General features: G+C 57.9%; 108 protein-coding genes, 5 tRNA genes, 2 pseudogenes and 1 riboswitch. Of the genes and pseudogenes, 94 read left to right on the top strand and 21 right to left on the bottom strand.

What is annotated here, in order from left to right:
• The first annotated feature begins 103 nt into the window (after positions 1-103).
• The 6 genes from FY528_RS02835 to FY528_RS02810 all read left to right on the top strand — a co-directional run bounded on the left by FY528_RS02835 (position 104) and on the right by FY528_RS02810 (position 7,518).
• On the top strand, positions 104-826 hold the full coding sequence (locus FY528_RS02835; protein WP_149069479.1) for a LytR/AlgR family response regulator transcription factor: 723 nt from the start codon (positions 104-106) through the stop codon (positions 824-826).
• Positions 827-1,214: 388 nt separating this feature from the next.
• Complete coding sequence (locus FY528_RS02830) at positions 1,215-1,796, top strand: RNA polymerase sigma factor (protein WP_262383888.1); 582 nt, start codon at positions 1,215-1,217, stop codon at positions 1,794-1,796.
• Positions 1,777-3,582, top strand: coding sequence for an outer membrane beta-barrel protein (locus tag FY528_RS02825; RefSeq protein WP_149069477.1), 1,806 nt, complete (start codon positions 1,777-1,779; stop codon positions 3,580-3,582). Before FY528_RS02830 ends, FY528_RS02825 begins: the two co-directional genes overlap by 20 nt.
• 195 nt (positions 3,583-3,777) lie before the next feature.
• Positions 3,778-5,814: an excinuclease ABC subunit UvrB gene (gene uvrB / locus FY528_RS02820; RefSeq protein ID WP_149069476.1), complete on the top strand. Its 2,037-nt coding sequence runs from the start codon at positions 3,778-3,780 to the stop codon at positions 5,812-5,814.
• Positions 5,815-5,947: 133 nt separating this feature from the next.
• A complete protein-coding gene (locus FY528_RS02815) occupies positions 5,948-6,460 on the top strand; it encodes a DUF6630 family protein (protein WP_149069475.1) in 513 nt (170 codons plus the stop codon).
• Positions 6,461-6,678: 218 nt separating this feature from the next.
• On the top strand, positions 6,679-7,518 hold the full coding sequence (locus FY528_RS02810; RefSeq protein ID WP_149069474.1) for a M48 family metallopeptidase: 840 nt from the start codon (positions 6,679-6,681) through the stop codon (positions 7,516-7,518).
• Here FY528_RS02810 and FY528_RS02805 read toward each other — a convergent pair.
• Positions 7,515-8,219, bottom strand: a complete 705-nt coding sequence (locus FY528_RS02805; protein ID WP_149069473.1) for an HAD family hydrolase — start codon at positions 8,217-8,219, stop codon at positions 7,515-7,517. The genes FY528_RS02810 and FY528_RS02805 overlap by 4 nt on opposite strands.
• 47 nt (positions 8,220-8,266) lie before the next feature.
• Between FY528_RS02805 and FY528_RS02800 the strand changes: the two genes are divergently transcribed.
• Positions 8,267-8,899 (top strand): chloramphenicol acetyltransferase, encoded by a 633-nt coding sequence (locus FY528_RS02800; protein WP_149069472.1) that lies wholly within the window; start codon positions 8,267-8,269, stop codon positions 8,897-8,899.
• Positions 8,900-9,017: 118 nt separating this feature from the next.
• Here FY528_RS02800 and FY528_RS02795 read toward each other — a convergent pair whose 3' ends face one another.
• Entirely contained in the window at positions 9,018-10,769 is a 1,752-nt protein-coding gene (locus FY528_RS02795) for a GEVED domain-containing protein (protein ID WP_187631968.1), read from the bottom strand.
• Between the two features lie 275 nt (positions 10,770-11,044).
• Positions 11,045-11,117, bottom strand: a tRNA-Gly gene (locus FY528_RS02790).
• A gap of 122 nt (positions 11,118-11,239) precedes the next feature.
• On the opposite strand from FY528_RS02790, the gene FY528_RS02785 reads away from it, so the two are divergent.
• From FY528_RS02785 to FY528_RS02775, 3 genes are read left to right on the top strand one after another with little or no spacing between them, the layout of a single operon-like run.
• Positions 11,240-11,524 carry a hypothetical protein gene (locus tag FY528_RS02785; RefSeq protein WP_149069470.1) on the top strand — a complete coding sequence of 95 codons (285 nt, stop codon included), beginning with the start codon at positions 11,240-11,242 and terminating at the stop codon, positions 11,522-11,524.
• 10 nt (positions 11,525-11,534) lie between these two features.
• Positions 11,535-12,071, top strand: coding sequence for a GNAT family N-acetyltransferase (locus FY528_RS02780; protein ID WP_187631967.1), 537 nt, complete (start codon positions 11,535-11,537; stop codon positions 12,069-12,071).
• Positions 12,072-12,106: 35 nt separating this feature from the next.
• The gene (locus FY528_RS02775) at positions 12,107-13,207 is read left to right on the top strand and encodes a dienelactone hydrolase family protein (protein ID WP_149069468.1); all 1,101 of its coding nucleotides are present in this window, start codon (positions 12,107-12,109) and stop codon (positions 13,205-13,207) included.
• On the opposite strand, the gene FY528_RS02770 is transcribed toward FY528_RS02775, so the two are convergent.
• Complete coding sequence (locus FY528_RS02770) at positions 13,208-15,457, bottom strand: B12-binding domain-containing radical SAM protein (RefSeq protein ID WP_262383887.1); 2,250 nt, start codon at positions 15,455-15,457, stop codon at positions 13,208-13,210.
• A gap of 166 nt (positions 15,458-15,623) precedes the next feature.
• The gene (locus FY528_RS02765; protein ID WP_187631966.1) at positions 15,624-16,148 is read right to left on the bottom strand and encodes a helix-turn-helix domain-containing protein; all 525 of its coding nucleotides are present in this window, start codon (positions 16,146-16,148) and stop codon (positions 15,624-15,626) included.
• Positions 16,149-16,711: 563 nt separating this feature from the next.
• Between FY528_RS02765 and FY528_RS02760 the strand changes: the two genes are divergently transcribed.
• Entirely contained in the window at positions 16,712-16,981 is a 270-nt protein-coding gene (locus FY528_RS02760) for a hypothetical protein (protein ID WP_149069465.1), read from the top strand.
• Positions 16,982-17,065: 84 nt separating this feature from the next.
• Here FY528_RS02760 and FY528_RS02755 read toward each other — a convergent pair whose 3' ends face one another.
• Together FY528_RS02755 and FY528_RS02750 are read right to left on the bottom strand one after the other, a co-directional pair.
• Positions 17,066-18,163: a YncE family protein gene (locus tag FY528_RS02755; RefSeq protein WP_149069464.1), complete on the bottom strand. Its 1,098-nt coding sequence runs from the start codon at positions 18,161-18,163 to the stop codon at positions 17,066-17,068.
• 46 nt (positions 18,164-18,209) lie between these two features.
• Complete coding sequence (locus FY528_RS02750; protein ID WP_187631965.1) at positions 18,210-20,165, bottom strand: TonB-dependent receptor plug domain-containing protein; 1,956 nt, start codon at positions 20,163-20,165, stop codon at positions 18,210-18,212.
• Positions 20,166-20,321: 156 nt separating this feature from the next.
• A riboswitch (cobalamin riboswitch) is annotated at positions 20,322-20,549 on the bottom strand.
• 53 nt (positions 20,550-20,602) lie between these two features.
• Here FY528_RS02750 and FY528_RS02745 point away from each other — a divergent pair.
• A complete protein-coding gene (locus tag FY528_RS02745; RefSeq protein WP_149069462.1) occupies positions 20,603-21,202 on the top strand; it encodes a DNA-3-methyladenine glycosylase in 600 nt (199 codons plus the stop codon).
• Positions 21,203-21,233: 31 nt separating this feature from the next.
• Here the strand turns inward: FY528_RS02745 and FY528_RS02740 are convergent, their stop codons facing one another.
• Together FY528_RS02740 and FY528_RS02735 are read right to left on the bottom strand one after the other, a co-directional pair.
• Positions 21,234-22,436 carry a class I SAM-dependent methyltransferase gene (locus FY528_RS02740; protein ID WP_262383886.1) on the bottom strand — a complete coding sequence of 401 codons (1,203 nt, stop codon included), beginning with the start codon at positions 22,434-22,436 and terminating at the stop codon, positions 21,234-21,236.
• 86 nt (positions 22,437-22,522) lie between these two features.
• Entirely contained in the window at positions 22,523-23,116 is a 594-nt protein-coding gene (locus tag FY528_RS02735) for a hypothetical protein (protein WP_149069461.1), read from the bottom strand.
• Positions 23,117-23,482: 366 nt separating this feature from the next.
• On the opposite strand from FY528_RS02735, the gene ahcY reads away from it, so the two are divergent.
• On the top strand, positions 23,483-24,802 hold the full coding sequence (ahcY, locus tag FY528_RS02730) for an adenosylhomocysteinase (RefSeq protein ID WP_149069460.1): 1,320 nt from the start codon (positions 23,483-23,485) through the stop codon (positions 24,800-24,802).
• 137 nt (positions 24,803-24,939) lie between these two features.
• Here the strand turns inward: ahcY and FY528_RS02725 are convergent, their stop codons facing one another.
• Together FY528_RS02725 and FY528_RS02720 are read right to left on the bottom strand one after the other, a co-directional pair.
• Complete coding sequence (locus tag FY528_RS02725; RefSeq protein WP_149069459.1) at positions 24,940-25,815, bottom strand: SDR family NAD(P)-dependent oxidoreductase; 876 nt, start codon at positions 25,813-25,815, stop codon at positions 24,940-24,942.
• 75 nt (positions 25,816-25,890) lie between these two features.
• A complete protein-coding gene (locus tag FY528_RS02720; RefSeq protein WP_149069458.1) occupies positions 25,891-26,685 on the bottom strand; it encodes a T9SS type A sorting domain-containing protein in 795 nt (264 codons plus the stop codon).
• A 139-nt stretch (positions 26,686-26,824) separates the two neighbouring features.
• On the opposite strand from FY528_RS02720, the gene FY528_RS02715 reads away from it, so the two are divergent.
• The 7 genes from FY528_RS02715 to nadD all read left to right on the top strand — a co-directional run bounded on the left by FY528_RS02715 (position 26,825) and on the right by nadD (position 32,141).
• Entirely contained in the window at positions 26,825-27,589 is a 765-nt protein-coding gene (locus FY528_RS02715; RefSeq protein ID WP_149069457.1) for a glycosyltransferase family 2 protein, read from the top strand.
• A complete protein-coding gene (locus FY528_RS02710; RefSeq protein WP_149069456.1) occupies positions 27,586-28,647 on the top strand; it encodes a glycosyltransferase family 9 protein in 1,062 nt (353 codons plus the stop codon). Before FY528_RS02715 ends, FY528_RS02710 begins: the two co-directional genes overlap by 4 nt.
• Positions 28,647-29,951, top strand: coding sequence for an O-antigen ligase family protein (locus tag FY528_RS02705; RefSeq protein WP_149069455.1), 1,305 nt, complete (start codon positions 28,647-28,649; stop codon positions 29,949-29,951). Before FY528_RS02710 ends, FY528_RS02705 begins: the two co-directional genes overlap by 1 nt.
• 68 nt (positions 29,952-30,019) lie before the next feature.
• Positions 30,020-30,658 carry a sigma-70 family RNA polymerase sigma factor gene (locus tag FY528_RS02700; RefSeq protein WP_149069454.1) on the top strand — a complete coding sequence of 213 codons (639 nt, stop codon included), beginning with the start codon at positions 30,020-30,022 and terminating at the stop codon, positions 30,656-30,658.
• A gap of 20 nt (positions 30,659-30,678) precedes the next feature.
• Complete coding sequence (locus FY528_RS02695; protein WP_149069453.1) at positions 30,679-30,963, top strand: hypothetical protein; 285 nt, start codon at positions 30,679-30,681, stop codon at positions 30,961-30,963.
• Between the two features lie 9 nt (positions 30,964-30,972).
• Complete coding sequence (gmk, locus tag FY528_RS02690) at positions 30,973-31,557, top strand: guanylate kinase (RefSeq protein WP_149069452.1); 585 nt, start codon at positions 30,973-30,975, stop codon at positions 31,555-31,557.
• Positions 31,554-32,141, top strand: coding sequence for a nicotinate (nicotinamide) nucleotide adenylyltransferase (nadD, locus tag FY528_RS02685; RefSeq protein ID WP_149069451.1), 588 nt, complete (start codon positions 31,554-31,556; stop codon positions 32,139-32,141). Before gmk ends, nadD begins: the two co-directional genes overlap by 4 nt.
• Positions 32,142-32,209: 68 nt before the next feature.
• Here nadD and frr read toward each other — a convergent pair whose 3' ends face one another.
• From frr to FY528_RS02670, 3 genes are all read right to left on the bottom strand, one after another.
• Positions 32,210-32,773 (bottom strand): ribosome recycling factor, encoded by a 564-nt coding sequence (gene frr, locus FY528_RS02680; RefSeq protein WP_149069450.1) that lies wholly within the window; start codon positions 32,771-32,773, stop codon positions 32,210-32,212.
• 111 nt (positions 32,774-32,884) lie between these two features.
• Complete coding sequence (pyrH, locus tag FY528_RS02675; protein ID WP_149069449.1) at positions 32,885-33,655, bottom strand: UMP kinase; 771 nt, start codon at positions 33,653-33,655, stop codon at positions 32,885-32,887.
• A gap of 55 nt (positions 33,656-33,710) precedes the next feature.
• Positions 33,711-34,211, bottom strand: coding sequence for an acyl-CoA carboxylase biotin carboxyl carrier protein subunit (locus FY528_RS02670; protein WP_149069448.1), 501 nt, complete (start codon positions 34,209-34,211; stop codon positions 33,711-33,713).
• Between the two features lie 96 nt (positions 34,212-34,307).
• Here FY528_RS02670 and FY528_RS02665 point away from each other — a divergent pair, with 96 nt between their 5' ends.
• The 56 genes and pseudogenes from FY528_RS02665 (at position 34,308) to FY528_RS02390 (ending at position 83,035) form a co-directional block, all read left to right on the top strand.
• Entirely contained in the window at positions 34,308-36,893 is a 2,586-nt protein-coding gene (locus FY528_RS02665) for a M1 family aminopeptidase (protein ID WP_149069447.1), read from the top strand.
• A gap of 237 nt (positions 36,894-37,130) precedes the next feature.
• Positions 37,131-37,210: transfer RNA gene (locus FY528_RS02660), tRNA-Tyr, on the top strand.
• Between the two features lie 77 nt (positions 37,211-37,287).
• Positions 37,288-37,360 (top strand) — tRNA-Gly (locus tag FY528_RS02655).
• Positions 37,361-37,428: 68 nt separating this feature from the next.
• Positions 37,429-37,500 (top strand) — tRNA-Thr (locus FY528_RS02650).
• Positions 37,501-37,660: 160 nt separating this feature from the next.
• On the top strand, positions 37,661-38,848 hold the full coding sequence (gene tuf / locus FY528_RS02645) for an elongation factor Tu (RefSeq protein WP_149069446.1): 1,188 nt from the start codon (positions 37,661-37,663) through the stop codon (positions 38,846-38,848).
• A gap of 117 nt (positions 38,849-38,965) precedes the next feature.
• Positions 38,966-39,036 (top strand) — tRNA-Trp (locus FY528_RS02640).
• Positions 39,010-39,285, top strand: coding sequence for a preprotein translocase subunit SecE (gene secE / locus FY528_RS02635; RefSeq protein ID WP_232066433.1), 276 nt, complete (start codon positions 39,010-39,012; stop codon positions 39,283-39,285). The genes FY528_RS02640 and secE overlap by 27 nt, the downstream gene beginning before the upstream one ends.
• Before the next feature lie 13 nt (positions 39,286-39,298).
• Entirely contained in the window at positions 39,299-39,865 is a 567-nt protein-coding gene (nusG, locus tag FY528_RS02630; RefSeq protein ID WP_149069445.1) for a transcription termination/antitermination protein NusG, read from the top strand.
• Positions 39,866-40,057: 192 nt separating this feature from the next.
• Positions 40,058-40,501: a 50S ribosomal protein L11 gene (rplK, locus tag FY528_RS02625; protein WP_149069444.1), complete on the top strand. Its 444-nt coding sequence runs from the start codon at positions 40,058-40,060 to the stop codon at positions 40,499-40,501.
• Positions 40,502-40,521: 20 nt separating this feature from the next.
• A complete protein-coding gene (rplA, locus tag FY528_RS02620; RefSeq protein WP_149069443.1) occupies positions 40,522-41,217 on the top strand; it encodes a 50S ribosomal protein L1 in 696 nt (231 codons plus the stop codon).
• A 20-nt stretch (positions 41,218-41,237) separates the two neighbouring features.
• Positions 41,238-41,792 carry a 50S ribosomal protein L10 gene (rplJ, locus tag FY528_RS02615; protein ID WP_149069442.1) on the top strand — a complete coding sequence of 185 codons (555 nt, stop codon included), beginning with the start codon at positions 41,238-41,240 and terminating at the stop codon, positions 41,790-41,792.
• 64 nt (positions 41,793-41,856) lie between these two features.
• Positions 41,857-42,234, top strand: a complete 378-nt coding sequence (rplL, locus tag FY528_RS02610; protein WP_149069441.1) for a 50S ribosomal protein L7/L12 — start codon at positions 41,857-41,859, stop codon at positions 42,232-42,234.
• A 336-nt stretch (positions 42,235-42,570) separates the two neighbouring features.
• Positions 42,571-46,437: a DNA-directed RNA polymerase subunit beta gene (gene rpoB, locus FY528_RS02605; protein WP_149069682.1), complete on the top strand. Its 3,867-nt coding sequence runs from the start codon at positions 42,571-42,573 to the stop codon at positions 46,435-46,437.
• A gap of 324 nt (positions 46,438-46,761) precedes the next feature.
• Positions 46,762-51,108, top strand: coding sequence for a DNA-directed RNA polymerase subunit beta' (gene rpoC, locus FY528_RS02600; RefSeq protein WP_149069440.1), 4,347 nt, complete (start codon positions 46,762-46,764; stop codon positions 51,106-51,108).
• A 91-nt stretch (positions 51,109-51,199) separates the two neighbouring features.
• Positions 51,200-51,529 (top strand): DUF3467 domain-containing protein, encoded by a 330-nt coding sequence (locus FY528_RS02595; RefSeq protein ID WP_149069439.1) that lies wholly within the window; start codon positions 51,200-51,202, stop codon positions 51,527-51,529.
• Between the two features lie 215 nt (positions 51,530-51,744).
• The gene (rpsL, locus tag FY528_RS02590; protein ID WP_054410986.1) at positions 51,745-52,173 is read left to right on the top strand and encodes a 30S ribosomal protein S12; all 429 of its coding nucleotides are present in this window, start codon (positions 51,745-51,747) and stop codon (positions 52,171-52,173) included.
• An 85-nt stretch (positions 52,174-52,258) separates the two neighbouring features.
• Positions 52,259-52,726 carry a 30S ribosomal protein S7 gene (gene rpsG, locus FY528_RS02585; RefSeq protein WP_149069438.1) on the top strand — a complete coding sequence of 156 codons (468 nt, stop codon included), beginning with the start codon at positions 52,259-52,261 and terminating at the stop codon, positions 52,724-52,726.
• A 107-nt stretch (positions 52,727-52,833) separates the two neighbouring features.
• Positions 52,834-54,978 carry an elongation factor G gene (gene fusA, locus FY528_RS02580; RefSeq protein ID WP_149069437.1) on the top strand — a complete coding sequence of 715 codons (2,145 nt, stop codon included), beginning with the start codon at positions 52,834-52,836 and terminating at the stop codon, positions 54,976-54,978.
• A 21-nt stretch (positions 54,979-54,999) separates the two neighbouring features.
• Positions 55,000-55,305 (top strand): 30S ribosomal protein S10, encoded by a 306-nt coding sequence (rpsJ, locus tag FY528_RS02575; RefSeq protein ID WP_044016018.1) that lies wholly within the window; start codon positions 55,000-55,002, stop codon positions 55,303-55,305.
• A gap of 146 nt (positions 55,306-55,451) precedes the next feature.
• The gene (locus tag FY528_RS02570) at positions 55,452-56,732 is read left to right on the top strand and encodes an O-antigen ligase family protein (protein ID WP_149069436.1); all 1,281 of its coding nucleotides are present in this window, start codon (positions 55,452-55,454) and stop codon (positions 56,730-56,732) included.
• Positions 56,733-56,999: 267 nt separating this feature from the next.
• The gene (gene rplC, locus FY528_RS02565) at positions 57,000-57,614 is read left to right on the top strand and encodes a 50S ribosomal protein L3 (RefSeq protein WP_149069435.1); all 615 of its coding nucleotides are present in this window, start codon (positions 57,000-57,002) and stop codon (positions 57,612-57,614) included.
• 9 nt (positions 57,615-57,623) lie between these two features.
• The gene (gene rplD / locus FY528_RS02560; protein ID WP_149069434.1) at positions 57,624-58,262 is read left to right on the top strand and encodes a 50S ribosomal protein L4; all 639 of its coding nucleotides are present in this window, start codon (positions 57,624-57,626) and stop codon (positions 58,260-58,262) included.
• Positions 58,262-58,549, top strand: coding sequence for a 50S ribosomal protein L23 (gene rplW / locus FY528_RS02555; protein WP_149069433.1), 288 nt, complete (start codon positions 58,262-58,264; stop codon positions 58,547-58,549). The genes rplD and rplW overlap by 1 nt, the downstream gene beginning before the upstream one ends.
• A 41-nt stretch (positions 58,550-58,590) precedes the next feature.
• On the top strand, positions 58,591-59,418 hold the full coding sequence (rplB, locus tag FY528_RS02550; protein WP_149069432.1) for a 50S ribosomal protein L2: 828 nt from the start codon (positions 58,591-58,593) through the stop codon (positions 59,416-59,418).
• Between the two features lie 3 nt (positions 59,419-59,421).
• Positions 59,422-59,700 (top strand): 30S ribosomal protein S19, encoded by a 279-nt coding sequence (gene rpsS / locus FY528_RS02545; protein ID WP_149069431.1) that lies wholly within the window; start codon positions 59,422-59,424, stop codon positions 59,698-59,700.
• 3 nt (positions 59,701-59,703) lie between these two features.
• Positions 59,704-60,105 (top strand): annotated as a pseudogene (rplV, locus tag FY528_RS02540) (50S ribosomal protein L22); the annotation flags it as partial.
• Between the two features lie 83 nt (positions 60,106-60,188).
• On the top strand, positions 60,189-61,067 hold the full coding sequence (rpsC, locus tag FY528_RS02535) for a 30S ribosomal protein S3 (protein ID WP_149069429.1): 879 nt from the start codon (positions 60,189-60,191) through the stop codon (positions 61,065-61,067).
• A gap of 40 nt (positions 61,068-61,107) precedes the next feature.
• Positions 61,108-61,530, top strand: a complete 423-nt coding sequence (rplP, locus tag FY528_RS02530) for a 50S ribosomal protein L16 (protein ID WP_149069428.1) — start codon at positions 61,108-61,110, stop codon at positions 61,528-61,530.
• Between the two features lie 5 nt (positions 61,531-61,535).
• Entirely contained in the window at positions 61,536-61,748 is a 213-nt protein-coding gene (rpmC, locus tag FY528_RS02525; protein WP_149069427.1) for a 50S ribosomal protein L29, read from the top strand.
• Positions 61,749-61,750: 2 nt separating this feature from the next.
• On the top strand, positions 61,751-62,041 hold the full coding sequence (gene rpsQ, locus FY528_RS02520) for a 30S ribosomal protein S17 (RefSeq protein WP_149069426.1): 291 nt from the start codon (positions 61,751-61,753) through the stop codon (positions 62,039-62,041).
• Between the two features lies 1 nt (position 62,042).
• Positions 62,043-62,411, top strand: coding sequence for a 50S ribosomal protein L14 (gene rplN, locus FY528_RS02515; protein WP_045688459.1), 369 nt, complete (start codon positions 62,043-62,045; stop codon positions 62,409-62,411).
• Positions 62,412-62,414: 3 nt separating this feature from the next.
• Positions 62,415-62,663 (top strand): annotated as a pseudogene (gene rplX / locus FY528_RS02510) (50S ribosomal protein L24); the annotation flags it as partial.
• Positions 62,664-62,692: 29 nt separating this feature from the next.
• Entirely contained in the window at positions 62,693-63,253 is a 561-nt protein-coding gene (rplE, locus tag FY528_RS02505) for a 50S ribosomal protein L5 (RefSeq protein WP_149069424.1), read from the top strand.
• On the top strand, positions 63,246-63,515 hold the full coding sequence (gene rpsN, locus FY528_RS02500; RefSeq protein WP_149069423.1) for a 30S ribosomal protein S14: 270 nt from the start codon (positions 63,246-63,248) through the stop codon (positions 63,513-63,515). Before rplE ends, rpsN begins: the two co-directional genes overlap by 8 nt.
• Positions 63,516-63,712: 197 nt before the next feature.
• A complete protein-coding gene (rpsH, locus tag FY528_RS02495; protein WP_149069422.1) occupies positions 63,713-64,111 on the top strand; it encodes a 30S ribosomal protein S8 in 399 nt (132 codons plus the stop codon).
• 20 nt (positions 64,112-64,131) lie between these two features.
• Entirely contained in the window at positions 64,132-64,686 is a 555-nt protein-coding gene (rplF, locus tag FY528_RS02490) for a 50S ribosomal protein L6 (protein WP_149069421.1), read from the top strand.
• A 9-nt stretch (positions 64,687-64,695) separates the two neighbouring features.
• Positions 64,696-65,046 (top strand): 50S ribosomal protein L18, encoded by a 351-nt coding sequence (gene rplR / locus FY528_RS02485; protein WP_149069420.1) that lies wholly within the window; start codon positions 64,696-64,698, stop codon positions 65,044-65,046.
• Positions 65,047-65,052: 6 nt separating this feature from the next.
• Positions 65,053-65,646 carry a 30S ribosomal protein S5 gene (gene rpsE / locus FY528_RS02480; RefSeq protein WP_232066431.1) on the top strand — a complete coding sequence of 198 codons (594 nt, stop codon included), beginning with the start codon at positions 65,053-65,055 and terminating at the stop codon, positions 65,644-65,646.
• Between the two features lie 7 nt (positions 65,647-65,653).
• Positions 65,654-65,833 (top strand): 50S ribosomal protein L30, encoded by a 180-nt coding sequence (gene rpmD / locus FY528_RS02475; RefSeq protein ID WP_149069419.1) that lies wholly within the window; start codon positions 65,654-65,656, stop codon positions 65,831-65,833.
• 14 nt (positions 65,834-65,847) lie between these two features.
• Positions 65,848-66,291: a 50S ribosomal protein L15 gene (gene rplO, locus FY528_RS02470; RefSeq protein WP_149069418.1), complete on the top strand. Its 444-nt coding sequence runs from the start codon at positions 65,848-65,850 to the stop codon at positions 66,289-66,291.
• Between the two features lie 14 nt (positions 66,292-66,305).
• Positions 66,306-67,622 (top strand): preprotein translocase subunit SecY, encoded by a 1,317-nt coding sequence (secY, locus tag FY528_RS02465; protein WP_149069417.1) that lies wholly within the window; start codon positions 66,306-66,308, stop codon positions 67,620-67,622.
• 7 nt (positions 67,623-67,629) lie between these two features.
• On the top strand, positions 67,630-68,400 hold the full coding sequence (gene map / locus FY528_RS02460) for a type I methionyl aminopeptidase (protein WP_149069416.1): 771 nt from the start codon (positions 67,630-67,632) through the stop codon (positions 68,398-68,400).
• Positions 68,401-68,404: 4 nt separating this feature from the next.
• A complete protein-coding gene (gene infA, locus FY528_RS02455) occupies positions 68,405-68,623 on the top strand; it encodes a translation initiation factor IF-1 (protein ID WP_022822146.1) in 219 nt (72 codons plus the stop codon).
• A gap of 68 nt (positions 68,624-68,691) precedes the next feature.
• Positions 68,692-68,808, top strand: coding sequence for a type B 50S ribosomal protein L36 (ykgO, locus tag FY528_RS02450; protein ID WP_034256541.1), 117 nt, complete (start codon positions 68,692-68,694; stop codon positions 68,806-68,808).
• A gap of 27 nt (positions 68,809-68,835) precedes the next feature.
• The gene (gene rpsM, locus FY528_RS02445) at positions 68,836-69,213 is read left to right on the top strand and encodes a 30S ribosomal protein S13 (protein WP_149069415.1); all 378 of its coding nucleotides are present in this window, start codon (positions 68,836-68,838) and stop codon (positions 69,211-69,213) included.
• A gap of 80 nt (positions 69,214-69,293) precedes the next feature.
• Positions 69,294-69,686, top strand: a complete 393-nt coding sequence (gene rpsK, locus FY528_RS02440) for a 30S ribosomal protein S11 (protein ID WP_022822149.1) — start codon at positions 69,294-69,296, stop codon at positions 69,684-69,686.
• Positions 69,687-69,801: 115 nt separating this feature from the next.
• Positions 69,802-70,407, top strand: a complete 606-nt coding sequence (rpsD, locus tag FY528_RS02435) for a 30S ribosomal protein S4 (RefSeq protein ID WP_149069414.1) — start codon at positions 69,802-69,804, stop codon at positions 70,405-70,407.
• A 153-nt stretch (positions 70,408-70,560) separates the two neighbouring features.
• Positions 70,561-71,550 carry a DNA-directed RNA polymerase subunit alpha gene (locus FY528_RS02430; protein ID WP_149069413.1) on the top strand — a complete coding sequence of 330 codons (990 nt, stop codon included), beginning with the start codon at positions 70,561-70,563 and terminating at the stop codon, positions 71,548-71,550.
• A 213-nt stretch (positions 71,551-71,763) separates the two neighbouring features.
• Complete coding sequence (gene rplQ, locus FY528_RS02425) at positions 71,764-72,336, top strand: 50S ribosomal protein L17 (protein ID WP_149069412.1); 573 nt, start codon at positions 71,764-71,766, stop codon at positions 72,334-72,336.
• A 225-nt stretch (positions 72,337-72,561) separates the two neighbouring features.
• On the top strand, positions 72,562-73,848 hold the full coding sequence (locus FY528_RS02420) for an erythromycin esterase family protein (protein ID WP_187631964.1): 1,287 nt from the start codon (positions 72,562-72,564) through the stop codon (positions 73,846-73,848).
• A complete protein-coding gene (locus FY528_RS02415; RefSeq protein ID WP_187631963.1) occupies positions 73,845-74,954 on the top strand; it encodes a sensor histidine kinase in 1,110 nt (369 codons plus the stop codon). The genes FY528_RS02420 and FY528_RS02415 overlap by 4 nt, the downstream gene beginning before the upstream one ends.
• Positions 74,955-74,969: 15 nt before the next feature.
• Positions 74,970-75,752, top strand: coding sequence for a LytR/AlgR family response regulator transcription factor (locus FY528_RS02410; protein ID WP_149069409.1), 783 nt, complete (start codon positions 74,970-74,972; stop codon positions 75,750-75,752).
• 176 nt (positions 75,753-75,928) lie between these two features.
• Complete coding sequence (gene eno / locus FY528_RS02405) at positions 75,929-77,200, top strand: phosphopyruvate hydratase (RefSeq protein WP_149069408.1); 1,272 nt, start codon at positions 75,929-75,931, stop codon at positions 77,198-77,200.
• An 83-nt stretch (positions 77,201-77,283) separates the two neighbouring features.
• Positions 77,284-77,598: an FtsB family cell division protein gene (locus FY528_RS02400; protein WP_149069407.1), complete on the top strand. Its 315-nt coding sequence runs from the start codon at positions 77,284-77,286 to the stop codon at positions 77,596-77,598.
• A gap of 89 nt (positions 77,599-77,687) precedes the next feature.
• Positions 77,688-82,424 (top strand): CARDB domain-containing protein, encoded by a 4,737-nt coding sequence (locus tag FY528_RS02395; RefSeq protein ID WP_149069406.1) that lies wholly within the window; start codon positions 77,688-77,690, stop codon positions 82,422-82,424.
• A gap of 149 nt (positions 82,425-82,573) precedes the next feature.
• Positions 82,574-83,035, top strand: a complete 462-nt coding sequence (locus tag FY528_RS02390; protein ID WP_149069405.1) for a hypothetical protein — start codon at positions 82,574-82,576, stop codon at positions 83,033-83,035.
• Here the strand turns inward: FY528_RS02390 and FY528_RS02385 are convergent.
• Both FY528_RS02385 and hscA read right to left on the bottom strand, forming a co-directional pair.
• Entirely contained in the window at positions 83,032-84,237 is a 1,206-nt protein-coding gene (locus tag FY528_RS02385; RefSeq protein WP_262383885.1) for an anhydro-N-acetylmuramic acid kinase, read from the bottom strand. The two genes, FY528_RS02390 and FY528_RS02385, sit on opposite strands and share 4 nt — an antisense overlap.
• A gap of 178 nt (positions 84,238-84,415) precedes the next feature.
• A complete protein-coding gene (gene hscA, locus FY528_RS02380) occupies positions 84,416-86,278 on the bottom strand; it encodes a Fe-S protein assembly chaperone HscA (RefSeq protein ID WP_149069403.1) in 1,863 nt (620 codons plus the stop codon).
• Between the two features lie 388 nt (positions 86,279-86,666).
• On the opposite strand from hscA, the gene FY528_RS02375 reads away from it, so the two are divergent.
• From FY528_RS02375 to FY528_RS02345, 7 genes are all read left to right on the top strand, one after another.
• On the top strand, positions 86,667-88,781 hold the full coding sequence (locus FY528_RS02375; protein WP_149069402.1) for a DUF4331 family protein: 2,115 nt from the start codon (positions 86,667-86,669) through the stop codon (positions 88,779-88,781).
• A gap of 77 nt (positions 88,782-88,858) precedes the next feature.
• Positions 88,859-90,193 (top strand): tetratricopeptide repeat protein, encoded by a 1,335-nt coding sequence (locus tag FY528_RS02370; RefSeq protein ID WP_149069401.1) that lies wholly within the window; start codon positions 88,859-88,861, stop codon positions 90,191-90,193.
• A gap of 33 nt (positions 90,194-90,226) precedes the next feature.
• Entirely contained in the window at positions 90,227-90,910 is a 684-nt protein-coding gene (locus FY528_RS02365; protein ID WP_262383884.1) for a HupE/UreJ family protein, read from the top strand.
• 10 nt (positions 90,911-90,920) lie between these two features.
• Complete coding sequence (locus FY528_RS02360) at positions 90,921-91,313, top strand: hypothetical protein (RefSeq protein ID WP_149069400.1); 393 nt, start codon at positions 90,921-90,923, stop codon at positions 91,311-91,313.
• A 110-nt stretch (positions 91,314-91,423) separates the two neighbouring features.
• Positions 91,424-93,724 carry a TonB-dependent receptor gene (locus FY528_RS02355; protein WP_187631962.1) on the top strand — a complete coding sequence of 767 codons (2,301 nt, stop codon included), beginning with the start codon at positions 91,424-91,426 and terminating at the stop codon, positions 93,722-93,724.
• 64 nt (positions 93,725-93,788) lie between these two features.
• Positions 93,789-94,616 (top strand): murein L,D-transpeptidase catalytic domain family protein, encoded by an 828-nt coding sequence (locus tag FY528_RS02350; protein WP_168681463.1) that lies wholly within the window; start codon positions 93,789-93,791, stop codon positions 94,614-94,616.
• An 18-nt stretch (positions 94,617-94,634) separates the two neighbouring features.
• The gene (locus FY528_RS02345) at positions 94,635-95,132 is read left to right on the top strand and encodes an SMI1/KNR4 family protein (protein ID WP_149069397.1); all 498 of its coding nucleotides are present in this window, start codon (positions 94,635-94,637) and stop codon (positions 95,130-95,132) included.
• A 59-nt stretch (positions 95,133-95,191) separates the two neighbouring features.
• Here the strand turns inward: FY528_RS02345 and FY528_RS02340 are convergent, their stop codons facing one another.
• Positions 95,192-97,558: a T9SS type A sorting domain-containing protein gene (locus tag FY528_RS02340; protein WP_149069396.1), complete on the bottom strand. Its 2,367-nt coding sequence runs from the start codon at positions 97,556-97,558 to the stop codon at positions 95,192-95,194.
• A gap of 329 nt (positions 97,559-97,887) precedes the next feature.
• Between FY528_RS02340 and FY528_RS02335 the strand changes: the two genes are divergently transcribed.
• Positions 97,888-98,715, top strand: coding sequence for a murein L,D-transpeptidase catalytic domain family protein (locus tag FY528_RS02335; RefSeq protein ID WP_149069395.1), 828 nt, complete (start codon positions 97,888-97,890; stop codon positions 98,713-98,715).
• Between the two features lie 69 nt (positions 98,716-98,784).
• On the opposite strand, the gene FY528_RS02330 is transcribed toward FY528_RS02335, so the two are convergent.
• The 4 genes from FY528_RS02330 to FY528_RS02315 all read right to left on the bottom strand — a co-directional run bounded on the left by FY528_RS02330 (position 98,785) and on the right by FY528_RS02315 (position 102,310).
• Entirely contained in the window at positions 98,785-99,852 is a 1,068-nt protein-coding gene (locus FY528_RS02330) for an Ldh family oxidoreductase (RefSeq protein WP_149069394.1), read from the bottom strand.
• 92 nt (positions 99,853-99,944) lie between these two features.
• Positions 99,945-100,898, bottom strand: a complete 954-nt coding sequence (locus FY528_RS02325; protein WP_149069393.1) for a Ppx/GppA phosphatase family protein — start codon at positions 100,896-100,898, stop codon at positions 99,945-99,947.
• Entirely contained in the window at positions 100,895-101,320 is a 426-nt protein-coding gene (locus tag FY528_RS02320; protein WP_187631961.1) for a GNAT family N-acetyltransferase, read from the bottom strand. The genes FY528_RS02325 and FY528_RS02320 overlap by 4 nt, the downstream gene beginning before the upstream one ends.
• A gap of 105 nt (positions 101,321-101,425) precedes the next feature.
• Complete coding sequence (locus FY528_RS02315) at positions 101,426-102,310, bottom strand: class I SAM-dependent methyltransferase (protein WP_149069391.1); 885 nt, start codon at positions 102,308-102,310, stop codon at positions 101,426-101,428.
• A 437-nt stretch (positions 102,311-102,747) separates the two neighbouring features.
• On the opposite strand from FY528_RS02315, the gene dapF reads away from it, so the two are divergent.
• The 10 genes from dapF to FY528_RS02265 all read left to right on the top strand — a co-directional run bounded on the left by dapF (position 102,748) and on the right by FY528_RS02265 (position 114,099).
• Positions 102,748-103,542, top strand: coding sequence for a diaminopimelate epimerase (gene dapF, locus FY528_RS02310; RefSeq protein ID WP_149069390.1), 795 nt, complete (start codon positions 102,748-102,750; stop codon positions 103,540-103,542).
• 3 nt (positions 103,543-103,545) lie between these two features.
• Positions 103,546-104,103, top strand: coding sequence for a GNAT family N-acetyltransferase (locus FY528_RS02305; protein WP_149069389.1), 558 nt, complete (start codon positions 103,546-103,548; stop codon positions 104,101-104,103).
• 121 nt (positions 104,104-104,224) lie between these two features.
• Complete coding sequence (locus FY528_RS02300) at positions 104,225-105,448, top strand: glycosyltransferase family 1 protein (RefSeq protein ID WP_222931781.1); 1,224 nt, start codon at positions 104,225-104,227, stop codon at positions 105,446-105,448.
• Positions 105,449-105,502: 54 nt separating this feature from the next.
• A complete protein-coding gene (glf, locus tag FY528_RS02295; protein ID WP_149069388.1) occupies positions 105,503-106,681 on the top strand; it encodes a UDP-galactopyranose mutase in 1,179 nt (392 codons plus the stop codon).
• A gap of 236 nt (positions 106,682-106,917) precedes the next feature.
• Complete coding sequence (gene secA / locus FY528_RS02290; RefSeq protein WP_149069387.1) at positions 106,918-110,325, top strand: preprotein translocase subunit SecA; 3,408 nt, start codon at positions 106,918-106,920, stop codon at positions 110,323-110,325.
• 86 nt (positions 110,326-110,411) lie between these two features.
• Positions 110,412-111,098, top strand: a complete 687-nt coding sequence (gene deoC, locus FY528_RS02285) for a deoxyribose-phosphate aldolase (protein ID WP_149069386.1) — start codon at positions 110,412-110,414, stop codon at positions 111,096-111,098.
• Entirely contained in the window at positions 111,076-111,624 is a 549-nt protein-coding gene (locus FY528_RS02280) for a sporulation protein (RefSeq protein WP_149069385.1), read from the top strand. The genes deoC and FY528_RS02280 overlap by 23 nt, the downstream gene beginning before the upstream one ends.
• Positions 111,625-111,629: 5 nt before the next feature.
• Complete coding sequence (locus tag FY528_RS02275) at positions 111,630-112,025, top strand: hypothetical protein (RefSeq protein ID WP_149069384.1); 396 nt, start codon at positions 111,630-111,632, stop codon at positions 112,023-112,025.
• A gap of 63 nt (positions 112,026-112,088) precedes the next feature.
• Positions 112,089-113,321, top strand: a complete 1,233-nt coding sequence (locus tag FY528_RS02270; RefSeq protein ID WP_149069383.1) for a M20 metallopeptidase family protein — start codon at positions 112,089-112,091, stop codon at positions 113,319-113,321.
• A complete protein-coding gene (locus FY528_RS02265) occupies positions 113,314-114,099 on the top strand; it encodes a hypothetical protein (protein ID WP_149069382.1) in 786 nt (261 codons plus the stop codon). Before FY528_RS02270 ends, FY528_RS02265 begins: the two co-directional genes overlap by 8 nt.
• Positions 114,100-114,415: the final 316 nt, after the last annotated feature.

Here is a 114,415-nt window from a genome sequence, read left to right as displayed (position 1 = left end):
CCCGCGTCACCAAAGCAAATAGCTTGTTTTCGCGTTATTGTCCGCCATATTGCCGCTGGCCAAGCCCTGGCACGTTTCACCTGTCACCTCATTACTTACTCCCATGACCTGCGCTATTCTGGACGATGAACCTCTGGCCCTGGAGCTGCTGGCTGACTACTGCGCGCAGGTGCCGGGCCTGGAGCTGAAAGGGCAGTTTGATGATGCCCTGGGGGGTCTGGCGTTTTTGCAGGACAACCCCGTGGATGTGGTTTTTCTGGACATACACATGCCTCGCCTCACGGGGCTGCAGCTGGCCCAGTTGCTGCCTCAGCCCGGACCCCGCATCGTGTTTACTACCGCTTACGACCAATACGCGGTGCGCAGCTACGACCTGAACGCGGCCGATTACCTGCTCAAGCCCATTGCCTTTGAGCGGTTTGTGCAGGCCGTGCAGAAGGTGCGCCAGCAGCTGGCTACCTCGGTGCCGGCCGCTCCCGCTCCGGCCGAGGCGGCTGCGGCTGCCCCCGATGCCATGTTCGTGAAAAACGACCACCGCCTGCAGCGCGTGGCCTTCGACGACATCCTCTACATCGAGGGCATGAAGGAGTACCTGATGATTTACACCACCACGGGCAAGGTCCTGACGCTGCAGTCGTTTCGGCGGGTGGAGGAGGTGCTGCCGCCCGAGCGGTTTGCCCGCATTCACAAGTCGTTTCTGGTGGCCCTGAACCGGATTGAGCACATCGAGCGGGGTAAGGTGCAGATTGCCGGCCGCCTGCTGCCCATCGGCGACACCTACCGCGACACCGTGACGGCCATGCTGCGCGCCAGTAATATGCTTTAAGCTAGAATTCGACCACTGGCTGCTGCTAACCAGCTTTATTGCAATTAGTAAATAGGATGGGTTTATAAATTATTGTTAATTAAGTAAATAAGTGGTTGTTTGACGGCGGTAAGCGTCCGGATGCAACCTCCGTCGATGCTTCTGCCTCTACCTTATATGCCGGCCGCCAGCCGGGCAAATAGGGTTCTTCGAAGCCAGCAGCGTTTATGCCTCATCTATCTACTTTCGCGGAGCAGCCAACCAGGGTTTCCGCCGTAACTTTGGGAGCCGATCGGGGTGGTCGGGGTGCCGTATGAGTGCTCTGTCAGCCAACTTCGGAGCGGCGGGCCTGCGCGGTCTGCTTGCTGATTCTAGTTATTCCCGTGAAACGGTTACCCGTACCGCTCCCGTGCGCCCTATTGCTACTCCTGCTACGTTAGACGAATCGGCCCTGCTCGATGCCTGCCTGGCGGGCAGCCGGCTGGCGCAGAAACAATTGTACGAGCGTTTCTCTGGCCGGATGATGGCCGTGTGCATGCGCTATGCCCAAACCACTTTCGAGGCCGAAGACGTATTACAGGAAGGATTCGTAACGGTGTTCCGAAACTTGCCCAGTTTTCGGCGCGAATGTCCACTGGAATTCTGGATTCGCCGTATTATGGTGAATGCCGCCCTGCGGCAACACCGGCGCAATGCCCCGCTGGTAGCCGTGAGCGAAGGAGAATACCCTGAGAATCTGGCGGATGAGGAATTCACCCTCGCTAACTACGGTTACGAAGAACTCCTCACCATGATTCAGGACCTAGCGCCCCGCTACCGGATGGTATTCAACTTGTTTGCCATCGAGGGTTACAGCCACAAAGAAATTGGGGAGCTGATGCAGATATCCGAAGGAACCAGCAAATCACAATATGCCCGTGCCCGGGTGATTCTCAAAAACAAACTGGAACGCCTCGACGCCCATCGTCACAATGGAACCTTCAGCCGATAAGCCACAGAATACTCAGACCGGCAACCTGGAGCAGTTGTTTCGACAGAAGTTCGAGGAAGCCGAAATAGCGCCCCGGGCCAGCCTGTGGGAGCAGATTGACCACGACCTGCTGGTTCAGCAAAACGAAACCTACCGCCAGCGCCTGCAACTGCACCGTTGGGCAGCGGCGGCCTGCCTGCTGTTTGCCCTGGCCATGGGTGCTTGGTTTACCATTCATCTTACCGGCACCCACGAGGCTGACGTAGCCGCTGCCACGGCTGGCGCTTCCGGCAGCTCACCGCGCCTGACAAGCAAAGCAACTTCGGAAGCGCCGGCTGTTGCACCTGCTGCGGTAAGCCCAGGCGCCGACGTGGCGACCAGTATTGCTCAACCTACTCGTGGCGGGCAAAAGGCCGCGCGTGCCGCAACGGTAAGCAAGCCGGCACTCAATGCCGCATTTACGGCTCCCACCCCCGTTTCGGGCGCCGCGACGGTAGCCAGCAAAGGCGAAGCATCCAACCGAAATCAAGCTTTCCGCGGTGCTATAGCTGAGCCTGTTGGCTCACCCGTGCCAGTAGGCCTAGGCGCTAGTACCCTACCTGTGGCTGCCACTACTCCAGAACGCGAAACCACGCTGGCTACTGGCCGGGCCTTGACCGGCGACCAGATCAGCACTACGCAAAGCGCCCAACTCCCGACTGCTACCCTAGCGTCGGCAGTCGTGGCAAGTCAGGGCCAGACGGTAGCCTCTGCCGAAATAGGTGCTACTGCTGCCGGACAGGTTGAGGTGACCAAGGCAATGCAGGCCGTTGCCCCGGGCAGCCAGCAGGCTACTGCTGCTGCCGAGCAGTTTGCTACCATTGTCGCGTTAGCTCCCCGGGAAACCACGCTGTCCACTACGCAAGCAGCTTTGCCAGCTTCGCTGCAACCTATGTACCTGGCTAACTCGTTGGCTTGGGCTGATGCATTGGCCCAGGAAGACGAGAAAAAGCAGGTGGCAACCAGAGGCTGGATGTTTGGCGGCGGCCACGCGGTATCGGCCTTCAATCCGAACATGAACTTCTCCCGTGGCAGCCTGCCCACCGGTACCGTTCGGATTGCTTCTACCGCCATGGTAAATGCCCAGATGTACGAAGCCGGCGCGCGGGAATACCGCGAAAACCTGCAGGCTGGCCTGGGGCAGCGCATTATGCTGCTCGCCCGGCGCCGTATCTCCAACCGCTTCAGTATCTCGGCCGGGGCCGAAGCGGCGGAGTACCGGGCAAGCTCCCAGACGTCCTACGCCGCACTGGAACCTTCCGTGCCTACGACTTTCACCGGGGGCTTTGCTTCTACTGACCGCGTACGTACTCAAATGGCGACGGACCTGACGGTACTGAATGAGCCGCAGAAAACGCGCTACCGCTACCGCAGCGCTGGCATACCCGTGCTGGTACAGTACGGCAATAATGTTAAAAACGGCTGGTCGTTCTATGCGCGAATGGGAGCTGCCGTCAACGTGCTCTTCGGTACGCGCTTCTCCGCCGATGACAATATGCTGGTGGCGCAGAAGGCCTACAGCCTGCAGTCAGGTGACTCGCCCTACCGCAAAGTGCTAACGTCTTTGCGCAGCGGCGCGGGGCTGAACTACCGCCCGGCGGGAGCTTCCTGGGCCGTGGCTTTTGGCCCCGCGGCTGAAGCTGGGCTGAACACGCTGAACGTCGATCCTGCCCAATCGTATTGGCAGCAGTCGCGGCCCTACTCCCTGGGCCTGGAAGCCAGCGTGGAATTCGGCAGCAAGTCGGCCCCGGTGCTGGCAGCGCACTAAACCAAGTTTCCCTGTAGTATTCTCTCCCGGCTCTACAAGTCCCGTGAGACCTCGCCCTGGCTGCGCAAGTGGCCAGGGTTTTTTATTTCCGAAGGAAACCTCTATTTAGCTAACGTAGTTATCAAAGGCTGGCTCACCTGCCTTGAAGAATACAACGATGGCTAAACCCAGTTTGGCAAGCTTCTCCCTCATTCTATGCAATACCAACTGACTTCGGAATTCAAGCCCACCGGCGACCAGCCCCGCGCCATTGCCCAACTTGTGGAGGGCGTGAACAACGGCGAGCCGGCGCAGGTGTTGCTGGGGGCCACGGGCACGGGAAAGACGTTCACCATGGCCAACGTCATTGCCCAAACCGGCAAGCCGGCCCTGGTGCTCTGCCACAACAAAACCCTGGCGGCCCAGCTCTACGGCGAGTTCAAGCAGTTCTTCCCCAACAACGCCGTCGAGTACTACATCAGCTACTACGACTACTACCAGCCCGAGGCCTACATTGCCAGCACTGATGTCTTCATCGAGAAGGATCTGGCCATCAACCAGGAAATCGAGAAGCTGCGGCTGCACACCACGTCCACGCTGCTGAGCGGCCGCCGCGACGTGATTGTGGTGGCCTCGGTGTCGTGCATCTACGGCATCGGCAACCCCGAGGAGTTCGGCAAAAACGTGATTTACCTGGCGCCTGGCCTGCGCTACTCGCGCAACAACCTGCTTTATTCCTTCGTGCAGATTCTGTACTCGCGCACCGAAGTGGAGTTTACGCGCGGCACCTTCCGGGTGAAGGGCGACACGGTGGACGTGTTCCCCGCCTATGCCGACCACGCCTACCGCATTTTCTTCTACGGCGACGAAATTGAGGCTATCCATAAGATTGACCCCACCAGCGGCAAGAAGCTCAGCGACGAGAAGTCGATGACTTTGTACCCGGCCCAGTTGTTCGTAACGGGCAAGGACAGCCTCAACCAGGCCATCAAGGAAATTCAGTTCGACATGGTGCAGCAGCACGCCTACTTCGAAAAGGAGGGCCGCGACCAGGAAGCCAAGCGCATCATGGAGCGCACCGAGTTCGACCTGGAAATGATTCGGGAGTTGGGCTACTGCTCGGGCATCGAGAACTACTCGCGCTACTTCGACGGCCGCCAGCCCGGCAGCCGCCCCTTCTGCCTGCTCGACTACTTTCCCGATGACTACTTGCTGGTGGTAGACGAAAGCCACGCCACCATGCCCCAGATTCGGGCCATGTGGGGCGGCGACCGGAGCCGCAAAACGGCCCTGGTGGAGTACGGCTTCCGCCTGCCCAGCGCCATGGACAACCGCCCGCTCACCTTCAACGAGTTTGAGGGCATGGTGCGCCAGGCCGTGTATGTGTCGGCCACGCCCGCCGATTATGAGCTTACCCAGGCCAATGGGGTGGTAGTGGAGCAAATCATCCGGCCCACCGGCCTGCTCGACCCCGAAATTGACCTGCGTCCCAGCGGCAACCAGATTGATGATTTGCTGGACGAGGTGGACAACCGCGTGAAAATGGGCGACCGGGTGCTGGTGACCACGCTCACCAAGCGCATGGCCGAGGAGCTGCAGAAGTACATGGAGCGCCTGGGCATCAAGAGCAGCTACGTGCACTCCGACGTGAAAACCCTGGACCGAGTAGAAATCCTGCGCCAGCTGCGGCTGGGCGAAATAGACGTGCTCATCGGAGTGAACCTGCTGCGTGAAGGCCTGGACTTGCCGGAAGTAAGCCTTGTAGCCATTCTGGATGCAGACAAAGAAGGCTTCCTGCGTGACCAGCGCAGCCTGATTCAGACCATGGGCCGCGCCGCCCGCAACGACCGGGGCAAGGTGATTATGTACGCCGACCGCATTACGGGCTCCATGCAGCGCGCCATTGATGAAACCAACCGTCGTCGCGCCACTCAGCTGGCTTACAACGAGGAGCACGGCATCACGCCGCGCACGGTGCGCAAGTCGCGCGAAGCTATTATGGAGCAAACGTCTCTGTCGGATTACCGCATTGTGGAAGCCCAAGGCTACGCCGGACCCGACGCCGATGTGGCTCTGGCCATAGCCGCCGAGCCGGTGATATCCGTAATGGCGCGCCCCGATCTGGAAAAGCTTATCAAGCAAACTGAAAAGCAGATGGAAGCCGCCGCAAAGGACCTCGACTTCCTCACTGCCGCCAAGCTCCGCGATGAGCTGGCTGCCCTGAAGCAGGTGCTCAAAACCAAGCGCGACTAAGCAGTTTGTTTTCACCGAAAGGGCGTAGCCGCCTGGCTTCCGTAGCACACGGAAGCCAGGCGGTTTTTTGCTGTTGGGCTTTGCGTTACTTTGCCAAAAACTCCTGATAAGGTAAAAGCAGACCCCTATGACGATGACTACGCTTGCCGCTGATGTTACCGAGTTACTGACGCTGTTAACCACCGGTACGCTGGCCCCGGAAGAACTGGTGGCAGCAACGGAAACCGTAGTGCTGGCGGCTCAGGACCCCGATGCCTACTTCGAACAATACCTGAACGAGGAAGAGCATAGCTGGCTGCTCGACTGTGGCGCGTCGATGACGGAAGTAGCCCTGTCAGAAGTGCTCGAGCAGGAGCTGTGCCGCTCCGACAAGGCCGATGAGCTGTATGAGCAGATAAGTGAGCAATTCCGGGAGCCCCTGCCCGCAGCACCCCCACATTACCGGTACCTGCGTGAGTACCTGCAGCTGCTGGATGCTGAGCTGCAGCAACGCGGCCCGCAGCCCGGGGGCTACGAGCTGCTGGAATTTGGAGATTCGTACAGCGACGAGCTGCAGGTGCTACTGGTATTTCGTAAGGATACGCCCCGCTTACTGGAGCTAGGGCAGCAGCTTGGCATTCACATTGCCCGCCCGCAGTTCAGCTGAGGCCCGAGACTGAGCGGGGGCAATATCTCCTTGGTCTCTTCCCACCTTCAGTGCCGAGCATCCTGGGCGCGGATAGAGTAGCTTACCTGGGGCCGTAATGTTTTGTAAAAGCGGGTGGCTGCGCATTGGCTCTTCCTCGGGAAGCTACGGATAGCCTTTCCTCAAAGCGCTGTATTTTGCGGGCTACTATCCTATTGTTTAGCAAAACCGTTTAGTATATGCCGCACAACTCCATCGTGGTCATGCTGCGCGTGGCCTGTCTTCTGCTGTTAACGGGTTGTGTCACGGTGCCCTTCACGGGGCGTACTCAGTGGAACCTGGTAAACCGCGTAGCCCTCAACCAGTCCGTCGAGGAAGCATACCAAGCCATCAAAGACTCCCTGGCCCAGCCCACTGATACCAGCCAGGCGGGGCGGGTGCAACGGGTGGGGCGGCGGCTGGCAGTTGCCACCGAGGGCTACCTGCGGCAGAAGGGCCAAAGCAACAGTCTGCAGGGAGTTAACTGGGTGTTTCTGGTAGTAGAAGACTCCTCCATCAACGCCAGTGCTTTTCCGGGCGGGAAAATCTTTGTCACCACGGGCATGCTCAGGGTGTGCCCCACCGATACCCTGCTGGCTTCGGTGCTAGGGCACGAAATGGGCCACGTACTGGCCGGCCATACGGCGGAAAGTTACAGCAAGCTGATGGTGAATATGGTAGGAATGGTGGCCGTGGCGGCTGTGGATGTGGCCCAGAGCAGCACCCGTGCCCCCGGCGACACCACCCGCCTGCTGGATAGCTACAACGGCTTGCAGCAGCTGGGCTCGTTTGCCCACAGCCGCAAGCAGGAGGGAGAAGCCGACCGTATTGGTATGATTCTGATGGCGCTGGCGGCTTACCCGCCCGCGGCGCAGGCCGAACTGTGGGAGCGGATCGGGCGGCTGGAGCCGGGCTATTCTTTCGCCCTCGAAAACTCGCACCCAACCCACGGCCGCCGCGTCCGGCAGGCCCGGCAGCGCCTGCCCGAAGCGTTGCGCTACTGGCAGGGGCCGCCCTTAAGTCAGGCCCAGCGGCCTTAGCGCAACTCCTGTAGCCACGTGGGCACCTCCGCCAGCGAGGCCACCTCGTGAAACGATACCCCGGCCAGCTCGGCCTCCGTTACGCGCTCCATCACCCAAGTGGTATGGTAGGGGACATACACGGCGCGGGCACCCAGGCGCGCCACCGGCAGCACGTCCGACTTCAGAGAGTTGCCAATCATGACAAACGCCTCGGGTGGCACTTGGTAGCGCCGCATGATGCGCTGGTAGGTAGCTTCGTTTTTCTCGCTCACAATTTCTACGTGGTCGAACAGGTCGCCGAGGCCTGAGCGGGCCAGCTTGCTTTCCTGGTCGAACAGGTCGCCTTTGGTGAGTAGCAGCAGCGGCAACCCCTGCTGCTTTACGGCCAGCAGCGTTTCCATCACGTCCGGCAGCAGCTCAATGGGAAAATCGAGGAGGCGCTTGCCGTAGTCCAGCACCTGCTGGATTTCGGTGCCAGTCACGGCGCCATTGGTCAGCTGAATAACCGTCTCGATCATGGACAGCATAAACGACTTGGCCCCGTAGCCAAACAGCTCCATGTTCTGGCGCTGCACTTCAAAGAAGCGGCTGCTAAGCTCGTCGGGGCCGCCGTAGTGGGTGAGCAGGGCATACAGGCGGGCCTCCACGTAATCGAAGTGCGGCTGGTTGGGCCACAGGGTATCGTCGGCATCAAAGGCAATGAGCTGGGGTCTGGCCATCGGAGAAGCAGAAAGAGAGCGGGCAAAGTTACCGAACTTGCCGCCGCATGAAACAGCTAGTAGACCTCACTACGTGGAACCGCCGGGAGCATTTCGCGTTTTTCTCGGCCTTCGAAGAACCGTTTTTTGGCTTAGTGGCCGATGTGAACGTAGCCCACGCCTTTGCCCGGGCCAAGGAGTTAGGGGTTCCCTTCTTCCAGGTGTATCTGCACGCCGCGCTGCAGGCCGTAAACTCCGTAGAAGCCCTTCGCTACCGCATCGAGGACGGGCAGGTGTATTGCTACGACCAGATCCACGCCTCCCCGACGCTGGCCCGCCCCGACCATACCTTTAGCTTTGCCTTCGTGCCGTTTGCGCAGTCCCTCACCGAGTTCGGGCTGAGCTTACAGGCAGAAATAGACTCCGTGGAGCAAAGTACCGGCCTGCGGCTGAACGCCAATGCCAGCCGCCTCGATGTCATTCATTTTTCGGCCATTCCCTGGCTGCGCTTCACCGGCCTTACCCACGCCCGCGCCTTTGCCCACCCCGACAGCGTACCCAAGATATCAGTGGGCCGCTACCGCCGCGAGGGCGAGGCCCTGCTCATGCCCGTGGCCGTGAACGTACACCACGGCCTGGCCGATGGCTACCACGTAGGTTTATTTTTCTCGGCTTTCCAGCAGGCACTGGATGCGGTATAGGTCTGGTCTGGCTTTGCAGCCCAAGGCTATGGTGAGTGCCCGGGATAAAGCCGCTTTTTGACGAGCCAGTATGGCCAGGAGGCAATACCTGGCAGGGCGCGGCCGCCGCTATGCAGGACTAATACAGGACCAGCCTTTGCTGGTAGTCGCCTGCTGCAGTATGTACGCGCACCACGTACAGCCCGGCAGGTAGCCCCCGGGTGGGCAACTCGGTGGGGGCATTGGCCCGCACCGAGCGGCTCGGTACGACGGCTTGGCCAAGCAGGTTAAAGATTCCCAGCTCCGCCACGGCGCTGCCGGTAGGCAGCGTAAGCAGGGGGGGCAGATCAGCGGAAGCCGGATTGGGGAAAAGGGTGAACTGCGGTAAGCTTGCCGGTTGGGTTGCCGTTATGCCGCTGCCAATGAGCAGCGTGTACTCCTCGGTTTCTCCGTACACACCCGTGGCGCAGGCATCGGCTAATGCCGGATAAAAATTGCTCTGTGAGCGGACGCGTAGGCGCGTCCAGCCCAGGTGGGCTGAGGCCGGCACAGTGAAGCTGGCCGTGGCCTGGTTGTACTGGGCTGCTCCCTGATACAGCTGCTCCCCGGCGTCCGCAAAGCTGCCGTTATGGTTGTAGTCAACCCAGGCATACACGAGCTGGGGGTAGATGGAGCCGTTGGGCAAAGTAGGCAGGCGCGTTTTGAGCGTGTATGTGGCACCTGGCTGCACTTGGCCCGTCTGAGAAATAAAGGAGGAGTAGGTACCGCAGCCGGAAGATAGGTTGCTGAGTATGGGGCTGCTGCCCTTGAGCACCTGCACATCGTTCAGGTAAATCGGGAGGCCATCGGGTGGGCAGTTATACACCGTAAAGTTCGCGGCACAATAAGTAATATCAGCCAGAATGCTCACCTCATTGCTAAAGGCGCCGGCGGCGTTGATGGGCTTTACCCGGTAGCGGATGGTCGTGGCGGCCGGTGGGGAGGCATCAGTGTAGCTGGTGGTGTTGGCCGTAACGGCCCCAACGGTGGTAAAAGCGGCTCCCGTCCCAACGGCGCGCTCAATAAAATAGCCTAGCTCGTCGGAGGCTTTATCGGTCCAGCGCAGCGAAATACCGCCCCCATAGGGCACTAGGCTGGCCGCCAGCTGGGTAGGCGCGGCGGGGGCCGGCAAGCTGCAGTTTCGGCCTGCGTGGCTTAGTTGCCGAACGGCCTGGATGCGGGCATACTGGCCGGGCGTAAAAGCATCACCGCAGCTCCAGTAGCTCATGGTATTCACTAGTAAGGGCGTAAACGGGTCATTGTTGGCATCGGTGATGGCGCCCGTGTACAGGCAGTCCTGCTTGGTAGCACCCTCCCGGCCGAAAGGGTCGGCGGGCGTATCGCAGATCTGGTCGCCCTTCGTAGTGCAGTTGGTACGACGCACCAGCTCCCGGTCTGCCAGCACGTCGCTCGTGCTGTTCTGGTGCGGGTGCGGCAAGCCAAAAGAGTGGCCCAGCTCGTGCGCCAACACGTGCGCATTGTTGCAGCCCATCAGTACCCGGTTGCCCGACAGATACGCATAGCCGCAAACGGGGCTGCCACCCGAGCTGACGGAGCCTGCGTAGTACACGTTGATGGCCTTGGGCTCGTCGTTGAGCAGGCACAGCTCACTTTCTACGGCGTAGGAGTTTACGGCATACAGGGCCGAGTTGTCGACGTACTGAATGCTGCCGCAGACAAAAAACTGAATGTTGGCACCGGCAAACAGCTGGTTGGCGCCAGCAATGGAAGCGTAAATGGCGGCTTCACTGGCGCCCCCGGTACCATCCGTTTTTCGCACAATGTGGATGCTGAGCGGAACGTAGCTTACCGCATCGGCCTGCGGACTGCGGGCGGCCAGCTTTTGCTCCAAGGGAATGACTTCCTGCAGCAGCCAGGCGCGTTGGGCTGGCGTAGGGTCTGGGGTTCCGCACTCGCCCGTTGAAGCTGCGGTTGGCCTCTGTCCGTAGGCTCCTAGGGAGAGTATATAGAGTGCAATAAAAGCGTAGAATTTCCTCATAAAAACCTCAATAACAGCGAAAAATAGGTTTGGTAAGTAAGATAGAAAGCAGCGGGGTATAATCGGAGGTATTGGCTAAAAACAAATCCGCCACCCAGACTTGCGTCTAAGTAGCGGATTTCCAAATGAGCGGGAAACGAGGCTCGAACTCGCGACCCTCAGCTTGGGAAGCTGATGCTCTACCAACTGAGCTACTCCCGCGGGTCGGACAAAAATACAGAGGGCAAATCAATTTGCAACGGCTGCGCGTATTCTTGGCCGAGTATATTTGGCGTGAATAGGCCGGCGGGCTTTTCATGCAGGTTTTTCCTAATCCTTTAGCTATGGCTAGTCCGGCAGGGCGTCGAGTTTTTGGTCTTGTGCTGCTGATCAGTGGGTGGATAGGCATCGGGCTTATGCTGATGCGCGCGGCCCTGCTGCTGTATATTAGCGGCTATATCCCGGGGGCAGGTCTGCTGCCCGATCAACAACCCGCAGCGCTGCCCACCACGAAGCTGGTAACTACAGTAGCGTTGTTGGCCGCCTTTGTCTTGATTACCCGATTTGGCCGCCGGATGCGCCAGGATGCCCGAATTTCCGACGAGCCCGGCGACCATTCTATTTCCTGAAGCACTTCGCATGTCCTCACCCCTCCGAATTCAGGTGGCCAAACGCACTATGGCTACCGCAACGCACTTGGCTGCGCTGGGCCAGCAAACCTTTATAGAGGCTTTTGCCGCCGACAACAAGGCGGAAGACATGGCGCAGTACGTAGCGGAAAACTTTAGCCCTGAAATTCAGTGGGCCGAGCTACAACAGCCAGAAACCATCTTTCTGCTGGCTTACTTTCAGGAAACCCCGGTAGGCTACGCCAAGCTCAAGCTCAATGCTACCCTGGGGTTGCAATCCGAAAAAACTACCCATAGCCAGCTGGAAATCGAGCGTCTTTATGTGCAGGAAGACTGGATAGGCACCGGGTTAGGGGCTTCGCTGATGCGCCGCGCCATTGAGGAAGCGAAGCTCAACGGCTGCCGGGCGGTGGTGCTGGGCGTATGGGAAAAGAACCTGCGGGCTCTGGAGTTTTACCGTCGTTTCGGGTTTAAGACCATTGGGCAACATGCCTTTGTGTTGGGCACCGACGTGCAGCAGGACCTGATACTGCGCAAAGGTCTATGAGCGTGCCCGCCCGCGCAGCGCTACCTTTGCCCTTGATGTCGAAGTTATTTTCTGCCGCCGGTTTGTTTTCCTCTAACTCTGGAAGCCAACTCAAGCAAACCCTGTTACTAGGGATGCTGGGGGCGCTGACGGCCTGTGGCTCTGCCGGACAGTCGGCTGAGGAAAAGACGTTGCCTCCGCCCACTGGCCATTACGAAGGCGCGGTAGGTCTACCCGGTACCGGGGTGCGTGTGGGCCTGGAGCTGCGCCGAACAAGGGCGGGTGAGCTCCAGGCGGAACTTACGGTGCCCGGCACGCCCGTCACGACAATACCTATGGGCACGGTGCGCTACCAAGCCCCACAGCTGCAACTCAGCCAGATCGGAGGTTTTCCGGGTACGCTATCCATCAGTGCCCTCCGGGAAGGCGACTTTCTGCGCGGGGTGTTGCAGCTGGACAGCATCCGGGGCGAATTTGTGTGGGTGCGGCGGGGCGAAGCAGCCCCGCGGCCGTTTCGGGAGCAAGCGGTGCGCCTCCCCGGGCTGGGTGTGGCCACGCTGTATCTGCCCGTCGATACATTAGCCACTCATCCGGTAGTGGTAAGCTGGGCCCCGACTACCTCGCCCAACCTCGACCGGGTAATGCGCTTAGGCAAGACTGGGTGGGCTACGCTTTTGCTGGCGCCTGCAGCAGCAGGCACGGATTCGGTGGTAGCGCGCCAGACGGTGGCGGCCTTGCGCTGGCTCCGGGGCCGGCCCGAAGCGGATACCACTCGCCTGGGCGTATGGACCGTGGGCAGTACCGCGGCCGAAGCAGCCGTGGGAGCCAGCCAGGGGGAGGCGGCCTTTCTGGTAGTAGAACAAGCCGCCCTTACCGAGGAAACAATGCTGGCCCCCTTCCGGCAGCTTGCTCGGCTACGCATTCCGGTATTCGGCTTATACGCCGGGCGGGATACGGCGCTGAACGTGCGTGAAAGCAGCCAGCGGCTTCGGCGGGCCCTTGGCGGCCGTCGGGGCATGCAGGTGCGCGTATTTGCCCAGGCCAAACCCAATTTCCTGGTGCCCGGGAACACTGCCGCCGATGGGCAGTGGCAGTGGCCGCGCCCTACTCCCGGTTTTTGGGAGGGCTTGGAGCGGTGGCTGAAACAGCTAAACTAGCTACAGCACCAGCAGCCCTTTGCTGCGCAGCAGCTGCCACCCCGCCGACTGCAGGAACTGTTCCCAGGGCTGAATGCCGGTGGGGTAGGTAAGGGCCGCATCCTTCAGCAGTACCTTGGTATCGTAGTCGGTGGTCAGGCCGCGCAGTAGCCCGTGCAGCCAGCTGCCCACAGCAGCGGGTACAGCTACTTCAAAGTCTTCGGCCTGCTCGTAGAAGGTGAGGACGGCCTGCTCGCCTTTCTTCCCTTTGCGCAGCGCTAGCTCCGGGCAGTTGCCCAGCCAGAACAGGCGGCCATTGGGGCGCGCAGCATCGGGCTTGGCGGGTTCCTGAATGGCCTGCTGAATAAGCTGACGCGGAACCGTGGTGCGAGGGACTTTAAAGTCAAACCAGAAGCTGAGCGGCTCCTGCAGGGCTACCCCGTGCAGGTAGTTGTATAAGGCTTTGGCCAGGCCAGGGCCAAACTGCTCGTGGTTGGCGCCGGTGGGGTCATCATGCCACAGGTCGTTCCAGGCAAAGGTGCCGGGCTCCGGACCAACGGGGACTACTTTATACTTGTCAGGTTGTTTGCCCACGGGGGAGTGGGCCGTCATGGCAAACCGGTGCCAATACCCACTTTGCACGATACCAGCGGCAAAAAGCTGACGTACGACTTCCAGTGAGTCAACCGTTTCCTGAGCTGTTTGGGTAGGGAAGCCATACATCAGGTAGGCGTGCACCATAATGCCGGCTTGGGTGAAGCCTTCCGTTACGCGGGCTACCTGGGCTATGGTCACGCCTTTCTCCATCAGCGCCAATAGCCGGTCGGAGGCTACTTCCAGGCCCCCGCTCACGGCTATGCAGCCCGAGGCGGCCAGCAGGCGGCACAAGTCCGGGGTAAAGGTCTTTTCAAAGCGGATGTTTCCCCACCAGGTAATAGCCGTGCGGCGCTTCAGCAGCTCAATAGCCAGATCACGCAAAGCCAGGGGGGGAGCTGCTTCATCTACAAAATGGAAGCCCGTCTGGCCGGTTTGGGTTACAATCTGCTCAATCCGGTCGGCCAGCAAGGCACTGGGGGCTGTTTCGTAGCGGGAGATATAGTCGAGGGTAACGTCGCAGAACGAGCAACGCTTCCAGTAGCAGCCGTGCGCCACAGTAAGCTTATTCCAGCGTCCGTCGCTCCAGAGGCGGTGCATAGGGTTCAGCACCTCAATCACGGATAGGTATTCGCTTAGCGGCAGGTCGGAATAATCGGGAGTGCCTACCTCGGTATGCGGAATAGCGGCGTGCGGAAAGTCGATGTACTGCACCGCGCCAGCAGTATTGCGCAGCAGGGTACGCTGGAACGCCAGAGGTCCGACAACCTCATCTGTCTTTTCGCGGCTGATATATTCCAGCAGGCGCAGCCAGGGACCTTCCCCGTCATCCAAGGTCAGAAAATCGATGTAATCGAAAAAGCGGGGTTCCCGCATGGTGCGCAGCTCCGTGTTGGGGTAGCCGCCGCCCATAGAGGTGTAGGTCTGCGGGCTAATTTCTTTTATCCGGCCGGCCAAGCGCAGCGCCCCGTACAGGTTGCCGGGGAAAGGCACCGTGAAACCCACGATATCCGGCCGAAAATCGGCTACCAGCTCATCCACCAGTTCCAGCAGCATCTGGTCCAGCAGGTTGGGCGCGGCTTGCAGGGCCTCGTGCAGGGCATCGAAGGAGGTGGCCGACATGCCCAGCTTTTCGGCGTAGCGGGAGAAGCCAAACTGCGGCCCTACCGTTTCCTTGAGCAGGTCGCCCAAATCCTCCAGGTAAAGCGTAGCCAGGTGCCGGGCCTGGTCGGTGAGGCCCATGGTACCAAAGGCGGTTTCCAGGTCAGCCACGTTATCAAACCGGCTGGCTTCGGGCAAGAACCGCGAATGGCAGATGCGGGGTGCGAGGGTGTTGTCCTTGTTTTGCAGAAACCGGATGACCGGCTCAATCGTGCTCAGGTAGCTTTGCTTGAGGCGCAGCATCCGGCGGGCATTGTCGCTGAGGGCAAACGGGCCCTGCTCTATAGCCGAGAAAACCCGGCGCAGCCCCGCCGCCGAAAAAACCTTCAGCACCAGCTCTAGGCCCAGGTCGGCCTGCCGCACGTGGTAGCCGTGCCCGCCCAGAAACCCTTTTAGGTAGGCCGTGGCCGGGTAGGGGGTGTTCAGCTGCGTGAGCGGCGGCGTGATGAGCAGAATGCGGGGCGAGGAAACAGACACGGGAGCAACAACCACGGACAAGTGGTAAAGGTGCCGCAAAGGTACAACCCAGCCGGTTGGCTATTCTTCCATTTGCTTAGGAAGAAGCTGCTATGGAAACAGGGGTCCGTGTGGAGTCTGATAAGGACTAGCAAATAGAAAAGCGGCGGAGCCGGTAGGGTACCTACCAACTCCGCCGCTTTTGGGCAGACTAGTTTGAACGTGCCTATACCAGCTGGTCCATCGACAGGCGCTTGGGCATCAGGTCGCGGCGGAACTCACTCACGGAGCGCCCGGTTACCTGGCGGAACTGGTTGCTCAGGTGCTGGCCGCTGCTATAGCGCATCAGGTCGGCAATTTCACTGAGCGTCATTTCGCCGTAGCTGAGCAGCTCTTTCACGCGCTCAATCTTCATACGAATCAGGTACTTCTCAATGGTAAGGTTGGCCGTGCGCGAAAACACCTTGCTCAGGTGCGAGTAGGTAGCCGCAAACCGCTCCGAGAGAAAGGCCGAGGTAGTAAGCGGCATCCGGGCCGTGCGCAGGTGGTCGAGGTATTCGCCCAAGGCACCTTTGATTTGTTCGGTGAGCTGTTCAGCCCGGTCCATGAGCACATCAAAACCGGCTTCCCGGAGCAGAGAGGCAACTTCCTTTGGATCGGCAGGCGTTTCTTTGGCCAGCACGGCTTCCCCCAGCGTTACCTGGGCGGGCCGGTAGCCGGCTTGTTCGAGCAGACTGCGGACTGCCGACACACAACGTGGGCAAACCATATTCTTGATGTGCAAGCGGGTTGTTTTCACGATGGTTACTGAAATGAGAGGTTAAGGATTGGACCGCACGCGTTGTCGCAATGGTTTCCCGGAAGGAGCAGGAGAGGCCTTTTTCCGGGGCGGGGTGGTGTTCAGAACGGAATCCTCCCAGCCGGGACCAAACCAGTGCGTAGCAGCCCAGCTAACAAAGGGCACTACGCCGAGAAAGGTGACGGCTAGCAGGCAGAAAAGTACGAAAAAAGCGCCAAATAATCTGGCCAAGAACTCATTAGAAAATCCGTATAGATAACCAATCAGCAAAAAAGCCAAGCCCAGGCTGATGCCGGCCACTAGGCCAGTGCGGCGTAGGAAGGGAGAAAAACGGGCAGAAGCAGAACGTCGGGCAGCCATGCGGGCAAATATACCGGATTCGACTGCCTTGGATACGGACGCGCGGGCGCGAAGGTTGACGCAGGACCTGGCCCAACCTCAGCGGCGCCTGCACGTAGGAACTGCTGACTCCTAGGATCCTTCCTTATTCTTTCACTCAACGCCCTGCTTTCCCCATGACGGCTGCTCACTTTCTTCGCACTGGTTTATTGGCTCTGACCTTCACGGCTGCCCTGGCGGGCTGCAATACCGGCAATGGCTCCGGCGAAACCAACGTGGAGCGCGGAGCTGACAAAAACACTGACCCCGCCGCTCTAAACCCGCAGGCCTCCGACTCGGCCGCGGCCGGGCTGCAGAGTGATACCACGCATAACCCCACCGGCCGCCAGGTTTACGAGCAGGCCGGCGACTCCAAAGACCGCAACAACGATGGCATAGCCGATTAGCATCCGGTGCTGGTTTCAACCACAAAGAAGGGCCGCCCACAGTGTGAGCGGCCCTTCTTTGTGGCCGATTAAAATCGGGCCGGCTTAATAAAAAGCAAAGCCGCTCGGCAGAATGCCCACCTCGGCCGAGTCGAGTGGGGCGCCGCCTTTCTGGTAGGTCACCATGCGGCCCGGGCCGTTGAACGACAGTGCCACCCCGGTGTAGAGAATGTCGCTGTCGGGGTCCACCTCCAGGCTGTAGAAGTCGCGGTTGATAAAGGGCGTGGTGGGCAGCGCCGCATCAGTGGGAGCCAAGCGGAACACGCCGTTTCCCGTTTTCAGGTAGAGTGCCGTACCGTTGGCATTGCGCCGGATGCGGCTGCCGTACCCCGGCGTGAAACCGAGTTCCCGCTTACGTACCGTGTAGGGCGCAGTAGGTGCAAAGTCACTTACGCTGCCCTTCACCGAAAGTGCAGGATCGGTATAGTCCGTCTGCCCATTGGCGAGTACCCACACGTGGCCATCGGCGCCCAGCACCAGGCTGGCCGGGTTTACGCCTACTGATATGGTGGTTTCCACTTCATCGGTCGCCGTATTGATAACCGTCAGGGTGTTGCCCTCCGAATTGGCCACGAAGAGGCGGCCGTTTGCCAAGAGCATTTCCTCAGGAAGCTTGCCCACAGGTATGGTTTTCGTGACCTTATTGGTTTTCAAATCTACCACGGCCACCCGGCCAAGAACTGCCGCCGGGAAGGGCGAGGCCACCCACTCCGTCACGTAGGCCTTGTCGGCAGAAGCGGCCAGCAGGTAGCGTGGTTGCTGCAGGGGTTCGGCAATGGTACCTACGCTCTTAAAATCGGGCAGCGACACCACTTCAATCTTGCTGTTGTTGTTGGCCACGATGTAGCCCCGCTCCCCCACAATGGTCATCGACGTAGCTACATCTGCCAGCAGCTCCCGGCCGTTGGCGGCTTTAAACACATCCAGGGCCTTGATTTCGCCGCTGATCTTATCGTACAGGCTCACGCTGCCATTGGGCGTATTGAAATTGCCTTCATTGACGATGTACACATTGGTGTTCCGGCCATCCGGCACCGGATCCTGCTTGGAGTCGGGGTCGCAGGCCGAGAAAAGCAGGGCTGAGCCGAAAGCCAGGGCTACGATACGTCGCCGAAAAAGCTGGTTGAGCAGAGAAGAAAACATAGAGTAAGAAAAAAGTGAAAGATGAAAGACTAGGAAGATATTGCCTTTAGCGCCACGTCAGGCGCAGGCTGATTTGCACTGCACGCGGGGGCTGGGCGCGGTACAGGTAGCTTTGGTAGGATTGGTTGGTGAGGTTGCGAACCTGAGCCAGCAGGGTGAGGGCCGCGGGCTGCCCCGCCAGTTGGGGCCAGGTATAGCCTAGGTTGGCGTCGAGTAGAGTGTAGGAAGGCAGGAAGCTGGGACCCGTGTCCTCGGTGTAGCGGTAGCCGGTGAACGTAGCTGTACCGCCGGCCTGCCAGCGGTGCCATCGGCCATCAGCACTCAGGGCAGCCGTGTGCAAGGGCACGTAGAGCAGCTGGCGTTCCGTTATCGTGGCGCCGCTCACGTCGTCCTGGGATTTATAGGCGCGGGTGTAGGCATACGCTGCGCGGGCTTGCCAGAAGGTAGCGGCGGCGCGCCACTGCAGCGAGGACGATGCCTCCAGGCCCTGGGTTTTTACTTGCCGCAGGTTGCGGGGACTCACAAACGATTCTCCCGGCTTGGGCCACCACATCACCCAGTTGTCCACGCGCTGGCGGTAGGCAGTCAGCTCGGTGTGCCAGGTTAGCTTTGGTTGGGTAGGGGCCTGCCAGCTATGGTGCAGGCCCAGCTCGTAGCCCTGGCTGGTTTCGGGGCGGAGGTTTGGGTCGCCGCCGGGCTGGTAGTAGCGTTCATTGAGGGTAGGGGCGCGGTACCCGCGGGCCGCGCTTACTTTCACGAGCAGCTGTTGGGTGCTGGTGCGCAAGGTTTGCCACTCCAGTCCCAGTACCGGCGTGAGTGGCACCTGGCGCCCGGGTAGCACGGCCTGCCGCACCGTAGCCGACAGCCGAAGTCGGGCCGTGGGGTCGTAGCGCAGCAAGCCAAATCCGGCAAAACGGTTTTCGCTCACAAATCCTCCGTAGTCCGTCATGCGCACCGCAAAGTGCTGGGCTTCGGCCCCCAGGCGCAGGCTTGCCGATGTGCCCAGACGCACCGTGTGGCTGGCTTGAGCCTGCGTGGTATGCACGCGGGAATCACTGCGGTAAGCATCCGTAGCGTAGTTCAGAATGTCCTCAAACCAAGCCACCCGCACGCTGGACTGCTGGCGCGTACCCATGTGTTCGTACCCCAGGAGCAGGCGGGTGCTCTGGTCGAGTTGACGGGCGTGGTCGTTTTGGGTTCCAATAGCCGGCTGGATCTGGCGGTCGGCTTTGGTGAGCCACGCCGCTGCCTGCACCTGGCCGTTTTGGCCTACGCGCCAGGCAATATCCTGGGCAAGGCTGCCCTGCCAGAAAGCGGCATTGGTTTGGCGCGGCCGGCCTCCGCCGGGGAAATCATACGGAAAGTTGTTTTGGGCGGCGCGGTAGGAGGCGCTGATGCGCAGGGCCAGCCGTTGATTGCTGAACCCGGCCTGCAAGCTGCCGGCACCCAGGCCAAAGCTGCCGACTTCTATCTGCGCTGCCCCGCGAAAACCCTGCCGCCAGCTCACCGGCGACGAGAGCAGCACGGTGCCGCCAATAGCTCCGGAGCCATACAGACCACTGGCTGGGCCGGGCTGCACTTCTACCTGCTGTACCCCACTGAGGGGCAGCAGGGTAAAATCGTTCTGCCCCAGCGTGGGCAGCATCACATTAAAGCCGTTCCAAAGGATAGCCGTATGCTGGGCCGAGGTGCCCCGCATGGTGCTGGAGCTCAGCTGCCCGGGGCCGTAGCTTTTCAGGTAAAGCGGTGTTCGGGCGGCCAAGACATCGGCCAGGCTGCCCGAACGATACAGCGCCAATGTGGTCGAATCGAGGGTGAGTACGCGGGTGCCGACGGCGTACTGGCGTGGGCGCTCTACTTCTACCCGCACCATGGGCAGCACCTGCACCGAGTCGGGGGACAGGGGCTGTTGCGCCAACGCCGCCGGCAGCGCGAAAAGCCCGCTGCCCAGGGCCAGGCCAACCCGGTAGAGCCGCCACCGGGGATTTGTAGCACATGACATTCGAACCAAAATTTCCGGATTAGGAAAAGTCAGTTCAAAACTTTGGGCGGGCCGGAAGCACATGCTTCACTGCTACCCAAAGCCGAGGCCGAAAACAGAAAACAGCTGCCAAAGCAGCCACTGCAATCATTCTCCGCCCTTCCTCCGAGGGCGCTGAACAAGGAAAATGTAATGGCAGGTCTCCTGGCTTGCTTCTGGGGGCACCGCCTTCCCATTCCTTTGGCTGCCGCCTGAAAAGCAGTCAGCCTGAGAACAGTGGCCTAGTGGCGCACCCAACTCGTGAAGCGTACAGTTGCGGGGACAGCTCCGGAATTGAACCGGATTCCCTTTTCAGCCTTGCTCCTTGTACAAAGAGGTTCGGCCACCGTTACGGGGCAAAGATACGCGCCTATTCTGAATAGCCGCAGCCAACCCGCTTTGGTCTCGTATAGGCAGGCATGATCTTACCCCTGTCTTACTACCAGCAGCCCGACGTCGTAGCCTTGGCCCGTGACCTGATCGGCAAGTACGTTTTCACTTGTTTCGACCGGCAGCTGACGGGCGGCCGCATTGTAGAGACGGAGGCCTATGCTCACGTAAATGACCAAGCCTGTCATTCGCATCTGGGGCGCTTCACTTCCCGCACGCGCATCATGTATGAGGCTGGCGGCGTCGCCTACGTGTACCTGATTTACGGCCGCTACGTCTTGTTTAACCTCGTAACCAACGTAGCCGGCAAGGCCGATGCCGTGCTGATTCGGGGAATTGAGCCCACGGAGGGGTTGCCGGAAATGCTGCTACGGCGGGGGCTGGCCGCTGTACAGCGCAACCTGACCGGCGGGCCGGGCCTGCTCACCCAGGCACTGGGCATCAGCACCAAGCACTACGGCCTGCCGCTCACCGGCCCCAACATCTGGCTGGAAGACCGGGCCGAGTTAGTGGCCGACGAGGAGGTAGTGGCTTCCCCCCGGGTAGGTATCGACTATGCCGGCGAGGATGCTGCGCTGCCCTGGCGGTTTCGCCTGCGCGGCAGCGCCTGGACTAGCCCGGCGAAGTAAGCTGGGCGAAAAATAGGGCGTGCAGCCCGGTTCACAGCTTTTCGCACACGAGTACCATGAGCCGCCCTTCCAGGTTGGTGGTAGCAAACAGGTACAAATCACCACCCTCCCGGATGCCCGTGCGCTGCCGGAAATCCGCCACGGAGTCGGGGAAGTTGCGGGTAGTCACGTGGGCGCGGCCATCAGAGCCCAGATGGGCTTTCAGGGCTGCTGCCTCATACTTTTCTACGGCCCGAATCCGGAAGATGCGGCCGGGGAAGTCGGCGCGCAACACGTCGGAGGTATACAGGTGGCTATGCTGCTGCAGCTTGAGCAGCTCGAAGGCGGTGCCCACGCTCCGGAAGCCGCCAGCCTTCAGCACGGCGCTGTTTGGCTCGTACAGGTACTGCTGAGGCTCGGCGTAACGCGGTATGGCCCGGGCCTCGCGGGCCCGATTCAGGCGAAACTCCTGCTGGGTTCCGTCGCGCTTCAGGTTGATGGTCAGCCGCTCCGGGTCAACTGCTGCCTCCTGGCCCAGTTCGTAGAGCACTTCCTTACATTCGTTGTCGACGGCCAGTACCCACAGCCGCCGCACGTGCTTGAGCTCCTGCACGGCCTGCTCAATATCAAGCATGGGGGAGGTTTTCAGGAGCACCCGTTGGCTTTTGTGCAAAAGCAGGGGCAGAATTCGCACTACGTCGGGCTCACAGTCCTGCAGCCGGTAGATTTTGCGGGCCGCATTGTCGCGGCGGGCAGGGTCCAGGTACAGCCAGTCAAACGTCAGGTCCGTATTTTTCAGGAAGCTGACGGCATCCGTGGCATGTATCCGAACGTTGTCAATGCCTAAGTGCCGCAGGTTGTACTCAACCACCCCTGCCAGCTGGGCACTACGCTCCACGTAATGCACCTCGGCTATCTGCCGGGCAAAGAAGCTCGTGTCCACGCCGAAGCCGCCCGTAAGATCGGCCAGCCTTTCACCGCTGACCAGGGAGGCCTTGAAAGCCGCTGTACGGTCGGAGGAGGCCTGCTCTACCGATAGGGTGGGCGGAAAGATCAGGTCAATATCGTCGGCCCAGGCTGGAAGCTTGGTGCGGGCCTTTTGCCGGGCCTGGATCTGGCGGACCAGTTCCGGGACGGGCAGGCTGGGGTGACGACGGGCCTGCAGAGCCAGCTGAGCCGGGTCGTCGTGCAGGTGCCGGGCTATATAGGTGCGGGCTGCATCCGACAACCCCGCAAAATCGGGTGTAATATTCACAGGCAAAAAAATAGCCCACCCGGCTGGGGTGGGCACCAGACCAAGGTTTCTGCCTGATTCGCAGAAAACTCGGCGGCTAAGTTACGTTACTGCAGCGACCAGCGCAGCACCAGCTGCGGTCGGCCACCTAGTGCCGCTACTCCTACGTTTGTGGGCAATACCTGTTGCCAGGACTGCGCATGCGCCGAGGGCAGGTTAGCATTGTGCGCCTCCAGGGCCCGCCGAAAGTGCCAGTTGGTGTTGCGGTTGATCAGGATATTGGCCAGCAGGCTGACGGCAGCTACGCCGATAGCGCCTTTCTGCGTGTCATTGAAGTACTGCTGCTCATCCTTGGCCAGTACTTGCTGACCATATACCCCAATAGCTCCCAAAAGCACTGCCCGCTCACCTAGGTACAGCCACTTTTGCCGGCGGTAGTTGTTCAGGTGCTCTTCGGCCTGGGCGTTGCCAGCCAGGTAAGGACGCAGCCGCTGGCCGAAGAAACCGGCATCCCGGTACTCCTTTTCGCCTTCTACCTGAAAGAAAAAGTTTTTCTGGGGACCATTGTACTCCCGGTCCTGGTCTTCAGGGCTGAGCTGCAGGGGAGTGCCCGACTGTGCCCACACGCCGGAAACCGACAAGGCAAGCAACAGAAACAAAGCCGTGAGGAAGCGCGAGGTGTGTGTGGTTGTGGAGAGCATGGTACAAATTTAAGAATAAGCACAAGACTATGTATACTGTGCCGCCGTTAAATATTTGTTTCGACGCCAACAGCTGCTCATTCACTTGCGTTCAATGCGTGAAAAATATTTTAGAAAAATGTAATAAAATTTATTTACGCTATTATTATACTTTTCGGTGAACGGTAAGCATAGCCATCAGCATACGCTCCATAATAAGGCGGCTGATTGCCGACGTGCTAACGGCTACGCGCCGGAAAAAGTGTAGGCAGCCCGAAAGTTGACCAAAATACCGCTTCGACTACTCGCTGTTGGTTCTGGTTTCGCCGCGCAACTCCCTAACAATTTGGTTACCTTTGCGGTTGATTCGCAAACTTTCTCTGCATCATGGTGGATACCAAAACCACGGCTTTCGTTCCGTACAAAGTAAAAGACATGTCGCTGGCCGAATGGGGCCGCAAGGAAATCCGTTTGGCCGAAGCTGAAATGCCCGGTCTGATGGCCTTGCGCGCCGAGTATGGCGCCAGCAAGCCGCTGGCCGGAGCGCGCATTGCCGGCTGTCTGCACATGACCATTCAAACGGCCGTCCTCATCGAGACGCTCAAAGAGCTCGGCGCCGATGTTACGTGGTCGTCGTGCAATATTTTCTCCACCCAGGACCATGCCGCCGCCGCCATTGCCGCCGCCGGTATCCCCGTGTATGCCTGGAAAGGCATGAACGAGGAAGAGTTCAACTGGTGTATTGAGCAAACCCTGTGGTTTGGTCCGGAGCGTCAACCCCTGAACATGATTCTGGACGATGGCGGAGACCTCACTAACATGGTGCTGAACCAGTACCCCGAGCTGGCTCCCGGCATCAAAGGCATTTCTGAGGAAACCACCACGGGCGTGCTGCGCCTGCTGGACCGTGTGAAAGCCGGCACGTTGCCCATGCCTGCCTTCAACATCAACGACTCCGTGACTAAGTCGAAGTTCGACAACAAGTACGGCTGCAAAGAGTCGGCAGTAGATGCTATCCGCCGCGCTACCGACGTAATGATGGCCGGTAAAATTGCCGTGGTAGCTGGTTACGGCGACGTAGGAAAAGGCACGGCTGCTTCCCTGCGTGGGGCCGGTGCCCGCGTTATCGTTACGGAAATTGACCCCATCTGCGCTCTGCAGGCCGCCATGGATGGCTATGCTGTGAAGAAGATGGAAAATGCTATCAAAGAAGCCGACATCGTGGTAACGGCCACCGGCAACTGCGACATCATCACGGAGGAGCACTTCCGTGCTCTGAAGGACAAAGCCATTGTCTGCAACATCGGCCACTTCGACGATGAAATTGACATGGCTTGGCTCAACAAGAACTACGGCCATACCAAGGATACTGTGAAGCCCCAGGTAGACCTCTACACCATTGAGGGCAAAGAGGTGATTATCCTGGCGGAGGGTCGCCTCGTGAACCTGGGCTGCGCCACCGGCCACCCCTCGTTTGTGATGTCGAACTCCTTCACCAACCAGACGCTGGCCCAGCTGGAGCTGTGGCAGAACGCCGATAAGTACGAAAACCAGGTGTACACCCTGCCCAAGCACCTCGACGAGAAGGTAGCCCGCCTGCACCTCGCCAAAATTGGGGTGGAGCTGGATGAGCTGAAGCCCAAGCAAGCCAGCTACATCGGGGTAGACGCGCAGGGACCTTTCAAATCGGACCTGTACCGCTACTAAGCGACTACGCCATCTGACCTAACGTGAAAACCCGCCCGGCACTGCGCCGGGCGGGTTTTTTATTATTCAACCGAAAACCAAGGAATACTCAGGCGGCCAGGGAAAAACTACGTGTGTACGCTACGTAAGACAATAAGTCAAGCCGCAAAAAATGGCTGCCCTACCATCCGTTCCGACTCCTGCCAGAGCCGTTGCACATTTGCTGGGGTATTGAAAGCCGACTTTACGGGCGCCGGCCGCTTTTTTACAAAATAACCCCCACTGGTGCCCGCCACTTCCGGCGCCGTGGCCAGGTAGATGCTGGTTTGAGCTCCGTCCTCAGAAGTTGTCATGAACGGGGCCGCCACCTGGTAGAATGCCCGCGTAAGCCAGGTAGAGTTGCTGCCGAAGTTGCTGGCCACTACGCCCGGGTGCAGGCTGTTGGTGCTCACGTTGGTGATGCCGCGCTGCCGCAGCTGCCGGGCCAGCTCCTGGGTAAACAGGATGTTAAACAGCTTAGAGTTGGCGTAAGCCCGCATGGGTGAGTACTGCCGGGTGGCATTCAGGTCGTCCAGGTTGGGGCGGGCAAACTGATGCGCCACCGAGGCCACGTTGACGATGCGCGCCGCCGGGCTCTGACGTAGCTTATCGAGAAGCAGACTGGTGAGCAAAAACGGCCCCAGTTGGTTGGTAGCCAGCGTCATTTCATACCCATCGGCGGAGGTTTCGCGCTCTGCGCCGAACACCAGCCCGGCGTTGTTTACCAGCACATCCAGGCGGGCGTATCGCTGGTTGAACTCTGCAGCCGCCCGCCGCACCTGTGCCAGGTCCGATAGGTCGCAAAGCAGTACGTCGGCGCGGCTACCGGGGGGCGCGAGTTCTTGTAGCTGCTGCTGGGTGCGGGCAGCTTTGGTGGCGTTGCGGGCCAGCAGCACTACGTGGTAGCCCTGCCGGATCAGCGCCCGGGCAGTTACTTCGCCGATACCTGAGGTAGCACCGGTAACAAGGGCAATGGGAGGAGAAACTTCGCTCATGCGTAATTCAGAAGTAAGAGCTGACAGACGAACCGCTATACGAAGGCGGCAGGGCAGCGTTAAAAATAGCCTCGGTCAGTGGCTTACTTGCAGGCGCAGGGTAGCGGATGCTTTACCGGCCTGTTTTACGCGCACCAGGTAAAGACCATTAGGTAAATCATCCACCGGCAGGGCCAGGGACGCAGTGGAAACAAGGTAGGAGCGAAGAAGTTGGCCTTGTTTCGTGTAGAGGCTTACCTCTCGGGCGCCGCTTTCAGCCAGAGTAAGTGTAGCGGTGGTGCTGGCTGGGTTGGGGTACAGGCTGGGCGCAGCGGCTTGAGCTTCTATGAGGTCGGAGCGAAGAGAAGCAGTCGATTCGTCCACCACCGCATAGGGCGCGAAGCCCTCAACCTGCGCGGTATAGAACGCTCGGAGCCGCTGCCGGTCGTAGCGCAGGCGCATACTGTCGCCAGCGGGCGAAAGCAGCTGCGGGAAGCGGCCCTGCCATACTGCCTCGCTTAGGGCGCGCATCTGCCGGTAGCCGGTGCCCAGGCCCTGCACCTGGCCCCGCCCGATGCGCACGGCGTGGATCCGGTAGCCGTCCTCGGGCTGGTTTTCCACCAGGTAGTATAAGCCCCGGTATCGGAAAGCCCGGGCCGCAAACCAGCTTTGGTCGGAGGAGTCGGTTTGCACCCAAAAGGTAGTGACCCCGGTAGCCGGTGCGTAGCGCAGCCGTAGCGCCAGGGTATCTTGGCCCAGCAGCAGTGGGGCTGGCCCCAGTACGCGGGCCATGTTCACCGGGCGGGGTAGCTCAAAGGCTTCAAACACGGCCACGGGCTCTTCACAGCCCGTCAGAACCGCCGCCAGCGGAAGCAACAGCAGAACACGCATACGCAACGGTTAAATAAAGCAGCAGATACTGCTAATACCTGTGTCCCGCGTAAGGTAACCTGACGGCGGAGCCGGGCCAGCCAAGGCGGGGCAAGTCTATGCGCTACCTCCCCGGCAAAACCCCGATATTTGCTTGCCTATGCCTGCTGTACCGCTGTCCGTCGTCATCATCACCTTCAACGAAGAAGACAATATTGCCCGCTGCCTGGAAGCCGTGCGCGCGGTGGCGGATGAGGTGGTGGTGGTCGACAGCTTTTCTACCGATGCCACCGTGGAAATTAGCCGGCAGTGGGGCGCGCGCGTGGTGCAGCACGCTTTCGAGGGCTACGTGCAGCAGAAGAACTTTGCTACCGCCCAGGCCCGCTACGATCATGTGCTACAACTCGACGCTGATGAAGTGCTGACGGAGGAGCTGCGCCAAAGCATCCGTCAGGCCAAGCAGCACTGGCACGGAGCCGGCTACACCGTGGCGCGTCTCACCAACTACTGCGGCACCTGGGTGCGCCACGGCGGCTGGTACCCCGACCGCAAACTACGCCTCTACGACCGGCGCCTGGGGCAATGGGAGGGCCTGCTGCTGCACGAGCGGTATGAGCTGGCTATTGGTCAGCCCGCGCCTGTTCCTCTGGTCGGCGACGTGCTGCACTACTCTTATAACTCGGTGGAGCAGCACGTGCAGCAGCTTAACCGCTTTACCAGCATTGCGGCTGATGAACTGTGGCTGCGTGGTCGGCGCCGGGTATCGGTGTTTCATTTGCTGCTCAAACCCTGGTGGAAGTTCGTGCACGGGTACTTTTTGCGGCGCGGCTTCCTCGATGGGTTTGCGGGTCTGAGCATTGCCATGATTTCAGCCTGGGGCGTGTTCCTCAAATTTGCCAAGCTCAAAACCAAAGCTTCCGCATGAGCCGCACTTTCCTGATCAGTCGCACTGATGCCATTGGGGACGTGGTGTTGACCCTGCCCGTGGCCGGCCGCCTGAAGCAGTTGTTTCCGGGGTGCCGGGTGCTGCTGCTGGGCCGCACCTATACCCAGGCCGTAGCCGAGGCATGCCCCTGGATAGATGTCTTCGTGAACTTCGACGCGCTGCAGCAGCTCACCCCGGTCGCCCAGGTAGCGGCCCTGCGAAATACTCAGGCCGATACGGTACTGCACGTCTTTCCCAACCAGCAACTTGCCTGGCTGGCTCGCAAAGCGGGCATTCGGAACCGCATCGGCACCCGGAACCGGTGGTTTCACTGGCTTACCTGTACTAGCCTGGTGGCGCTCAGCCGCCGCCACTCACCCCTGCACGAAGCCCAGCTGAACCTACAGCTGCTGCGCCCCCTCGACCCAACGCGCGTAGTGCCACTGCCCGAAGTTGCTTCCCTCGTCCGGCTAACGCCAACTGTTCCGCTCCGGCCTGAACTGCAGCAACTGTTGGAAGCGCGCCAGCCCGGGCAGCTCAACCTTATTCTGCATCCCCGCAGCCGAGGCAGCGCCCGGGAGTGGGGCTTGCCCCATTTTGGCGTACTGGCGCGGTTGCTGCACCAGGCTGGCCACCGGGTATTTATTACCGGTACCGCCGCCGAGGGTGAGGAGCTGCAGGCCTGGCTCCAGACACATGCGGCTTACCTGGCCGCCGACCTGACGGGGCAGCTTGGCCTACCGGAGTTCCTGGCCTTCATTGCCGCCGCCGATGGGCTGGTGGCGGGTAGTACCGGCCCGCTCCACTTGGCCGCCGCGCTGTGCCGGCACGCGCTGGGGCTATACCCGCCCATCCGGCCCATGCACCCCGGCCGCTGGGCGCCGCTGGGCCCATACGCCCACTATTTGGTGCACGATAAACCGAATTGCCAGGACTGCCGGACGCAGCCCGCCAGCTGCGTCTGCATCAAGGCGGTGGAGCCATCAGCCGTATTGACCCAAGTAGTGCGCTGGGTTACATCTGAGGCCGCCGGCTCCCCCAGCTCTAACGTCTGCTGATGGTTACTACCCGATTCGCTGCTGCGGCCAAGCTATACCGGCAGGGACGCCTGTCGCAGTATCTGCTGCTGCTCGCCTGCCTGGCGGGCGTCACCGGGCTGCTGGCTTCGCGGGCTCTGATAGCCCTTAGTCCGCTGGTGGGCGTGGCAGCGGCACTGACTAATCCCGATCTGCGCCGGCAGTGGGCCCGTTACAAAAAGCTTCGTACCGTTTGGTTTCCGGCGCTGCTCTACGGGTTCTGGTGGGTAAGTGCTGTGTACACCTCCGATTGGACCGTGTGGCGCCACGAGGTTTACCGGCAGTTGCCCTTGTTGGGGGTGCCGCTGGCTTTTGGCCTGAGCGTACCCTTGTCCGCGCGGCAGCGGCAATGGGTAGCCGGGGGCTTTCTGGGGGGGACAGCGCTTGTTGCACTAGGCACTATAGCGCGGTACGCGCAGCAGCACACATTCACGAATGACACCTTTGGGCTGGGCCCGAGCCTGCCGTCCATCACGGGCATTTTTCACATTCACTTCAGCCTGATGCTGGCCCTGGCTGCCTTGGTGGGCGGGGTGTTCCTGTATACCCGTAAGTCGGCACCCGACTTCCAGCGCCTGCTGGCGGCCGGTGCCGTGCTAATCTGTGTTGGAGCTTTGCACATCCTCGCGTACCGTACGGGCCTGCTGGTTTTCTACGCCATCCTGTGCATCGATACATTGGTAGTACTGCTGTTCCGGCGGCGGTGGGTATTGGGCTTAGGGTTACTGCTGCTGCTATTGCTGGGGCCGCCAGCAGCCTATCATACGCTGCCTGCCGTGCGCAACCGGGTAGCGGCTACGCTCTTCGATATCGAGCAGTTTACGCTCCACCACGATATCAACAACTATTCCTTGTCGAAGCGGCTGGCCGCCTGGCACACGGCTCTGGCCCTGGTACGGCAGCAGCCGTGGGTGGGCGTGGCCCCGGCCGATGTGCGCTCAGCCATGATGGCGCAGTATGCCCAACACAGCTTTGGCCTGTTGCCCGCCAACCGGGTGATGATTCATAACCAATACCTGCATCAGCTGGTTGGGGGAGGAGTGCTGGGCCTGAGTTTGTGGCTCCTGGTGCTCTTTGGTCCGCTGTTGCAACCCGGGCGGTGGCAAAACGCGTACGTGTATCATTTCCTGCTGCTGCACGCGGTAGCCATCTTGGCCGATTCGTTGCTGGAGCTTCAGATTAGTTTTAACCTTTTTGTTTTTTGCTATGGATTTCTGTTGGTGGCTGCCGAAAGACGGTGGCTGACAGATTCTCTTGCCGAGTCCTACATGCTGGAATCGTCATAATCCGTACATTTAGCTGCTACCCGTGTCGGTGCCACCATCCACCGGCTACTGTAACTTCTTAGCACCCCATGAGCGATTCTCCCGAACGCGTTTCCAAATTATCGAAAGAAGAGAAAGACCGCCGGTTCCAGGCTGAACTGATGCCGGTAATAGACTCTTTGTACAACTTTGCGTACCGGCTCACGCTCGATGAGGACGACGCAAATGACTTGGTACAAGAGACGTATCTGAAGGCTTACCGCTTCTTCGAATACTTTGAGCCGGGAACCAACGCCAAAGCCTGGCTGTTTCGCATCCTGAAAAACTCATTCATCAACGACTTCCGTAAAAAAAGTAAACAGCCCGCCAAAGTCGACTACAGCGAAATTGAAGGCTACTATAATACGGAAGACGTGGAGGCTGAGGGCGACGTGGGAAGCACGTCGTCGGACATGCGGCAGCAGTCTGTACGTGACCTCATCGGCGACGAAGTGGCCAGCGCCCTGAACTCGCTGCCGGTGGATTTCCGCACCGTCATTATCCTGTGTGATCTGGAAGGATTCACGTACGAGGAAATGGCTAAGGTGCTGGATATTCCCATCGGTACGGTTCGTTCGCGCCTACACCGAGCTCGTAACTTTTTGAAAGACAAACTAGAGAAATACGCGCAATCTATCGGCTACGGCAATAGTGCTGAAGCTGAGGAAGATGCTGAAGACCACGATTAACCCTCTCCCGCCTACCGACTATGGACCTAACCTCTACAAAAAAAGACCAACCGGCCGCTGACGCTAACGGCGCCGACTGTGAACGTGTGAATACCATACTGGACCAACTAGTTGAAGGCCGTGCTCCCAGCGTGGAGGACGAGGAATACTTCATAAACCATGCCGAGGATTGCTCTCCTTGCTTCGATACCATCGAAAAGCAGCAGGTGTTTATTCACTTCTTGGGGCAGCATGTGGGCCGCAAAGAGGCTCCTTCAGCCCTTTCGCATCACATCTTGGCGCGTTTGAATGTAGAAATGGCCTAATTTTGCCCCATGCAGGGGAAAATTATAGCCTTTTCCGCGCCCTCTGGCGCCGGTAAAACCACCATTGTGCACCGAATGCTGGAACGCATTCCGGAGCTAAGCTTTTCTATTTCAGCGTGTACGCGTGACCGGCGCGGCCGCAGTGAGACCAATGGAAAAGATTATCACTTCATCTCCGTACAAGAGTTTCAGGACAAAATCCGTCACGACGAATTCGTGGAATGGGAGGAAGTGTACGAGGGAGCCTTTTATGGTACGCTTAAGTCGGAGATAGAGCGCATCTGGGAAAGCGGTAAACACGCTGTGCTGGACGTAGATGTGAAAGGCGGGCTCAGCATTAAGGAGTTCTACAAAGACCGGGCGCTAGCCGTATTTGTGAAGCCTCCTTCGCTGGAAATACTCGAACAGCGCCTGCGAGCCCGGGCTACCGACTCGGCCGCTAGCATATCGTCTCGGCTTTATAAGGCCAATTTCGAGCTGGCATTTGAAGACCGGTTTGATGAAGTTATTGTGAACGACGATTTAGATACGGCTACGGCACAGGCCGAAAAGCTCGTACGGGACTTCATCCAAGCTGACGCGGAGATTCTGTGAGTCGACAGAAAATTGGCTTGCTTTTCGGTTCTTTCAACCCGATTCATACCGGCCACCTCATCTTGGCTGAGCACATGGCCACCCGTACCGATCTGGACGCGGTTTGGCTTGTGGTGTCGCCGCAGAGCCCCTTTAAGGTAGGCGAAGACCTCTTACCGGAAGCGGACCGCTATGCACTGGTGGAAGCCGCCATTGCCGGGAATGACCGGCTGCGGGTGCTGGATGTTGAGTTTGGGCTGCCCAAGCCCAATTTTACCATTCATACCCTAGATGTGCTGGCTAAGCAATATCCATCGTATGAGTTTGTGGTGCTAATGGGCGGAGACAACCTCCCGGGGCTGCCGCGCTGGAAAGACGCAAACCGGATTCTGACCGAGTATGCTCTTTACGTTTATCCCCGCCCGGGGAGCCCAGCGCCGGCAGATGTGCCTACCGCTGTCACGATTGTAGAAGCGCCACTGCTGGACATTTCAGCCACTTTCATTCGCGCTTCCGTGCGTTCGGGCAAGTCTATCCGGTACTTGGTGCCCGCTGCCGTTGAAGAAATCATACGCAACAACCGTTACTGGCAGCAAAGCCAGTAACCCGTACCAAACAAATGTCCCCACCAAGCGCGCTTGGTGGGGACATTTGTTTGGTACACGGAGCACCATCAGATGGTCATAATTTCAGCTTCTTTCTTGCTGACCAGATCATCTACTTTCACAATGTAGCTGTCGGTTGCTTTCTGTACCTTGGCTTCGGCGTCCTTGATAGCATCTTCCGAAGCGCCGTCTTTCAGCAACTTGCGGAGCGCATCGTTGACATCCTTCCGAATGCCGCGAATCCGCACCCTCCCGCTTTCCGATTCGGACTTCACTTGCTTTACCAGGTCGCGGCGGCGCTCTTCCGTCATGGGCGGAATGTTGAGGCGCACCCCTTCGGCATCCGACTGCGGGTTCAGGCCCAGGTCACTGTTTTTAATGGCCTTCACAATCTCCCCCAGCATATTCTTTTCCCACGGCTTGATGAACAGCGTGCGGGCATCGGGGGTGGCAATGTTGGCTACCTGGCTTACGGGAGTGGGCGTGCCATAGTAATCTACGCGCAGGCCTTCAAGCATGGCCGGTGAGGCCTTGCCCGCGCGGATACGGCTTAGTTCCAGGCTTGTGTGCTGGAGGGCTTTGCCCATGGACTCCTCTGCTTCGTCCAGGTAGAATTTAATTTCTTCGTCCATTTGATCTGTTAGCTGAATGGTTAAATGGCTAAGTGAGAAAGTTGGTTGAATTTCCGGAAGGAAAGCTACATGGCAACCATTTAACCATTCAGCCATGTAGCTGGTAGCAGCTTAGGCCTCGGTGGTAGGTTGCAACGTGCTGGGTTGAGCGTCAAATTTAGGGGCTGGGGCCGTACCCATCTTCACCAGCGTGCCCACCGTTTCACCCGCAATCAGGCGCTGCAGGTTACCTCCCTTGTTCATATCAAATACGATAATGGGCAGGTTATTCTCCTTGCAAAGCGTGAAGGCCGTCATGTCCATCACGTTCAGGTTCTTCTCCATTACCTCCTCGAAGGTAATTTCGGGGTAGCGCACGGCCGTGGGGTCTTTCTCCGGGTCGGCGGTATAAATACCATCCACGCGGGTGCCTTTCAGGACGACGTCGGCTTCAATCTCAATAGCTCGCAGCGAGGCTGCCGAGTCGGTAGTGAAGTAAGGGGAACCGATGCCGGCCCCAAAAATCACAACGCGGCCCTTTTCCAGGTGGCGGAGGGCCCGGCGACGAATGTACGGCTCGCAAACCCGCTGAATGGTAACCCCGGATAGCAAACGGGTGTTTACGTTGAGTTTCTCCAGGGCGCTCTGCAGGGCCATAGAGTTGATGACGGTAGCCAGCATGCCCATGTAGTCGCCCTGCACCCGGTCAAGGCCAAAGGCTTCGGCCTGTACTCCCCGAAAAATATTGCCGCCGCCAATCACCACGGCCACCTGCGTGCCCGTGGCGGCCGCGGCCTTAATTTCCTCAGCGTACTGCATCAACCGCTCGGCATCAATACCATACTGCTGATTGCCCATCAGCGCCTCGCCACTGAGCTTGAGAAGGATTCGGGTATACTTCAAAACGGAAGAAATTTGCGTGAGAAAAAGACAGCCGCAAAACCAGATGGTTGGTGCGCTAGCTGAATTGGATAAGAATCTGACCTTTGGTGACGTTGTCGCGCAGCTGCACTTTCACATCCGTTACTACCCCATCAGCCGGCGACTTCAGAATGTTCTCCATCTTCATGGCTTCCAGTACCAGCAGTGCGTCTCCCTTCTGTACGGCTTGGCCGGGCTGCACCCGGATGTCTACGATGAGACCCGGCATGGGCGCCTTCAGTTGGTTTATTTTCTGCGCTGCCGCCGCACCCAAGCCCAGCTTGTCCAGCAAAAGCTGAAACCGGTCTTTGGCTTGCAGTTGCATCGGCTGACCGTTGATCTTCAGCTCAACTAGCTTGTTTGTGTAGTCGATATGTACAACCTCCGCCGAAAAAGAACGTCCTTCGTGCAGGAGATGATACTGCCCGTTGCCCAGCGTAGTAATATCCCAGGTAAACGGCTGATCTTGAACAGTAATGGCGTCGGGGCGGAAATCAACCTCCCATACCTGGCCAGAATTGGCAGTAATTTGAAGCATCTTGGGCGGGGTGAGACGGGCGGAAAGGGGCCTAAAGATAGGCCAAATCTCAAACTAATTTCTGAAATTGAGCCACATTACCCTATTGCCACCCGCATGAAATACCCGGTTCTCGGCACCCTTACTTTACTACTCGCACTGCAGGTGGGGGCACTGGCCCAGAACGTCAGGCCAAGCCAAGGGACGGTACCAAAAGCCAGTACGCGCAAAAAAGCCCCGGCTAGCTCGGAGTCCGTTACAGCTACCGAAACCTCGACCGTAGTTATTCCGTCGTGGCTCCCGTCCTCGGGTCCCCAGCAGCCGGCTGCCACCCTGCTGCACGACTTGCAGCATACTGTACTTGATTTGCGGTTTGACTGGGCCAAGCAGCAAGTAATTGGCACTGCTACGCTAACGGTACGTCCGCACTTCCAGTCGCAAAGTCAGCTGGTACTCGATGCCAAAGGCTTCGATATCCGCAACATTCGCCTGCTGCTGGGCAATGGCAAAGAAAAGGCCCTCACCTACGGTTACGACAAACGGCAGCTCGTCGTAAACCTAGACCGGAGCTACGCCCGCACCGAAACCTATCAGGTGCGCATTGCTTACGTAGCCAAGCCCAATGAGCTGCCCGCGGGTGGATCAGCGGCCATAACCAGCGACAAGGGTTTGTTTTTTATCAACCCGCTAGGTACGGAGAAAGGTAAGCCCCGCCAGATCTGGACCCAGGGCGAGACGGAAAACAACTCCGCTTGGTTTCCTACCATTGATAAGCCCAACCAGCGCATGACGCAGGAAATACGGCTGACGGTGGATGGGCAGTACAAGACCCTCTCAAACGGGTTGTTGGTAGCGTCGAAAAATAATGCCGATGGCACGCGCACCGACACGTGGAAGCAGGCCTTGCCGGCGGCTCCTTACCTGACTATGATTGCCGTGGGCGACTTTGCCGTGGTGAAAGACACGTGGCGGGGTAAAGCGGTGGACTACTACGTGGAGCCCAAGTTTGCTGGTACTGCGAAGGCGGTGTTTGGCAACACCCCACAGATGCTGGACTTCTTCTCCAAAAAATTCGGGGTGGAGTATCCCTGGGAAAAGTACGCGCAGATTGCCGTACGGGACTATGTTTCGGGTGCTATGGAGAATACCTCGGCCGTAGTACACGGTGAGGGAATACAGGCTACCCGCCGGGAACTGCTCGATCAGAACTTTGACTGGGTAATTGCGCATGAGGTAGTGCACCACTGGTTCGGCAACTACGTGACGTGCGAGTCCTGGGCCAATCTGCCGCTGAACGAGTCTTTTGCTGACTACGGGGAGTTTCTCTGGACGGAATATAAGTATGGGGCCGATGCGGCGGCTATGGTGCAGCAGACTTCCCTCAACCACTACCTCCAGGAGGCGGAAGATAAGCGCGTACCCCTGATTCGCTACACCTACCGGGACAAGGAGGATATGTTCGACCGCCACTCCTATCAGAAAGGGGGGCGCGTGTTGCATATGCTGCGGAAATACGTTGGTGACGAAGCTTTCTACTTAGCCCTGAATCAGTATCTAACCCGCAATAAGTACACGGCCGTGGAGGTAGACGAGTTGCGTATGGTATTTGAGGAAGTGACCGGCGAGGACCTGAAGTGGTTTTTCGACCAGTGGTTTCTGCAGCGTGGCCATCCGGAACTGCGCATCACGCACAGCTACAACAATGGCCAAGTGAGTTTGCGGGTGCAGCAGCAGCAGGACACTGTTTATACTCCTGTGTACCGGTTGCCGGTGGCGGTGGCTGTGTGGGGTAACAGTAATCAGCCAACGATTCATAACATTACCGTCACCAAAGCCGATCAGCAATTTGTGTTTTCTTCCTCGCAGCGACCAAACCTGGTTAAGTTCGATGATGAAGCACAACTATTGGCCAAAATTGATGAGGAACTCTCCCAGGAAGAGTTGCTTTACCAATTTCAACACGCCCGAAATTATTTGCAGAAATACCAGGCAATAGATGGCTTACGCACCAAAGTAGGGGACCTTACCGTTTCGGCCATGCTGCGTAACGCCCTCAACGATAAGTTCTGGGGGGTACGGGTAGCGGCCGTAGAAGCGCTGAAACGCTATAAAGGAGCAGAAGGCGGCGCTGTGAGAAAGGAAATTCAGCGCGTTGCCACCACCGATACCCGCAGCGAGGTCCGTGCCGCTGCCATCACAACCCTCAACTCATTCAGTAATGAGGATTTTGGCAGCGTGTACGAAGCCGCTCTAAATGACAGTTCGTACGTGGTGATTAGTGCTGCCCTGGGCGCGCTTACCCGCAACCCCACGGTCAACTCCCAAGCGAAAATTTCCTCACTCCAGGAAACGCCCAATACCCGGGTAATAACGGCCCTGGGGGGATACTACGCACTGAATGGGCACTTGGATCAATATGACTGGTTTCTGAGCCACGTGGAAACCTTGCAGGAAGCTGAACTCTATACCTTCCTGCCTAACTTCGGGCAGTTCATGCAGCGTATGCCGCCTATTGAGCGTGAGAAAGGGGTGAAGAAGCTGGAAATGCTGGCTCGAAACGCTCCTTCCTACTTGGTGCGTCTGGGCGCATACAAAGGCTTGAGTGCCCTGGCCGAGCGTAGCCAGGAGCTAAAAACAGTGTTACAGGATATTCGGGCCAAGGAAAAAGACGAAGGGCTGAAAGGCATGTACAACTTGCTGTAACATTTCGATAGGAAGAATTTCCTTCAAAATAACTGCTGTGCCTAAGCAATTGAGACGTAGCGGAATACCCCTAAACAGGAAGTCTGACGGGAAAAAATATTGCAGCAATTAGTCGGTATGGCTTGACTTGCATCTGAAAGCCATTAATTTTGCAACTCCTTTCCAAGGCCTACCACTTATAGCGGCTAAGCAGGGGAGGAGAAATAGTTTCTGCAGCCGGCAGAAACCACGCAAACTGGGGGCGTCGCATAGCGGCAATTGCGGGTGACTGTAACTCACCTCCTTCGGGTTCAAAGGTTCGAGTCCTTTCGCCCCCACAGTTTGAGACCAAGTTATCTGGCAACAGCCAAGGCTTTATAGCAGTTTGGCCTTTATTAGGAAACTTAGTCTTCATGCGGGAGTAGCTCAGTTGGTAGAGCGGCAGCCTTCCAAGCTGCAGGTCGCGGGTTCGAACCTCGTCTCCCGCTCAGTACAGCTAAAGAAAGCAGCACATAATCTGTCCGACTTTCGTTGTAACTTTGCATGCACCTAATAAGCCGTTTTAGCTCAGTGGTAGAGCACTTCCTTGGTAAGGAAGAGGTCATGGGTTCAAATCCCATAAATGGCTCACGTATTACCCGACGGCGCAGCGCGGCTGCACTGTTTGGACAGTCTGAAAAGAAAAGCGACGTGCAGTCCCCACTAAGCGGAGCTGCGTTTCGCTTTCTTTCAGTATAAGCAAGTCGCGTTTTCCTCCTCACCACAAAGTTCCTTTAATCTCCTTTACAATGGCCAAAGAAAATTTTGATCGTTCCAAGCCGCACGTGAACATCGGTACGATCGGGCACGTCGACCACGGCAAAACCACCCTGACCGCTGCTATCACCACGGTACTGGCGAACAAAGGTCTGGCCGCCAAGCGCGACTTCTCCTCGATCGACAATGCTCCTGAGGAAAAAGAGCGTGGTATCACTATCAACACCGCTCACGTAGAGTACGCTACCGAAAACCGTCACTACGCTCACGTTGACTGCCCTGGTCACGCTGACTATGTGAAGAACATGGTAACGGGTGCTGCTCAGATGGACGGCGCTATCCTCGTAGTAGCTGCTACCGACGGCCCAATGCCCCAGACGCGTGAGCACATCCTGCTCGCTCGCCAGGTAGGTGTTCCTCAGCTGGTGGTGTTCATGAACAAAGTAGACATGGTAGATGACCCCGAGCTCCTCGAGCTGGTGGAAATGGAAATCCGTGAGCTGCTGTCGTTCTATGACTTCGACGGTGACAACATCCCCGTAATCCAAGGCTCGGCACTGGGTGGCCTGAACGGCGACGCCAACTGGGTTCCCAAGATTGAGGAGCTGATGGCTGCTGTTGATAGCTACATTCCAATTCCTGCTCGTCTGACCGACCTGCCCTTCCTGATGCCCGTAGAGGACGTATTCTCTATCACGGGTCGTGGAACGGTTGCTACCGGTCGTATCGAGCGTGGTATCATCAACTCGGGTGAGCAGGTTGACATCCTCGGCATGGGTGCTGAAGGTCTGAAGTCGACCGTAACCGGTGTAGAGATGTTCCGCAAGATCCTCGACCGTGGCGAAGCTGGCGACAACGTAGGTCTGCTGCTCCGTGGTATTGAAAAAGAAGCCATCCGTCGCGGTATGGTTATCTGCAAGCCCGGCTCGGTAACGCCTCACAAAAAGTTCAAAGCTGAGGTGTACGTACTGTCGAAAGAAGAAGGTGGCCGTCACACGCCGTTCTTCAACAACTACCGTCCGCAGTTCTACCTGCGCACCACCGACGTAACGGGTATCATCACCCTGCCCGAAGGTGTTGAAATGGTAATGCCTGGCGACAACATCACCATCACGGTGGAGTTGATCAACAAAGTAGCTATGGAAAAAGGCCTGCGTTTCGCTATCCGCGAAGGTGGTCGTACCGTAGGTGCTGGTCAGGTTACTGAAATCCTCGACTAGTTTCCACTAGATCAATACAATCCGCCCTCGATTTTTTCGGGGGCGGATTTGTTTTGTCCAAGCAGTTCAGTACATTTGCAGTCCCAATCCGGCTACAGGCTGTTTTGAGACGCATCCACGGGCGTAGTTCAAGGGTAGAATAGAGGTCTCCAAAACCTTTGATGGGAGTTCGAATCTCTCCGCCCGTGCAAGTAAGCTGCTGCGGCAGCACCAAAAGTACCACCAGCCAAATCGGCGACATCATGAGCAAGCTGACGAACTATTTCCGCGAGACGACCGAGGAGATGCGCTACAAGGTAACGTGGCCGTCTTTCGAAGAGCTACAGAAGAGTGCTGGCCTAGTGCTCATCGGTTCGCTGGTATTTGCGGCTGTCGTTGGCATCATGGACATCATCTTCAAGACCGGGCTGGAAGCATTCTATAACTCTTTCCGCTAAGCGTTAATTACTGATGGGAGAGTTGAAATGGTACGTTGTCCGTTCGGTCAGCGGGCAGGAAAAAAAGGCTAAGACCTACCTCGAAACTGAGATTGGGCGTCACGGTCTTTCCGACTTGGTACCGCAGGTGCTGATTCCGGTAGAGAAGGTATTCGAAATGCGCAACGGCAAGAAGCGCGTGCGTGAGCGGAACCTGTATCCCGGTTACATCATCATCCACGCCGATTTGACCCACGGCGAAGTTGACCACATCATCACCAGTACCCCGGGTGTTATCGGCTTCCTGAGTGATAAGGAAGGCAAAGCGGCTAACCAGAACACTAAACCAGTTCCCCTGCACATTTCGGAAGTAAACCGCATCCTCGGCATCGTGGATGAAGCCGAAGAGCAGACCGCAACGCTGGAAACGCCTTTCGTGGCTGGCGAGCTGGTGAAAATTGTGGATGGTGGATTTGCCGGTATGTCGGGCACTGTTTCGGAGGTTTTCGAAGAGCGCAAGAAGCTAAACGTCATTGTCAAGATCTTCGGTCGTAGCACTCCCATGGAGCTCAGCTATACCCAGGTCGAGAAAGAGTCATAACAGAGCTTAGATCAGGAGAGCTTAGAACTTAGCAGCCCACGCCTCTAAGTTCTAAGCTCTGATTTCTAAGTTCTCTTTTCAATATCGTCGCAGGCCATTCGCTCCGGGCCAGCGGGGCTTCCACCAGGAGCAAATACATTCATCTGAGGAGGATACGAGTTACGTCGTGTTGTCCGCAGCCTTTCAATCCAAATGGCCAAGGAAATTAGAGGTTATCTGAAGCTTCAGATAAAGGGAGGCGCCGCGAACCCCGCGCCGCCGGTTGGACCTGCACTTGGTAGCAAAGGCCTTAACATCATGGAGTTCTGCAAGCAGTTCAATGCGCGCACCCAAGATAAGGCCGGCCAAGTTTGTCCTGTTCTCATCACCATGTACACCGATAAGTCGTTTGACTTCGTGGTGAAGACCCCCCCAGCGCCGGTAATGCTGAAGGAAGCCGCTAAAATTCAGAGCGGTTCCAAAGAGCCTAACCGGAACAAGGTAGGGTCGGTAACGTGGGACCAGATCCGCACTATTGCCGAAGTGAAAATGCCCGATTTGAACGCGTTCAAAATCGAGTCGGCCATGAAGCTGGTAGCTGGTACGGCCCGCAGCATGGGTATCACCATCAAGGGAGATTCTCCTTTCGCTGAATAATCTTAACGGAGAAGAATCAGATGGCACAAGTAAGCAAAAAGCGCAAGGAAGCCCTTGCTAAGCACGACCTGACCCAGGTGCGTAACCTCGTAGAGGCCGCTACTGTGGTAAAGGACATCACCTACACCAAGTTCGATGCCTCGGTTGATATCGACGTTCGTTTGGGCGTAGACCCCCGCAAAGCCGACCAAATGGTGCGTGGCGTAGCTACGCTGCCCCACGGTACCGGCAAAACGGTTCGTGTTCTGGCCCTCGTAACCCCCGACAAAGAAGCTGAGGCTACTGCTGCTGGCGCTGACTTTGTTGGTCTAGACGACTACATCTCGAAAATCGAGAAAGGCTGGACGGACATCGACGTTATCATCACGATGCCGGCTGTAATGGCTAAGGTAGGCCGCTTGGGCCGCGTATTGGGTCCCCGGGGCCTGATGCCAAACCCTAAGTCGGGCACCGTAACCACCGACGTAGCCAAGGCTGTGCAGGAAGTGAAAGCTGGTAAAATCGACTTTAAAGTTGACAAAACCGGTATCATCCACTGCTCGGTTGGTAAAGTGTCGTTCGACCCGCAGAAGCTGGCCGAAAACGCCATCGAAGTAATCCAGACGCTGAACCGTCTGAAGCCTTCGTCGGCAAAAGGCACCTACATCAAGAGCATCACGCTTTCGAGCACGATGTCGCCTGCTGTACCGGTTGACACGCAAGTAACTTCCGCCTAAGTTTTAATCAACACGACGATATGATCCGGGAAGAAAAACAAGCCCTCGTCGACGAGTTGAGCGAGAAGTTCCAATCGCACAACGCGTTCTACATCACCGATGCTTCGGGGATGTCAGTGGCGAAAATCAACGAATTCCGTCGCCTGTGCTTTAACCGCGGCCTGGAGTTCAAAGTCTACAAAAACACGTTCATTCGCAAAGCCCTCGATACCCTCGGTGGCGACACGGCGGAGATGGACGCGGCGCTGAAAGGCCAGTCGGGCGTGCTGTTCTCGCGCGAGTCGGGCAATGCTCCGGCCAAGCTCCTGAAAGACTTCTACAAGTCGCAGAACTATGCTCGTGGCGTAGAGCCCAAGCCTGTTCTGAAAGGTGCTTACATCGACGCCAGCATCTACCTGGGTTCTACCCAACTGGAGACGCTGAGCACGCTGAAAGGCAAGAACGAACTCATCGGTGATGTTATCGGTCTGCTTCAGTCGCCTGCCAAGAATGTTATTTCTGCTCTGTCGAGCGGTGGCAACAAGCTGGCTGGTATCCTCAAAACACTTTCCGAAAAAGAAGAGGTTGCAGGCTAACCGCTGCTCATCTTTTTCCCTTTCAATTTCCTTCAACAACCCCCCTTTTTAACAATCTACAGAAATGGCAGATTTGAAAGCATTCGCCGAGCAGCTCGTTAGCCTGACGGTAAAAGAAGTAAACGAACTGGCTGGTATCCTGAAAGACGAGTATGGCATCGAGCCTGCTGCTGCTGCTCCCGTAATGGTAGCTGGTGGCGGTGGCGCAGCTGCTGAAGCTCCTGAGGAGAAGACTTCGTTCGACGTAATCCTGAAGTCGGCTGGCGCTGCTAAACTGGCTGTGGTGAAACTGGTGAAAGACCTGACCGGTCTGGGCCTGAAAGAAGCCAAAGAACTTGTTGACGGTGCTCCTAAGCCTTTGAAAGAAGGTGTAACCAAAGACGAGGCTGAAGGCCTGAAGAAGCAACTGGAAGAAGCCGGCGCTGAAGTAGAAGTTAAGTAATTTCTGCTGCCTGCTCTGACACCAGCAAATATGGAGAGGCCTGGCAACTAAGCCAGGTCTTTTCCTGTTTGTAGGCAACAACCAGCAAGGAAGTTCGTTTGCACGCCGCTTTGCGGCTTTTTGTGCCTACGGCTGCCAGAAGCGCAAGGTTATGCTTTGCGCTTTCGTGCGCCCGGAAGGGTAGCCGCCTCAGCACACGCGAGGGTGGCCCGCAGCAGCTTCCTGATAGGCCCAAGGTAACGGTTTTACCGCTACGCTGGGTTGGATTCTCTCAGTGTCCATTTCCTAACCCCACATACATTGGCTACACCGAAAGCACAGACAGGCCTGCAAAAATTGCAAGCCGCTGACGAGCGGATCAACTTCGCCAAGATTAAAAAGGTTATTGAGTACCCGGATTTCCTGGACGTGCAGGTTCGCTCGTTCATGGACTTCTTCCAGTTGGAAACGGCTGCCGAGAACCGGACCGATGAGGGCCTTTTCAAAGTGTTTGCCGAGAACTTTCCGATTTCGGACTCGCGCGAAAACTTCGTGCTGACCTTCATGGATTACCACGTGGATCCGCCGAAGTACTCCGTAGACGAGTGCATCGACCGGGGCCTGACGTACTCCGTACCGCTGAAAGCTAAGTTGCGCCTGGTCTGCAACGACTCGGACAACGAGGATTTCGAAACGATTGAGCAGGAAGTGTTCCTGGGAAATATTCCCTACATGACCGAAAAAGGCTCGTTCGTTATCAACGGTGCTGAGCGCGTAATTGTGTCGCAGCTGCACCGCTCGCCGGGCGTGTTCTTTGCCCAGAGCAAGCACACCAACGGTACCAAGCTGTATTCGGCGCGTATCATTCCGTTCAAAGGCTCGTGGATTGAATTTGCCACGGACGTGAACAACGTGATGTACGCCTACATCGACCGGAAGAAGAAATTCCCGGTTACCACGCTGCTGCGTGCCATCGGCTACGGCACCGACAAAGACATTCTCGACCTGTTCGGGCTGTCGGAAGAGGTGAAAGCCGACAAGAAAATTCTGAAGAAAGCCGTAGGCCGCAAGCTGGCTGCCCGGGTGCTGCGCACCTGGACGGAAGACTTCGTGGACGAGGATACCGGCGAGGTAGTATCCATCGACCGGAACGAAGTGCTCTTGGAGCGCGACTCGACCATCGAGGAAGAAGATATTGACACCATCCTGAATGCCGGAGCCAAGTCGGTTATCCTGCACCGCGAAAACGTCAACATCGCCGACTTCGCCATCATTTACAACACGCTGCAGAAGGACAACTCCAACTCGGAGAAGGAAGCTGTCGAGCAGATCTACCGTCAGCTGCGGAATACCGAAGCGCCCGACGAAGAAACTGCCCGTGACATCATCCAGAAGCTGTTCTTCTCGGATAAGCGTTACGACCTCGGCGACGTAGGCCGTTACCGCATCAACAAGAAGCTCGGTATCGATACCGGTTGGGACGCCCGCGTACTCACGAACGAGGACATTGTGCTCATCGTGAAGTACCTGATCGGTCTGATCAACTCGAAGGCCATTGTCGATGACATTGACCACTTGAGCAACCGCCGCGTGCGCACGGTAGGGGAGCAGCTCTACGCCCAGTTCGGCGTGGGTCTGGCCCGGATGGCGCGTACCATCAAGGAGCGCATGAACGTGCGTGACAACGAGGACTTCAAGCCCGTTGATCTGATCAACGCCCGCACGCTCTCGTCGGTTATCAACTCGTTCTTCGGCACCAACCAGTTGTCGCAGTTCATGGACCAAACCAACCCGCTGGCCGAGGTGACGCACAAGCGTCGCGTATCGGCACTCGGGCCGGGCGGTCTGTCGCGCGAGCGGGCTGGTTTCGAAGTACGGGACGTTCACTACACGCACTACGGACGCCTCTGCACCATCGAAACGCCGGAAGGCCCGAACATCGGTCTGATTTCATCGCTGTGCGTGCACGCCCGGGTGAACTCGATGGGCTTCATTGAAACTCCCTACCGCACCGTGGAAAACGGCAAGGTAGATACCACGGAGAACGTGAAGTACCTGACGGCTGAGGAAGAGGATACCCACCACATTGCGCAGGCCAACGCCCGCATTGATGAGCAAGGTAACTTCATCAACGACCTGGTAAAAGGCCGTTTTGAAGGTGACTTCCCCGTGGTAGGCCCCGACGAGTACAGCTACATGGACGTGGCCCCGAACCAGATTGTGTCGGTGGCAGCTTCCTTGATTCCGTTCCTGGAGCACGACGATGCTAACCGCGCCCTGATGGGCTCGAACATGCAACGTCAGGCCGTACCGCTACTGAAAGCCGAAGCTCCTATCGTGGGCACCGGTCTGGAAGGCCGCGTGGCTATTGACTCGCGTACCCTGGTAGTAGCCGAAGGTGACGGCGTAATTGACTACGTAGATGCCAACCGCATCGTAGTGAAGTACGACCTGACGGAAGACGACATCCTGGTAAGCTTTGATGCCGAGAAGATTTCGTACGACCTGATCAAGTTCCGCCGCACCAACCAGGATACCTGCATCAACCTGACGCCCCTCGTGAAGAAGGGCGAGCGGGTAACCAAAGGACAGCCCCTCTGCGAAGGCTACGGCACGAACAAAGGTGAACTGGCCTTGGGCCGCAACATGCAGGTGGCCTTCATGCCGTGGCAGGGCTACAACTTCGAGGACGCCATCGTTATTTCGGAGAAAGTAGTCCGCGACGACATCTTCACCTCGATTCACATTGAGGAGTTTGAGCTGGAAGTGCGTGAGACCAAGCGCGGCGAAGAAGAGTTGACTTCGGAAATTCCGAACGTAAGCGAAGAAGCCGTGCGCAACCTCGACGACAACGGCATCATCCGCCTGGGCGCTGAAGTTCGCGAAGGCGACATCCTCATCGGTAAGATTACGCCCAAGGGCGAAACCGACCCGACCCCGGAGGAGAAGCTGCTCCGCGCCATCTTTGGTGACAAGGCCGGCGACGTGAAGGATGCCTCCCTTAAGGCGCCACCTTCCCTCAATGGAGTAGTTATAGGCACCAAGCTGTTCTCGCGTCCGAAGAAAGACAAAAACCTGCGGGCCAAGTCGAAGAAGGAAGTAGAAGAGCTGAAGGATTCGTACGCTCGGGAACTGCGCGGCATCAAAACCGTGATGGTAGACAAGCTGGTGCAGCTACTGGAAGGCAAAACCTCCCAGGGCGTGAAGCACAAGTTCGGCGACGAAATCATCTCGAAGGGCGTGAAATTCGGCAAGAAGAACATTGCTGAAAACCTATTCCCCGAGAAGAACCCTTACAAGGACGAGAGCAACTACGCGGTTCCCGAAGAGGTGAACATGTTCAAGGACCTCGTGCTGGAAGGCTGGACGGCCGATGCCCGTGTGAACAGCATGGTAACCGAGCTGGTGAAAAACTACGCCAAGAAGCGTAACACCATCACGGCCCGCTTCAAGCGTGACCGGTTCACGCTGGAAGTAGGCGACGAACTGCCCGCTGGTATCGTACAGCTGGCTAAAGTCTACATCGCCAAGAAGCGCAAGCTGAAGGTGGGTGATAAAATGGCCGGTCGTCACGGTAACAAAGGGGTTGTAGCCCGCATCGTGCGCGATGAGGACATGCCCTTCCTGCCCGACGGCACCCCAATGGACATCGTGCTCAACCCGCTGGGTGTACCGAGCCGGATGAACATCGGTCAGATTTATGAGACCGTACTGGGCTGGGCTGGCCTGAAGCTGGGCCGCACCTACGCTACCCCGATTTTCGACGGTGCTACCGAAGAGGAAGTATCCCGCGAACTGACGGAAGCCGGGCTGCCCCACTTCGGCCGTGCTTACCTGCACGACGGTCTAACGGGTCAGCGCTTCGACCAGCCGGTAACCGTGGGCGTAATTTACATGCTCAAACTCGGTCACTTGGTTGACGATAAGATGCACGCTCGTTCCATCGGGCCGTACTCGCTCATCACGCAGCAGCCGCTGGGTGGTAAGGCGCAGTTCGGTGGTCAGCGCTTCGGGGAGATGGAAGTGTGGGCGCTGGAAGCCTTTGGTGCTTCCAACGTGCTGCAGGAAATCCTCACCGTGAAGTCGGATGATGTGGTAGGCCGCGCCAAAGCGTACGAAGCCATTGTAAAAGGCGACGTACTGCCCAAGCCCAATATCCCCGAGTCATTCAACGTACTCATCCACGAGTTGCGCGGTCTGGCCCTGGAAATCACGCTTGACTAAGGTTTGAAAATGGTGGCTGCTGGTGCGCAAGTATCGGCAGCCACCTTTCAGACCTTCTGATATAATAGAGTACCCGCGGTTCGGGAAACCGATAACACTTGCTGCCGGCGTCGTTCCGAGATATGGTCAGAACGGCATCAACCTCCGGAAGCAATTGGCCGCAACCTGAATTGCCCGACCTGGCGAGAAACTACTGCGCGGCGTACCTATCCGACCCGCAGAGCACTTTTCGCAGAGTCAAACTGTTTTGTTCTTTCCGACCATTCTTAAGACTGGCGGAACCAACGGACAGAAAAAGCCACCAGCTAACAACAGCTACCCTACATGGCGTTTGCAAAAAACAAGAAACTGGTACAGGACTTCTCGAAAGTCACCATTTCGCTGGCCTCGCCCGAATCCATTCTGGAGCGGTCGAACGGTGAGGTTGTGAAGCCCGAGACGATCAACTACCGGACGTACAAGCCCGAGATGGGCGGCCTGTTTTGCGAGCGGATTTTCGGTCCCGTGAAGGACTGGGAATGCCACTGCGGCAAATACAAGCGGATTCGCTACAAAGGCATCATCTGCGACCGTTGCGGCGTGGAGGTGACCGAGAAGAAAGTACGCCGGGAGCGGATGGGCCACATCGAACTGGTGGTGCCCGTAGCGCACATCTGGTACTTCAAGTCCCTGCCCAATAAAATCGGCTACTTGCTGGGCCTGCCCACCAAGAAGCTCGATCAGATTATCTATTACGAGCGGTACGTAGTTGTACAGCCCGGCGTATTAGGCGAAGAAGGCGTGCAGCAGCTCGACTTCCTCACCGAAGACGAATACCTCGACATCATCGACAAGCTCCCCCGCGAGAACCAGATGCTGCCGAACGAGGACCCCAACAAGTTCATCGCCCGCATGGGTGCCGATGCCCTACAACTCCTATTGGAGCGCATCAACCTGGACGAGTTGTCGTACTCGCTGCGTGACTCTGCCGCCCACGAAACTTCGCAGCAGCGTAAGGCTGAGGCCTTGAAGCGTCTGCGCGTAGTAGAAGCGTTCCGTGATGCCGCTACCCGTGTGGAAAACAAGCCCGAGTGGATGGTAATCCGTATGGTGCCCGTTATTCCGCCGGAGTTGCGTCCCCTCGTTCCGCTGGATGGTGGCCGTTTCGCCACGTCCGACCTGAACGACCTGTACCGTCGCGTCATCATACGCAACAACCGCCTCAAGCGCCTGATCGAAATCAAAGCGCCTGAAGTAATTCTGCGGAACGAGAAGCGTATGCTGCAGGAAGCCGTGGATTCGCTGTTCGACAACTCACGTAAGGTGAATGCCGTGCGTGCTGAAGGCAACCGGGCGCTGAAGTCGCTGTCCGATATGCTGAAAGGCAAGCAGGGCCGCTTCCGTCAGAACCTGCTCGGTAAGCGCGTTGACTATTCCGGTCGTTCGGTAATCGTCGTTGGTCCTGAGCTGAAGCTGCACGAGTGCGGTCTGCCCAAGAATATGGCGGCCGAGCTGTTCAAGCCGTTCATCATCCGCAAGCTCATCGAGCGCGGCATCGTGAAAACGGTGAAGTCGGCCAAGAAGATTGTCGACCGCAAGGACGCCGTGGTATGGGACATCCTGGAGAACGTGCTGAAAGGCCACCCAGTGCTCCTGAACCGGGCTCCTACGCTTCACCGCTTGGGTATCCAGGCGTTCCAGCCCCGCCTCATCGAGGGCAAGGCTATCCAGCTGCACCCACTCGTTTGTACGGCCTTCAACGCTGACTTTGACGGTGACCAGATGGCTGTGCACGTTCCCCTGGGACCGGCCGCTATCCTGGAAGCCTCTATGCTCATGCTGGCTTCGCACAACATACTGAACCCCGCCAACGGCGCGCCCATCGCGGTACCGTCGCAGGACATGGTACTCGGGCTGTACTACGTGACCAAAGGCAAGCGCAGCACCGAAGACGAGAAAATCGACGGGGAGGGCATGATGTTCTACTCCGATGAGGAAGTAGTTATTGCCATCAACGAAGGCATTCTGTCGAAGCACGCTTACATTAAGGTGCGCACGCAGGTTCGGGACGAAGACGACAACCTCGTAACGAAGATTATTGAGACGGTTGCCGGCCGCGTGCTGTTCAACCAGCTGGTGCCCGCCGAAGTAGGTTTCGTAGATGAGCTGCTGACCAAGAAAAAGCTGCAGCAAATCATTTCGATGGTGTTTAAGCGGACCGGCATGGCCCGCACCGCGCAGTTCCTCGACGACATCAAGACGCTGGGCTTCCAGTCGGCTTACAAAGGTGGTCTGTCGATGGGTCTGGGTGACATCAACATCCCGAAAGAGAAAGACGCCCTTATTGCGCAGGCTCAAGCCGACGTAGCTGCCGTAACGCAGAACTACCAGATGGGTCTGATTACCGACAACGAACGGTACAACCAGGTTATCGACATCTGGACTCGCATCAACAACCAAATCACTGAAACCCTCATGGGTCGCCTCGAAAAGGAGAACCAGGGCTTCAACTCGATTTACATGATGATGCACTCCGGCGCCCGTGGTTCGCGCGAGCAGATTCGTCAGCTCGGCGGTATGCGGGGTCTGATGGCTAAGCCGCAGAAGTCGCTGCAGGGTTCGGTAGGCGAGATTATCGAAAACCCGATTCTGTCGAACTTCAAAGAAGGCCTCGACGTAATCGAGTACTTTATCTCGACCCACGGTGCTCGTAAAGGTCTGGCCGACACGGCTCTGAAGACGGCCGACGCCGGTTACCTGACCCGTCGTCTGGTAGACGTGTCGCAGGACGTTATCGTAAACGAAGTGGACTGCGGTACCCTGCGCGGCATCGAAACCTTCGCCCTGAAGGATAACGAGGACGTAGTAGAGCCGCTGGCCGAGCGTATCCTGGGCCGCGTAGCGGTACACGATATCATCGACCCCCTGACCGACGAAATCATCCTCACTGCGGGTGATGAAATCACGGAAGAGGTTACCCGCCGTATTGATGCTACCAGCATTGAATCGGTGGAAATCCGCTCGGTACTGACTTGCGAATCCAAGCGTGGTATTTGCGGCAAGTGCTACGGCCGTAACCTGTCGTCGGGCCGCATGGTGCAGAAAGGTGAGGCTGTAGGCGTAATTGCTGCCCAGTCCATCGGTGAACCCGGCACCCAGCTCACGCTGCGTACTTTCCACGTAGGTGGTACGGCCTCTAACATTGCCGTAGAAGCCAGCCTGAAGGCCAAGTTCGCCGGTGTGGTAGAGTTCGAAGACATCCGGACCGTAGAAACTGCCAACCCCGACGGGGAGCCAGTGAAAGTGGTAATGGGTCGCTCGGGCGAAATCCGCATCGTGGAGAAAGGCACCGGCAAGGTGTTCATCTCCAACCACGTTCCTTACGGCTCGTTCCTGCTGGTTGAAGAAGGCCAGGAGGTAGAGAAAGGCACCGAGCTGAACAACTGGGACCCGTACAACGCCGTTATCCTGGCCGAGTTCGATGGTACCGTTCAGTACGACGCCATCACCGAAGGCATCACCTACCGCGAGGAGTCAGACGAACAGACTGGTCACCGCGAGAAAGTGATTATCGAATCGAAGGCTAAGGACCAGAACCCGGCCATCATCATTCGTCCTGGCAAGAAAGGCGACATGGAAGGTCACAAGGCCTACTCTATCCCGGTTGGCTCGCACTTGAACGTGGAGAATGGAGAGAAAATCAAGGCTGGTCAGATCCTGGCTAAGATTCCGCGTGCCGTGGGCAAAACCCGCGACATCACCGGTGGTCTGCCCCGCGTTACGGAGCTCTTCGAAGCCCGTAACCCCTCGAACCCGGCCGTTGTGGCCGAAATCGACGGTGTAGTAACCTACGGTACGGTGAAGCGTGGTAACCGTGAAATCTTCGTGGAGTCGAAAGACGGCGTGAAGAAAAAATACATGGTACCGCTGTCCAAGCACATTCTGGTGCAGGACAACGACTTCATCCGCGCGGGTTCGCCGCTTTCCGATGGTGCCATCACCCCGTCCGACATCCTGAGCATTCAGGGTCCGGGCGCCGTGCAGGAATACCTCGTGAACGAGATTCAGGAAGTGTACCGCCTGCAGGGGGTAAAAATCAACGATAAGCACATCGAGGTGGTCGTTCGCCAGATGATGCAGAAAGTGGTTATCCTCGACGCCGGTGATACGACCTTCTTGGAGCACCAGGTAATCGACAAGATTATCTTCATGGAGGAAAACGATACCATCATCGACATGAAGGTGGTAACCAACGCGGGCGACTCCACGAACCTGAAGCCCGGCCAGATTGTAACGGCTCGTCGCCTGCGCGACGAGAATAGCAGCCTGCGCCGCCGCGACCTGCAACTGGTAGAAGTACGCGACGCTCAGCCGGCCGTATCTCGTCCCACGCTGCAGGGTATCACGCAGGCTTCGCTGGGTACGCAGTCCTTCATCTCGGCTGCATCTTTCCAGGAAACGACCAAGGTGCTGTCGGAAGCCGCCATCCGTGGCAAGGCCGACGAACTGCTGGGCCTGAAGGAGAACGTAATCGTAGGTCACCTCATCCCGGCTGGTACCGGTCTGCGCGAGTACACGCGTCAGATTGTGGGCTCGAAGGACGAGTTGGAAGCGCTGCAAGCGCCCAAAGCCGACGATGCCGTGGCTCCGGCCAAGCGCCCCGCCCGCGCCGCCCGTCGCGAGTCGGTGTAAGCGTTAAGGTGTAAGTACAGGAAAAGCCGGTCGAAGCAATTCGGCCGGCTTTTTCTTTACCTTGTTCTACGAAACAATTACGATTTGAAGCATGCAACCAACCGACCCCAATATACCCCAGGACCCGAACGCCATCAACATTGAGCTGTCGGAAGCTATAGCCGAGGGCGAGTACGCCAACCTGGCTATGATTGCGCATAGCAGCAGCGAGTTCGTCATCGACTTTATCCGGCTGATGCCGGGGTTGCCGAAGGCCAAGGTAAAGTCCCGCATCATCCTGACGCCGGAGCACGCCAAGCGGCTGCTTTCAGCCTTACAGGAGAACATAGAGCGGTTCGAGCAGACGTTCGGGCCCGTGAAAGTGCAGAACGATTCGCCTAGCTACCCCATGGGCTTCGGCGGCGCGGTAGGGGAGGCCTAATAAAAACTCACCTTAAGGAAAGGCTTCTGCATCCGGCAGAGGCCTTTTTTGTTGGTGTCAGCCAGCGGCAGCCCAGCAGTTTTCAACTAGCTGGGGAGATAAGCCTGATTCCTAAAATTAACTATTTCAACCTGTTTGCTATTTCAAAAGCAAGTCAATACCTTTGCAAGCCTAATTTTTTGGGAGTGAACCCCCCTAGACAAACCATTCCGTAGATGCCTACCATCAACCAGTTAGTACGAAAAGGCCGCGAGAAGCTGACGACCAAGTCGAAGTCGCCGGCTCTTGACTCGTGCCCGCAGCGCCGTGGCGTTTGCACCCGTGTGTACACTACCACGCCTAAGAAGCCGAACTCGGCTATGCGCAAAGTGGCCCGCGTGCGTCTCACCAACGGCAAAGAAGTTAACGCCTACATCCCTGGTGAAGGCCACAACCTGCAGGAGCACAGCATCGTGCTGATTCGTGGCGGCCGTGTGAAAGACCTTCCCGGCGTACGTTACCACATCATCCGGGGCGCCCTGGACACCGCCGGCGTAAACGGCCGTCTGCAGCGTCGCTCGAAATATGGCGCCAAGCGTCCGAAGCCCGGTCAGCCTGTGGCTACGGGTAAAGGCGGCAAACCCGCACCCGGCAAGAAAAAGTAATTGATACGAGTGTGGTAGCCCGAAGTGCTGGATAGCATATGGTTCTTATCCCACTCGTGGCTACTACCTACTCACATCTGAACCCATGAGAAAGTCAAAACCGAAAAAGCGCATCCTCCTGCCCGACCCCAAGTTTAAGGAGACGCTGGTAACCCGTTTCGTCAACTACATGATGTACGACGGGAAGAAAAACCTGGCCTACGGAATTTTCTACGATGCCTGCGAACTGGTTGAGCAGCGCACCAAGGAAAGCGGCCTGGAGATGTGGCGCAAAGCCCTCAACAACGTAATGCCGACAGTAGAAGTGAAGAGCCGCCGCGTAGGTGGTGCTACCTTCCAGGTGCCGATTGAAGTTCGCGCCGACCGTCGCATCGCCGTTGGTTCGAAGTGGCTGATTCAATACGCGCGTCGTCGTGGTGAGAAAACCATGAAAGACAAGCTGGCTGGCGAAATCATTGCCGCTGCCAAAGGTGAAGGTGCTGCCGTGAAGAAAAAGGACGACACGCACCGGATGGCCGAAGCTAACAAGGCCTTCTCGCACTTCCGCTTCTAATCAGTTGTTGGGGTCTTAGGGTCTTGGGGTCTTGGTTTTGTTCTGGTACAAACCGAACGACAACCAAGACCCTAAGACCCTAAGACCCTAAGACCCCAACAAAAATCATGGCTGTTAATAAAGACCTGCAATACCTCCGGAACATTGGGATTATGGCGCACATCGACGCCGGTAAGACCACGACCTCGGAGCGCATTCTCTACTATACCGGTAAGACCCACAAAATCGGGGAAGTGCACGAAGGTGCTGCTACGATGGACTGGATGGAGCAGGAGCAGGAGCGTGGTATCACCATCACGTCGGCTGCTACTACCACTTTCTGGAACTACCCGACCGACGCCAACGGCGACCCGACGCCGGAAACCAAGCAGTACAAAATCAACCTCATCGATACTCCCGGCCACGTTGACTTCACGGTAGAAGTTGAACGCTCGCTGCGCGTACTCGACGGTGCCGTTGCGTTGTTCTGCGCTGTTTCGGGCGTAGAGCCCCAGTCGGAAACTGTATGGCGCCAGGCTGACAAGTACAAGGTGCCCCGCATCTGCTTCGTCAACAAGATGGACCGTGCCGGTGCCGACTTCTTCAAGGCGGTTAACGAGATTAAGGAGAAGCTGGGCGCTAACCCCGTGCCGCTGCAAATCCCGATTGGCGCCGAAGACACCTTCAAAGGCGTAGTTGACCTACTGACGGGCAAAGCCATTGTATGGGACGACGCTACCCAAGGCAAATCGTACCACGAAATCCCGGTTCCCGAGGATCTGGTGGAAACGGTAGCCGAGTGGCGCGAGAAGCTCATCGAAAGCGTAGCCGAGTACGACGACACGCTGATGGAGAAGTTTTTCGAAGATCCGGAGAGCATCACCCGCGAAGAAATGATGGTGGTAATCCGCAAAGCGGTTATCGACATGAAGTTCTCGCCCGTTATGTGCGGTTCGGCTTTCAAAAACAAAGGTGTGCAGTCGATGCTGGACGGCGTAATGGCCTACCTGCCTTCGCCGCTGGACATGCCCGCCATCATCGGTACCAACCCCGACACAGGCGAGGAAATCGAGCGTCACCCCGACAATGCCGAGCCTTTCACGGCCCTGGCGTTCAAAATTGCTACTGACCCCTTCGTTGGTCGTCTGTGCTTCTTCCGCTGCTACAGCGGCGTGCTGGACGCTGGCTCGTACGTGCACAACAACCGCACGAACAAGAAGGAGCGTATCTCGCGTCTCATGCAGATGCACTCCAACAAGCAGAACCCCATTGACAAAATCCAGGCGGGTGACATTGCCGCCGGTGTGGGTTTCAAAGACATCAAGACCGGTGACACGCTGACCGACGAAAAGTCGCGCATCGTACTCGAGTCGATGTCGTTCCCCGAGCCGGTAATCGGTTACGCCATTGAGCCCAAAACTCAGGCCGACGTGGATAAGATGGGTATGGCTATTGCCAAACTCGTGGAAGAAGACCCCACGCTGGTGGTACAAACTGATCCTGAGACGGGCCAGACCGTACTGAAAGGCATGGGCGAGCTTCACCTTGAAATCATCATCGACCGTATGCGTCGGGAGTTCAAGGTGGAAATCAACCAGGGTGCTCCACAGGTTGCGTACAAGGAGGTATTGACCAAAACGGTTGAGCACCGCGAAACCTACAAGAAGCAGACGGGTGGCCGTGGTAAATTCGGTGACATCGTATTCGAACTCGGCCCCAAACTGGTCGATCCGGAGAAACCCGGTCTGGAGTTCGTAAACGACATCACGGGTGGTGTTATCCCCCGCGAATTCATCGCGCCGGTTCAGAAAGGTTTCGAAGAAGCCATGAAGAACGGTCCGCTGGCGGGCTTCCCCATCGAAGGCATGCGCGTGCGTCTGTTCTTCGGCTCGTACCACGATGTTGACTCGGACGCGCTGTCGTTCGAACTGGCTGCCCGCGGTGGTTTCCGCGAAGCTGGTAAGCTGGCCGCTCCGAAACTGCTCGAGCCTATTATGGCCGTAGAGGTAGTTTCGCCGGACGAGTACACGGGTTCCGTAACGGGTGACCTGAACCGTCGCCGCGGCATCATGAAGGGCATGGACACGAAAGGTGGCGCTAACGTTATCAAAGCTGACGTTCCGCTGTCGGAACTGTTTGGTTACGTAACGTCGCTGCGTACCATCTCTTCGGGTCGCGCTTCCGCCTCGCTGACGTTCTCGCACTACGATCAGGTGCCCAACAACCTTGCGGAAGCCATCATCGCCAAGCAAAAGGGTAACGCCATTCGCTAATACCGCTTTCATTCAACAGACATGAACCAGAAAATTCGCATCAAACTCAAATCCTACGACCACAACTTGGTGGACAAATCGTCGGAGAAGATCGTGAAGGCGGTGAAGGCTACGGGCGCTATCGTAAGCGGTCCGATTCCATTGCCGACCATTAAGGAGAAGTTCACCGTACTTCGTTCGCCCCACGTGAACAAGAAGTCGCGTGAGCAGTTCCAGCTCTGCACCTACAAGCGCCTCGTGGATATCTACTCGACTTCGTCGAAGACGGTAGATGCCCTGATGAAGCTTGAGCTGCCTAGTGGCGTAGACGTTGAAATCAAAGTCTGAGGACTGGTTTCTTTGATTAAGTAAGGAACACCCCGTAGAGCCACCTCTGCGGGGTGTTCTTTTTTTATCCTCAACTTAGCAGTCTCAATACCCTCTTCGTCGAAGCATGCAACGCCACGCACCTGCTTCCGCCTCTTCAAGTGCATATGCGTTTTTTGCCTGGTTATTTAAAAGACTCTACTGTGCTGTTGCGGCTAGCTGCGCTGAGCTGCGGAATCATTATGGTTGGGCTATTCACGGTGAATTTTTTTCGCGTCCTGACGAGCATTGGCATCGTTGCTCTTTTTATTGTGGCGCTTTTCTACCGGCTTACTTGCTCTGCTACCTACCGTAGCAAGTTCTCGGCCGTTTACTACAGCCTGTTAGGGGTATTTGGCTTAGTACTATTATCCGGACTACAAACACAGGTTGGGAATGCCGCTGAGTTCTGGCGGGGCGTTACGCTGCAGTTGCCTTTCCTGGTGCTTCCCCTTGCGTTTCTGTGGTTGCCTGGCCTGCCGGGACGTTACTTGGTTAGGTTGAACGTGTTTTTCATCACACTCGTCACTTTGTCTGCTCTGGGCAGTGCGGGTTATTATCTAAGTCATTTCGTCGAAATCAACCAGCGGTACCTAGAGTCGCAAATCATGCCAACGGCTCCGGACCATATCCGGTTTAGTTTGATGGTGACGTATGCGGTAGCAGCCGCAACGGTACTTGTAGGACGGAAGGTGGTAGACGGGCCGTGGCGTCGATATTTGCTGGTGATTATTGCCTTCCTGGTTTTGTATCAGCATATGCTGGCCGTGCGCAGCGGCTTGCTAACGCTGTATGCACTGGCGGGTGTTGCCATTGGCTGGCTGCTGCTATGGCGGCGTAATGTGCGGCTCGCCGGGCTCATTGCTTCCCTGATGCTGCTTACCCCTATGGTGAGCTACGGGGTCTTTCCAACCTTTCGCAACAAGTTTCTTAATACCCAGGACGACGTGGGGCGCGTACGGCAAAGTACCTCGGCCAATAATTACTCCCTGGTAGGGCGGTTTTATTCCTATAAGGTAGCCTTGGAAATCTTTGAAGAGCATCCAGTGCTTGGCGTTGGCCGGGCCAACATGAAGCCGGCCATTGCCCAACAGTACCGCCAGCAGTTCCCCTCTATCTCCGAGGAGGCATATATCTTACCGCACAATCAGTTTCTCTATTACCTAGTTGCCTATGGTGGGCTGGGCGTACTGTTGTTTACGCTGTTCTTCTATTTCCCGGGTATTCGCATCTGGCCCCATTATTCGCCGTTGCTGTTAGCCCAGTACCTGATCATCACCTTATCCTTCCTAGTGGAGTACACCCTGGAAGCTCAGGTTGGGCTCACATTTGCCCTGCTGTTTATATTACTGGCTTTAAACGGGCAGGAGATGCCAGTCGAGCCGGAGCAACAGTGGCGGCCTCGCTAGCTCCCATTAACAGATTGTACTATTGGAATACCCGATAGGCAACGGAGGAGGCTCGTAGCTTAGGTAACCGAATACCAAATGATGCCGTCCGTTGCGAGAAATAGCCTGACACTGAACGACTAGAACACATAGGTGACTATTGCTAACTCCCTGAAAATATTTTAGAAAGGGGTTGGAAAATGAGCCAACAATTCCCTAGCTTTGCACTCCCATTCCGAAAACGCCGTTCGGGCGTTTTCGCTGTGTCATTTTATAAACCCCAAACGAATGCCTGGCATCATCGGTAAAAAAATCGGTATGACAAGCCTCTTCACTCCGGACGGGAAGAACATTCCCTGCACGCTCATCGAGGCGGGTCCGTGCGTAGTGACGCAGGTTAAGACCATCGAAACGGACGGCTACGCAGCCATCCAACTCGGCTACGGCGAGAAAAAAGCCAAGAACACCAACAAGCCCCTGGCTGGGCACTTCGCCAAAGCGGGCACTACGCCCAAACATAAACTCGTTGAGTTCCGCACCGACGAGGTATACGCAACTGGCAGCGAAATCAACGCTACCCTCTTTGAGGAAGGCGAATTCGTTGACGTGGTAGGTACCTCCAAGGGCAAAGGTTTCCAGGGCGTAGTGAAGCGTTACAACTTCGCTGGTGTAGGCGGGCAGACCCACGGTCAGCACAACCGTCTGCGTCACCCCGGTTCTATCGGTGCCTGCTCCTGGCCCTCGCGCGTATTCAAAGGAATGCGCATGGCGGGCCGTATGGGCGGCGACCGGGTGAAAATTCAGAACCTGAAGGTGCTGCGCGTAGTAGCCGACAAAAACCTAATCGTAGTAAGCGGTTCGGTTCCCGGCTCCCGGAACTCTTACGTGGTACTTGAAAAATAACCCCGAGAGATGGAACTGTCAGTATTAAATATCAAGGGTGAGGACACCGGCCGTAAGGTAACGCTGTCGGATGCCATTTTCGGCATCGAGCCCAACGAGCACGTAATGTACCTCGACGTAAAGCAGTACTTGGCCAACCAGCGCCAAGGCACGCACAAGTCGAAGGAGCGGAACGAAGTAAGCGGCACTACCAAGAAGCTGAAAAAGCAAAAAGGTACGGGCGGTGCCCGCGCTGGTAGCATGAAGTCGCCTGTTTTCATTGGTGGTGGCCGGGTATTCGGTCCTCAGCCCCGTGACTACGGCTTCAAGCTGAACAAGAAGACCAAGCGCTTGGCCCGTCTGTCGGCTCTGTCGACGCTGGCTCAGGATGGCAAAATCGCGCTGGTGGAAAACATTCTGCTGGACGCTCCCAAAACCAAAGAGTTTGTGAACATCCTGGCTGGTCTGAAGCTGAACAACGGCAAAAAGACCCTGCTGGTAACGGGCGAAGTTGACAAGAACGTGGTTCTGTCGGCTCGCAACGTGCAGAAAGTGAAAGTGGCAACGCCGGTGGCGCTGAACACGCACGACCTGCTGAACACCGACACGCTGTTGCTGTCGGAGGCTGGTCTCACGGCTCTGGAACAACTCTATACCTCCGCTGAATAATGAGCACGCTGAAAAAACCCATCGTGACCGAGAAGGCCACGGGCCTGAACGAAAAAGGGCAGTACGTTTTCCAAGTAGAGCGCACGGCCAATAAGGTTCAGATCAAAAAGGACATCGAGCAGCTGTACGGCGTGACGGTAACGGGCATCAGCACGATCCGCACCAACGGTAAGCTCAAGTCCAAGTTCACGAAGACCGGCGCCGTAGCAGGCCGCCGGGCACATGGCAAAAAAGCCATTGTTACCGTGAAGGAAGGCGACGTTATCGACTTCTACAACGGCATCTAAGGCTTCGCCTTCCTGCAATAGAGCATTTCTAAGCTAGCGTAATGGCACTCAAAAAACTAAGACCAACATCACCGGGTCAGCGCTTCCGCATCGCCCCGGCCTTCGACGAGATTACGACGTCGGAGCCGGAGAAGTCGCTGTTGGCACCCCTGAAAAAATCCGGTGGCCGCAATGGTGCGGGTAAAATGACCAACCGTTACATCGGTGGTGGTCACAAACAAAAATATCGTGTTATCGACTTCAAGCGGGATAAGGCTGGTGTTCCAGCTACCGTGAAGACGATTGAATACGATCCGAATCGGACGGCGCGCATTGCCCTGCTGAACTATGCCGACGGTGAGAAGCGTTACATCATCGCCCCCGCGGGTGTTGAGGTAGGCGCTACCGTGGTGTCGGGTACAGGTGCAGCTCCGGAAGTAGGCAACGCCCTTCCGTTGCGCGAAATCCCCCTGGGTACCATCGTGCACAACATCGAACTGATTCCCGGCAGCGGCGCTGCTATGGCTCGTTCGGCCGGCACGTACGCCCAGTTGGTGGCTCGTGAAGATCGGTATGCTACCCTGAAACTGCCTTCCGGTGAGATGCGCATGGTACTCGTTACCTGCATGGCTACCGTAGGAACTGTTTCGAACGGTGACCACATGAACGTACGTCTCGGCAAAGCCGGTCGTAACCGTTGGTTGGGCCGTCGTCCACGCGTACGTGGTGTAGCTATGAACCCTGTAGATCACCCCATGGGTGGTGGTGAAGGTCGTTCGTCGGGTGGTCACCCACGCAGCCGTAACGGCATCTTCGCTAAGGGTCAGAAGACGCGCAACAAGAACAAGTACTCTGAGCAGCTCATCGTTAACCGTAAAGGCAAGAAGTAAGCAATGGCACGTTCGCTAAAAAAAGGGCCGTACATTGACTTCCGGCTCGAGAAGAAAGTTTCGGCAATGGAAGACTCCGGCAAAAAGTCGGTGGTGAAGACTTGGTCTCGCCGCTCGATGATTTCGCCTGACTTCGTTGGCCACACCTTCGCCGTTCACAACGGCAATAAGTTCATCCCGGTTTATGTGACGGAAAACATGGTAGGACACAAACTCGGTGAGTTTGCTCCCACCCGCAACTTCCGTGGTCACATTGCCAAGAAAGATAAAGGCAAGCGCTAATCGATGGAAGCAGTAGCTAAACTCCGTAATGTGCCCACCTCGCCGCGCAAAATGCGCTTGGTGGCCAACCTGGTACGCGGTCAGAAAGTGACCCGTGCTTTGGGCCTGCTGAAATTCGAGGCAAACTCTGGTGCTGCCCGCGTCGAGAAACTGCTCCTGTCGGCTTTGGCCAACTGGCAGCAGAAGAACGAGGACGAGCGTATCGAAGATGCTAACCTCTACATCAAAGAGATTTTCGTGGATGAAGGCCGCCAGCTGAAGCGTCTGCGCCCCGCCCCCCAGGGCCGTGGCCACCGCATCCGCAAGCGCAGCAACCACGTGACGCTGATTCTGGATTCGAAAGTAGAACCGCTCGGTAGCAAAGCTGCCGCTCAGCAGGCTGCCGAAACCAAGTCTGCCGATAACGCCGCCGCTCCGAAGAAAACCACTCGTCGCAGCTCGGCCAAGAAATCCACTGAAACCACGGCAGAAGCCACCGCATAAGCACTATGGGACAGAAAGTAAATCCGGTTGGCTTCCGTCTGGGCGTCATCAAAGGATGGGACTCGAACTGGTACGGCGGCAAGGATTTTGCCGACAAGCTGGTGGAGGACGAGAAAATCCGCAAATACATCATGGCTCGTATCCCGAAAGGTGGCATTAGCCGCATCGTGATTGAGCGTACCCTGAAGCGTATCACCATTACCATCAACACGGCTCGCCCGGGGGTGGTAATCGGTAAAGGCGGTCAGGAAGTTGATAAGATCAAGGACGAACTGAAGCAGATTACCGGCAAAGACGTTCAGATCAACATCTTCGAAATTAAGCGTCCGGAACTCGACGCCAAGCTGGTAGGGGAGAGCATTGCCCAGCAGCTGCAGGCGCGTATCTCGTTCCGCCGCGCTATGAAGATGAGCATCCAGGCAGCTATCCGCGTTGGTGCCGAAGGCATCAAAATTCAGTGCGGTGGCCGTTTAGGTGGTGCTGAAATTGCTCGCTCCGAGCAATACAAGGAAGGCCGCACTCCGCTGCACACGCTGCGTGCCGATATCGACTATGCGCTGTCTGAAGCTCAGACGGTATATGGCAAAATTGGTATCAAGGTATGGATCATGCGCGGTGAGGTATTCGGCAAGCCCGATTTGTCGCCCAACCAAGTTCCTGCTAACCAAGGCAACGATACCCGTGGTGGTAACGACCGTGGCCCGCGTGGTGAGCGTGGCGACCGTGGCGGCGACCGTGGCCCACGTCGCGACCGGAATGACCGGGGTGGCGAAGGCCGTGGCGGTGACAACCGTGGTGGTCAGGGTGCCGGCGGCCAGCGTCGCAGCGGTGGTGGCCCCGGTGGCCAGAACCGGGGCGGTCAAGGTGGCGGCCCCCGTCGCTAGGCCTTTTCCTTTCTCTCGCATCTCAATTCAAGAATAACTCATGTTACAGCCGAAAAGGACCAAGTATCGCAAGATGCAAAAGGGTCGCGTGCATGGCCTAGCCTACCGCGGCAGCTCCATTGACTTCGGTTCGTTTGCCATCAAGTCGCTCGAAACGGCTTGGATCACGGCACGACAGATCGAAGCGGCCCGTATCGCCATGACCCGCGCTATGAAGCGTGAAGGCCAGGTGTGGATCCGGATTTTCCCCGACAAGCCAATCACCAAGAAACCAGCCGAAGTGCGGATGGGTAAGGGTAAAGGTTCTCCAGAGTACTGGGTAGCCGTTGTGAAGCCCGGCACCATCATGTTCGAATCGGATGGGGTTACCCTGGAGGTGGCGCAGGAGTCGCTGCGTCTGGCCGCGCAAAAACTGCCGGTACGTACGCAATTTGTTGTTCGTCGCGACTTTCAAGAAGCATAATCAAGATGAAGAACGCTGATATCCGTGCCCTCTCCGTTGAGGACCTGAAAAACCAGATCAAGACCGAGCAGACCAATGGCCAGAGCCTGCGCTTCGCGCACGCTATTTCGCCCCTGGAAAACCCGATCCGTCTGAAGCAAAGCCGCAAGAATGTTGCCCGTCTGCTGACCGAGTTGAAGCGTCGCGAGAACGAGCAGACTACTAACCCTGCTAACTAACGATGGCAAGCAACGCAGAACAGCAGGCAACTACCGCCCCCGAGCGGAACCTGCGCAAAGAAATCATCGGGCGCGTTTCCTCCACCAAGATGGACAAGTCCATCACGGTGGTTGTGGAAAGCAAAATGAAACACCCGATCTACGGCAAATTCGTGACCAAGTCGACCAAGTTTATGGCCCACGACGAGAACAACGAATGTGGCGAAGGGGATACGGTTCGCATCATGTCGACCCGTCCGCTGAGCAAGAACAAACGCTGGAGATTGGTAGAAATCGTAGAACGCGCCAAGTAAGATGATACAGCAAGAATCCCGTCTGACCGTCGCTGATAACAGCGGCGCCAAAGAAGTTCTCTGCATCCGTGTCCTCGGTGGCACGGGCAAGAAATACGCCAGCGTAGGCGACAAGATTGTAGTAGCCATTAAGTCGGCTATTCCTTCCGGCAACGCTAAAAAAGGCGCTGTATCGAAAGCTGTGGTTGTGCGCACGAAGAAGGAAATCCGCCGTAAGGATGGTTCCTACATTCGTTTCGACGACAACGCAGCCGTACTGCTCAACAACAACGACGAGCCCCGCGGTACCCGTATTTTCGGCCCCGTGGCCCGCGAACTGCGCGAGAAGCAGTTCATGAAAATTGTTTCGCTGGCCCCTGAAGTTCTCTAAGCAATGGCAACGAAAACGAAAGCAACGCCCGCGAAACTGCATGTGAAAACCGGTGATACCGTTCTGGTAATTGCTGGTGACGAGAAAGGCAAAACCGGTGTAATCAAATCGGTGAACCGCTCGACGCAGCGTGTTATCGTGGAAGGCCTGAACCTGGTGACTAAGCACAACAAACCCAGTGCAAAGAACCCCCAGGGCGGCATTACGAAGATTGAAGCCGGCATTCACGTGAGCAACGTGAAGGCGGTGGAATCGACCAACCGCTAACCTGCCCTACCACAATGGCTCGACTCAAAGAGAAATACCAAAAAGAAGTAGTACCGGCGCTCCAGGAGAAATTCCAGTTCAAGAGCATCATGCAGGTACCACGCATCACCAAGATCTGCATCAACCGCGGTATCGGCGCAGCCGTAGCCGACAAGAAGCTGGTCGACAACGGAGTGGACGAGCTGACCATCATCACCGGTCAGAAAGCCGTTCCTACCATCGCCAAGCGCTCAGTGTCGAACTTCAAACTGCGTGAAGGCATGCCTATCGGTGCGCGTGTAACGCTCCGCGGCAATCAGATGTACGAGTTCCTCGACCGTCTGCTGACTGTAGCGCTGCCCCGCGTGCGTGACTTCAAAGGCATCAACGACAAAGGCTTCGATGGCCGTGGTAACTATACCCTAGGCATCAAGGAGCAAATCATCTTCCCGGAAATTTCGATTGACAAAATCAAGTCGATTGCCGGTATGGATATTACCTTCGTAACGACGGCCGAAAACGACGAACAGAGCTACGAGCTGCTGCGCGCCTTCGGAATGCCGTTCGCTAACGCCAAGAAACAAAACAATGGCTAAGGAATCGATGAAAGCCCGGGAGCGGAAGCGCGTTGCTGTCGTAGCCCGTTATGCCGAGAAGCGCAAGGCCCTGAAAGCGGCTGGCGACTACGAAGGTCTGGACAAACTGCCCCGCAATGCTTCGCCCGTGCGTTTGCACAACCGCGACAAAATTGACGGCCGCCCCCGTGGCTATATGCGCAAGTTCGGCATCAGCCGGGTGCGCTTCCGCGAAATGGCGCTGGCCGGCAAGATTCCTGGCGTGACCAAGTCTAGCTGGTAGTACCACTGCTGTTGTCTTCCTTCGTTTTTTGAGCAAGACAACATTACATGGCAGGTTGCCAAAAGAAACCATTGGCCGAGCCTTCATAAGCCGAGCCGAGTAGTCTTAACCGAAAATTTCGTCGCCCCTTTCTGTGGCGGCGAAATTTTCCTATCTTTGCGGCCCCTAGAATTAGGAGCTTCTTTTCTACATTCTCAATGAATACAGATCCAATTGCCGACTACCTGACCCGGGTACGCAATGCCATCAAGGCAAACCACCGGGTAGTAGAGATTCCGGCCAGCAACATCAAAAAGGAAATCACGAAAGTGCTCTACAAAAAAGGGTACATTCAGAGCTACCGTTTTGATGATGCCGCAGTACAAGGCACGATCAAAATCGCGCTGAAGTACAACCCCACTACCAAGGCTCCTGCCATCACCAAGTTGGAGCGCATCAGCTCGCCTGGTCTGCGCACGTATGCTCACGTAGAAAACCTGCCCCGCGTACTGAGCGGCTTGGGTATTGCAATTCTGTCGACGTCCAAGGGCGTGATGACGGAGAAAGAGGCGAAAGCCGAAAACGTGGGCGGCGAAGTGCTGTGCTACGTCTACTAATCTGAAAGGAAAACGAGACTATGTCACGCATTGGTAAACTGCCCATCAGCCTGCCCGCCAACGTGCAGGTTGAAGTGAGCAACGAAAATACGGTAACCGTAAAGGGCCCGAAAGGCACTTTGGTGGTTCCGGTGGACCGCGACATCATCGTGGCCCAGGAAGACGGCCAGCTGGTTGTTTCCCGTCCGACGGAACAGAAGCGCCACAAGGCTATGCACGGTCTCTACCGCTCGCTGCTGAACAACGCCATCAGCGGCGTTAGCAACGGTCTGGAAGAGAAGCTGGAGCTGGTAGGTGTAGGTTACAAAGCCTCGATGGCTGGTAACACCCTGGAACTTGCGCTGGGCTATTCGCACAACATCTTCCTGGCACTGCCGAAAGAGGTAACTGCAACGGCGGTAACTGAAAAGGGTAAGAACCCTATCGTTACCCTCACCAGCATCGATAAGCAACTGCTGGGTCAAGTAGCTGCTAAAATTCGTTCCCTGCGTAAAGTTGAGCCTTACAAAGGCAAAGGCGTACGCTTCGTGGGCGAGCAGATTCGTCGTAAGGCTGGTAAAACGGCTTCGAAATAACATCACACCATGGCTTTCGATAAAGCAACTAGAAGAAAACGGATCCAGCGCATCATCCGCACTAAGGTGGCTGGCACGTCCGAGCGCCCGCGTTTGTCGGTGTTTCGCAGCAATACGGGCATCTACGCTCAGATTATTGACGACACCATCGGCCGCACGCTGGCAGCTGCTTCCTCGAAGCACGTTTCGGTGGTAGGGGGCAACGGAGTCGCCCTCGCCGCCGCAGTCGGCAAAGAGCTTGCCGCCCGTGCTCAGGAAAAAGGCATTACGAAAGTGGTATTTGACCGTTCGGGTTACCTCTACCACGGCCGTGTAAAATCATTGGCAGAAGGTGCCCGCGAAGGCGGCCTTAATTTCTAACGCATCATGGCAGAATTCAACAACAACCGTGGTGGCGGTAATGACCGGGGCGGCAACGACCGTCGTGGTGGTGGAAACGACCGAGGCGGTAACCGTGACCAGGCTCCCCGCGCGGCTGAGTCCGATCTGAAAGAAAAAGTGGTTGCTATCAACCGCGTAGCGAAAGTAGTAAAGGGCGGTCGTCGCTTCAGCTTCTCCGCCATCGTGGTAGTAGGTGACGGCAACGGCACCGTAGGCTACGGCCTCGGCAAAGCCAACGAAGTAACGGACGCCATTGCTAAAGGCATTGACGACGCGAAGAAGAACTTGGTGAAAGTGCCGCTGTACAAGCACACTGTTCCTCACGTGATGGAAGGCAAGTACTCCGGTGGTTTCGTACTGGTTCAGCCAGCTGCTGCCGGTACCGGTGTAATTGCTGGTGGTGCTATGCGTGCTGTGTTCGAAAGCGCCGGCATCAAAGACGTACTGGCCAAGTCGAAAGGCTCGTCTAACCCCCACAACGTGGTGAAGGCAACCTTCGACGCGCTGCTGAAAATGCGTGACCCCATGCAAATTGCACAGGCTCGCGGTATCACACTCGCCCAAGTATTTAACGGTTAAGAGTCAGATGGCGCAGATCCAAATTAAACTCGTGAAAAGCGTTATCGACCGCCCAGAGCGTCAGAAACGCACGGTGAAGGCCCTTGGCCTCGGCAAAATGGGTAGCACCAAGAGCGTGGAGAACACGCCTCAGGTTGCTGGCATGGTAAACGCCGTGAAACACCTGTTGGAAGTAACCGAACTGTAGGAAGTATCTCGATCATGAATCTCAGCAATCTCAAACCCGCCGTTGGTGCTACCCGCAATGAAAAGCGTGTAGGCCGTGGTACGGGTTCCGGCCGTGGCGGCACTTCAACGCGCGGTCATAAAGGTGCCAAGTCCCGCTCGGGCTACTCCAAAAAGTCCGGCTTCGAAGGTGGCCAGATGCCCCTGCAGCGCCGCGTGCCTAAGTTCGGCTTCAAGAGCCTGAACCGCGTGGAGTACAAAGCCATCAACTTGGACGTACTGGCTAGCCTCACTGAGGGTGGCGTTACTACCTTGGATTCGGCTTTCTTCGTAAATGCTGGTCTGGCCTCGAAAAACGCCAAGATTAAAATTCTGGGTCGTGGCGAAATTGCTACGGCGGTGGAAGTACACGCCCACGCCTTCTCAAAATCGGCTGTAGAAGCCATTGAGAAAGCCGGTGGTAAAGCTGTGACGCTGTAAAGTCATAATCGGCGATGAAAAAGTTTATCGAAACGATAAAGAACATTTTTGCGATTGAAGATCTGCGTACGCGGATCTTCAATACGCTTTTTTTCATTGCCATCTATCGGCTAGGCTCCTTCGTGGTGCTGCCCGGAGTTGATGCTACCCGTCTGAAACAAGGCGCCGCAGGCATTTTCGGTATTCTGGATACGCTCCTCGGGGGCGCTTTCAGCAACGCATCGATTTTTGCACTGGGCATCATGCCCTATATCTCGGCTTCCATTGTATTGCAACTGCTGACGATTGCGGTGCCGTACTTCCAGAAGCTGCAGAAAGAGGGTGAGTCGGGACGCAAGAAAATCAACCAGTACACCCGTATTCTCACCATTCCCATTGTTCTGGCTCAGTCGGTCGGCTTTATTGCTACCATTAATGCTGATGCCATTATCAATCCGGGCGTGCTGTTCACGGTATCATCGATGATTATCATCACCGCTGGTACGCTGTTCTGCATGTGGCTTGGTGAGAAAATTACTGATAAAGGCATCGGCAACGGTATTTCCATGATCATCATGATCGGGATTGTATCACGTTTTCCCGGCGCCATTATCGGTGAAGCAGCTGCTAAAGGATTGAATGGCGCACTCATTTTCCTGTTGGAACTGGTGGTGCTCTTCTTCGTAGTCATGGCGGTGATTGTATTGACTCAGGCTGTGCGCCAGATTCCAGTGCAATATGCCAAGCAGATAGGCGGTACCGCTCAGCTTAACTCCCAGCGTCAGTTCATCCCTATGAAGGTGAACGCAGCGGGGGTGATGCCAATCATTTTTGCCCAGTCGCTCATGTTTGTGCCGGCCATTGTGGCCTCGGTATGGCAGAACGACAGCGACCTAGCCAACACCATTGGCGTTAAGTTCTCGGATTACACTTCCTGGGAGTACAACTTGGTATTCGGGACGCTCATTCTGCTGTTCACGTATTTCTATACGGCTATCAGCGTGAACCCCAACCAGATTGCCGACGACCTGAAGCGCAGCGGCGGTTTCGTACCTGGCGTGAAGCCCGGCGCTGATACCTCCGAGTACATTGACGAAGTATTGACCCGCATTACCCTGCCCGGCGCGCTGGCGCTGGCGCTGATTGCCATTTTCCCGGCTATTGCCCTGCTATTCGGGGTGACGCGTCCGTTCTCAGCCTTTTACGGCGGAACTTCGCTCATCATTATGGTAGGCGTGGTACTGGATACGCTCAACCAGGTACAGAGCTACCTGCTGATGCGTCACTACGACGGCATGATGAAGTCGGGTAAAGTGCGGGGGCGTTCGACGCCAATTGCTATGGCATCCTAATTCGGTCATGATCTTCTACAAGACCGAGGAAGAAATCGAACTAATGCGAGCCAGCGCGAAGGTGCTGGCTCAGGCTCACGGCGAAGTCGCGGGCATGATTCGGGAAGGAGTGACTACGCGGGAACTAGACCTTCGCGCGGAAGAGTTCATCAAGGATCATGGCGGGCAGCCTTCGTTTAAAGGCTACAATGATTTCCCCTTCAGCCTTTGCATCTCGCCCAACTCGGTGGTGGTGCACGGTTTCCCAAGTGACTATACCCTGAAAAGCGGGGATGTCATCTCGGTAGACTGCGGCGTGCTGCTGAATGGCTACCACGCCGATAGCGCCTATACTTACCCGGTAGGGGAGGTGGCGCCAGAGGTACTGGAGCTGCTCGAAGAAACCAAGAAGTCACTGTACCTCGGTATCGAGCAGGCAGTGGCGGGTAACCGGATGGGCGACGTCAGCTTTGCTATTCAGAATCACGTGGAAAAGCGTGGGTACGGTGTAGTTCGGGAGTTGGTTGGTCATGGTATCGGCCAGAAGCTGCACGAGCGGCCGGAAGTACCCAACTATGGAAAACGTGGTTCGGGATTGAAGCTGCAAACGGGTTTGGTGCTAGCCATTGAGCCCATGGTAAACCTTGGTACCAAGAGTGTGGTTCAGGAGAAAGATGGTTGGACCATCCGCACCAAAGACCTCAAGCCTTCGGCGCACTTCGAGCATACCGTGGTAGTCAGAAAAGACAAGGCGGAAATTCTTACCTCCTTCGAATACATAGAAAAAGCCTTACAGTAGCCTTATGGCCAAACAAACTTCCATTGAGCAGGACGGAGTCATCCTGGAAGCCCTTTCCAACGCCATGTTCCGAGTGGAGCTGGAGAACGGTCACCAGTTGATTGCCCACATTTCGGGCAAGATGCGGATGCACTACATCAAGATCCTGCCGGGAGATAAGGTAAAGCTGGAAATGTCGCCCTACGACTTGTCGAAGGGACGAATTGTGTACCGTTACAAGTAGCGGGTCTTAGGGACTTCGGTTCCTGTACCAAGACCCCAAGACCCTAAGCTCCTAACAACTCCATCCACATGAAAGTCAAAGCGTCCGTTAAGAAGCGCAGCGCCGACTGTAAGGTAATTCGCCGCAAGGGCAAGCTTTACGTCATCAACAAAAAGAACCCCCGCTACAAACAGCGTCAAGGGTAGTAGCACCAGACTTTTTTAAAAAAGCACATGGCTCGTATTGCAGGGGTAGATATCCCAGACAACAAGCGCGGTGAAATCGCGCTGACCTACATTTTCGGCATCGGTCGTCCTTCGGCCCAGCAGATCCTTACCAAAGCAGGCATCGACCTGAACAAGAAGGTGAAAGACTGGACGGAAGCTGAGGCTGGTGAAATTCGTAGCATCATTGCTGCTGAGTTCAAAACCGAAGGTGTGCTGCGCTCAGAAGTGCAGCTGAACATTAAGCGCCTGATGGACATCGGTTGCTACCGGGGTCTGCGTCACCGCAAAGGTCTGCCGGTTCGTGGTCAGCGTACCAAGAACAACTCGCGTACCCGCAAGGGCAAGCGCAAGACCGTTGCTGGCAAGAAGAAGGCTACTAAATAATCTGTAGCGGGAATCGAAGCCCGGCTTTCCGGACTGGATAGCCGGCTTCAACACCTTCCGCAGTTTTTCGCGATAACCAAATGGCACAAAAAAGAAAAGACAAAGCCAAGAAGCGCGTTGTTGTTGTTGAGCCCGTAGGCCAGGTACACATCAAAGCCTCGTTCAACAACATCATCATCTCCATCACCAACAACAACGGCCAGGTTATTTCCTGGGCGTCGGCTGGTAAGATGGGCTTCCGGGGTTCTAAAAAGAACACCCCCTACGCAGCTCAGATGGCTGCCACGGATTGCGGCAAAGTAGCTCACGACCTGGGCATGCGCAAAGCCGAGGTGTTCGTAAAGGGTCCGGGTGCTGGCCGTGAATCGGCTATCCGCACGCTGGGTAACGTGGGTATTGAGGTAACGACCATTAAGGACGTGACGCCGCTGCCCCACAACGGCTGCCGTCCTCCCAAACGTCGTCGCGTTTGATTTAGCGAACTGGCCTTCATTGGCCAGCGGTATTGGAAGATGGTTCTGGCCTACAAGGCTGCACTAGTTACCCAATGCACGCGGTTCAACCCCCTCAACACACAACAACCCCGAAATGGCACGTTATACTGGTCCTAAAACCAAGATTGCCCGTCGCTTCAATGAGCCGATCTTCGGCCCAAGCAAGGCACTCACCAAGAAAGCATACCCCCCCGGCCAGCACGGCCGTGGTCGTCGTAAGAAGCAAAGCGAGTACGCTGTCCAGCTGATGGAGAAGCAGAAAGTGAAGTACATGTACGGCGTCCTAGAAAAGCAGTTCGAGAACCTGTTCCACAAAGCGGCTACGCTGCCCGGCATCACCGGTGACAACCTGCTGGCTTTGCTGGAGTCGCGCCTCGACAACACGGTGTACCGTTTGGGCATTGCGCCCACGCGCCGGGCTGCTCGTCAGCTTGTACTGCACAAGCACATCACGGTGAACGGTGAAGTAGTAAACATTGCTTCCTACAAGCTGCGTGCCGGCGGCGTTGTTGCCGTACGTGAAAAATCGAAGTCGCTGGAAGCCATTACGACCAGCCTCAGCGCCCGCAACGCCCGTGCTTTCTCGTGGCTGGAGTGGGACGGCAAGGAAATGGTGGGCAAGTTCATCAGCGCCCCCTCGCGTGACCTGATTCCGGAGAAAATCACGGAGCAGCTCATCGTCGAGTTGTACTCGAAGTAATCTTGGCGGCCCGGCTTCGGCTGGGCCTGCTGTTGCTTCGATTTTTTTCCTTGTTACAAATTGGAACTGAGTTTGGGTATTGAGTACGAAGCAGCTAACTAGAGGCGCTTTCTACTTAATACCCATTGCTCAATACTAAAAAACGCCCCACTTATGTCAATCTTAGCTTTTCAAATGCCGGAGAAGGTAGTGATGGAGAAATCCGACGACTTCTACGGAACGTTTGAATTTAAACCGCTTGAGAAAGGCTACGGCGTCACGATCGGCAACGCATTGCGCCGTATCCTGCTGTCGTCGCTGGAGGGCTACGCTATTACGTCGGTTCGGACCAGCAGCGTACTGCACGAGTTCATGACCATCGAAGGTGTGATTGAGGACATGTCCGAAATCATCCTCAACCTGAAGCAAGTCCGCTTCAAGAAGGTGAGCGACGCCATCGAGGACAAAATCACGGTTCGGATCAAAAACCAAGAAACCTTCACGGCCGGCGACATCAGCAAGTTTACCAACGGTTTCCAGGTGCTGAACCCGGATTTGGTGATCTGCAACGTAGACCCCGCTACCGAGCTGGAGTTTGAGTTCACCATTCAGAAAGGCCGTGGCTACGTTCCCGCTGAGGAAAACAAGCCCGCCGATCAGGTATTTGGTCAGATTGCCATCGACGCCATCTTCACGCCTATCAAGAACGTGAAGTACAGCATCGAAAACACCCGGGTAGAGCAAAAGACCGACTACGAGAAGCTCCTCATCGAGATTCACACGGACGGCTCTATTCACCCCGAGGACGCACTGAAAGGTGCCGCTCATATCCTGATTCAACACTTCATGCTGTTCTCCGACAGCACCATGACCTTCGAAACGGCCAAAGCCGAGGAAGAGGAGACGGTAGATGAAGAAACCCTGCACATGCGCAAAGTCCTGAAAACGCCGCTGGCGGACATGGACCTGAGCGTGCGCGCTTACAACTGCCTGAAAGCGGCCGACATCAAAACCCTTGGTGACTTGGTGCAGCTGGATATGGCAGACATGATGAAGTTCCGCAACTTCGGTAAGAAGTCGCTGACCGAGCTGGAAAACCTCGTAGAGGAAAAAGGTCTGACCTTCGGGATGGACCTGGGCAAGTACAAGCTCGACGAAGAATAGGTGTTAATGTGAAAATGTGCTGAATGTGTCAGATGTGTGAAAAGCACAGTGACTACATCAGCACATTTTTCATTTAACGCCTTCCGAATAGTAAACTCAATTTTCACGTTTCCTTTTTTCACTAGTAGGCCCAAGGAACAACGGTTCTAATGAGAGAGCTGCACTTGCTTTCCGCCGTGGTCGTTGCTCGCAAGCCTACACTTTCTTTTTTTTATGCGTCACGGTAAAACCATCAACCACCTCGGCCGCACGGCCTCTCACCGCAACGCGATGCTCTCCAACATGGCATCGTCGCTGATCGTGAGCAAGCGTATCACCACCACGGTAGCTAAAGCCAAAGCACTGCGCAAGTTTATCGAGCCCCTGCTGACCAAGTCGAAGAGCGACACAACGCACTCACGTCGTACCGTATTCGCTACGCTGCAGAACAAAGAGTCCATCAAGGAGCTGTTCGACGTTGTAGCTGGCAAAATTGCGAACCGCCCCGGTGGCTATACCCGCATTATTAAGCTGAGCGACTCCCGTTTGGGCGACAACGCCGAAATGTGCGTAATCGAGCTGGTTGACTACAACGAAACCCTACTGGAAGCCAAGTCGGCCGGCGAGGCCAAAACGACTACCCGTCGTTCGCGTGGCAAGAAGAAAGCCGCTGGTGCTGAAGTAGCCGCTCCGGCTGCTGAGGCTGCTCCAGTTGCCGCTGCTGCTACCGAGGTATCGGCTCCGGAAGACACGGCTACGGAAACCCTGAAAGAAGGCGAAACCCGCGAGGAGAAAGCCGCCGAGTAGTTGGTTTCGTAAGCTGAGCTTACAACCCGAAAAGGGACGTACCGCAAGGTGCGTCCCTTTTTTCTTGCCCAGGTCGCACGGTTGTTCGATGGATTTTTCCTACAGTTCACCAGGAGTTTTAGCGGCTTGGCAGGATAGGCAGCGGGAGGAGGGGCCTAAACGGCGTGCTTTGAGTCATTCCTTCACGCTACTCCTTTCGCTACAATGACTACCAACGCCTTTTCTTTGAAAACCCTGCTTTGTGCCGCTACCTTCTGGTGGGGAGCCACGCAAACCCACGCGCAATCGGCCGAAGCCGTACCACCTGCGGCGCGCTTCGTGGGTGTACCCACATCGGCTATACAGCTGGGGAGAAAAGAGGCGTTTCCGGCTTTCGATGAGGCCTTTTATCAGAACGAGCTGTTTCTGCTGGGTGAAGCCCATGGGGTACAACGCCCCCAAGAAATAGACCTGGCCCTGCTCAAGCACCTGAACGAGCGGGCCGGCGTACGAACCTACGTGGCCGAAGTGGACTGCGCTAAAGCCTACTACCTGAACGAGTACCTGCGCACCGGGCAAGAGGCTACGCTGGACCTGATCTTCCGCAGTTGGAACGCCGAAACCTCGCAGTGGGCCAACCAGGCGCTAAAGGCAAAATTCCAGCAGCTGCGCAGCTGGAACCAGACGCTGCCCAAAAAGCGCCAGATTCGTTTTCTGGGGCTTGACCAGCTCCAGGATTTGCCGTTGGCGGCGGACTACCTAACGGCCCTGCTGCCACAAAAAGGGTTAGCACCGGACTTGCGCACCCAACTGGACTCGGTAACGGTGCTGCTTCGGCAACCGCAGCCAAGTGGAGCTGTGCTGGCGGGCGTGGCCCAACGTACCTTACTTGCCCTGCAGCAGCCGGAAGCCCACCACCGCGCCACGCTTGGCCAGTGGTATGAGGAGGTACGGCACCTGCTGGTAGGCGCTACGCAGAACCGCAACAACATGCTGGTGCGGGAAAAGAATATCTTCGCCAACTTTCAGGCTCTGTATGAGGCTCAGCACTTGGCCGGGCAGAAGCTGTACGGCTTCTGGGGACTGGCGCACGTGCTGCAAAGTCCCCTGCAAAGCGGCGCTACCTTGTTTGCCGGGCTGGTGCGCCAGAGCACCCTGCCGGTGCACGACAAGGTGGTGTCGTTGATGTGCGTGTTTGCCGATTGTCAGATGCTGCTGCCGGGCAACTTCCTGCCCTCGGCTGGTCCGGCCCCGCGCTATGTTCAATCCAACAAGTTCAACCACGATGGCCCGCTCACGCTCATCGATGGTATGCCCGAACTGAAAGCGCAAACCCAACCAGGTAGCACTACCGTGTTTCAGTTGAACGCCCCCACGGCCGTGACCAACCAACAGCCTATTCGGGTAAGCTACGCCGCGGGCGTGCCCAAGGGGCAGCAGATTCACTTTCGGCCGGAGTTGCCGGCCACGGCTTATGTGCAATATCTAATTCTGGTGCGCAACTCGGCCGCCGTGCAGGCCCTGCAGCCGTGAGCACGCTCCAAGCCCGGCACCTAGTAGCCGAAAAGCGTACTTGTCCGGCTCGCCGCTTGCCTTACATTCGCACCATGACCTCGTTTCTGCTCAAGCACCGCCTCACGCGTTCCGATGCCCGGCTGGTTCTGGCCTATTGGGCCGTGGTGGCACCCGTGCTACTGCTTCAGTACGTATCGGATACCGGGTGGAGCGGGTGGCGGGCCCTGCCGGTAGTTGTGGTAACAGTGATGTTCGATACCGTCACGGTAGCCATAATTGTCAGTCAGTTTCTGCCGCTTTTTCTGGAACGCAAGCACTGGTCGCGGCTGGGGCAGGTGCCGGTGTTCTTGCTGGTAAGTGGAGGACTGTACCTGATTGTGTACGGCAGCCTGCTCGGGCACCGCATCGATTTGTCGGGCATGCGCATTGTGCTGGGGGCGGTGGCCCATGCCAAAAGCTACGGGCTACTGGCGGTACTGCTCACGGCCAAGCGCTACTTCGACCTGCAGCAAAAGCTCCTGCAGGTGCGCCAGGCCCAGACGGAAAGTGAGCTGCGCAACCTCAAAGCCCAGCTCGACCCACACTTCCTCTTCAACAACCTCAACGTGTTGCGCGCCCTCATCCAGCACGACCCAGCCGAGGCCAACGAGTTCCTCAATCGTTTTGCTGCCCTTTACCGCTTCCTCATTCGCTACAAGGACGAGGACTTCGTGCCGCTGGCGGAGGAGCTGCGTTTCGTGGAGGAATACATCTACCTGCTCCGGCACCGCTTTGGTACGGCTTACGACTTCCGGCAGACGTTCCCCGAAGGCATTGACCTAGACCGGCTGCTAATCGTTCCGGGCACGTTGCAGCTGCTGGTTGAAAACGTCATCAAGCACAATGCCGGCAACGACGATGAGCCCCTACTGATTACTATCAGCGTTACGGAAACCACCTTAGCCGTCACCCACCCGCGCCGCCCCAAGCTGACGCCGGTTGACTCGACTGGCACCGGCCTGGCCAACCTGCGCGAGCGGTACCGGCTGCTGGGTAATCGGGAAATCACGGTAACGGCTACAGCCGCTACCTTCGCCGTGGCCGTGCCGCTGGTGGCTGCCGCTCAGGTCTACCATGCTGCCTAAGCGGAAGAAGAACCGATGACCATACTGATTCTGGAAGACGAAGAGCCAGCCGCCCGGCAAACAGTGCAGTTCCTGCAGCAGGCCGGTCTGTGCGCTACTGCTCCGCCTATTGTGCGCAGCGTGGCGAAAGCCTTGGAGTGGCTCCAGGCTAACCCCATGCCGGATTTGCTTTTCTCGGATATCGAGCTGCTCGATGGCAACGTGTTTTCGCTCTATGAGCGGTTTCGCGTTACGTGCCCCATCATCTTCACCACGGCTTACGACCAATTCCTGCTGCCCGCCTTCCGGGGCAATGGCATTGCCTACCTGCTCAAGCCCTTCACCTACGAGCAGTTTCAGGAAGCCTTGGCCAAGTACCACTTACTGCAAGGCAGCTTTGCCCAGCCGGCTGCTCCGGCGCTTAGCTCAGAAGTGGTGCGTGAGCTAAAGGAGGCGCTAAGGCTGGGAAGTCAGCCCACGTACAAACAGCGCTTCTCCGTGCGGATGCGCAACGGCCTCTTCATTCTGCAGATCGAGGACGTAGCCTACGTGCAGGCCGACGAAGGCGTGACCTTCGCCGTAGATGCGGCAGGTACCCGCTACCCGCTCAGCGGCACTCTCACGGAAGTAGAGCGGCAGTTGAACCCTGCGCATTTCGGGCGCCTAAACCGCTCCGAGCTGGTCAACATTGCTTTTGTGGAGAAAGTCGAGCCTTATTTCAACAACCGGCTGGCCGTGAAGCTGCGCGGCAAAAACGAAGTAATCCTGACCACCAGCGCCGCCCAGACGCCCGAGTTCCGCCGGTGGCTGGAAGGGTAGGGGCAGGCGGCTACGCTTGCACACGCTTTTTTCGGTGCTGCCTTAGCATATGCTGATTTAGGGCTGGGCTAAAAGTACCAATTGAGTACCTTGCTGCCGCAACTCAGCAACCTGGCCTGTGGGCAAGAAGGCCGAGCGGCCCAAGCGCATTCACTTATCAACCCAACCTTTTTCTCATGAGCATTATCACCGAAATCCACGCCCGTCAGATTTTTGATTCACGCGGTAATCCCACCGTGGAGGTAGATGTGACTACCGAAAGTGGTACGGTAGGCCGCGCCGCGGTGCCCTCGGGTGCCAGCACCGGCAAGCACGAAGCCGTGGAGCTGCGCGACGACGACAAAGCCAAGTACATGGGCAAGGGCGTGCTGAAGGCGGTAGAGAATGTGAACAGCAAAATTGCCGAAGAGCTGGTGGGCTTCTCGGTGTTTGAGCAGGGCCTGCTCGACAAAATCATGCTGGAGCTGGACGGCACGCCAAACAAAGCCAACCTGGGTGCCAACGCCATTCTGGGAGTTTCGCTGGCCGCTGCCCGCGCCGCCGCTGCCGAAGCCGGCATGCCCCTGTACCGCTACGTGGGCGGCGTGAATGCCACCACGCTGCCCGTACCCATGATGAACATCCTGAACGGCGGCTCCCACGCCGACAACAGCATCGACTTCCAGGAGTTTATGATCATGCCCGTGGGCGCCCCCACGTTTGCCGAGGCGCTGCGCTGGGGCACGGAAATCTTCCATCACCTGAAAAACGTGCTCAAAAAGCAAGGTCTGAGCACCAACGTAGGCGACGAAGGCGGCTTTGCTCCCAACATCAAATCCAACGAAGACGCCATTAAGGTAGTACTGCAAGCCATTGAAACGGCGGGCTACAAGCCCGGCGACGACGTGATGATTGCCATGGATGCGGCGGCTTCCGAATTCTACTCCGATGGTCACTACCACTTCAAGAAGAGCACCGGCGACAAGCTCACTTCCTCGGAAATGGTAAGCTACTGGACCGACTGGACCAAGAAGTACCCCATCATCAGCATCGAAGATGGCATGGACGAGGACGACTGGACGGGCTGGAAAAACCTGACCAACAGCATCGGCAGCACCACGCAGCTGGTGGGTGACGACTTGTTCGTGACCAACGTAAACCGTCTGCAGCGCGGCATCGACGAGCAGATTGCCAACGCCATCCTCATCAAGGTAAACCAGATCGGTACGTTGTCGGAAACCATCGATGCCATCAACCTGGGCCGCCGCAACGGCTACAAGAGCATCATGAGCCACCGCTCGGGCGAGACGGAAGACAACACCATTGCCGACCTGGCCGTGGCCCTCAACACCGGCCAGATCAAAACCGGCTCGGCTTCCCGCTCCGACCGCATGGCCAAGTACAACCAGCTGCTTCGCATTGAGGAGGAACTGGGCGAAGTAGCGTACTTCCCCGGTCGCAAAATGTAGTAGCAGTAATTTTACTTCAGAGTTGTAAAATTTTAAGGAGCCGGTCTGTACAGATCGGCTCCTTTGCTTTACCTTTGACTTCTATGTATTTGAATACGATGCTGGAGCGGGTGCCCGGTTTCCTGCGGAGCTTTTATTTCCTGGCCGGGGCCTTGTTCCTGGGCTGGATGTTCCTGTTCGATGCCAACGACTTTATCAAGCAGTATGAAGTGTACGCCAAGTGGCGGGAACTGAACACGGAAAAAGAATACTATCTAAGTGAAATTGAGAAAGTGAAAAAAGACCGCGCAGAGCTGCTGAGCAGCCCGGAGCTACTGGAAAAGTTTGCCCGGGAGAAGTACATTATGAAGCGCCCCGGTGAGGACGTCTTCCTGCTTGTTCCTCAGACCGAAGAATAAAATCCACTCTTATTGGCCGCCTGGTTTGCCGCCGCGGAGGGGGCCGGTGCGTGTATTATCCCCGCTTGTTTTGCCCTTTTACTGCTTCTATGATGAAACTGTACCGTTTATTTACCTGCCCTAAATGGGCTGCCCTTAGTGTGCTGCTGCTGGCATGTACCTGGTTTAGCTCCACGGCTACCGCGCAGAACTACAACATTCCGGCCTCGGGCACGGCTTCCATTACCACGTGCGAAGGCACCCTCTACGACGATGGTGGCGCTAATGGCAACTATACGGCGTATGCCAATGGGGTCATCACCATCAACCCGGGTACCAGCGGCAGCAAAATCAAGCTGGAGTTCAGCTCCGTCTCCACCTACTACTACGATGAGATAACCATCTACGATGGCAACTCTACCTCGGGCGCGGTGATTGGCACGTTCACCAACTCGGCGAACCCCGGCACGGTGTACGCCACCAACAGCACGGGGGCCCTGACGGTGCGCTTTGCCACCAGCTACTACAGCTACTCGGGGTTTGCCGCCAGCATCAGCTGCGTGACCACGGTGCCCAAGCCAGACCTGGCGGTGCAGGGAGCCTCCGTGCAGCCGCTGTCGGTGGTAGCGGGCAACAACGTGTACGTGACGTCGTCTATCTACAACCTGACGGGTACCACGGCCACCAGCAGCTCGGTGGGCTACTACCTATCTGCCGACTCTAAGTTGGACGACAGCGACATTCTGGTGGGCAACTCGACCGGCAGCAGCCTGGCCGTGGGCAGCTCCAGCTACCGCGAGGCCTCCGTGCAGATTCCGGCTACTACCATCACGGGTAGCTACTACATGCTATTTGTGGGCGACTACCTCGATGCCGTAACGGAAAGCAACGAGCAGAACAACATAGCCAGCGTGTCGCTGAACGTGATACCCGCCTCCGTGGACCTGGTTATGCTGCAGGCCAGCGTGTCGCCTATTTCTACGGCTCCTGGTAATGCCATCAGCCTGACTTCGTACATCAAGAACAACGGCAATACCGCTTCCAGCTCCAGCAGCATCGGCTACTACCTGTCTTCCGACAACAAGCTCGATGGCAACGACCAACTGCTGACCTCTACCTACGGCAGCAGCTTGTACGCGGGCTACTCCAACTACGCCAACGCCTACACCAACATTCCGACCTCGGTTACGCCGGGATCTTACTACGTGCTGTTTGCCGCCGATTACCAGGGACTGGTGGAGGAATCCAACGAGGACAACAACGTAACGGCTGTGGCTATTACGGTGGCCAAAGCCAGCATCGACCTGGTTCCGACCCAGTCGCAGATCAGCACTTCGACTACTACGGCTGGCACTACCATTTCAGCGGCGACCTACATCTACAACCAGGGCAATACCACGGCGGGTACTTCCAGCGTGGGCTTCTATTTGTCGACGGATAACAAGCTGGATTCCAAAGATGTGCTCCTGAATTCGGTGACCGGCTCTTCGCTGGCGGCTAACGTGAGCAGCTACCGCGGTGCCTATCTCACGATTCCGACTACCACGGCCTCCGGCACCTACTATCTCCTCATTGCCGCCGACTACCAGGACAAGGTAACCGAGTCCAACGAGACCAATAACGTGAGCAGCCTCACGCTGAAAGTGGAGGACCCCTACGTGGACCTGAACGTGCAATACCCATCCTTGGGCACTACCTCGGTAGCCAGTGGCAGCAGCGTATCAGTTTCGGCCTACGTGTACAACCTGGGCAACTCTACGGCCAGCGCTTCGAAAGTAGGCTTCTACCTTTCCAAGAATACCTCCCTCGACGGCAACGATGTACTGCTGCAGTCGAGTTCGGTGAGCGGTATCAGCGCGGGCAACTACGCATACCCCTACACAACCGTGCAGATTCCATCGACCACGGCCGCCGGCTCGTACTACATCCTGTTTGTGGCCGACTACGAAAACTCCCTGAGCGAAAGCAACGAGCAGAATAACGTAGCCTCTTATGCCCTCACCGTTATCACGCCGGGCATCGACCTGTCGATCTACTCGGCTTCGCTGTCACGCACTTCGGTGGCGGCCGGCGGCAGCGTAACCTCCTCGTTCTACGTGTACAACAGCGGCAATACGTACTCGGCTTCCAGCAACGCGCAGGTGTACCTCTCCAAAGATGCCACCCTGGACAACAACGATGAGCTGCTGACCACTTCCACCGGCGGCTACCTCTCGGCCTACGATTACTCGTACCGCTCCTTCAGCACCACCATTCCCAGCACCACCACGCCCGGGGCCTATTACGTCCTGCTGGTAGCCGATGCCACCAACGCGGTATCCGAAACCAACGAGCAGAACAACACCACGGCCATCAGCTTCACCGTAGCGGAGCCCTTCAATGGTACAGTGGTGCCCACCTCCGGGAAAACGAGCGTTACCACCTGCGGCACCAAGATCTACGACAACGGCGGCACGGAAAACTACGCGTCCTATACCAGCGGCACACTGACTATCTACCCATCGACCGCCGGGGCCAAAGTACAACTGGATTTCACGCAGTTTTCGCTGAACTACTACTCCTACCTGTACATCTACGACGGCCCCGACACCTCGTCGCCGCTGCTGGGCTCCTACACCTACTACAACGTAGCGCCGGGTACTCTTAAAGCCACCAACAGCACCGGGGCTATTACGGTGGTCTTCAGCACAGACTACTACGTTTCCACGGGCTTCGAAGCGACGGTTTCCTGCATCGGCGCCACCGAAAACCCTGACCTGGCTCTTTCCGCCGCCACGTTGGGCAGCACCAGCATTAATGCAGGTAGCTCATTGTCGGCCTCGGTGAAGGTGACGAACTCGGGCAAAGCCAGCGCCAGTGCCAGCACCGTGGGCTACTACCTGTCTACCGACAACGTTTTCAGCACCAGCGACGTGCCCTTGGCTACGACTACGGGCGCTTCTCTGGCTGCCGGTGCATCGGCTACCCGGAGTGCTACGCTGGCTATTCCGTCTGGCACGGCTGCGGGTTCTTACTACGTACTCTTCGTGGCTGACCCCTCGGAGCAGGTCACGGAAACCAACGAAACCAACAACGTGACGTCGGTGAGCCTGAAGGTAACCCGGCCCCAGCCCAACCTGGAGCTGGCGTCGGCTACACTGTCGGCTGCCTCCGGGCTGCCCGGGGCGGCGCTTACCAGCAGCGTTACCATCAAGAATACGGGCACGGCCAGTGCCACGGCCAGCACCGTGGGCTACTATCTGTCCAAAGATGCTGTCTACGATGCCGCTGACGTGAGCATGGGCCAAACCACGGGCGGAACCCTGGCGGCTTCGGGCAGCGCTACGCGCACGGGCTCGTTCAGTATTCCAGCGGCTACTACGGCCGGCAGCTACTACGTGCTGTTTGTGGCCGATGCGCAGGGCACCATCATGGAAAGCAACGAAACCGACAACGTATTGAGCGTGGCCCTGACGGTGAAAGCCACCCAGGCTGACCTAACTCTGGCTTCGGCTACCCTGGGCAGCAGCACGGTTGTAACGGGCAATACTGTTACGACTTCGGTCAGCATCAAAAACCAAGGCTCGGCTTCGGCCGCCAGCAGCACCATCGGCTACTACCTCTCAGCCAACACGACTTGGGATGGCAACGACGTGTTGCTGAAAACCGTGACGGGTGCCAGTCTGGCCGCAGCGGCTTCCGATACGCGCACCAACTCCCTCACGATTCCGGCCACCACAGCGGCCGGCAGCTACTACGTCCTGTTTGTGGCCGACCCTCAGAGCAGCGTAACGGAAGGCGACGAAACCAACAACGTAGCCTCGGCTAGCTTGGCGGTTACCGCTCCAGCAGTGGCTGACCTTTCCCTGGCCTCAGCTACGTTGCAGGCCGCAACGGTTGTAAAGGGCAGCACCGTATCATCCAGCGTGCAAATCAGCAACTCCGGCAATGCAGCTGCATCGGCCAGTACCGTGGGCTACTACCTCTCCAAAAACACCACGCTGGACGCCACCGACGTAAGCCTGGGCCAGACAACAGGTGGTGCCTTGGGTGCCAATGCCAGTGCTACCCGTACGGCGACGCTCACCATCCCGGCCGCTACCGTGGCGGGCGGCTACTACGTGCTGTTCGTGGCCGATGCGCAGAGCGCGGTGACGGAAAGCAATGAAACCAACAACGTAGCTACCGTTGCGCTGGCGGTTACTGACCCGGTGGTAACCCTCATGCCGGACCTCACTTTCCTGGCTTCATCCACCACGCTGTCGGCTTCGGCGGGGGCGGCCGGCAGCTCCCTTACGGTGAGCAGCACGTTCACCAACGCCGGCACGGGTTCAGCCAGCAGCACGCCCTTCGCCGTGTACTTGTCGACGGATGAAAACTTTGATGCCGCGGATATCAGTCTGGGCGGCGCCGCAGGCACTACCCTGGCCAGCGGAGCTTCCAGCCAGCAGCAGCTGACGGTGACGGTGCCAGCCACCACCACGGCGGGCAACTACTATTTGCTGGTAGTGCTCAACCCGGATAATACGGTAGCGGAAAGCAGCACCACCAACAACCTGGCCCGGGTAGCCTTCACGGTAACCGTGGCCACGGCCCAGCAGGAGCAGACCGCCGGCTTAACTATTGGAGTGTATCCGAATCCGGCTTCGGCGGGCTACTTCCGGGTTTCGCTGCAGGGCGCCACGGCTTCGGCCGAGGAGGCTACGCTCACGCTGTTCAACAGCATTGGACAGCGCCTGGAGCAACGCACCCTGCCGGGTAGAACCGGCGTGGCTACCTTCTCCACGCGTGAGCTGAGCCAAGGCGTGTACCTGCTGCACATCACCGGCAACAACCTGCACGTAGTGAAGCGCGTGGTCGTCGAGTAATAAACTTGCCTTCTTCGCCAGGTGTACAACCGGCGGTATCCAGTTCAGGCCCCGGCCAGCTGGGTGCCGCCGGTTTTTCTTTGCGGATAACTGAGTTATTTTAGCAACAGTGGTGTTGGAAGGTCACCTAATCTGACCTTCTCAAATCTATGCGCCTTCCCAAGTTGCTGCTGACTACCCTGGGGCTGTTGAGTGGCACACTGCTGCAGCCAGATTCGCGGGCGGAGCCCAAGCCCCTGTCTCAGGTACAAGTGGCCCGGCAGTTTCTGCTGGCAGTCCTGCGGGCCGACTACCCAACGGCCTACGGTTTCCTGGAGGCGGGAGTAGCCCAGCGCCTGACGCCCGTGCAGTTTGCGGCGGCCATGCAACCCGTGTACGCGCAGGGCCAGCAGTTCGGGCCCGACTTTGCGCTGTACAAATTGGGCTTGCGCCTGGGCGAGGGAAATACTATTCGGCCCTTTTGCGCTTTCACCTTCAAAAGTGATACGCTGGCCGGAGCCCCGCACGTGCAGCTGGATGTTTCGTTTCGCGACTCGGTAGCTACGCGGATACTGTATTTTACCCCGGTGCCAGCTGCTGCGCATCAGCCAAGCCTGCCGCTTGTTCCTTAGGCTGGCAAGGAAATCTTGCCGCAGAGCACGGCTGGAATGCCCGCCAGCGGAACCGCCAGCGGGGTGCCTGCTACCGTCTCGTTAGCGAGTAGCGCAAACAGAATAGCTTCTTTGGCATCGGGCGGCACCCCCAGCGAGCTGGTAGTAGCGAAGGTGCAGGCTGGTAAGCGGCGCTGCAAGGCGGCCAGCAGCGCCGCGTTGTGCACGCCGCCTCCACTAGCGTAGATAGCCAGGGCGGGCTGCTTCCCGCAAGTTTGTTCCAGCGCAAGGGCTACGCCGGCCGCACTTACTTCCGTGAGCGTAGCCAGCAGATCTTCCAGAGGTAAGTGCTGCGTCTGGGTACGCTCCTGCGCCTGGCGCACATAAGCAGCGCTGAATAGCTCGGGGCCGGTGGTTTTGGGAACCGGAGCCGTAAAAAAGGAGGCGTTTAGCAAATGGGCCAAAAGCCCGGCGTGTACCTTTCCGGCTGCGGCCAGCTTTCCACCTTCGTCATAAGCCAACTCCGGCAAACGTTGTCGAACCGTGGCATCCAGCAGCGTATTGCCCGGCCCGGCATCGGTGCTGAAGGGTAGGAGCGAAGCATCCCCAAGACGGGGCAGAAAAGTGAAGTTGGCAATGCCCCCCAGGTTGAGCAGGACGCGGGCTTCCGTCGAGCTACTTAGCAGCAGATAGTCGCCGTACGTGGCCAGTGGAGCCCCTTCGCCGCCCGCGGCTACGTGCTTTTGCCGAAAGTCACTGACCGTAATGATGCCCGTGCGCACGGCCAGCTGGTCTCCATCGCCGAGCTGTAGAGTAGCACTGCGCCCCGCAAAGTCGGGTTGCTGGTGCTGGTGGTGCGGGGCGTGAAATACGGTTTGGCCGTGGCTGGCAAGCAGGTCTACTGCCTCGGGTGGCACCTGCCAGGCGCGCAGGCAGTCCAGGACCATGTCAGCGTGCAACTGACCTATCCACGGATGCAGGAGGGTAAGATACTCCAGGCTCACCTGGGGCTGCGCAAATACCTGCCGGATGCGGTGGCGCACCGTATCGGAGTACGGTACGGTGGTAAACTGCTCCAGCTCCAGCTTGGTGCTGGTGCCGTGCCCATGCACGCAGCACAACGCCACATCCAGCCCATCCAACGAGGTGCCCGACATCAGCCCCACCACGCGGCGGCTGGGCTGCTGGGCAAGCTGGTAGAGGCGGGCAACGTGCGGGTTCAAGGGCTTACGTGCTTTGGTGAACGTATGGGCGCAAAAGTCAAAGAATGTCATCCTGAACGGAGCGAAGGACCTTGCTACATCCACGCAAAGGTTGTGCAGCTGTGCATAGGTCCTTCGTTCGGTTCAGGATGACTTCCTGAAGAAGTTTCTGGAGGGCAAACAGACAAGCCCTGTTCGGCTAGTCTATCTTCTTTCCGGCCATGGCTTGGCTGATGGAAATGTTCATCACCCGCTCGGCGAAGGGGCGCGTCAGCTCCTCTAGCTCATCTACGGCCTTTAGAATAACGTCTTTCTCCTGAGTGGTAAGGGCCGCTTTGAGCTGAGCCACGCCGGCTGTCGTCTGCGTGATTTCCTCGGCGGTGAGGTGCTGGCCGTTTTTCGCCACGAAACGCTCCACTTGGTAGAGCATCTGCTCGGCTACGGTGCGGGCCTCAATCACCATGCGGGCGGCAATATCCTCCCGGGCATGCGTCATCGAGTCCATGAGCATCTGCTCCACCTGCTCGTCGGTGAGGCCGTACTGGGGCTTGATTTCCACGGCCTGCCGGGTGTTGGAGCGCAGTTCTATGGCTTCCACCTTCAGAATACCATCGGCATTCAGGATAAAGTTGACGTCGACTTTGGGCAGACCGGCGGGCATGGCCGGAATGCCACGCAGGTCGAACTCGGCCAGCTTGCGGTTTTCCTTCACCAAGTCCCGCTCACCCTGGTACACCGAAATCTTCAGGTTCACCTGCCCGTCCACGGAGGTGGTGTACTGGCGGCCGGCTTTCGTGGGTATTTTGGAGTTGCGCGGGATGATGGGGTCCATTAGTCCACCAAGGGTTTCGATGCCCAGCGTGAGGGGCGTCACGTCCAGCAGCAGCACGTCGCGGCGGTTGCCCCCCAGGATGTCGGCCTGAATGGCGGCGCCCAAGGCTACCACTTCGTCGGGGTTGAGGGAATTGTTGGCGGGCTGCCCGAAAAACTCCGAAACGGCGTTGTATACCAGCGGCACGCGGGTAGAACCACCTACTAGTAGCACCGCCGTCAGGTCCTGGGGCTGCAGCTTGGCATCGGCCAGGGCTATGCGGCAGGAAGCAATCGTGCGCTCCACCAGCGGCCGAATCAGCGCTTCAAACTCCGGGCGCGTGAGGCGCAGCACCAGGTTGTCGTGGAAGTTGGCTCCGAAGTCGTCGTGCTGGCTGAGGTAGCGCTTGGCGGCTTCGGCCAGCAGGCGCAGCTCTTGCTGCAGCGGGCCGTTGTCGACTAGCGTGGCGGCCAGGTTGTGCTGCTGAGTCCAGTGGTTGATGATGGCGCGGTCCAGGTCGTCACCACCGAGGTAGGTGTCGCCGTTGGTGCTGAGCACCTCGAAAATGCCCTGGTGCAAGTGCAGGATGCTAATGTCGAAGGTGCCGCCGCCCAGGTCGTACACCGCCACGGTTTTCTCTTCCTCGGGGTCGAGGCCGATGCCGTAGGCCAAGGCCGCCGCCGTAGGCTCGTTCACGATGCGCAGCACTTCCAGCCCGGCCAGGCGGCCGGCGTCGCGGGTTGCTTGGCGCTGGGAGTCGTTGAAATAAGCCGGCACCGTAATCACAGCCTTGTTGACGGGCGTTTTCAGGGCGTGCTCGGCGCGGGCGCGCAGCTCCTTCAGGATTTCGGCCGACAGCTCGATAGGGGAGTAGAACTTCTCACCCACCCGGATTTTCACCAGTCCCTCAGAGTTGTCGTCGATGACTTTGTAGCCCAGGTCGGCGGCGTGCTGGCCCAGGTCTTTGTACGACTTGCCCAGCAGGCGCTTCACCGAGTAAATGGTATTCTGCGGGTCGGTGAGCAGGTATTCCTTGGCCTCCGTGCCTACTAGGGGCGTTTCGCCCCCGGCCGGGAAGTGTACCACCGAAGGCACGATGGTGCCGCGGCCCTGGTCGTTGATGGCTATGGGGTGGCGGCCATCGGGGTGGATGTAGGCTACTAGCGAGTTGGTAGTGCCCAGGTCGATGCCGACGATGATTTCTTCCTGCTGAATACTGCCAGTAGAGAGGTTGATTGCAACTTTAGCCATAGCAAAAAAGAAGCGCCCCTAAGGCGCGAGAAAGACGAAATACTACGAGAACAGCCCGCGGGGCAAACCGTTTTGCAGGCCACAAAAATAGCGAAGAATGCGCGGGGGGCGCACAGTTGAGATTAGCCCTAATTATGTACTGAAATAACTTCAAATAAATCAATCCGGTTGAGCTTGCCTGGCCGTATGTAGTCTACGTTTCGCCCGCGCTGATTTATCCACTGTTCTTATTACCAGCTGATTATTCACCAGCTACCCGCGCCTGCCCGATAAGGCAGCGTCTTTCCTGCTAAGTACTTCTTGAATTTCTTTTTCCACTGGCATTTCCTGCCTGTCAGGGCGCGTCGTGGCTATTTCTATCCTTTTTCACTTAACCCCCACATTCCGCATGAAGAAATTTACTCGCCCGATTCTTTCGGTGGCGCTGGCTGCGCTGGGCGCGGCCGGACTGGCAGTCTGGAGTAGCCAGACAACGCCACTGGAAGCATCAAGTCACCGGGAAGCCCCGCTCATTGCGGATGACCCGCTGGCCGACAATACCGATGTGTACGCCTTCCGCGACCCCAGCAACGATGAGCTGGTGACCATTATTGCCAACTTCATTCCCTTCCAGCTGCCGCAAGGCGGGCCCAACTATTACCACTTCGGGGAAGACATCCGGTACGAAATCCACATCAAAAACGACGCCACCACCACGGGCGACGATATTACGTACCGCTTCACCTTCACCCGCACCAACGAAGACCCGACCACGCACTTCAACATTCGCCTGAAAAAGGAGAACCTGAAGACGACCTACAAGCTGGAGCGCATCAAGGGCGGTGCTACTACCACGCTGGTTAGCGCTGGTACCGTACCACCCTACAACGTAGGCCCCCGCGCCATTACGGGTGCCGCCGGGCTGGCCGCTGCCAGCTACGAGTCGCTGATGAACGGCGCTATTGAAACGGCCGGCGGCAGCAAAGTATTCTGCGGCCCCGTTGATGACCCGTTCTTCGTAGACATTGGAGCTATTGAAGACCTGGGCGGCCTGCGCCCCGAGAATGCCCGCGACGGACTGTACCACAAGAATATCAACACCATTGCGCTGCAAATCCCGATTTCGGAGCTGCAGAAGGATGGCAAGACCGTGGATAAAGCCACGACTATTCTCGATGGTGACTTCGTGATTGGGGTGTGGGCTTCGGCCAGCCGCCGCGCCATTCGTACCCTGAAAACCAACGGTACACAGGAGCACAGCGGCGACTGGGTGCAGGTTTCGCGCCTGGGCATGCCCCTCACCAACGAGGTGGTGAACCCCATCGGCAACAAGGACGAATACAACGCCCGCACGCCCTACAACGAAAACGCTGCCTTTAACGCAAACTTCGTGAACCCCGAGTTGGCCCTGTACATGGCCGACGACGCGCCCAAAGCGCCAGCCGCGCCCAAACCGGCCGGCCAGACGTACTACGGCGAGGCCGTGCCCGGCTTTATGAAGCTGCGCATCCAGTCCAAGTCGTTGGCCGGCCGCCCCGGCTTGCCGGCTTCCGGCTTCGACTTCCGCAACGGGGCCGATGGCCTATCGGTGCTAACGACGGCCCAGCGCGCTGGAACCGTGTTTGCCGATGCTACCTTCGGTCCTATTCTGCTGCAGGCAAACAACCCCCGCTCCGTCGATTTGCTGCCTATCTTCATGACGGGTGTGCCTAATTTGGTGCCCTATCAGCTAGCTACCGGCAAAACGGGTGGCAACCCCCTCACCGCTGGCAAGCCCTTCATTAACAACTTCCTGCCCGTAGTCGGCGACATGCTGCGCCTGAACATGGCCGTGCCCGTTACCGACCGCAAATCGGCTGACTTCAGTTCCGAAGGTCTGCTAGCCGCCGCTGTATTGGGTCTGACGGATTCGCGCTACAACGCCAACGCGACGCTGCAGGCTATTCCGAACATGGACGGTTTCCCGAACGGACGCCGCTTGGAGGATGACGTGGTTCGGATTGAGCTGCAAGCCGTGAGCGGTGCCGTACTGGCCGCCGTGGGCCTCTGGTACGACGACTTTGACGCCGCCGCTACGAACCCCGTAACCCAGCAGCTGCAAAACGTGCTAACCTTCACAACGGGCGTAGAAAAGAACGATACCACGCTGAAAGCTACGTTCCCCTACCAGCAAACTCCTTGGTCGGGCACCAAAGCGCAGCCTACCGTAACGTCGCAACGTGGCGGATCGGGCCTGGGCCTGCAGCCTCAGCTGGCGGAATTGTCGCAGAACTACCCCAACCCGTTCGTAGGGCAGACTACGTTCAGCTACCGCATTACGCAGCGTATGCCCATCACTATCACCATTGTGGACATCAACGGCCGCGTAATAGCTACGCCGGTGCGCGACAAAGTAGTGAAGCCCGGTACGTACGAGTTTGAATGGAAGGCTCCCGCCGGCATGGCCAGCGGCTTGTATATTGCCCGCCTCTCCACGGGGCGTACGATGCTGCAGTCGGTGAAGCTGCTGAAAAACAAAGAGTAAGTATTTATTAACGATGTAACCGTCCGGTCGCTGCAAGGCGGCCGGACGTGTGCATTGTGCCCACATTACCTCATCATATGACAACACCTCGACGCATTTTATACGCCTTGCTGGTCGTAGGCTTTATCGCGACGGTAGGTGCCTTGCTACTCCGCCGGCCAACGGCTCCGCTTCCGCAGCTTAAGATTCGGCAAGGTGCCATGGCCGCCGGGGGCGAGTGGCTGAACACCCGCAAGGCCGTAGCAGGTTTGCAAGCGCGTCTGCGGCAGCAGCCCAATGACCACGAGGCCCAGCTACAGCTCGCCCAGGCGTTCATGCAGGAAGGCCGTGTCACCGGCGAGCATGCCTACTACGATGCCGCAGCTGTGCAACTGCTGGATCGGGTCTTACGCGCTGAGCCCGACAATTTCGAAGCCCTGTGCTGCAAGGCGTCCCTTAGCCTCACCCAGCACCATTTTTCCGAAGGCCTAGAGCTGGCGCGGCGCGCTCAAGCAGTGAATCCGCACAGTGGCTTTGTGTACGGGCTACTCTGCGATGCCAACGTAGAGCTGGGCAGCTACGCCGCTGCCGTGCGCATGGCCGATAAAATGAACCAGATTCGCCCCGACCTGACGGCTTATTCCCGCGTGTCTTACCTGCGCGAAATCCACGGGGACCTACCGGGCGCTGTAGAAGCTATGCAAATGGCCGTGCGGGCCGGCGTGCCGGGCATGGAGCAAACCGAATGGGCCCGCGTGACGCTGGGCCATTTGTACGAAATCACCGGCAACCTCGAGCAAGCCGAAAAGAACTACCAACAGTCGTTGCAGTACCGGCCTTCCTACGCCTACGCCCTGGCCGGGCTGGGCCGCGTGGAGCGGGCCCGTCAGCGCTACCCGGCTGCCATTAAGCAACTGGAAAAAGCCCGTACGCTGGTAGCCGACTATGCCTTCACGGATGAGCTGACGGACGTATACCGCCTGAACGGCGAGCCGCAGAAAGCTCAGGCTGCTGCCCGTGAGGCCATTCGGCAGCTTGATGCCAGCGCCGATGCCGCTGAAGCCGATGAAAACGTAGGTCACTATGTAGACCGGGAACTGGCTTTTGCTTACCTCAAAACCAATGAGCTGAATAAGGCGCTGGAGCATGCCCAAATTGAGTACAAGCGCCGGCCCGATAACATTGACGTGTGCGAAACCATGGCTTGGGTGCACTACAAGCGGGGAGAGTATGCCGCCGCCGCGCAGTACATGAAAAAAGCCCGCCGCACCAACTCGCAAAACCCCACCCAACTGTGCCGCGCCGGCCTCATTGCCCTCAAAACGGGGCAGGCCTCTGCCGGGCAGGCGCTGATCAAGCAGGCCTTGGCTATTAACCCCTATCTGGAAGCTGACTTGGCCGATGAAGGCCGCAAGCTGCTGGCCGTGCGCTAAGCCAGGCCACGTACTTTCTTTGATTTCTCGCGCATGCACCGACTTTTTGTTGCTCGTCGTTGGTGGCCCGCTCTGGCGGGTTTGCTGCTGTGGCTGCTGCCGCGGCTGGCCGAGGCCCACGTGCTCGACCAGGACCTAAGCAAACTGTCGCGCACCGATGTGCTATCGACTTACTTGCTGGTAGGCTACAAGCACATCCTGCCGCTGGGGCTGGACCACATCCTGTTTGTGGTGAGCTTGTACTTGCTGGAGCCTAAGCTGCGCTCGGTGCTTTGGCAGGCTACGGCCTTCACCGTGGCCCATTCCATTACGCTCGGCTTGTCGATGTATGGGTTTATTTCGCCGCCGGCATCCATTGTCGAGCCGGTTATTGCCCTGTCCATACTTTTCGTGGCGCTTGAAAATATCATCACCGAACGGCTTAACCCGTGGCGGCTGGCCGTGGTGTTTGGCTTTGGCCTGATCCACGGTATGGGATTCGCCAGTGCGCTGACTTCGGTAGGATTACCGCAGACATCTTTCCTGGAGTCACTCTTGGCCTTCAACGTAGGTGTGGAGCTTGGGCAGGTTACCGTGATTCTATTGCTGTATGCCCTTATTGGCCGCTGGTTTGCGGGCAAGCCCTGGTACAAGCAGCGCATTGTTATTCCGGCTTCCGTCGTCATTGGGTTGATTGCCGCTTACTGGACGGTGGAACGGATTTTCTTTACTGCCTGATTTCTGCTGCATGCGCTCCTGGCTGGTGCTATTACTACTACTCAATTACCTGCTGATGGTAGGGGCCGGCCTCGTGCACCGGCCCGACAGCCTGTTGCGGGAGCAGATAGCGCACCCATATCACCACAGCGCCATGTGCCAGCAGGAAAACTACCTGCGCCTCGACTGTTTTGAGCGTTGCAACGGTAATCAGCGCGCCTGGCACCCACGCACCGGTCAGGACTCGCCCCTGCACTTGCTGAGCTTGCTGCACGGCTTGGATACCCACCTGCTGGCGGCGGTAGTCCGACCAGATGCTCCGCTTATGGCCTTCCAGCAGCCAGAAAACCTTACATGCTGGCCTGCCGCAGCAGTGCCCGCGGGCGTGCGCACCGTTCTGTTTGCGCCTCCCCGCCGGGGATAAGTGACCCGCAACCGCTCAGTAGAGCCCGGTTGCAGCGTTGTCTTATTCCCAACCTTGAGGTTGTCCGTCCGGTCATGCGGCTGGGATGCAGCCTCAGTACCCTATTTCGTATGCATCTTTCTCTACGAAGCTTCCCGCTGCGTATTGCCTTTCTGTGCCTTTTTTGCTGCTGGCAGGCGCAGGCCCAAACGCCAACTCCGGGCCTTGCGGGCACTATTCTAGCTACCGCTACCGATTCTGCCTCCCGTCAGCCGCTCAACGGTGCCGGTGTGTGGCTCGATGGGCAACCGAGTGGCTCAACAACTGATGCGCTGGGGCGCTTTCGGTTAGCAGCCGTGGCCCCAGGCTCACATACCGTGCGAGTAGGCGCGCTAGGCTACCGGCCCCATACTCAGCAACTAACCGTGCAGCCCGGCGAAACCACAGCGGCTCTATTCACGCTGCCAAGTGTGCCGCTTAATATTGGCGAGGTGACGGTAGCGCAGCAGCAGGACCCTAACCAGAGTATGGCGGCCATTTCGCACATTGACCGGGCGTTGCGGCCGCTCAACTCAGCCCAGGACTTACTGCCGCTGGTGCCCGGCTTATTCATTGCCCAGCACGCGGGTGGGGGCAAGGCGGAACAAATTTTTCTGCGCGGCTTCGACATCGACCACGGCACCGACTTCAATGTGAGCATTGACGGGCTGCCGGTGAATATGGTAAGCCACGCCCACGGCCAGGGCTACGCCGATTTCCACTTTGTCATTCCCGAAACCGTTGATCAGCTGAAAGTCTACAAAGGTCCATACTCGGCCCGGTTCGGGGATTTTGCCACGGCCGGCGCGGGAGAGTTTACCACCAAAACGTCCTTGGAGCGCAGCCAGGCAAAAGTGGAAGTAGGCCAGTTTGATACGCGGCGGGCATTACTGTTGCTGAATGTGCTGCCGAAGGATAAGCACCTGCTGAGCAAGCGCACCGAAAGCGCCTACGTTGCCGGCGAATACTACTTCACCAATTCCTACTTCGACGCCAAGCAGCACCTGAACCGCTTTAATGGGCTAGCAAAATACACCGGTTTGCTTTCTGAGCGCACCTCGCTGATGGTGAGCGGCTCCCACTTCGCCTCCCGGTGGGATGCCTCGGGGCAGGTGCCGGAGCGGGCCGTGAAAAGCGGCCTTATTTCGCGCTACGGCAGCATCGACGACTCTGAAGGGGGCAGCACCAGCCGGGCTAATGCCAACGCCATTATCACAGTGGCCCTGCCGCACGACGCCGTGCTCAAGCAGCAGGTGTACTACTCGCGCTACCAGTTTGATCTGTTTTCCAACTTCACTTTCTTCAAGGAAAACCCCACGCAGGGCGACGGAATCCGCCAGACCGAGGCCCGCAACCTGTACGGCTACCTGGGCACCTACGAGCGGAGCACCGCGCTGGGGGCTCGCACGTTGCGCACCCTGGCCGGCATTGGTACCCGTATCGATGATATAAACCTGGCTTTGCGCCACGCCGTGCGCCGCACCACCACCGATACCATCGTGAGCGGGCGGGTGTACGAGCAGAACTTCAATGCCTTCGTAGAGGAAAACCTGCTGCTAAATGACCGGCTAACGGTGAATGCCGGCCTGCGGCTCGACTACTTCCGGTTTGCGTTTCACGAGGACCGGGACGCCGCGCTGTCGGGCCGAGCCGGTAAAGCGCGCATGAGCCCCAAGCTGAACTTCTACTACGACCTGAAGCCCACGGTACAGCTGTTTGCGCGCTCCGGTTTCGGATTCCACTCCAACGATGCCCGGGCCGTGGTGACCAACCGCACGGCGCAGGTGCTGCCACGGGCCATTGGCTACGAGGTGGGTAGCACGTTCAAGCCTCGTCCGGCACTGGTGGTGAACATAGCCCTTTGGGCCCTGCACTTGCAGGACGAGCTGGTGTACGTGGGTGATGAAGGTGTGACGGAAAGTGCCGGCCCCACCCGCCGCTTCGGTACCGATATGTCGGTGCGCTACCAGCTTAGCCAACGCCTTTACGCCGATGTAGACCTAAATTACAACCACGGCCGGGCCGTTGGCCTGCCAAAAGGGGAGAACTACATTCCGCTGGCCCCCGGCTTTACCAGTATTGGAGGGCTTACCTACCAGCGCTCTGGCGGACTAAGTGGCAGCTTGCGCTATCGGCACCTCAACGACCGGGCTGCCAACGAAACCAACTCAGTACGCGCCCGCGGGTACTTTCTGCTTGATGCGGTACTCAGCTATACCCGCCCCCGCTTTCAGGTGGGAGCCAGCGCCGAAAACCTGCTGGATGTGGCATGGAACCAAGCCCAGTTCGATACGGAAAGCCAGCTGCGCACGGAATCCGAGCCAGTGTCGGAATTACATTTCACGCCGGGCACGCCGTTTTTCGTGAAGCTGAACGCCAGCGTATTTTTCTAACCTGCTTGTTGGCTTGCATTCGGCCCGTAACTGCGAACTTTAGGCCGTGCTGCTTTTCGAATCCTTGATTTCTGCTGCGTGGGCTGGGCGCCTGGGGCTACTTCTAGGGCTGCTGTTCCTTTCAGCCGCTTGTCAGTCGCCGGAGGTTGCGCGTCAGGAGCTGCGGGCTGGGCCGCTGCCACCCAGGCCGGCGGCAACGGTGCTGGTGCCAGACTCCCTGCAGCTGACGCCCCTAGCACCCCTGGCTGCCGTCCCCGATTCGTTGCGGCGAACTGTGCAGGTTTTGCATAAGCGCCTGGGGCCGGCGGCGGCAACGCTACGTCCGGCCGTGCTGGAACGGGCCTGCATAGGCTACCTCAACCTGCGCAAGGCCGGGCGGGTGCGCCGGGCCGGGGTGCTGGCCGTGGCCGACATGGATTTGCCGTCCTCGGAAAAACGCTTGTGGGTGATAGATCTACGCAAGGCCGAAGTGTTGCAGCACAGCCCCGTGGCGCACGGGCGCGGCTCGGGCCACCTACGGGCCCGTAGGTTTTCCAACACCATCAAATCGGCGTGCACGGCCCTGGGCTTTTATGCTACGCAGGACACCTACGAAGGCAAGCACGGCCTCTCCCGCCGCCTGCGTGGTCTTGATGCGGGCCAGAACGACAATGCCCTTCGCCGCTACGTGGTGCTGCACGCCGCCGACTACGTAAGCCGCCGCCACTTGGAACGGCACGGACAAGCCGGCAACAGTCGCGGCTGCCCCGCCCTGCCTCCCGAGCAGTACCGCGCCATCATTTCCGCCGTGGCCGATGGCAGCTGCCTGCTGCTCAGCGGCCCTGGCCTGGAATCCAATTGGCTGGATGGTGCTTCGGCTGCCGAGAGGCTAGCAGCACGGGGGTGGATGTAGGCTCTTTTCTGCTTTTCGATGTTTTCATTGCCAGCGCTACTTCAGCAAATACAGGATGCCCGCAAACGGCTTGATGTAGAGTTTCACCTCAATGAAACCCAAAGCTGCATAGCTGAGGTAGAAGCAAGGCTGAACAGGCGTCTGCCCGAGGAAATACGAGCTTTCTATGCGCAGTGCCCGGGCTTTTGGACGAACGATGGACTGTTCCGGGTTCTTTCAATGGCCGATATACTGGTGGAACTTGAAGTGCCTGCTGCTACCAGCTCCAACACCAAACGACACTTTCCTGTTGCTGACTACATGATTTTTAGCGACGTATGGGAAGTAGTTCTCGATGAAGGGAATTCTGCGCGCTACGTCATTGTAAACTCCAACCACCATACCGAGGAGCCGGTTGTTCTGACCGACTCCTTGTACGAATTCATTAATAAGTTCTTACGTGAAGGCGTTTTCGAAGGAGAGGAAGTGGAAGGGTTGTACGGCTGGCGGAAAAGACTGAAAAAACTTTCGCAGTAACGAAAAAGAGCCACTGGAAACTCCAGCGGCTCTTTTTTACAAATGAACTCAATCGGAAACTACCGCACCATCACCTTGCTGCTGCGGTTCAGCTCGGGCGAAGAAAGCTGGTACACGCCAGCTGGCAGGCTTTCCACGCTCAGGCGCAGCTCGTTGGTGCCGGGGTAGAGGCGGGTGGTTTGCTGATGCACGAGGCGGCCGGTCAGATCGTAGAGGCGCAGAGTAGCCGTGCGCTGTCCTACCGACTCTACCACCACGTCGATGCGGTTGGCGGCGGTGGGGTTGGGGTACACGTGTAGGGCGTCGCTCAGCGCGGCTTCGGCGGTAACGTCCGTTACGGTAGCGCCACCCCGGGCCGTCATGGAGCCCACTACCGCCGTTGGGGCCGTGTAGGTCACCTTCACAAAAGCACGCTGGGCAGGGTTGGCGGTGCTGGCATTTTTGGCGCGCAGCGTAATCCAGCCCGCAGCCGTAGGCGTGTAGGTGCCCGTGAGGTTGCCAGTGCCGGTACGACTAGTCAGAATCGTGCCGCTACCGTTCACCAGCTCCACGGTGAGGCTGCGGGTAGCGTCGGTAGGGAACAGAGTATAGGTAACGGTTTTGCCGGCATCCGAATAGATGCGGCCTGCTGTACGATAAGCCGTGGAGGCGGCGGGTAACTGCCCACCCTGCTTTAGGGAAGAAGCGTGCGAGTCGCCCAGGTCGTTGGCCAACTCCCATTCCTGGGTGGTGGCGCGGCCTACCAGGTTGTAGCCGGTAGCCGCATTCACGGGCGCCCACACGGAGTAGCCGCGGCGGCCACCGTTGGCCGTGCCGTTGCAGGGGGGCGTGTTGATGGCTACCGTTTGCGAGCTGCTTACCGTTACGGTAGCGGTGCCGTTGGCGCCGGAGTAGTCTTTCAGCACGGTGCCCGGCGCAAAGTCACAGCTCACGGTATTGTTCTGCCAGGCGCTCCAGCTGTCGTTGATGCCAATAATGGCTTTGGTGCTACGCTCAATCACAAGGTGGTCGGCGGCCTGCCAGCGCACTTTGTAAGCGCCTTGCTTGAACTGCAGGTTCTGATGGCACCAGATCAGGTTTTCCAGGTCGCCGCGCACGGGTAGGTCGGTGGTGCTTTTGGGCGAGTGTGAGTAGCGCTTGCCAGTGTTGCCGATGTTGAACAGGTCTTCAAAGAAAATCTGGGGGGAGCCGTCCACGGCCAGGGCCGCGGCATACACGGCCGGCAAGCGCGGGTCGAAGGGGTCGATGTGCGGGGCCAGCTCCGAGCCAGTGTTCCAGCCGATATAGTTACCGGTGCTGCTCACCTGGGGGCGAAAGGTGTCGTGGTTATTCACGAAGGGCACGGTGCGGTGAACATACGTACCGTTGATAAGCACCACGCGGCGGCCTTGCTGGTAGCCGGGCAAGGAGCCGATATCGAAGTTGCCGCCGCCACTCACAATGTTGTAGAGGCCGTTGCGCAGCGAGAAGTCAAAGGTACCGGCCCGGTCCTGCACGTTGGTACACCACTGGTCCAGCTGGCTGGAGCCGCCTACCCATTCGCCCACGGCAAACATAGTGGCACCGCCATTGGCCCAGCCAGCGTTGCTTTGTAGGTTATAAAGGAAATCTTCCATGGCAAAGGCTGGAAAGTGCTTCACCGCATCCAGGCGCACTCCATCGAAGCCTACCTGCTTTTTGTACCAAATCAGCCATTCGCGCTGCTTATTGCGCATGTAGTCAGAGCCCTGGACCGGGTTGAAGGTGGCGTTGGAGCTTTGGCCGTAGGAGCCCGAGTAGTAGCTGATGTCGGGCCCGAAGAGCACAGCGTTTTCATCACCGCTGGTAGAGTTGTTGCCTACGTTAGGCGTGAAGTTGGGCCAGTTTTTCGAAAAGCGCCCGTCGCGGGCCAGGTAGTTGGCGGCGCTTTCGTCAGTAGCTGGCTTATTGTAGCTCACATAGCGGAAGTTCTTGTACTTGCTAGTGGTGTAGTCTTCCCAAGCAGCCGGGTCCTGCCCGCCCGCGCCGGTTGCCGAGCCGGCTCCATCGTTGTGGTTCAGCACAACATCCTGCACTACATCAATGCCGTTTGCGTGCAGAATAGCGACGCCCCGCAGCAATTCATCCTTATTACCCACGCGGGTGGCCACAAAACCTTTCTGGTATTTGTCGCCCAGGTCGTAGTTGTCGAAGGGCGAATAGCCATTGCCTTGGTTACCATTTTTAATGGTAGGTGGCATCCACACGGCGTCGATGCCCATTGCCTTCAGGCGGGGCGCCAGGTCGGCAATGTAGTTAGCCCAGCCGTTCGGGTAATTGGTGTTCCAGTAGTCCCACCAGAAGCCCTGTAGCACTACTTTTTGCGCGTGGGCCGGTTGACTGCCCAACACACACAATGCGGCGCCAGCCAGAACGAGTTTTTGTAACCATTTAATAGAAGTGTGCATGAAAGGTAAGGGGAATTTGGGTGATGAAAAATGGTAAAAGAGCAAAAATTCGCAATAGGCAGAGAGGATTTAACTATTGCGACACTAAATATAGAGAGTGTATATAGCATAATGGCTGTATGACATAATATTGTTATTCCGGGCAAGTGAGTAGTTACTCACGTTCATGGAAGACAAGACAAGTGCTTCCGTACGGAGCAGGCCAAGAAAGCTGTTTGCTCATCTTTAAAGGTTAGATCTTCTGGTGGGCGTTTGCGTATAAAGCAAGTCGGCAGGCACTTTTTTACTTGTGCTGCTGTTTTAATCCCTGCACTAATCAGTCCTTACCTATGGAAAAGCCGAGTGTAATTCGCCGCAACCGCCTGAAGCGCCGGGCACGTCGGGCGGCTCGTCGTATCCTGCCGTTCGTTGCTTCCCTGTTTTTGGCTACACCCCTGGCCACGCCTATGGGCTCGGCCAAAGCCACCGGGGCCGAGTATCGGGTGCCCACGGCTACAGAGCTGCGCACTTCGGCCTTCAACAGCACCGCTCACCAGTTATTTACTGAGCTGGGAGCGGAGGCAGCCGGCTTGCGCTACGAGGTTTTTCAGAAGGCACTGATGGGCTACCTGAACCTGCGCCACGATGGCCGCCTGAGCGAAGACAAGCACCTCCTGACGGTTATTGATTTCGAAAAGCCATCCACCGAAAAGCGCCTGTGGGTGCTGGATCTAGCCACCAAGCAAATCCTGTTCAACACGCTAGTGGCTCACGGCCACAACTCCGGTGAGAACCTGGCCACCAGCTTCTCCAACGAGAATGAGTCGAACATGAGCAGCCTGGGATTCTACGTAACTCAGGGCGAGTACCAGGGCAAGCATGGCCGCTCGCTCAAGCTGGAAGGCGTGGATGAAGGCTATAACGACAATGCCATGAGCCGCTCCGTGGTGATGCACGGCGCCGAGTACGTGAGCGAAGACTTCATTAAGCAGTTTGGCCGTCTGGGCCGCAGCCTGGGTTGCCCCGCCCTGCCCATGGACCAGTACAACGAAATCATCAGCACCGTAACGGGTGGCACCTGTCTGTTCCTGAACGGGGCCGACGCACAGTATTCATCCAAGTACCTGAACCAGGATATAGCGCTGCAAACCTATTTCCAGACGGGCGCCTTGGTATAGTCAGTTGCTTGAAAAGCAAAAGGCCCGGCCGCAGAATGCGGCCGGGCCTTTTTTGTGCAACCAGCAGGACTAGAATTTCACCCCAAACTTGGCGCCGAGCATTTCCAGGTCGCGCACCACGGGCTCCAGCAGCGGAATGCCGTCGAGCAACCGTTGTGCGGAGGTTTCACGCTCCGGGTCGCCGGGGATGAGTACCTGCTGGCCCGGCACAGCCTGGGCACCCCGGAAAGTAGTAATCCAGTTATCCATGTGGGCCTTGAACTCGTCGGCAGGGCGGAAGGCATCGACGCGCATAGCCCCGAAAAAGTGGCCGAGACCCTGGCCTACCGGGTTGGCCGAGGGCTGCAGGAAGGCTACAAACGGGGGCACCCAGGGCCCGTAGTTGGCCCCGCTCAGCACTGCCGAAAAAATATCGACCACGGCGCCCAGGCCATAGCCCTTGTGCGAGCCGGTGGCTCCGCCCAGCGGAAGTAGTGCCCCGCCATTCTTCACAGCATTGGCGTCAGAGGAGCCGGCGCCGGTGGCATCCTGGGCCCAGCCTTCGGGAATGGGCAGCTGCTTGCGCTGGGCTATTTCGAGCTTGCCATTGGCAGCCGTTGTTGTGGCCATATCCAGCACAAAATCGGGCTGCTCGCCGGCGGGTACGGCCACGGCAATGGGGTTGGTGCCCAGCAGCCGCTCCAGCGAATACGTAGGGGCTACCAGGGGCGAGGCGTTGGTCATGGCCAGGCCAATCATGTCGTGGGCCAGGGCCTTCATGGCGTGGTAGCCGGCAATGCCGAAGTGGTTGGAGTTTTTCACCGATACCCAGCCCGTGCCTACCTGCCGGGCTTTTTCAAGGGCCACATCCATGGCTTTGGGGCCCACTACTAGGCCCAGCCCCCCGTCCCCGTCTACTACGGCCGTGCTGGGCGTTTCGTAGGTGACGCCTACCCGGGGCGTGGGGTTGATGCGGCCGGCTTCCCACAAGCGTACGTACCCAATCAGCCGGGCTACGCCGTGCGAGTCGATACCGCGCAAATCGGCCGACAGCAGGGTTTCGGTCGCCAGGGTGGCATCGGCCGCCGGGCAGCCCATGCTACGAAAAACGGCCTCGGTGAAAGAGAAAAGGTGCGTGTAGGAAAAGGTAGTGGTCATGAGAAGGGCGTTGGCTCAAAAGAGGAGACTGTCAGGCGCAGGGTAGGCGGGAAGGGGTACCCTGCTGAGCGGAGTTGGTTTTTGCTGCCATACTACCCTTCCAGCAGCTCGGCCAGCAGCCCTTCCTTCAGCGCGTAGGAGGAAGCCGTAATGCCGGACAGCTGGTAAGTGTCGAGCACGAAATCGATGAGCACGCAGGCCACCACAATCATGTCGGCGCGCAGGGGCGTCATGCCGGGCAAGGCCAGGCGGCCGGCGTGGTTGAGGGAGGTGAGCTGGGCGTAGCTGGCGCGGAAGCTGGCGCCGGAAATAGTCGTGGCAGGGGCCGCTTTGCCCACCAATTCGGGCTGACCGTTGCGGGCCGCCTGCAGGTCGCAGAGGGTATCGAAGGTGCCACTGGCGCCTACCAGGGCAACGGGTGCGTGCGTGGCTATTGCGGCACTCAAGGGCGTCAGTACATCGGCCAAGTAGGCTTTTTCGGCTTGGATGTCGGCCTCAGTAAGCGGGTCGTGGTGGAAAAACTTGTCCAACAGCCGTTGGGCCCCAATTTCAAAGCTCTGCTTCCAGAAAATCGAGTCGGCGTTGGCCAGGATGAATTCGACCGAGCCGCCGCCAATATCCATGAGCAAATGCGTGGCCGGGCCCAGGGGCACGGCCTGCCGGATGCCTTTGGCAATGAGCTCGGCCTCCCGGTCCCCAGGAATAACCTCCACCCGGATGCCGGTTTGCTCGAAGATTTCCTGCACCAGTTCCGGGCCGTTGCGGGCTACGCGCATGGCGCTGGTGGCCGTAGCACGCACTTCGGTTACCTGGTGCAGCTCAATTTCTTCCTGGAAAGCGGCCAGCGTGTGCAATGCCCGGGCATAGGGCTCCGGGGCAATTTCGCCCCGACTAATGCCGCCCTCGCCCAGCTTCACGCCCACTTTGGTACGCAGCAATACCACCGGTTCCTGGTGACGGGGCTCGGGCAGCTCCACAATCAGCAGGTGGAAGGTGTTGGTGCCCATGTCAATCAGGGCCAGGCGGCGGTGGCGGGGTGCGTTCATGCGGATAGGTCTTTTTCGAGCACCAGTAAATGTTGGCAGAGAATTCCATCTTCCCAGATGGGCTCGGGATACTGCTGAGTAAAGAAATGGAGCTGTAAATCCACCATAGCAAAACCTGACTTCTGATACAAAGCCAATGGCCCTAGACTGCTGTTGCCGGTACACACCCGCAAAGTACAGATACCTTGCTGCTGAGCCTGTTCTTCTGCATACTTGAGCAGAGCTTTGCCTACGCCCCGGCCTTGACAGTTGGGGGCCACGGCGAGGTTGCGTATTTCGGCCCGGACATGGGTCTGCGGCTGCACCACGCATATACCCACAACGGTATTGCCCGATTCTGCTAGGTATACTTGGCTCTCCTGAATGTAGCTATGCACGAGTTCCTCAGCTGGGTCGGCTAAGAGCAGAAGCTTCCAAGGCAAGGGCTCTGAGGGTAACCGCACACGAATTATAATGGAGAAAAGCGACATAAGGCTACACAAGGACCGGCGAACAGCTTACTATTGCAGGCAAGAGTAAGTCAGGAATTAGTTGGCGAACCGGCAGAACGTGCCCAGGGGTAGCTTGCGGGCAGCTTGGTCGTGCAGGTAGATTTCCCCTATTTCGCGGGTGAGGTGGGTTTTCGGGAAGATGTCCGTCACGAGGTTGTCCAGGATCAGGGCCGAGAAACCCAGGGAGTACAGGTTGATGAGGAAAAAGTGGTCCTCGGGGTCGAGCAGCTGCTGGCAGAGCTTGAGCATTTCATTGAGCTGGTCTTCCAGCTGCCACTTTTCCCCATTCGGCCCGCGGCCGTAGGCGGGCGGATCCAGAATCAGCCCCTGGTACTTGTTGCCGCGCTTTACCTCGCGCTGCACGTATTTCCAGGCATCTTCTACCAGCCAGCGCACCCCGTCGAGGGAACTGGCTTCCATGTTGTCGCGGGCCCAGAAGTTCACCTGTTTTACGGAGTCGAGGTGCGTCACGTCGGCCCCGGCGGCGCGGGCGGCTAGGGTGGCGGCGCCGGTGTAGGCAAACAGGTTGAGTACCCGGGGTACGGCTGCCCGGCGCTGGCGCGTTTGCTCGTAGATGAACTGCCAGTTGGGGTCCTGCTCGGGAAACAAGCCCACGTGCTTAAACGAGGACAGCCCCAGCCGGAACTTCAGCTTCAGGCCGTCGGGCCGCTCGTAGCCAATTACCCACTGCTCGGGCATACCAGGCTTTAGCTTCCATTGGCCCCGTTCCTGGCTGCCTTTTTCGCGGGTGAAGGAGGCGTGGGCCCGCTGCCACTCGCTGGCCGGCAGCTTGGGGTCCCACACGGCCTGGGGCTCGGGGCGGGCCAGCACGTAGCGGCCGAAGCGCTCCAGCTTTTCAAAGTTGCCGGCGTCCAGCAGTTCGTAATCGGCCCAGGGGCTGGTGGTCAGGAAGGAGTACATGCCCGCAAAGGTAACGAAGGGAAGAACGGACGCCACCGTATTGGCTGGTTGTCCCCGCAGGACCTCAAGTTACCCTCGGAGGACAACTAGATGTCCTCCCGGGGCATCGGGTTGTCCTCGGAGGACATCTGGTTGTTTCCGGATGACCGACGGATAGGTTCGGGCAACATCGGGTTGTCCCCCGAAGCCCTCCGTTGGTCCTCGGGGGACATCGGGTGGTCTTCCGAAGACCAACGGAGGGCTTTGGGGGAGGTCTGGTTGACCTCCGAGGTCAGTGGGGTATCTTTGGAAGCTGCCGCCCGTGCCCGGCAGCCTGCCTCACCTGAAACCGTGCGGGTAGCGCATCCTGGTGTACTTTTGCTGACCGGCCGAAATCAACCCAGGGAGCCGGCGCGCTGCTGGACGCAAGCTCTTCCCTGGCAGTAACCAACCCCGTCATGACGCTTCACTTCTATAAATACCAGGGCACCGGCAACGACTTCGTGATGGTGGACGACCGCGCCCGGCAGTTTCCCGCCGAAGACCACGCCTTGGTACGCCGCCTCTGCGACCGGCGCCTGGGCATTGGAGCTGATGGGCTCATTTTACTGCGCCTGCTCGATGGCTACGACTTTGAGATGGTGTACTTCAACGCCGATGGGTACCTAGGCTCCATGTGCGGTAACGGGGGGCGCTGCACCGTGGCATTTGCCCAACAGCTGGGCGTGATAGGGGAGGCCACCACCTTTCTGGCCGCCGATGGTCCGCACGAAGCGCGCATCGACCAGGCCGATGGCACCGTGCACCTGCGCATGCAGGATGTGCTGGGGCAGCAGGCCGTGGAAGAAGATGTTTTTCTGGATACCGGCTCCCCCCACCTGGTCCGCTTTCTGCCCGCCAGCACCCTGGCCGAGCTGAACGTGTTTGCCGAAGGCCGCGCCATCCGTTACAATGACCGGTTTCGGGAACGGGGCACCAACGTCAACTTCGTAGAATCGCCTACCGCTCCCGATCAGCCCTGGCAGGTGCGTACCTATGAGCGGGGCGTGGAGAACGAGACCTTTTCCTGCGGTACTGGCGTCACGGCCGTAGCGTTGGCGGCTTCGCGGCGCGGGGCCAGCAGCCCCGTGCACCTGCGCACCCCGGGCGGCGACCTGCGCGTGACCTTCGAAACCCGGCCCGATGGCTCTTTCACGCAGGTGTACCTCAGCGGCCCTGCCACCCGCGTGTTTGAGGGCACCGTAACTATTTAGCGTATGCTGGGCAACGACGTGGTGTTCCTGCGGGCCCTCGAAGCCGAAGACCTGGACTTTCTGTACGCCCTGGAAAACGACGCCGACCTGTGGGGCGTGTCCGATACGCTGGCGCCCGTGTCGCGCCACTTGCTACGCCAGTATCTGGAGCACGCCGGCGCCGATTTTCACCAGGTACGCCAGCTGCGGCTGGTCATTGGTAGCCAGGCCACGGGCCAGGCGGTAGGCACCGTCGATTTGTTTGACTTCAGCCCCCTGCACCAGCGGGCCGGCGTGGGCATCACGGTGCTGGCGGCCGCACGGCGCCACGGCTACGCCCACGCGGCCTTGCAGCTGCTACTGCCCTATGCCCGGCATACGCTACGCCTGCACCAGCTCTACTGCTCGGTGGCTACCCGGAACCGGGCAAGTCAGCAGCTGTTTGAGAAAATAGGATTTTCACGGGTAGGAGTGCGCCGTCAATGGCTCCATATGGCGGATGGTTGGCAGGATGTTGTAGAATACCAATATGTGTTTTCTGGTATAGATGAGCTTGTTTCAGGCGGATTAAGGGCGGGTTAAAAATTTCAACTCCCGCAACGTATCCTTTTAAGTGAATTGGGCGTAAGCTAGAAGGCTTACCGGAACGTGTTGTAGTATTCCAGGGAGTCCGGGCGGCAGTTCACCTTTTATCATCGTCTGTATGCCATCCACGACCTCGGTCGAAGCGCCCGTGCGCGCCTCTCACCCGACGCCAACGCCCAACCAATCCGCGCTGAATTCTACGAGTACTACACCTACTGCCCTTCCCGATTTAGTTTGTTTCGCGCACCTGCACTGGGATTTTGTGTGGCAGCGCCCCCAGCACCTGTTGTCGCGCTTTGCCCAGGTTGGCCGGGTATTCTACGTGGAGGAGCCCTTCTTTCACAACGACGACCTGATTGAGCCGCATATCGAGGTAAAAGACCGGCAAAACGGCGTGAAAGTGGTGGTGGCCCACTTGCCCCAGCGCCTGCGGGGGCAGGAAGATGCCGCCGATGCAGCCCAGGCCGACGTACTGACGCGCTTTTTCGCCGATACCAACCTCAACAAGTATATCTTCTGGTACTATACGCCCATGGCCTTGGCCAAGTCGCGTCATCTGTCACCTGTGCTTACCGTGTACGACTGCATGGATGAGCTGGCGGCCTTCAAGTTTGCACCTCCGGCCTTGCGGGAGCGGGAGCAGGAGCTGTTCCGAAAAGCCGATCTGGTGTTCACGGGCGGCCACACGCTCTACGAAGCCAAAAGTTTGCAGCACGCCGATGCGCATCCCTTCCCCAGTTCCATCGATAAAGACCACTTCGGGCAGGCCCGTCAGGAAATGCCCGAGCCCGCCGACCAGGCCGGTATTGCGCACCCGCGCATTGGCTTTTTTGGGGTGGTAGATGAGCGACTGGATATTGCCCTGCTGGGGGAGTTGGCTGCGGCCCATCCCGAGTGGCAGTTCGTTATCATCGGGCCCGTGGTCAAGATTGACCCGGCCCTGCTGCCCCGCACGGAAAACATCCACTACCTCGGTGGCAAAGACTACCAGGAACTGCCCGCTTATCTGCGCGGCTGGGATGTGGCCACCTTGCTTTTCGCCGATAACGAAAGCACAAAATTCATTTCGCCCACCAAAACGCCGGAGTACCTGGCCGCTGGCAAGCCCGTGGTAAGCACGCCCATCCGTGACGTGGTACGGCCCTACGGCGACCTGGACTTGGTGCAGATAGCTGCTACGGCTGAGGAGTTTGGTACCGCCATTGAGCGGGCCCTGGCGCAAAACACCGATACCGACTGGCGCCACCGGACGGACGAATACCTGAAAACCATCAGCTGGGACCTCACTTGGCAGCAAATGGTGGACCTGATGACGCAGCGTCTTGCCAACAAGCCGGCCTAACCTGCGTACTAGTACCTGATAACGACCTGTTTCCCACAACCCAAGCCCTAGCATATGTTTGATTATCTCATCGTCGGAGCCGGGTTTGCCGGTAGCGTCCTAGCCGAGCGGCTGGCCACTCGCAGCAACAAAAAAGTACTCATTATTGATAAGCGCAACCACATTGCCGGCAACGCTTACGACCATTACAATGAGGAAGGTATTCTGGTACATAAGTACGGGCCGCACATCTTTCACACCAACTCGAAGGACGTATTCGAGTACTTATCCAACTTCACCGACTGGCGCCCTTACGAACACCGCGTATTGGCCTCGGTAGATGGCCAGCTGGTGCCCATGCCCATCAACCTCGATACCATCAACAAGCTCTATGGCCTGTCGCTGAACTCCTTTGAGGTCGAGCAGTTCTTTGAGTCGGTGGCTGAGCAGGTGCCGGTTATCAAGACCTCCGAAGATGTAGTCGTAAGCAAGGTAGGGCGTGAGCTGTACGAGAAGTTCTTCAAGAACTACACCCGCAAGCAGTGGGGCATGGACCCCTCGGAGCTGGACAAGTCGGTGACCTCGCGCGTGCCCACCCGCACCAACCGCGACGACCGGTACTTCACCGACACGTACCAGGCTATGCCGCTACACGGCTATACGCGCATGTTCGAGCGGATGCTCGACCACCCCAACATCAGCATTATGCTGAACACCGACTACCACGACGTAGTGGACTTCATTCCCTTCAAGGAAATGATTTTCACGGGCCCGGTAGACGAGTATTTCGACTTCAAATTCGGTAAGCTGCCTTACCGCTCCCTGGAGTTCAAGCACGAAACCCTGAACGTGGAGCAGCAGCTCGCCGCGCCGGTCGTGAACTACCCCAACGACAACCTGTACACGCGCATCACCGAGTTCAAGGCCCTCACCGGCCAGAAGCACCCCAAAACGGCGCTGGTGTATGAATACCCGAAAGCTGAAGGTGACCCGTACTACCCCGTACCTCGTCTGGAAAATGCTGATCTGTACAACAAGTACAAGAAGCTGGCCGATGAAACGCCCAATGTTCACTTCGTAGGCCGCCTTGCTACCTACAAGTACTACAACATGGACCAGGTAGTGGCGCAGGCCCTGACCCTCTACAAAAAGCTCACCGACAAGCCCATTGAAAAGGCCGCTACGACGCCGCCCATTACGGGCTCGGCCTCCATCATGGAAAAAATTCTGCCCCGGACTCCGGCCAAGGAATAGTGAAGTGGTGAAACAGAGCGTTTGAGGTGCAGAATGCGCAGTCTGCGTGAATAGCGCCGACTGCGCATAAAATCCGCTATTTCATTGGCTAACCATCTCTTCGATTGCCAATGTGTCTGTTCAAACGAAACCCCGCACACTCTTTGAGGTGTTGGGGTTTCGTCGTTTCAAGGGATTCCCGAAAAACGCCGTAAATTTGAGTTACGCTGCGGCGTTTTCAGTCAATATCTACCAGCATGTTTGATTTCATAGGGAAGGCAGTTGCCAAAGTGTTCGGTTCTAAGTCCGAGCGGGATTTGAAAGAGATTCTGCCGTATGTGGCACTCATCAACGCCGAATATGCCAAACTGGCACCGCTTACCGACGACCAGCTCCGCCAGCACTCCGCCGACGTACGGGCCCGCATTGACGAACGGCTGAAGGGCATTGACGACCAGCTGGGTGCCTTGCACCAGCGCATCACCGACGAGCCCAATCTGGATATTGTCGAGAAGGAGAAAATCTTCGACCAGATTGATATTCTCGAAAAGCAGCGCAACAAAGACCTGGAAGTGGTGCTGATGGAGGTGCTGCCCGCAGCCTTCGCCACTGTGAAGGAAACCGCCCGCCGCTACAAGGAAAACGGCCAGCTGGTAGTTACCGCTACGGATTTTGACCGGGAAATTGCCCGCCGCAAGAGCAACGTGACCATTCAGGGCGACCAGGCTATCTGGAGCAATAAATGGCTGGCCGGCGGGGCCGAAATCACCTGGGACATGGTACACTACGACGTGCAGCTGATTGGCGGCGTGGTGCTGCACCAGGGCAAAATTGCTGAAATGGCAACCGGCGAGGGTAAGACGCTGGTATCAACCCTACCCGCCTTCCTCAACGCCCTGGCCCGCCGCGGCGTGCACCTGGTAACGGTGAACGACTACCTAGCCAAGCGTGACTCCGAGTGGAATGCCCCCTTGTTCGAGTTCCACGGCATCACCGTTGACTGCATCGACAAGCACCAGCCCAACACCGATGCCCGCCGCAAAGCCTACCTAGCCGACATCACCTACGGCACCAACAACGAATTCGGCTTCGACTACCTACGCGACAACATGGCCCGCGAAACCGGCGAGCTGGTGCAGCGCAAGCACCACTACGCCATGGTGGACGAAGTAGACTCCGTACTGATTGACGATGCCCGTACCCCGCTCATCATCTCGGGCCCGGTGCCCCGCGGCGACGTACACGAGTTTCATATCCTGAAGCCCCGCATCGAGCGGCTGGTGAACGAGCAGAAAAAGCAGGTGCAGGACTACCTGGTGCAGGCGCGCAAGCTCATCAAAGAAGGCAACGATGGCCCCAAAGAAGGGGAGGGCGGCCTGATGCTGTTCCGCGCCTACCGCGGCCTGCCCAAGAGCAAGCCACTCATCAAGTTCCTCTCGGAAACCGGCATGCGCGCCGTGTTGCAGAAAGTAGAAAACTACTATATGCAGGACAACTCCCGTCAGATGCCGGAGGCCGACAAGCCGCTGTTTTTCACCATCGACGAAAAGAACAACCAGATTGAGCTGACTGAAAAAGGCATTGACCTGATTACGGCCCAGGGCGAAGACCCGCACCTGTTTATCATGCCCGACATCGGGTCGGAAATTGCGGCCATTGAGAAAAGCGCCGTCATTTCGGAGGAAGATAAGCTGCACCAGAAGGAAAAGCTCATCAACGACTACCAGGAGAAATCGGAGCGGGTACACACCGTGAACCAGCTGCTGAAAGCCTACACCCTGTTTGAGCGCGACGACCAGTACATCCTGACCGACGACGGCAAGGTGAAAATCGTGGATGAGCAGACGGGCCGCGTGATGGAAGGCCGCCGCTACTCCGACGGGCTGCACCAGGCCATTGAAGCCAAGGAAAACGTGCGCGTGGAAGACGCCACCCAGACCTACGCTACCGTGACGCTGCAGAATTACTTCCGCATGTACCACAAGCTGGGCGGCATGACGGGTACGGCCGAAACCGAAGCCGGCGAGTTCTGGGAAATCTACAAGCTCGACGTAGTCGTGATTCCGACCAACCGCGGCATCTCGCGCAAGGACGAGCACGACAAGGTCTACAAAACGGTGCGCGAGAAGTACAACGCCGTGGCCGAGGAAATCCAGACGCTGGTGAAAGCCGGCCGCCCGGTGCTCGTGGGTACCACGTCGGTGGAAATTTCGGAGCTGGTGAGCCGCATGCTCAAGCTGCGTAACATCCCGCACCAAGTCCTGAACGCCAAGCAAAACCAGCGCGAAGCCGAGATTGTGGCCGCCGCTGGCCACCCCGGCACCGTCACCATTGCCACCAACATGGCCGGCCGTGGTACCGACATCAAGCTGCGCGGCACCGCCAAAGAATCGGGCGGACTGGCCATTATTGGTACGGAGCGCCACGAAAGCCGCCGCGTAGACCGGCAGCTGCGGGGCCGCGCCGGCCGCCAGGGCGACCCGGGTTCTTCGCAGTTCTTCGTGAGCCTGGAAGACAACCTGATGCGTTTGTTCGGCTCGGAGCGCATTGCCAAGCTCATGGACCGCATGGGCCTGGAAGAAGGCGAAGTAATCCAGCACTCCATGATTACGAGCTCCATTGAGCGCGCCCAGAAGAAGGTCGAAGAAAACAACTTCGGCATTCGCAAGCGCCTGCTGGAGTACGACGACGTGATGAACGCCCAGCGCGAAGTGGTGTACAAGCGCCGCCGCAACGCCTTGTTTGGGGAGCGGCTGGAACTGGACGTGTGGAACATGATTTACGACGTCTGCGAAGACATCGTAACGGCCCACAAAACCTCCAACGACTTCGAGGACTTCAAGCTGGCCGTGATTCGCCTGTTCAGCTACGATACCCACCTCACGGCCCAGGAGCTAAGCAGCATGCCCGCGCCCCAGCTCACGCAAAAGCTCTACGACGAGGCCCTCGGCTACTACGAGGACAAGAGCAACGTGATTGGCGAGCATTCTATGCCGCTCATCAACGACCTCATTGCCCAAAACGCGCCCTTCGAAAACATTGCGGTACCCTTCACCGATGGGCGCAAGCAAGTGCAGTCGGTGGTGAACCTGCGCCGCGCCCAGGCCACCAACGGCCAGGAGCTCATCCGGGGCATGGAAAAGGTGGTGACGCTGGCCGTTATCGACGAAGCCTGGACCAAGCACCTGCGCGCCATGGACGACCTGAAGCAAGTGGTGCAGAACGCCGTGTACGAGCAGAAAGACCCGTTGCTGATTTACAAGTTCGAGTCATTTGAGCTGTTCAAGCGCATGATTGCGAAAGTGAACGAGGAAACGGTACACTTCCTGTTCCGCGCCGATATTCCGATGCAGGCCGGCGACGCTGGTATAGAGGAGCCCGAGTTCTACGTGGAAGACGAAATTCCGCAGGCCGCGCCCCAGCCCAAGCTGCGCGCCGAAAAAGAGGTTTCGTCGGCTTCGCTGGGCGCTGGCCCCGAGGACCTGGAGCAGGCCGGGCAGCAGCCTCAGGTGCTGGAAAAGCAAACGCCCGCCCGCTCCCAGAAAGTAGCCAACCGCAACGACCGGGTGAGCGTGCAGTACATGGACGGCCGCATCGTGCGCGACGTGAAATACAAGAGCGTGGAAGAAGACGTGGTGAATAACCGCGCCGTTATCATCGACTAAGCTTCCCGCATCTTTGTAGTACTACTAGCCAGTGGCAGGTGAATTTCGCCTGCCACTGCTGTTTCTCCACCCTTTCCGTGCTGCGTATGCCCACTGCTGCCCCCGACTTAGCCGCCCGCATCGACCACACCCTGCTTCGCCCCGACGCCACCCGGGAACAGATTGCCCAGCTTTGCGCCGAAGCGGCCCAGTACCAATTTGCTTCCGTATGTGTGCCGCCCTGCTACGTGCGGCTGGCCGCAGAGGAACTGCATGGCTCCGGAGTACCCGTATGTACCGTGGTAGGTTTTCCGCTGGGCTATCAACTCACGAAAGTGAAGTTCTTTGAAGCCCACCAGGCCCTGAACGATGGCGCCAAGGAAGTGGACATGGTCATCAACGTAGCAGCCTTTAAATCGGGGCGGTTGAGCGAGGTGGAGGATGAAGTAGGGGAGTTGGCGGAGCTGTGCCACTTCAAGCAGGCTATCCTGAAGGTGATTATTGAAACGGCTCTGCTGACGGAGGAGGAAATCATTCAGGCCTGCCAACTGTGTACCGAAGCCGGAGCCGACTTCGTGAAAACCTCCACGGGTTTTGCCAGCCGGGGCGCTTCCGTAGCCGATATTGAGCTGATGCGCCGCCACCTGCCAGCGCACATCCGTATTAAGGCCTCGGGCGGTATCCGCACCCGGGAGGCTGCCTTGGCGCTGGTAGCTGCTGGCGCCGACCGGTTGGGCTCTTCCAATAGTATAGCTTTGCTGCTTCCTGCCGATGAAACTTCTGCTACTTCGTAACGTGCTGTTGCTTTCTGTTCTTTTCTCGCTGGGCGCCTGCGCGGCTTCGGCGCCGGCTGCTTCTACCACCGCGCCCGATACCACCCGCCAGGCTACTACCGCTACATTGCCCGCGGAGGACCTGAGCCGCTACCGGCCCGTATTTAACGCCCCCAAACCCGCTGCTGCCTTGCCGCCCAAAGCTGCTGTAGCCGTGACGCCGGTAAACCACGTGAATGCCCAGGTGGAACAGCGCCTCCGCGACCAGGCCTTCACCAACCAGAATGTGAAGTATGCCCAGGGCTTCCGCATCCTGGCCTACGTGGGCATGGAGCGGGAGCAGGCCATGAGCATCCGCCGCGAAGTTATCAGCCGCTACCCCGAGGAAACGGACTACATTACTTTCAAGCAGCCCCTCTACCGCCTCTGGGTCGGGGATTACCTGACGCGCCTGGAAGCCGAAGCTGCCCTGCTGCGCATTCGGCCGCTGGCCCCAAAAGCCGAGCTGCAACCCGCCCAAGTTCTGCTCAACAAAACCTCTTTCTAGGCCTGATGGCTACGTTGCGGCAGCTGCAGTGGGATGAGCTGGACCTGTTGCAGGGGCTTGAAGGTATACCTACGGCCGGCGAGAATGGCAGCTTCCGCTACCGGGTGCAGCAGGGCGCCCTACAGCTGCGCGTGTCGTTGTGGCCAGAGCATGGCATGGTGGACCTGACGTTGTTTGATACCCTGACCAAAGCCATTCTGCTGGACCTAACGGTGGCCGTGCGCGGGCGGATTCGCTACAACAACGATAAGCGCGGCGAGTACCTGGAGTTTGCCGATTGCCTGGTTGTGAGCCGCCTGCTAGCTACCGAGGAGCAGCTGGAAGCCGCCTTCAGCCCGAACATCCTGGGGCGTCCCATGTTGCTCACTGTCAAGCCCCACCTGAGCGTCTTGTTCGAGTAAGCTCCGCTGTCTTTTTAAGTGGCAGGTAGGCGCAAGCGGGCGGGCTTCTTACCTTGCATTGTGATGCAACACCTTCTCCCTCGCCTGAAAGAGCTGGCCGCCGCCGCCGCCGCCGAAACCGTAACCCTGCGTCAGCATCTGCACGCGCACCCGGAGCTGTCGTTTCAGGAGTTCAACACGGCTGCTTTCGTTACGGAGCAGCTGCGCCGGCTGGGGCTAAATCCGCAGCCCATGGCCACAACCGGAGTCGTGGCACTGGTTGAAGGCCGCAACCCGGGCAGCCGCGTGGTAGCCCTGCGCGCCGATATGGACGCCCTGCCCATTCAGGAGCAGAACGAGGTGTCCTACAAATCAACCAACCCCGGCGTGATGCACGCCTGCGGCCACGATGTGCATACTTCGTCGCTGCTGGGCGTGGCGCGCCTGCTCACCCAGCTGCGCGACGAGTTTGAGGGAACCGTGAAGCTTATCTTTCAGCCCGGCGAGGAAGTGCTGCCCGGCGGTGCTTCCCTCATGATTCAGGAAGGGGTATTGGAAAACCCGGCGCCCGCCAGCGTACTGGGCCAGCACGTATTCCCGATGTTGCCGGCCGGGCAGATTGGCATCCGGCCCGGCCGGTACATGGCCAGCACCGATGAGTTGTACCTGACGGTGCGTGGCAAAGGCGGCCACGGCGCCATGCCCGAAATGAACCTCGACCCGGTGCTAGTGGCTGCTCACCTTATTGTGGCCGCGCAGCAGCTGGTGAGCCGGCGGGCCAATCCGAAGCTGCCTTCTGTGCTGTCGTTTGGGAAGGTTATTGCCAACGGCGCCACCAACGTCATTCCCAACGAGGTGTATATCGAAGGCACTTTCCGCACGCTCAACGAGCAGTGGCGGGAGGAGGCCCACCAGCACCTGCGCCGCCTGTGTGAGGGGCTGGCCGACTCTATGGGGGCCGTTTGTGAGCTGGAAATCCGCCGGGGCTACCCTTACCTGGAAAACGAGCCCCAGCTCACGGCCCGCGTCCGCGCGGCGGCAGAAGAATATCTGGGCGCGGAAAACGTTATTGAGCTCGACCAGTGGATGGCGGCCGAGGATTTCGCCTATTTCTCCCAAGCCACTAGTGCCTGTTTCTACCGGTTGGGTACCCGGGCGGCCGATGGCCGCCACGCCTCCTCCGTGCACACGCCTACCTTCGACGTGGACGCCCACGCCCTGGAGGTAGGACCGGGGCTAATGGCCTGGCTGGCCCTAAAGGAGCTAGCCTCGCTGGAACCCGTCACCGTCACTCATTCCGAAGCCGCCCATGCATAAATCTATTGTACTTGGAGCTACCACGCTGCTGGCTGCCGGCACCGCCCAGGCGCAGAAGCACATTCGCTACGAGCTGGAGCTCTGGCCCGAAGCTCAGGTAGAATATGCCCTCCAAAGCGGCGACTACGCGTTTGTAGGCTTACGCGGCCAGCGTACCACCGATGCCGCCATTGCTAACCCGGCGGGATTCTATGGCAAACAGCTGCAGGTAGGCTACGAGCATTTCTGGAATTCTCAGTGGAGCCTCGGCGGCACGGCGCGCTACCAGCGCGTGGAAGATGCCGGCGCCTTCACCCCGGAAGGGTTTCTGCGCCACCGCGGCGACCTGGGTGGCTTCACCGTGGGCCAGCGCCTGAGCGCGGAGTACCGGTTTGCGGAAGCCGCGGACCAGAACCGGGCCAGCACCCGCCTGCGTCTCGACGTGGAACGGGCTTTTCAGATTGGCCGGAGTGTGCGCATCCGCCCGCGCCTGTCCTACGAAATGACCGCCTACCTGCGCCTGCAGCGGGCGGAAGACGAGCCCAAGGAACGCTTCATTGATTTTGGCCTGGCGCGCGGCGAAGTAGGCCTGCGCCTGACCGACTGGCTCGACTTGACGCCCTGGGCCGGCTATGCTACTGCCTACCAACTGGTATTGGGCCAGACCGACGAGGAGGGTAACCCCATTCCCGGCGGCCCCCGCAATTTTCGCACGCCCGTGCTGGGCTTAGACTTGCGGCTTACCGTTTTCCAGGGAATCCGGGTTTTCGAGCGGCGCCAGCTTCCCACGCAGCACTAGTAAGAGGTTGATATTAAGGGAAATACATTTTTTTAGAGCTTAGGCTGTATTCATTTGCATAAGTTGCAGTCCCAACGTTTATTTGTAACGAATTTTATTAAATATAGAAAAAATGGTAAAAAAACTGTTTGCGTACAGTGTGCTGCTATTAGGCTTAGTAAGCTGTGAAAAGAAAGTATTTGAGCAGGAACAATATAGCGGATTCGTGAACCGTTCGCCCTGGCTACGGGCTGCTGCGTAGAGTAGACCATGAAACCGTATTCACTCGATTTGCGCAGCCGTGTGGCGGCGGCCTGCCACGAGCCGGGCGCCAGCA

The sequence above is a fragment of the Hymenobacter lutimineralis genome, from assembly GCF_008271285.1.
Lineage (GTDB): Bacteria > Bacteroidota > Bacteroidia > Cytophagales > Hymenobacteraceae > Hymenobacter > Hymenobacter lutimineralis.
Note: the sequence above shows the minus strand (reverse complement) of the source record. Positions and strands in the feature narration are given on the sequence as shown.

What these genes read in the sequence shown, in the direction of transcription:
- rplQ (WP_149069412.1), top strand. Translation starts at nt 71,764, where the DNA reads ATGCGTCACGGTAAAACCATCAACCACCTCGGCCGCACGGCCTCTCAC.
- FY528_RS02785 (WP_149069470.1), top strand. Translation starts at nt 11,240, where the DNA reads ATGGCTAGTCCGGCAGGGCGTCGAGTTTTTGGTCTTGTGCTGCTGATC.
- FY528_RS02370 (WP_149069401.1), top strand. Translation starts at nt 88,859, where the DNA reads ATGACAACACCTCGACGCATTTTATACGCCTTGCTGGTCGTAGGCTTT.
- rpsD (WP_149069414.1), top strand. Translation starts at nt 69,802, where the DNA reads ATGGCACGTTATACTGGTCCTAAAACCAAGATTGCCCGTCGCTTCAAT.
- FY528_RS02330 (WP_149069394.1), bottom strand. Translation starts at nt 99,852, where the DNA reads ATGACCACTACCTTTTCCTACACGCACCTTTTCTCTTTCACCGAGGCC.
- FY528_RS02710 (WP_149069456.1), top strand. Translation starts at nt 27,586, where the DNA reads ATGAGCCGCACTTTCCTGATCAGTCGCACTGATGCCATTGGGGACGTG.
- rplB (WP_149069432.1), top strand. Translation starts at nt 58,591, where the DNA reads ATGGCACTCAAAAAACTAAGACCAACATCACCGGGTCAGCGCTTCCGC.
- FY528_RS02570 (WP_149069436.1), top strand. Translation starts at nt 55,452, where the DNA reads ATGCGTTTTTTGCCTGGTTATTTAAAAGACTCTACTGTGCTGTTGCGG.
- deoC (WP_149069386.1), top strand. Translation starts at nt 110,412, where the DNA reads ATGCCCACTGCTGCCCCCGACTTAGCCGCCCGCATCGACCACACCCTG.
- FY528_RS02305 (WP_149069389.1), top strand. Translation starts at nt 103,546, where the DNA reads ATGCTGGGCAACGACGTGGTGTTCCTGCGGGCCCTCGAAGCCGAAGAC.
- FY528_RS02400 (WP_149069407.1), top strand. Translation starts at nt 77,284, where the DNA reads ATGTATTTGAATACGATGCTGGAGCGGGTGCCCGGTTTCCTGCGGAGC.
- secA (WP_149069387.1), top strand. Translation starts at nt 106,918, where the DNA reads ATGTTTGATTTCATAGGGAAGGCAGTTGCCAAAGTGTTCGGTTCTAAG.
- FY528_RS02755 (WP_149069464.1), bottom strand. Translation starts at nt 18,163, where the DNA reads ATGTTTTCTTCTCTGCTCAACCAGCTTTTTCGGCGACGTATCGTAGCC.
- FY528_RS02705 (WP_149069455.1), top strand. Translation starts at nt 28,647, where the DNA reads ATGGTTACTACCCGATTCGCTGCTGCGGCCAAGCTATACCGGCAGGGA.
- FY528_RS02410 (WP_149069409.1), top strand. Translation starts at nt 74,970, where the DNA reads ATGACCATACTGATTCTGGAAGACGAAGAGCCAGCCGCCCGGCAAACA.
- rpsG (WP_149069438.1), top strand. Translation starts at nt 52,259, where the DNA reads ATGAGAAAGTCAAAACCGAAAAAGCGCATCCTCCTGCCCGACCCCAAG.
- FY528_RS02280 (WP_149069385.1), top strand. Translation starts at nt 111,076, where the DNA reads ATGAAACTTCTGCTACTTCGTAACGTGCTGTTGCTTTCTGTTCTTTTC.
- FY528_RS02390 (WP_149069405.1), top strand. Translation starts at nt 82,574, where the DNA reads ATGCGCCTTCCCAAGTTGCTGCTGACTACCCTGGGGCTGTTGAGTGGC.
- rpmD (WP_149069419.1), top strand. Translation starts at nt 65,654, where the DNA reads ATGGCGCAGATCCAAATTAAACTCGTGAAAAGCGTTATCGACCGCCCA.
- FY528_RS02335 (WP_149069395.1), top strand. Translation starts at nt 97,888, where the DNA reads ATGGAAAAGCCGAGTGTAATTCGCCGCAACCGCCTGAAGCGCCGGGCA.
- tuf (WP_149069446.1), top strand. Translation starts at nt 37,661, where the DNA reads ATGGCCAAAGAAAATTTTGATCGTTCCAAGCCGCACGTGAACATCGGT.
- rpsC (WP_149069429.1), top strand. Translation starts at nt 60,189, where the DNA reads ATGGGACAGAAAGTAAATCCGGTTGGCTTCCGTCTGGGCGTCATCAAA.
- rpsK (WP_022822149.1), top strand. Translation starts at nt 69,294, where the DNA reads ATGGCACAAAAAAGAAAAGACAAAGCCAAGAAGCGCGTTGTTGTTGTT.
- rplO (WP_149069418.1), top strand. Translation starts at nt 65,848, where the DNA reads ATGAATCTCAGCAATCTCAAACCCGCCGTTGGTGCTACCCGCAATGAA.
- rpsH (WP_149069422.1), top strand. Translation starts at nt 63,713, where the DNA reads ATGAATACAGATCCAATTGCCGACTACCTGACCCGGGTACGCAATGCC.
- FY528_RS02735 (WP_149069461.1), bottom strand. Translation starts at nt 23,116, where the DNA reads ATGCTCTCCACAACCACACACACCTCGCGCTTCCTCACGGCTTTGTTT.
- FY528_RS02725 (WP_149069459.1), bottom strand. Translation starts at nt 25,815, where the DNA reads ATGAGCGAAGTTTCTCCTCCCATTGCCCTTGTTACCGGTGCTACCTCA.
- FY528_RS02300 (WP_222931781.1), top strand. Translation starts at nt 104,225, where the DNA reads ATGCCATCCACGACCTCGGTCGAAGCGCCCGTGCGCGCCTCTCACCCG.
- FY528_RS02360 (WP_149069400.1), top strand. Translation starts at nt 90,921, where the DNA reads ATGCGCTCCTGGCTGGTGCTATTACTACTACTCAATTACCTGCTGATG.
- FY528_RS02815 (WP_149069475.1), top strand. Translation starts at nt 5,948, where the DNA reads ATGACTACGCTTGCCGCTGATGTTACCGAGTTACTGACGCTGTTAACC.
- rplC (WP_149069435.1), top strand. Translation starts at nt 57,000, where the DNA reads ATGCCTGGCATCATCGGTAAAAAAATCGGTATGACAAGCCTCTTCACT.
- frr (WP_149069450.1), bottom strand. Translation starts at nt 32,773, where the DNA reads ATGGACGAAGAAATTAAATTCTACCTGGACGAAGCAGAGGAGTCCATG.
- ahcY (WP_149069460.1), top strand. Translation starts at nt 23,483, where the DNA reads ATGGTGGATACCAAAACCACGGCTTTCGTTCCGTACAAAGTAAAAGAC.
- FY528_RS02825 (WP_149069477.1), top strand. Translation starts at nt 1,777, where the DNA reads ATGGAACCTTCAGCCGATAAGCCACAGAATACTCAGACCGGCAACCTG.
- secE (WP_232066433.1), top strand. Translation starts at nt 39,010, where the DNA reads ATGGGAGTTCGAATCTCTCCGCCCGTGCAAGTAAGCTGCTGCGGCAGC.
- rplK (WP_149069444.1), top strand. Translation starts at nt 40,058, where the DNA reads ATGGCCAAGGAAATTAGAGGTTATCTGAAGCTTCAGATAAAGGGAGGC.
- FY528_RS02810 (WP_149069474.1), top strand. Translation starts at nt 6,679, where the DNA reads ATGCCGCACAACTCCATCGTGGTCATGCTGCGCGTGGCCTGTCTTCTG.
- rplN (WP_045688459.1), top strand. Translation starts at nt 62,043, where the DNA reads ATGATACAGCAAGAATCCCGTCTGACCGTCGCTGATAACAGCGGCGCC.
- rplW (WP_149069433.1), top strand. Translation starts at nt 58,262, where the DNA reads ATGAGCACGCTGAAAAAACCCATCGTGACCGAGAAGGCCACGGGCCTG.
- ykgO (WP_034256541.1), top strand. Translation starts at nt 68,692, where the DNA reads ATGAAAGTCAAAGCGTCCGTTAAGAAGCGCAGCGCCGACTGTAAGGTA.
- rpsQ (WP_149069426.1), top strand. Translation starts at nt 61,751, where the DNA reads ATGGCAAGCAACGCAGAACAGCAGGCAACTACCGCCCCCGAGCGGAAC.
- FY528_RS02430 (WP_149069413.1), top strand. Translation starts at nt 70,561, where the DNA reads ATGTCAATCTTAGCTTTTCAAATGCCGGAGAAGGTAGTGATGGAGAAA.
- secY (WP_149069417.1), top strand. Translation starts at nt 66,306, where the DNA reads ATGAAAAAGTTTATCGAAACGATAAAGAACATTTTTGCGATTGAAGAT.
- FY528_RS02670 (WP_149069448.1), bottom strand. Translation starts at nt 34,211, where the DNA reads ATGCTTCAAATTACTGCCAATTCTGGCCAGGTATGGGAGGTTGATTTC.
- rplF (WP_149069421.1), top strand. Translation starts at nt 64,132, where the DNA reads ATGTCACGCATTGGTAAACTGCCCATCAGCCTGCCCGCCAACGTGCAG.
- gmk (WP_149069452.1), top strand. Translation starts at nt 30,973, where the DNA reads ATGCAGGGGAAAATTATAGCCTTTTCCGCGCCCTCTGGCGCCGGTAAA.
- FY528_RS02275 (WP_149069384.1), top strand. Translation starts at nt 111,630, where the DNA reads ATGGCTACGTTGCGGCAGCTGCAGTGGGATGAGCTGGACCTGTTGCAG.
- FY528_RS02720 (WP_149069458.1), bottom strand. Translation starts at nt 26,685, where the DNA reads ATGCGTGTTCTGCTGTTGCTTCCGCTGGCGGCGGTTCTGACGGGCTGT.
- rpmC (WP_149069427.1), top strand. Translation starts at nt 61,536, where the DNA reads ATGAAGAACGCTGATATCCGTGCCCTCTCCGTTGAGGACCTGAAAAAC.
- dapF (WP_149069390.1), top strand. Translation starts at nt 102,748, where the DNA reads ATGACGCTTCACTTCTATAAATACCAGGGCACCGGCAACGACTTCGTG.
- FY528_RS02715 (WP_149069457.1), top strand. Translation starts at nt 26,825, where the DNA reads ATGCCTGCTGTACCGCTGTCCGTCGTCATCATCACCTTCAACGAAGAA.
- rpsL (WP_054410986.1), top strand. Translation starts at nt 51,745, where the DNA reads ATGCCTACCATCAACCAGTTAGTACGAAAAGGCCGCGAGAAGCTGACG.
- rpsS (WP_149069431.1), top strand. Translation starts at nt 59,422, where the DNA reads ATGGCACGTTCGCTAAAAAAAGGGCCGTACATTGACTTCCGGCTCGAG.
- rplP (WP_149069428.1), top strand. Translation starts at nt 61,108, where the DNA reads ATGTTACAGCCGAAAAGGACCAAGTATCGCAAGATGCAAAAGGGTCGC.
- FY528_RS02695 (WP_149069453.1), top strand. Translation starts at nt 30,679, where the DNA reads ATGGACCTAACCTCTACAAAAAAAGACCAACCGGCCGCTGACGCTAAC.
- map (WP_149069416.1), top strand. Translation starts at nt 67,630, where the DNA reads ATGATCTTCTACAAGACCGAGGAAGAAATCGAACTAATGCGAGCCAGC.
- FY528_RS02745 (WP_149069462.1), top strand. Translation starts at nt 20,603, where the DNA reads ATGATCTTACCCCTGTCTTACTACCAGCAGCCCGACGTCGTAGCCTTG.
- FY528_RS02395 (WP_149069406.1), top strand. Translation starts at nt 77,688, where the DNA reads ATGATGAAACTGTACCGTTTATTTACCTGCCCTAAATGGGCTGCCCTT.
- FY528_RS02780 (WP_187631967.1), top strand. Translation starts at nt 11,535, where the DNA reads ATGTCCTCACCCCTCCGAATTCAGGTGGCCAAACGCACTATGGCTACC.
- rpsE (WP_232066431.1), top strand. Translation starts at nt 65,053, where the DNA reads ATGGCAGAATTCAACAACAACCGTGGTGGCGGTAATGACCGGGGCGGC.
- uvrB (WP_149069476.1), top strand. Translation starts at nt 3,778, where the DNA reads ATGCAATACCAACTGACTTCGGAATTCAAGCCCACCGGCGACCAGCCC.
- FY528_RS02700 (WP_149069454.1), top strand. Translation starts at nt 30,020, where the DNA reads ATGAGCGATTCTCCCGAACGCGTTTCCAAATTATCGAAAGAAGAGAAA.
- hscA (WP_149069403.1), bottom strand. Translation starts at nt 86,278, where the DNA reads ATGGCTAAAGTTGCAATCAACCTCTCTACTGGCAGTATTCAGCAGGAA.
- FY528_RS02355 (WP_187631962.1), top strand. Translation starts at nt 91,424, where the DNA reads ATGCATCTTTCTCTACGAAGCTTCCCGCTGCGTATTGCCTTTCTGTGC.
- FY528_RS02775 (WP_149069468.1), top strand. Translation starts at nt 12,107, where the DNA reads ATGTCGAAGTTATTTTCTGCCGCCGGTTTGTTTTCCTCTAACTCTGGA.
- FY528_RS02750 (WP_187631965.1), bottom strand. Translation starts at nt 20,165, where the DNA reads ATGTCATGTGCTACAAATCCCCGGTGGCGGCTCTACCGGGTTGGCCTG.
- rplE (WP_149069424.1), top strand. Translation starts at nt 62,693, where the DNA reads ATGGCTCGACTCAAAGAGAAATACCAAAAAGAAGTAGTACCGGCGCTC.
- FY528_RS02265 (WP_149069382.1), top strand. Translation starts at nt 113,314, where the DNA reads ATGCATAAATCTATTGTACTTGGAGCTACCACGCTGCTGGCTGCCGGC.
- rplA (WP_149069443.1), top strand. Translation starts at nt 40,522, where the DNA reads ATGGCACAAGTAAGCAAAAAGCGCAAGGAAGCCCTTGCTAAGCACGAC.
- FY528_RS02665 (WP_149069447.1), top strand. Translation starts at nt 34,308, where the DNA reads ATGAAATACCCGGTTCTCGGCACCCTTACTTTACTACTCGCACTGCAG.
- rplD (WP_149069434.1), top strand. Translation starts at nt 57,624, where the DNA reads ATGGAACTGTCAGTATTAAATATCAAGGGTGAGGACACCGGCCGTAAG.
- rpsN (WP_149069423.1), top strand. Translation starts at nt 63,246, where the DNA reads ATGGCTAAGGAATCGATGAAAGCCCGGGAGCGGAAGCGCGTTGCTGTC.
- infA (WP_022822146.1), top strand. Translation starts at nt 68,405, where the DNA reads ATGGCCAAACAAACTTCCATTGAGCAGGACGGAGTCATCCTGGAAGCC.
- FY528_RS02800 (WP_149069472.1), top strand. Translation starts at nt 8,267, where the DNA reads ATGAAACAGCTAGTAGACCTCACTACGTGGAACCGCCGGGAGCATTTC.
- FY528_RS02325 (WP_149069393.1), bottom strand. Translation starts at nt 100,898, where the DNA reads ATGAACGCACCCCGCCACCGCCGCCTGGCCCTGATTGACATGGGCACC.
- rpoC (WP_149069440.1), top strand. Translation starts at nt 46,762, where the DNA reads ATGGCGTTTGCAAAAAACAAGAAACTGGTACAGGACTTCTCGAAAGTC.
- FY528_RS02340 (WP_149069396.1), bottom strand. Translation starts at nt 97,558, where the DNA reads ATGCACACTTCTATTAAATGGTTACAAAAACTCGTTCTGGCTGGCGCC.
- FY528_RS02345 (WP_149069397.1), top strand. Translation starts at nt 94,635, where the DNA reads ATGTTTTCATTGCCAGCGCTACTTCAGCAAATACAGGATGCCCGCAAA.
- FY528_RS02760 (WP_149069465.1), top strand. Translation starts at nt 16,712, where the DNA reads ATGACGGCTGCTCACTTTCTTCGCACTGGTTTATTGGCTCTGACCTTC.
- rpsM (WP_149069415.1), top strand. Translation starts at nt 68,836, where the DNA reads ATGGCTCGTATTGCAGGGGTAGATATCCCAGACAACAAGCGCGGTGAA.
- FY528_RS02595 (WP_149069439.1), top strand. Translation starts at nt 51,200, where the DNA reads ATGCAACCAACCGACCCCAATATACCCCAGGACCCGAACGCCATCAAC.
- fusA (WP_149069437.1), top strand. Translation starts at nt 52,834, where the DNA reads ATGGCTGTTAATAAAGACCTGCAATACCTCCGGAACATTGGGATTATG.
- FY528_RS02270 (WP_149069383.1), top strand. Translation starts at nt 112,089, where the DNA reads ATGCAACACCTTCTCCCTCGCCTGAAAGAGCTGGCCGCCGCCGCCGCC.
- eno (WP_149069408.1), top strand. Translation starts at nt 75,929, where the DNA reads ATGAGCATTATCACCGAAATCCACGCCCGTCAGATTTTTGATTCACGC.
- rpsJ (WP_044016018.1), top strand. Translation starts at nt 55,000, where the DNA reads ATGAACCAGAAAATTCGCATCAAACTCAAATCCTACGACCACAACTTG.
- rplR (WP_149069420.1), top strand. Translation starts at nt 64,696, where the DNA reads ATGGCTTTCGATAAAGCAACTAGAAGAAAACGGATCCAGCGCATCATC.
- FY528_RS02365 (WP_262383884.1), top strand. Translation starts at nt 90,227, where the DNA reads ATGCACCGACTTTTTGTTGCTCGTCGTTGGTGGCCCGCTCTGGCGGGT.
- nusG (WP_149069445.1), top strand. Translation starts at nt 39,299, where the DNA reads ATGGGAGAGTTGAAATGGTACGTTGTCCGTTCGGTCAGCGGGCAGGAA.
- glf (WP_149069388.1), top strand. Translation starts at nt 105,503, where the DNA reads ATGTTTGATTATCTCATCGTCGGAGCCGGGTTTGCCGGTAGCGTCCTA.
- FY528_RS02805 (WP_149069473.1), bottom strand. Translation starts at nt 8,219, where the DNA reads ATGGCCAGACCCCAGCTCATTGCCTTTGATGCCGACGATACCCTGTGG.
- rplJ (WP_149069442.1), top strand. Translation starts at nt 41,238, where the DNA reads ATGATCCGGGAAGAAAAACAAGCCCTCGTCGACGAGTTGAGCGAGAAG.
- FY528_RS02835 (WP_149069479.1), top strand. Translation starts at nt 104, where the DNA reads ATGACCTGCGCTATTCTGGACGATGAACCTCTGGCCCTGGAGCTGCTG.
- FY528_RS02375 (WP_149069402.1), top strand. Translation starts at nt 86,667, where the DNA reads ATGAAGAAATTTACTCGCCCGATTCTTTCGGTGGCGCTGGCTGCGCTG.
- FY528_RS02315 (WP_149069391.1), bottom strand. Translation starts at nt 102,310, where the DNA reads ATGTACTCCTTCCTGACCACCAGCCCCTGGGCCGATTACGAACTGCTG.
- rplL (WP_149069441.1), top strand. Translation starts at nt 41,857, where the DNA reads ATGGCAGATTTGAAAGCATTCGCCGAGCAGCTCGTTAGCCTGACGGTA.